Annotated in this window: 107 protein-coding genes and 1 pseudogene (1 of these 108 only partly in view); 37 read left to right on the forward strand and 71 right to left on the reverse strand. The window is 69.4% G+C overall.

What is annotated here, in order from left to right; translation table 11 throughout:
- Positions 1–9: 9 nt before the first annotated feature.
- The 4 genes from AC1XX3_RS06190 to rimP all read right to left on the reverse strand — a co-directional run bounded on the left by AC1XX3_RS06190 (position 10) and on the right by rimP (position 3,582).
- A complete protein-coding gene (locus tag AC1XX3_RS06190) occupies positions 10–981 on the reverse strand; it encodes an IS481 family transposase (protein ID WP_483319022.1) in 972 nt (323 codons plus the stop codon).
- Between the two features lie 194 nt (positions 982–1,175).
- Positions 1,176–2,048, reverse strand: coding sequence for a VOC family protein (locus AC1XX3_RS06195; RefSeq protein WP_483320223.1), 873 nt, complete (start codon positions 2,046–2,048; stop codon positions 1,176–1,178).
- Between the two features lie 69 nt (positions 2,049–2,117).
- On the reverse strand, positions 2,118–3,098 hold the full coding sequence (gene nusA / locus AC1XX3_RS06200; RefSeq protein ID WP_483320224.1) for a transcription termination factor NusA: 981 nt from the start codon (positions 3,096–3,098) through the stop codon (positions 2,118–2,120).
- 1 nt (position 3,099) lies between these two features.
- Complete coding sequence (rimP, locus tag AC1XX3_RS06205) at positions 3,100–3,582, reverse strand: ribosome maturation factor RimP (protein ID WP_483320225.1); 483 nt, start codon at positions 3,580–3,582, stop codon at positions 3,100–3,102.
- A 115-nt stretch (positions 3,583–3,697) separates the two neighbouring features.
- Between rimP and AC1XX3_RS06210 the strand changes: the two genes are divergently transcribed.
- Positions 3,698–4,747 (forward strand): DUF4439 domain-containing protein, encoded by a 1,050-nt coding sequence (locus AC1XX3_RS06210; protein ID WP_483320226.1) that lies wholly within the window; start codon positions 3,698–3,700, stop codon positions 4,745–4,747.
- Between the two features lie 25 nt (positions 4,748–4,772).
- Here the strand turns inward: AC1XX3_RS06210 and AC1XX3_RS06215 are convergent, their stop codons facing one another.
- The 6 genes from AC1XX3_RS06215 to dxr form a co-directional block, all read right to left on the reverse strand.
- Positions 4,773–5,573: a sulfite exporter TauE/SafE family protein gene (locus AC1XX3_RS06215; protein WP_483320227.1), complete on the reverse strand. Its 801-nt coding sequence runs from the start codon at positions 5,571–5,573 to the stop codon at positions 4,773–4,775.
- A 48-nt stretch (positions 5,574–5,621) separates the two neighbouring features.
- A complete protein-coding gene (locus AC1XX3_RS06220; protein WP_483321147.1) occupies positions 5,622–7,406 on the reverse strand; it encodes a proline--tRNA ligase in 1,785 nt (594 codons plus the stop codon).
- Positions 7,407–7,559: 153 nt separating this feature from the next.
- Positions 7,560–8,429, reverse strand: coding sequence for a GNAT family N-acetyltransferase (locus AC1XX3_RS06225; RefSeq protein ID WP_483320228.1), 870 nt, complete (start codon positions 8,427–8,429; stop codon positions 7,560–7,562).
- A 12-nt stretch (positions 8,430–8,441) separates the two neighbouring features.
- Positions 8,442–9,587 carry a flavodoxin-dependent (E)-4-hydroxy-3-methylbut-2-enyl-diphosphate synthase gene (ispG, locus tag AC1XX3_RS06230; protein ID WP_483320229.1) on the reverse strand — a complete coding sequence of 382 codons (1,146 nt, stop codon included), beginning with the start codon at positions 9,585–9,587 and terminating at the stop codon, positions 8,442–8,444.
- Positions 9,588–9,637: 50 nt separating this feature from the next.
- The gene (locus tag AC1XX3_RS06235; RefSeq protein ID WP_483320230.1) at positions 9,638–10,939 is read right to left on the reverse strand and encodes a M50 family metallopeptidase; all 1,302 of its coding nucleotides are present in this window, start codon (positions 10,937–10,939) and stop codon (positions 9,638–9,640) included.
- On the reverse strand, positions 10,927–12,207 hold the full coding sequence (gene dxr, locus AC1XX3_RS06240) for a 1-deoxy-D-xylulose-5-phosphate reductoisomerase (protein WP_483320231.1): 1,281 nt from the start codon (positions 12,205–12,207) through the stop codon (positions 10,927–10,929). Before dxr ends, AC1XX3_RS06235 begins: the two co-directional genes overlap by 13 nt.
- A gap of 85 nt (positions 12,208–12,292) precedes the next feature.
- Here dxr and AC1XX3_RS06245 point away from each other — a divergent pair, with 85 nt between their 5' ends.
- The 3 genes from AC1XX3_RS06245 to AC1XX3_RS06255 are packed head-to-tail and all read left to right on the forward strand — an operon-like array spanning position 12,293 to position 15,482.
- Complete coding sequence (locus AC1XX3_RS06245; RefSeq protein ID WP_483320232.1) at positions 12,293–13,753, forward strand: serine hydrolase domain-containing protein; 1,461 nt, start codon at positions 12,293–12,295, stop codon at positions 13,751–13,753.
- Positions 13,750–14,976: an LOG family protein gene (locus tag AC1XX3_RS06250; RefSeq protein WP_483320233.1), complete on the forward strand. Its 1,227-nt coding sequence runs from the start codon at positions 13,750–13,752 to the stop codon at positions 14,974–14,976. Before AC1XX3_RS06245 ends, AC1XX3_RS06250 begins: the two co-directional genes overlap by 4 nt.
- 41 nt (positions 14,977–15,017) lie before the next feature.
- A complete protein-coding gene (locus AC1XX3_RS06255) occupies positions 15,018–15,482 on the forward strand; it encodes an SRPBCC family protein (RefSeq protein ID WP_483320234.1) in 465 nt (154 codons plus the stop codon).
- On the opposite strand, the gene AC1XX3_RS06260 is transcribed toward AC1XX3_RS06255, so the two are convergent.
- Positions 15,453–16,571 (reverse strand): cation diffusion facilitator family transporter, encoded by a 1,119-nt coding sequence (locus AC1XX3_RS06260; RefSeq protein ID WP_483320235.1) that lies wholly within the window; start codon positions 16,569–16,571, stop codon positions 15,453–15,455. The genes AC1XX3_RS06255 and AC1XX3_RS06260 overlap by 30 nt on opposite strands.
- A 136-nt stretch (positions 16,572–16,707) precedes the next feature.
- Here AC1XX3_RS06260 and AC1XX3_RS06265 point away from each other — a divergent pair, with 136 nt between their 5' ends.
- On the forward strand, positions 16,708–17,382 hold the full coding sequence (locus tag AC1XX3_RS06265; RefSeq protein ID WP_483320236.1) for a hypothetical protein: 675 nt from the start codon (positions 16,708–16,710) through the stop codon (positions 17,380–17,382).
- Between the two features lie 53 nt (positions 17,383–17,435).
- Here the strand turns inward: AC1XX3_RS06265 and malQ are convergent, their stop codons facing one another.
- The 7 genes from malQ to rpsB all read right to left on the reverse strand — a co-directional run bounded on the left by malQ (position 17,436) and on the right by rpsB (position 25,112).
- On the reverse strand, positions 17,436–19,559 hold the full coding sequence (malQ, locus tag AC1XX3_RS06270; protein ID WP_483320237.1) for a 4-alpha-glucanotransferase: 2,124 nt from the start codon (positions 19,557–19,559) through the stop codon (positions 17,436–17,438).
- Positions 19,560–19,714: 155 nt separating this feature from the next.
- Positions 19,715–20,836, reverse strand: coding sequence for a dual-specificity RNA methyltransferase RlmN (rlmN, locus tag AC1XX3_RS06275; protein WP_483320238.1), 1,122 nt, complete (start codon positions 20,834–20,836; stop codon positions 19,715–19,717).
- The gene (locus tag AC1XX3_RS06280; protein ID WP_483321148.1) at positions 20,833–21,693 is read right to left on the reverse strand and encodes a phosphatidate cytidylyltransferase; all 861 of its coding nucleotides are present in this window, start codon (positions 21,691–21,693) and stop codon (positions 20,833–20,835) included. The genes rlmN and AC1XX3_RS06280 overlap by 4 nt, the downstream gene beginning before the upstream one ends.
- 60 nt (positions 21,694–21,753) lie before the next feature.
- Positions 21,754–22,308 carry a ribosome recycling factor gene (gene frr / locus AC1XX3_RS06285; RefSeq protein WP_483321149.1) on the reverse strand — a complete coding sequence of 185 codons (555 nt, stop codon included), beginning with the start codon at positions 22,306–22,308 and terminating at the stop codon, positions 21,754–21,756.
- A 72-nt stretch (positions 22,309–22,380) separates the two neighbouring features.
- Positions 22,381–23,094, reverse strand: coding sequence for a UMP kinase (pyrH, locus tag AC1XX3_RS06290; RefSeq protein ID WP_483320239.1), 714 nt, complete (start codon positions 23,092–23,094; stop codon positions 22,381–22,383).
- Between the two features lie 103 nt (positions 23,095–23,197).
- The gene (tsf, locus tag AC1XX3_RS06295; protein WP_483320240.1) at positions 23,198–24,019 is read right to left on the reverse strand and encodes a translation elongation factor Ts; all 822 of its coding nucleotides are present in this window, start codon (positions 24,017–24,019) and stop codon (positions 23,198–23,200) included.
- Positions 24,020–24,149: 130 nt separating this feature from the next.
- On the reverse strand, positions 24,150–25,112 hold the full coding sequence (gene rpsB, locus AC1XX3_RS06300) for a 30S ribosomal protein S2 (protein WP_483320241.1): 963 nt from the start codon (positions 25,110–25,112) through the stop codon (positions 24,150–24,152).
- Positions 25,113–25,451: 339 nt separating this feature from the next.
- Here rpsB and AC1XX3_RS06305 point away from each other — a divergent pair, with 339 nt between their 5' ends.
- Complete coding sequence (locus tag AC1XX3_RS06305; RefSeq protein WP_483320242.1) at positions 25,452–26,504, forward strand: M23 family metallopeptidase; 1,053 nt, start codon at positions 25,452–25,454, stop codon at positions 26,502–26,504.
- Between the two features lie 87 nt (positions 26,505–26,591).
- Here the strand turns inward: AC1XX3_RS06305 and AC1XX3_RS06310 are convergent, their stop codons facing one another.
- The gene (locus AC1XX3_RS06310; protein ID WP_483320243.1) at positions 26,592–27,653 is read right to left on the reverse strand and encodes a tyrosine recombinase XerC; all 1,062 of its coding nucleotides are present in this window, start codon (positions 27,651–27,653) and stop codon (positions 26,592–26,594) included.
- 126 nt (positions 27,654–27,779) lie between these two features.
- Here AC1XX3_RS06310 and AC1XX3_RS06315 point away from each other — a divergent pair, with 126 nt between their 5' ends.
- Genes AC1XX3_RS06315 through def form a run of 3 tightly spaced genes read left to right on the forward strand, consistent with a single transcriptional unit; the run spans position 27,780 to position 30,693 of the window.
- Positions 27,780–28,847, forward strand: coding sequence for a lactonase family protein (locus AC1XX3_RS06315; RefSeq protein ID WP_483320244.1), 1,068 nt, complete (start codon positions 27,780–27,782; stop codon positions 28,845–28,847).
- 5 nt (positions 28,848–28,852) lie between these two features.
- The gene (locus AC1XX3_RS06320) at positions 28,853–30,115 is read left to right on the forward strand and encodes an amidohydrolase (RefSeq protein WP_483320245.1); all 1,263 of its coding nucleotides are present in this window, start codon (positions 28,853–28,855) and stop codon (positions 30,113–30,115) included.
- A complete protein-coding gene (gene def / locus AC1XX3_RS06325) occupies positions 30,112–30,693 on the forward strand; it encodes a peptide deformylase (protein ID WP_483320246.1) in 582 nt (193 codons plus the stop codon). The genes AC1XX3_RS06320 and def overlap by 4 nt, the downstream gene beginning before the upstream one ends.
- Here the strand turns inward: def and AC1XX3_RS06330 are convergent.
- Positions 30,654–31,532, reverse strand: a complete 879-nt coding sequence (locus tag AC1XX3_RS06330; RefSeq protein ID WP_483320247.1) for a TrmH family RNA methyltransferase — start codon at positions 31,530–31,532, stop codon at positions 30,654–30,656. The genes def and AC1XX3_RS06330 overlap by 40 nt on opposite strands.
- A gap of 21 nt (positions 31,533–31,553) precedes the next feature.
- On the opposite strand from AC1XX3_RS06330, the gene AC1XX3_RS06335 reads away from it, so the two are divergent.
- From AC1XX3_RS06335 to AC1XX3_RS06345, 3 genes are read left to right on the forward strand one after another with little or no spacing between them, the layout of a single operon-like run.
- The gene (locus AC1XX3_RS06335) at positions 31,554–32,168 is read left to right on the forward strand and encodes a hypothetical protein (RefSeq protein WP_483320248.1); all 615 of its coding nucleotides are present in this window, start codon (positions 31,554–31,556) and stop codon (positions 32,166–32,168) included.
- Positions 32,165–32,734, forward strand: coding sequence for a hypothetical protein (locus AC1XX3_RS06340; RefSeq protein WP_483320249.1), 570 nt, complete (start codon positions 32,165–32,167; stop codon positions 32,732–32,734). Before AC1XX3_RS06335 ends, AC1XX3_RS06340 begins: the two co-directional genes overlap by 4 nt.
- Positions 32,735–32,787: 53 nt before the next feature.
- Positions 32,788–33,324: a YbaK/EbsC family protein gene (locus tag AC1XX3_RS06345; protein WP_483320250.1), complete on the forward strand. Its 537-nt coding sequence runs from the start codon at positions 32,788–32,790 to the stop codon at positions 33,322–33,324.
- 75 nt (positions 33,325–33,399) lie between these two features.
- Here AC1XX3_RS06345 and AC1XX3_RS06350 read toward each other — a convergent pair whose 3' ends face one another.
- From AC1XX3_RS06350 to AC1XX3_RS06365, 4 genes are all read right to left on the reverse strand, one after another.
- Positions 33,400–36,399, reverse strand: a complete 3,000-nt coding sequence (locus tag AC1XX3_RS06350; RefSeq protein WP_483320251.1) for an alpha-mannosidase — start codon at positions 36,397–36,399, stop codon at positions 33,400–33,402.
- Between the two features lie 133 nt (positions 36,400–36,532).
- Positions 36,533–37,717 (reverse strand): SPFH domain-containing protein, encoded by a 1,185-nt coding sequence (locus AC1XX3_RS06355; protein WP_483320252.1) that lies wholly within the window; start codon positions 37,715–37,717, stop codon positions 36,533–36,535.
- Positions 37,718–37,732: 15 nt separating this feature from the next.
- Positions 37,733–38,197, reverse strand: coding sequence for an NfeD family protein (locus AC1XX3_RS06360; protein WP_483321150.1), 465 nt, complete (start codon positions 38,195–38,197; stop codon positions 37,733–37,735).
- Positions 38,198–38,272: 75 nt separating this feature from the next.
- Complete coding sequence (locus AC1XX3_RS06365; protein WP_483320253.1) at positions 38,273–39,055, reverse strand: ABC transporter ATP-binding protein; 783 nt, start codon at positions 39,053–39,055, stop codon at positions 38,273–38,275.
- A 58-nt stretch (positions 39,056–39,113) separates the two neighbouring features.
- Here AC1XX3_RS06365 and AC1XX3_RS06370 point away from each other — a divergent pair, with 58 nt between their 5' ends.
- Positions 39,114–39,833, forward strand: a complete 720-nt coding sequence (locus AC1XX3_RS06370) for a hypothetical protein (RefSeq protein ID WP_483320254.1) — start codon at positions 39,114–39,116, stop codon at positions 39,831–39,833.
- A 65-nt stretch (positions 39,834–39,898) separates the two neighbouring features.
- On the opposite strand, the gene AC1XX3_RS06375 is transcribed toward AC1XX3_RS06370, so the two are convergent.
- The 3 genes from AC1XX3_RS06375 to AC1XX3_RS06385 form a co-directional block, all read right to left on the reverse strand.
- Entirely contained in the window at positions 39,899–40,570 is a 672-nt protein-coding gene (locus AC1XX3_RS06375) for a Type 1 glutamine amidotransferase-like domain-containing protein (protein WP_483320255.1), read from the reverse strand.
- 145 nt (positions 40,571–40,715) lie between these two features.
- Complete coding sequence (fabI, locus tag AC1XX3_RS06380) at positions 40,716–41,486, reverse strand: enoyl-ACP reductase FabI (protein WP_483320256.1); 771 nt, start codon at positions 41,484–41,486, stop codon at positions 40,716–40,718.
- A 48-nt stretch (positions 41,487–41,534) separates the two neighbouring features.
- Positions 41,535–42,284, reverse strand: coding sequence for a beta-ketoacyl-ACP reductase (locus tag AC1XX3_RS06385; protein ID WP_483321151.1), 750 nt, complete (start codon positions 42,282–42,284; stop codon positions 41,535–41,537).
- Between the two features lie 65 nt (positions 42,285–42,349).
- Between AC1XX3_RS06385 and AC1XX3_RS06390 the strand changes: the two genes are divergently transcribed.
- Entirely contained in the window at positions 42,350–42,904 is a 555-nt protein-coding gene (locus tag AC1XX3_RS06390; RefSeq protein ID WP_483320257.1) for a DUF3099 domain-containing protein, read from the forward strand.
- Entirely contained in the window at positions 42,901–43,200 is a 300-nt protein-coding gene (locus AC1XX3_RS06395) for a hypothetical protein (RefSeq protein WP_483320258.1), read from the forward strand. The genes AC1XX3_RS06390 and AC1XX3_RS06395 overlap by 4 nt, the downstream gene beginning before the upstream one ends.
- A gap of 24 nt (positions 43,201–43,224) precedes the next feature.
- On the opposite strand, the gene moaA is transcribed toward AC1XX3_RS06395, so the two are convergent.
- Positions 43,225–44,325, reverse strand: a complete 1,101-nt coding sequence (gene moaA, locus AC1XX3_RS06400; RefSeq protein ID WP_483320259.1) for a GTP 3',8-cyclase MoaA — start codon at positions 44,323–44,325, stop codon at positions 43,225–43,227.
- A gap of 66 nt (positions 44,326–44,391) precedes the next feature.
- Positions 44,392–45,207 (reverse strand): formate dehydrogenase accessory sulfurtransferase FdhD, encoded by an 816-nt coding sequence (fdhD, locus tag AC1XX3_RS06405; RefSeq protein WP_483320260.1) that lies wholly within the window; start codon positions 45,205–45,207, stop codon positions 44,392–44,394.
- A 98-nt stretch (positions 45,208–45,305) separates the two neighbouring features.
- On the opposite strand from fdhD, the gene AC1XX3_RS06410 reads away from it, so the two are divergent.
- Together AC1XX3_RS06410 and AC1XX3_RS06415 are read left to right on the forward strand one after the other, a co-directional pair.
- On the forward strand, positions 45,306–45,578 hold the full coding sequence (locus AC1XX3_RS06410; RefSeq protein ID WP_483320261.1) for a DUF6457 domain-containing protein: 273 nt from the start codon (positions 45,306–45,308) through the stop codon (positions 45,576–45,578).
- Between the two features lie 62 nt (positions 45,579–45,640).
- A complete protein-coding gene (locus tag AC1XX3_RS06415) occupies positions 45,641–46,441 on the forward strand; it encodes an SURF1 family cytochrome oxidase biogenesis protein (RefSeq protein ID WP_483320262.1) in 801 nt (266 codons plus the stop codon).
- 25 nt (positions 46,442–46,466) lie between these two features.
- Here AC1XX3_RS06415 and AC1XX3_RS06420 read toward each other — a convergent pair whose 3' ends face one another.
- The gene (locus AC1XX3_RS06420; RefSeq protein WP_483320263.1) at positions 46,467–47,081 is read right to left on the reverse strand and encodes a GNAT family N-acetyltransferase; all 615 of its coding nucleotides are present in this window, start codon (positions 47,079–47,081) and stop codon (positions 46,467–46,469) included.
- A 94-nt stretch (positions 47,082–47,175) separates the two neighbouring features.
- Between AC1XX3_RS06420 and AC1XX3_RS06425 the strand changes: the two genes are divergently transcribed.
- Positions 47,176–47,775, forward strand: a complete 600-nt coding sequence (locus tag AC1XX3_RS06425) for a class I SAM-dependent methyltransferase (protein WP_483320264.1) — start codon at positions 47,176–47,178, stop codon at positions 47,773–47,775.
- Between the two features lie 93 nt (positions 47,776–47,868).
- Here the strand turns inward: AC1XX3_RS06425 and AC1XX3_RS06430 are convergent, their stop codons facing one another.
- A complete protein-coding gene (locus AC1XX3_RS06430; RefSeq protein WP_483320265.1) occupies positions 47,869–48,861 on the reverse strand; it encodes a helix-turn-helix transcriptional regulator in 993 nt (330 codons plus the stop codon).
- A 99-nt stretch (positions 48,862–48,960) separates the two neighbouring features.
- Here AC1XX3_RS06430 and AC1XX3_RS06435 point away from each other — a divergent pair, with 99 nt between their 5' ends.
- Positions 48,961–49,386: a VOC family protein gene (locus AC1XX3_RS06435; protein ID WP_483320266.1), complete on the forward strand. Its 426-nt coding sequence runs from the start codon at positions 48,961–48,963 to the stop codon at positions 49,384–49,386.
- Between the two features lie 30 nt (positions 49,387–49,416).
- On the opposite strand, the gene AC1XX3_RS06440 is transcribed toward AC1XX3_RS06435, so the two are convergent.
- Positions 49,417–49,857, reverse strand: coding sequence for a GNAT family N-acetyltransferase (locus AC1XX3_RS06440; protein WP_483320267.1), 441 nt, complete (start codon positions 49,855–49,857; stop codon positions 49,417–49,419).
- 73 nt (positions 49,858–49,930) lie between these two features.
- On the opposite strand from AC1XX3_RS06440, the gene AC1XX3_RS06445 reads away from it, so the two are divergent.
- Together AC1XX3_RS06445 and AC1XX3_RS06450 are read left to right on the forward strand one after the other, a co-directional pair.
- A complete protein-coding gene (locus AC1XX3_RS06445) occupies positions 49,931–50,692 on the forward strand; it encodes an SDR family oxidoreductase (RefSeq protein WP_483320268.1) in 762 nt (253 codons plus the stop codon).
- 5 nt (positions 50,693–50,697) lie between these two features.
- On the forward strand, positions 50,698–51,543 hold the full coding sequence (locus tag AC1XX3_RS06450) for a methyltransferase domain-containing protein (protein ID WP_483320269.1): 846 nt from the start codon (positions 50,698–50,700) through the stop codon (positions 51,541–51,543).
- Here the strand turns inward: AC1XX3_RS06450 and AC1XX3_RS06455 are convergent.
- Positions 51,515–53,422, reverse strand: coding sequence for an ABC transporter ATP-binding protein (locus AC1XX3_RS06455; protein ID WP_483320270.1), 1,908 nt, complete (start codon positions 53,420–53,422; stop codon positions 51,515–51,517). The genes AC1XX3_RS06450 and AC1XX3_RS06455 overlap by 29 nt on opposite strands.
- A 51-nt stretch (positions 53,423–53,473) precedes the next feature.
- Here AC1XX3_RS06455 and AC1XX3_RS06460 point away from each other — a divergent pair, with 51 nt between their 5' ends.
- Together AC1XX3_RS06460 and AC1XX3_RS06465 are read left to right on the forward strand one after the other, a co-directional pair.
- On the forward strand, positions 53,474–53,731 hold the full coding sequence (locus AC1XX3_RS06460; RefSeq protein ID WP_483321184.1) for a hypothetical protein: 258 nt from the start codon (positions 53,474–53,476) through the stop codon (positions 53,729–53,731).
- A gap of 36 nt (positions 53,732–53,767) precedes the next feature.
- Entirely contained in the window at positions 53,768–54,424 is a 657-nt protein-coding gene (locus tag AC1XX3_RS06465; protein ID WP_483321185.1) for a hypothetical protein, read from the forward strand.
- Here AC1XX3_RS06465 and AC1XX3_RS06470 read toward each other — a convergent pair.
- The 11 genes and pseudogenes from AC1XX3_RS06470 to AC1XX3_RS06520 all read right to left on the reverse strand — a co-directional run.
- Positions 54,364–54,501 (reverse strand): annotated as a pseudogene (locus AC1XX3_RS06470) (helix-turn-helix domain-containing protein); the annotation flags it as partial. The gene AC1XX3_RS06465 and the pseudogene AC1XX3_RS06470 overlap by 61 nt on opposite strands.
- A gap of 287 nt (positions 54,502–54,788) precedes the next feature.
- The gene (locus tag AC1XX3_RS06475) at positions 54,789–56,387 is read right to left on the reverse strand and encodes an ABC-F family ATP-binding cassette domain-containing protein (protein WP_483320271.1); all 1,599 of its coding nucleotides are present in this window, start codon (positions 56,385–56,387) and stop codon (positions 54,789–54,791) included.
- A 479-nt stretch (positions 56,388–56,866) separates the two neighbouring features.
- Positions 56,867–57,262, reverse strand: coding sequence for a metal-sulfur cluster assembly factor (locus AC1XX3_RS06480; protein WP_483320272.1), 396 nt, complete (start codon positions 57,260–57,262; stop codon positions 56,867–56,869).
- Positions 57,259–57,717, reverse strand: coding sequence for a Fe-S cluster assembly sulfur transfer protein SufU (gene sufU, locus AC1XX3_RS06485; protein WP_483320273.1), 459 nt, complete (start codon positions 57,715–57,717; stop codon positions 57,259–57,261). Before sufU ends, AC1XX3_RS06480 begins: the two co-directional genes overlap by 4 nt.
- A complete protein-coding gene (locus AC1XX3_RS06490) occupies positions 57,714–58,952 on the reverse strand; it encodes a cysteine desulfurase (protein WP_483321152.1) in 1,239 nt (412 codons plus the stop codon). The genes sufU and AC1XX3_RS06490 overlap by 4 nt, the downstream gene beginning before the upstream one ends.
- Before the next feature lie 122 nt (positions 58,953–59,074).
- Positions 59,075–59,857, reverse strand: coding sequence for a Fe-S cluster assembly ATPase SufC (sufC, locus tag AC1XX3_RS06495; protein ID WP_483320274.1), 783 nt, complete (start codon positions 59,855–59,857; stop codon positions 59,075–59,077).
- A gap of 6 nt (positions 59,858–59,863) precedes the next feature.
- On the reverse strand, positions 59,864–60,235 hold the full coding sequence (locus AC1XX3_RS06500; RefSeq protein WP_483320275.1) for a non-heme iron oxygenase ferredoxin subunit: 372 nt from the start codon (positions 60,233–60,235) through the stop codon (positions 59,864–59,866).
- Positions 60,232–61,434: a Fe-S cluster assembly protein SufD gene (gene sufD, locus AC1XX3_RS06505; protein ID WP_483320276.1), complete on the reverse strand. Its 1,203-nt coding sequence runs from the start codon at positions 61,432–61,434 to the stop codon at positions 60,232–60,234. The genes AC1XX3_RS06500 and sufD overlap by 4 nt, the downstream gene beginning before the upstream one ends.
- A 46-nt stretch (positions 61,435–61,480) precedes the next feature.
- A complete protein-coding gene (sufB, locus tag AC1XX3_RS06510; protein ID WP_483320277.1) occupies positions 61,481–62,947 on the reverse strand; it encodes a Fe-S cluster assembly protein SufB in 1,467 nt (488 codons plus the stop codon).
- A complete protein-coding gene (locus AC1XX3_RS06515) occupies positions 62,944–63,690 on the reverse strand; it encodes a helix-turn-helix transcriptional regulator (protein WP_483320278.1) in 747 nt (248 codons plus the stop codon). The genes sufB and AC1XX3_RS06515 overlap by 4 nt, the downstream gene beginning before the upstream one ends.
- A gap of 111 nt (positions 63,691–63,801) precedes the next feature.
- A complete protein-coding gene (locus AC1XX3_RS06520; protein WP_483320279.1) occupies positions 63,802–64,869 on the reverse strand; it encodes an ATP-dependent DNA ligase in 1,068 nt (355 codons plus the stop codon).
- A 135-nt stretch (positions 64,870–65,004) separates the two neighbouring features.
- Here AC1XX3_RS06520 and AC1XX3_RS06525 point away from each other — a divergent pair, with 135 nt between their 5' ends.
- The 3 genes from AC1XX3_RS06525 to AC1XX3_RS06535 are packed head-to-tail and all read left to right on the forward strand — an operon-like array spanning position 65,005 to position 67,435.
- Positions 65,005–65,739, forward strand: coding sequence for an ABC transporter ATP-binding protein (locus AC1XX3_RS06525; protein ID WP_483320280.1), 735 nt, complete (start codon positions 65,005–65,007; stop codon positions 65,737–65,739).
- Positions 65,736–66,494 (forward strand): ABC transporter permease, encoded by a 759-nt coding sequence (locus AC1XX3_RS06530; RefSeq protein WP_483320281.1) that lies wholly within the window; start codon positions 65,736–65,738, stop codon positions 66,492–66,494. Before AC1XX3_RS06525 ends, AC1XX3_RS06530 begins: the two co-directional genes overlap by 4 nt.
- Positions 66,491–67,435, forward strand: a complete 945-nt coding sequence (locus AC1XX3_RS06535; protein ID WP_483320282.1) for a COX15/CtaA family protein — start codon at positions 66,491–66,493, stop codon at positions 67,433–67,435. The genes AC1XX3_RS06530 and AC1XX3_RS06535 overlap by 4 nt, the downstream gene beginning before the upstream one ends.
- Before the next feature lie 47 nt (positions 67,436–67,482).
- Here AC1XX3_RS06535 and AC1XX3_RS06540 read toward each other — a convergent pair whose 3' ends face one another.
- Complete coding sequence (locus tag AC1XX3_RS06540) at positions 67,483–68,055, reverse strand: 2'-5' RNA ligase family protein (protein WP_483320283.1); 573 nt, start codon at positions 68,053–68,055, stop codon at positions 67,483–67,485.
- Between the two features lie 57 nt (positions 68,056–68,112).
- Positions 68,113–69,081 (reverse strand): heme o synthase, encoded by a 969-nt coding sequence (locus AC1XX3_RS06545; protein WP_483320284.1) that lies wholly within the window; start codon positions 69,079–69,081, stop codon positions 68,113–68,115.
- Between the two features lie 301 nt (positions 69,082–69,382).
- Here AC1XX3_RS06545 and tkt point away from each other — a divergent pair, with 301 nt between their 5' ends.
- Genes tkt through pgl form a run of 5 tightly spaced genes read left to right on the forward strand, consistent with a single transcriptional unit; the run spans position 69,383 to position 76,229 of the window.
- Entirely contained in the window at positions 69,383–71,581 is a 2,199-nt protein-coding gene (gene tkt / locus AC1XX3_RS06550; RefSeq protein ID WP_483320285.1) for a transketolase, read from the forward strand.
- 50 nt (positions 71,582–71,631) lie between these two features.
- Positions 71,632–72,756 carry a transaldolase gene (gene tal / locus AC1XX3_RS06555; protein ID WP_483320286.1) on the forward strand — a complete coding sequence of 375 codons (1,125 nt, stop codon included), beginning with the start codon at positions 71,632–71,634 and terminating at the stop codon, positions 72,754–72,756.
- A 3-nt stretch (positions 72,757–72,759) separates the two neighbouring features.
- Positions 72,760–74,301, forward strand: a complete 1,542-nt coding sequence (gene zwf / locus AC1XX3_RS06560; RefSeq protein WP_483320287.1) for a glucose-6-phosphate dehydrogenase — start codon at positions 72,760–72,762, stop codon at positions 74,299–74,301.
- 52 nt (positions 74,302–74,353) lie between these two features.
- Positions 74,354–75,499: a glucose-6-phosphate dehydrogenase assembly protein OpcA gene (locus tag AC1XX3_RS06565; RefSeq protein WP_483320288.1), complete on the forward strand. Its 1,146-nt coding sequence runs from the start codon at positions 74,354–74,356 to the stop codon at positions 75,497–75,499.
- Positions 75,500–75,503: 4 nt separating this feature from the next.
- A complete protein-coding gene (gene pgl, locus AC1XX3_RS06570) occupies positions 75,504–76,229 on the forward strand; it encodes a 6-phosphogluconolactonase (RefSeq protein WP_483320289.1) in 726 nt (241 codons plus the stop codon).
- Between the two features lie 30 nt (positions 76,230–76,259).
- Here the strand turns inward: pgl and AC1XX3_RS06575 are convergent, their stop codons facing one another.
- The 9 genes from AC1XX3_RS06575 to uvrC all read right to left on the reverse strand — a co-directional run bounded on the left by AC1XX3_RS06575 (position 76,260) and on the right by uvrC (position 85,233).
- On the reverse strand, positions 76,260–76,616 hold the full coding sequence (locus AC1XX3_RS06575; protein ID WP_483320290.1) for an RNA polymerase-binding protein RbpA: 357 nt from the start codon (positions 76,614–76,616) through the stop codon (positions 76,260–76,262).
- A gap of 42 nt (positions 76,617–76,658) precedes the next feature.
- Complete coding sequence (secG, locus tag AC1XX3_RS06580; protein ID WP_483321153.1) at positions 76,659–76,904, reverse strand: preprotein translocase subunit SecG; 246 nt, start codon at positions 76,902–76,904, stop codon at positions 76,659–76,661.
- Between the two features lie 67 nt (positions 76,905–76,971).
- On the reverse strand, positions 76,972–77,760 hold the full coding sequence (tpiA, locus tag AC1XX3_RS06585; RefSeq protein WP_483320291.1) for a triose-phosphate isomerase: 789 nt from the start codon (positions 77,758–77,760) through the stop codon (positions 76,972–76,974).
- A 19-nt stretch (positions 77,761–77,779) separates the two neighbouring features.
- Positions 77,780–78,979, reverse strand: coding sequence for a phosphoglycerate kinase (locus tag AC1XX3_RS06590; protein WP_483320292.1), 1,200 nt, complete (start codon positions 78,977–78,979; stop codon positions 77,780–77,782).
- A gap of 105 nt (positions 78,980–79,084) precedes the next feature.
- A complete protein-coding gene (gap, locus tag AC1XX3_RS06595; protein ID WP_483320293.1) occupies positions 79,085–80,089 on the reverse strand; it encodes a type I glyceraldehyde-3-phosphate dehydrogenase in 1,005 nt (334 codons plus the stop codon).
- Between the two features lie 159 nt (positions 80,090–80,248).
- Positions 80,249–81,235, reverse strand: coding sequence for a DNA-binding protein WhiA (gene whiA, locus AC1XX3_RS06600; protein ID WP_483320294.1), 987 nt, complete (start codon positions 81,233–81,235; stop codon positions 80,249–80,251).
- A gap of 56 nt (positions 81,236–81,291) precedes the next feature.
- On the reverse strand, positions 81,292–82,269 hold the full coding sequence (locus AC1XX3_RS06605; protein WP_483320295.1) for a gluconeogenesis factor YvcK family protein: 978 nt from the start codon (positions 82,267–82,269) through the stop codon (positions 81,292–81,294).
- Positions 82,266–83,090: an RNase adapter RapZ gene (gene rapZ / locus AC1XX3_RS06610; RefSeq protein WP_483321154.1), complete on the reverse strand. Its 825-nt coding sequence runs from the start codon at positions 83,088–83,090 to the stop codon at positions 82,266–82,268. The genes AC1XX3_RS06605 and rapZ overlap by 4 nt, the downstream gene beginning before the upstream one ends.
- A 157-nt stretch (positions 83,091–83,247) precedes the next feature.
- Positions 83,248–85,233 (reverse strand): excinuclease ABC subunit UvrC, encoded by a 1,986-nt coding sequence (gene uvrC, locus AC1XX3_RS06615; protein ID WP_483320296.1) that lies wholly within the window; start codon positions 85,231–85,233, stop codon positions 83,248–83,250.
- A 72-nt stretch (positions 85,234–85,305) separates the two neighbouring features.
- Here uvrC and AC1XX3_RS06620 point away from each other — a divergent pair, with 72 nt between their 5' ends.
- Positions 85,306–86,097: a DUF1206 domain-containing protein gene (locus tag AC1XX3_RS06620; protein WP_483320297.1), complete on the forward strand. Its 792-nt coding sequence runs from the start codon at positions 85,306–85,308 to the stop codon at positions 86,095–86,097.
- A gap of 69 nt (positions 86,098–86,166) precedes the next feature.
- Here AC1XX3_RS06620 and AC1XX3_RS06625 read toward each other — a convergent pair whose 3' ends face one another.
- Both AC1XX3_RS06625 and uvrA read right to left on the reverse strand, forming a co-directional pair.
- Positions 86,167–86,703, reverse strand: coding sequence for a Rieske (2Fe-2S) protein (locus tag AC1XX3_RS06625; RefSeq protein WP_483320298.1), 537 nt, complete (start codon positions 86,701–86,703; stop codon positions 86,167–86,169).
- A gap of 114 nt (positions 86,704–86,817) precedes the next feature.
- On the reverse strand, positions 86,818–90,027 hold the full coding sequence (gene uvrA / locus AC1XX3_RS06630) for an excinuclease ABC subunit UvrA (RefSeq protein ID WP_483320299.1): 3,210 nt from the start codon (positions 90,025–90,027) through the stop codon (positions 86,818–86,820).
- A gap of 91 nt (positions 90,028–90,118) precedes the next feature.
- On the opposite strand from uvrA, the gene AC1XX3_RS06635 reads away from it, so the two are divergent.
- The 4 genes from AC1XX3_RS06635 to lon all read left to right on the forward strand — a co-directional run bounded on the left by AC1XX3_RS06635 (position 90,119) and on the right by lon (position 94,733).
- Positions 90,119–90,877 carry a maleylpyruvate isomerase family mycothiol-dependent enzyme gene (locus tag AC1XX3_RS06635; protein WP_483320300.1) on the forward strand — a complete coding sequence of 253 codons (759 nt, stop codon included), beginning with the start codon at positions 90,119–90,121 and terminating at the stop codon, positions 90,875–90,877.
- Positions 90,878–90,907: 30 nt separating this feature from the next.
- On the forward strand, positions 90,908–91,570 hold the full coding sequence (locus tag AC1XX3_RS06640; protein WP_483320301.1) for an MBL fold metallo-hydrolase: 663 nt from the start codon (positions 90,908–90,910) through the stop codon (positions 91,568–91,570).
- A gap of 27 nt (positions 91,571–91,597) precedes the next feature.
- On the forward strand, positions 91,598–92,269 hold the full coding sequence (locus AC1XX3_RS06645) for a ThuA domain-containing protein (RefSeq protein WP_483320302.1): 672 nt from the start codon (positions 91,598–91,600) through the stop codon (positions 92,267–92,269).
- 130 nt (positions 92,270–92,399) lie between these two features.
- Positions 92,400–94,733: an endopeptidase La gene (lon, locus tag AC1XX3_RS06650; protein ID WP_483320303.1), complete on the forward strand. Its 2,334-nt coding sequence runs from the start codon at positions 92,400–92,402 to the stop codon at positions 94,731–94,733.
- Between the two features lie 92 nt (positions 94,734–94,825).
- Here lon and AC1XX3_RS06655 read toward each other — a convergent pair whose 3' ends face one another.
- From AC1XX3_RS06655 to polA, 8 genes are all read right to left on the reverse strand, one after another.
- A complete protein-coding gene (locus tag AC1XX3_RS06655; RefSeq protein ID WP_483320304.1) occupies positions 94,826–95,845 on the reverse strand; it encodes a TerC family protein in 1,020 nt (339 codons plus the stop codon).
- Positions 95,846–96,053: 208 nt separating this feature from the next.
- Entirely contained in the window at positions 96,054–98,147 is a 2,094-nt protein-coding gene (uvrB, locus tag AC1XX3_RS06660; RefSeq protein ID WP_483320305.1) for an excinuclease ABC subunit UvrB, read from the reverse strand.
- A gap of 157 nt (positions 98,148–98,304) precedes the next feature.
- Positions 98,305–99,357 carry a hypothetical protein gene (locus tag AC1XX3_RS06665; RefSeq protein ID WP_483320306.1) on the reverse strand — a complete coding sequence of 351 codons (1,053 nt, stop codon included), beginning with the start codon at positions 99,355–99,357 and terminating at the stop codon, positions 98,305–98,307.
- Positions 99,354–100,703 (reverse strand): PrsW family glutamic-type intramembrane protease, encoded by a 1,350-nt coding sequence (locus tag AC1XX3_RS06670; protein ID WP_483320307.1) that lies wholly within the window; start codon positions 100,701–100,703, stop codon positions 99,354–99,356. Before AC1XX3_RS06670 ends, AC1XX3_RS06665 begins: the two co-directional genes overlap by 4 nt.
- 98 nt (positions 100,704–100,801) lie before the next feature.
- Positions 100,802–101,404 (reverse strand): dephospho-CoA kinase, encoded by a 603-nt coding sequence (coaE, locus tag AC1XX3_RS06675; RefSeq protein ID WP_483320308.1) that lies wholly within the window; start codon positions 101,402–101,404, stop codon positions 100,802–100,804.
- A gap of 120 nt (positions 101,405–101,524) precedes the next feature.
- Entirely contained in the window at positions 101,525–103,003 is a 1,479-nt protein-coding gene (gene rpsA / locus AC1XX3_RS06680; RefSeq protein ID WP_483320309.1) for a 30S ribosomal protein S1, read from the reverse strand.
- A 203-nt stretch (positions 103,004–103,206) separates the two neighbouring features.
- Positions 103,207–105,006 (reverse strand): gamma-glutamyltransferase family protein, encoded by a 1,800-nt coding sequence (locus AC1XX3_RS06685; protein ID WP_483320310.1) that lies wholly within the window; start codon positions 105,004–105,006, stop codon positions 103,207–103,209.
- Positions 105,007–105,154: 148 nt separating this feature from the next.
- On the reverse strand, positions 105,155–107,893 hold the full coding sequence (gene polA / locus AC1XX3_RS06690) for a DNA polymerase I (protein WP_483320311.1): 2,739 nt from the start codon (positions 107,891–107,893) through the stop codon (positions 105,155–105,157).
- A gap of 84 nt (positions 107,894–107,977) precedes the next feature.
- Here polA and AC1XX3_RS06695 point away from each other — a divergent pair, with 84 nt between their 5' ends.
- A complete protein-coding gene (locus AC1XX3_RS06695) occupies positions 107,978–108,424 on the forward strand; it encodes a PaaI family thioesterase (protein ID WP_483320312.1) in 447 nt (148 codons plus the stop codon).
- A 455-nt stretch (positions 108,425–108,879) separates the two neighbouring features.
- Here AC1XX3_RS06695 and AC1XX3_RS06700 read toward each other — a convergent pair whose 3' ends face one another.
- The 6 genes from AC1XX3_RS06700 to AC1XX3_RS06725 all read right to left on the reverse strand — a co-directional run.
- Positions 108,880–109,587, reverse strand: coding sequence for an ABC transporter ATP-binding protein (locus AC1XX3_RS06700; RefSeq protein WP_483320313.1), 708 nt, complete (start codon positions 109,585–109,587; stop codon positions 108,880–108,882).
- A complete protein-coding gene (locus tag AC1XX3_RS06705; RefSeq protein WP_483320314.1) occupies positions 109,580–110,434 on the reverse strand; it encodes an ABC transporter ATP-binding protein in 855 nt (284 codons plus the stop codon). Before AC1XX3_RS06705 ends, AC1XX3_RS06700 begins: the two co-directional genes overlap by 8 nt.
- The gene (locus AC1XX3_RS06710) at positions 110,431–112,143 is read right to left on the reverse strand and encodes a branched-chain amino acid ABC transporter permease (RefSeq protein WP_483320315.1); all 1,713 of its coding nucleotides are present in this window, start codon (positions 112,141–112,143) and stop codon (positions 110,431–110,433) included. Before AC1XX3_RS06710 ends, AC1XX3_RS06705 begins: the two co-directional genes overlap by 4 nt.
- Positions 112,140–113,075 (reverse strand): branched-chain amino acid ABC transporter permease, encoded by a 936-nt coding sequence (locus AC1XX3_RS06715; RefSeq protein WP_483320316.1) that lies wholly within the window; start codon positions 113,073–113,075, stop codon positions 112,140–112,142. Before AC1XX3_RS06715 ends, AC1XX3_RS06710 begins: the two co-directional genes overlap by 4 nt.
- A 224-nt stretch (positions 113,076–113,299) precedes the next feature.
- Positions 113,300–114,514 (reverse strand): branched-chain amino acid ABC transporter substrate-binding protein, encoded by a 1,215-nt coding sequence (locus tag AC1XX3_RS06720; protein WP_483320317.1) that lies wholly within the window; start codon positions 114,512–114,514, stop codon positions 113,300–113,302.
- A gap of 166 nt (positions 114,515–114,680) precedes the next feature.
- Positions 114,681–115,035: the 3' portion of an ANTAR domain-containing response regulator gene (locus AC1XX3_RS06725; RefSeq protein ID WP_483320318.1), read on the reverse strand. 260 nt of this gene lie beyond the right edge of the window; the window shows 355 of its 615 coding nt (coding positions 261–615); its start codon lies beyond the right edge, outside the window; the stop codon is at positions 114,681–114,683.

Here is a 115,035-nt window from a genome sequence, read left to right on the forward strand (position 1 = left end):
TGTACTCGGTCATGACGTTGGTGACAGTCGGCTGGTCGGCGGCAGGCCGTCGAGTGCGGTGTGTCGGCGTTGAGTGTTGTAGAACTCGAGCCAGGGTGCAAGGGCTGTGGTGCGGTCGGTGTTGGTGAGGAACACCTGCCGGTAGGCCCATTCGACCTGCAGGGTGCGGTTGAACCGTTCCGCCTTGCCGTTCTGCCACGGGCAGTGGGGTTTGATGAACAGGTGGCGGGCGCCGAGCTGGGCGACGACTTCTCGAAGTGACCAGCGGTAGGCCCACGCGTTGTCGGTCATCAGCCGTTCAATGGTGGGGATGCCGTGGTCGGCGAAGTAGGCGGCGGCGCGGAGCAGGAACGCGGCGCAGGTGGGGCCTTTCTCGTCGGTCAGGATCTCGGAGTAGGCGAGCCGGGAGTGGTCGTCGATCAGGGAGTGGACGTAGTCGTAGCCGATCCGCGCCCGCTTCTGCGCTGAGGTCTGGCCGTGCTGGCGGCCGTGGGCTTTCCAGCCGCCACCGTGGGGGATCTTGCCGATCTTCTTGACGTCCATGTGGACCAGCTCCCCGGGCCGGTCGCGTTCGTAGCGGACTGCGGTCGCCTTGGAGGTACGGATCACCTGACCGGTGAGCGGGTCGCACTCGACCAGCCGCGGCACCTGGTGGCGGCGCAGGATCCGCGCCACCGTCCGCGCTGGCACCCCGGTCTCGGGCCCCAGCCAGTCCTGCCCCCGGCGTTCGTCGTGACGCAGCTGCAGCACCCGCTTCTCCACCACAGCCGGAGTCCGGGTCGGGCTGTGAAGCGGCCGCGACGACCGGTCAGCCAAACCAGCCTCACCGAAGGAGCGGTAGCGCGCTACCCAGCGGTGCGCGCACTGACGAGAGATGCCCATCGCCTTCGCGGCATGGGCGACCGGCCACTGCTGGTGACAGACCCGCTGCACCAACAACAGCCGGCCGTGAACAGTCAGACGGGCATTACGGTGGGACATGAGGACCTCCGGACGGTAGAAGACTTCGACATCTCCACCGCACCCGGAGGTCCTCGCTACGTCAACCACCCGACCGAAGTGTCACCAACCTCTTGGCCGAGTACATCTAGCCGGTGCTCCGGCTGCGGCCACCCGGATTAGCTGCCCCCGGCGGGCGGGCAGACCGGCCGGCAGGTCCCCGGGTGAGGGCGCGGTCAGGCGGTGGTGACCCGAACCAGGTTCCGCCACGGGTCGTCGACGCTCAGCGTCGCCCCGTCGTGGCGGAACTGCAGTCCGCGTACGCTCAGCCGGTCGGCCACCGCGGCGACCTGGTCGGCGTCAGCCAGCTCGACCGAGACCTGCCCCAAGCCCAGCGCGGGAGTACGCGGGCCGGCGCCGCGGCTCTGCCAGGTGTTCATACCGATGTGGTGGTGGTAGCCGCCGGCGGAGACGAACAACGCCTGCTCGCCCATCCGCGCGGTCTCGGCGAAGCCCAGCACGTCGACGTAGAAGTCGCGGGCCACCTCGACGTCGCCCACCTTCAAGTGGACGTGGCCGATCTCCAGCGGCGCCTGGGCCAGGTCGTCCAACGCCGACTGCTCGGTCAGCTCCGCAGTCAGGAAGTGGTTCGGGTCGAGATACTCGGTGCCCATCACAACCTGGCCGTCCTGCCAGCTCCAGCTCTCCCGCGGGCGGTCCCAGTACAGCTCGACCCCGTTGCCTTCGGGATCGTCGAAGTAAAAGGCCTGGCTGACCAGGTGATCGGCGCTGCCGGTGAAGGACCGGGGATAGCGGCTGGCGACGGTGAAGATGGCAGCCGCCAGGTCGACCCGCCGCTCGAAGAGCACGGCGGTGTGGAAGAGGCCGGCGTGCTCGGCCGGCGCGTGGGCGAGCTCCGGCGCGTGCTGGAGGACGAGCACCACGCGGCTCCCTCGGCCGAGCACGGCGTGGTCGCCCACCTGCGCCAGCACGGTGAGACCGACCCCGGCGTGGTAGAAGTCGACCATCGTGTCGAGGTCGCGGACGCGCAGCGTCACGGCGCCCATGGCGGTGCCGGGGGCGAGCAGGTCAGTTGACGTTGTGGTCATATCACCACAACTTACTTGAACATTCACATATTCCCTATCCTGGCCACGGTCCCGTGATCCGCCACCCACTCAGCCGGCCGGGGCCTCGGCCGTGTCGGAGCGAATGTCGATCCGCCAGCCGGTCAGCCGGGCGGCGAGTCGGGCGTTCTGGCCCTCCCGGCCGATGGCCAGCGACAGCTGGTAGTCGGGGACGATGACCCGCGCGGCACGCAGGTTCTCGTCCACCACGGTCACCGAGCTGACCTTCGCCGGCGACAGGGCCTGACCCACGAACCGGGCCGGGTCCGGTGACCAGTCGATGATGTCGATCTTCTCCTCGTTCAGCTCGTGCATGACCGAACGCACCCGCTGGCCCATCGGCCCGATGCAGGCGCCCTTGGCGCTGACGTCGGAGTTGTGGCTGATCACCGCGATCTTGCTGCGATGTCCGGCCTCCCGGGCGACCGCCTTGATCTCCACGGTCCCGTCGGCGATCTCGGGGACCTCCAGTTTGAACAGCTTCTCGACCAGACCGGGGTGGGTGCGCGAGACCACGACCTGCGGGCCGCGCAGCTCCTTGCGCACTGCCACGACGTAGACCCGCAGCCGGGTGCCGTGGGTGTACTTCTCCCCCGGGACCTGCTCGGCGAGCGGCATGATGGCCTCGATCTTGCCCAGGTCGACCAGCACGGTGCGGGTGTCGTTGCCCTGCTGCACCACCCCGGAGAGGATGTCGCCCTCGACGCCGGAGAAGTGGCCGAACTTCAGCTCGTCCTCGGCGTCTCGCAGGCGCTGCAGGATCACCTGCCGAGCGGTGGACGCCGCCACCCGACCGAAGCCCTCGGGCGTGTTGTCGTACTCCCCGATCCGATTGCCCTGCTCGTCCAGCTCCGGCACCAGCACGTTGACGTGACCGTTCTTGCGGTCCAGCGTGACCCGGGCGCCGGGCTGGGCGCCCTCGGACTTGTCGTACGCGGTGAGCAGCGCCTCCTCGATGGCGTTGACCACCAGGTCGAACGGCAGATCCTTCTCACGTTCCATCGCCCGTAGGGCGGAGATGTCGATATCCATGTCAGTCCTCCTCGATGTCCGCGGACTTGCGGTTCAGCTCGACCTGGATCAGAGCCTTGGTGATGTCTGAGTAGCGCAGGGTCCGCGGTGTCTCGTCGACCTCGAGGACGACGGACTCGTCGTCGCTGGAGGTGATGCGGCCAGTGACAGCCACATCGTCGACGTCGGTCACGGTGACCAGGCGGCCGGTGTTGCGACGCCAGTGCGCCGGCTTGGTCAGCGGGCGGGCCACCCCCCGAGACGACACCTCGAGCGTGTACGGGCTGGTGCCGGTCACGTCGTCGGTGTCCAGGGCGGCCGAGATGGCCTTGGTCGCCGTGGCGATGTCGTCCAGCAGCGGGCCGGTGCCCTCGGGCCCGTCGCCGTCCACGACGATGCGCAGCACGCGTCGCTTGCCGGCCGGGACCACGTCGAGGGCCTCGAGCTCGAGGTCGAACTGCGCGAGGAGGGGTTCCACCAGGGGAATCAGTCGACTTTCCTGCATGCGATGCCTCCAGAGGTTTCAGTTGGGTGAAGCAGTTGTCAGCGTGGTCCGAGGTGTGCCTGGCTGTGCGCTGTGGTTGGCTATTCTCCCACGATCCGTGGGGTAGCCTCACCGGGTGCCTTCGCTGCCCCACGGTCCTCGGATCGGGCGGCGCGCTGCGCTCGCGGCCGGCTTCGGCCTCGCGGCGACGACCTCGCTGAGTGCGTGTGGGCTGGTCGAGCGCCGCGTCGACGAACCGTCGCCCGTCCCGCCGAGTTCGGCACCACGACCTACCCCGTCACCCAGCCCGACCGTGCCCGGGGTCAACGATGCCCTCACCCGGGAGGGGGCGCTGCTCACCGCGTCGAGCACGCTGCTGGTCTCCGCCGCCGGTCTCACCGACACCCGCGTCCAGGTGCTCACCGCGCTCCGCGACGGCCACGCCGCCCACGTCGCCGCACTCCGCTCTCCGGATCCCACCACTCGCTCCACCGACCCGGCGGCCCCGTCGACACCGGCCAGCCCACGGCCGCGCACCTCCCGCACGCCGACGCCCGAAAAGGTGGATCGTGCGTTGACCCGACTGCTGGCCGACGAGCGGGCCGCCGCCGCCAGCTATCGGAACCTGGCCCGCTCCGCCACGGGCCCGATGGCTCTCTTCTGGGCCTCGCTGGCGACCGCGGCCACCGGCTACGCCACCGCCCTGGCCAGCGGAGCCCGGCCGGCGCGGACTCCCAGCCCGGGCCCGGCGACGCGGTTGGAGCCGCCCACCGAGGTGGTGGCGTGGCAGGACATGGTCGGCCAGCTGCACGCGGTGGTCTATGGCTATCAGCTGGCCATCGGCTGGCTGCCGTCTGAGGGCGCCCGGCGGGAGCAAGCCACGGCGTCGCTGCGGGCCCACCGGGTCGTCCGCAACCGGCTGGTCCGCCAGCTGAGCGAGCGGGACCAGGACGTCCCGGCCGCGGCGGCAGCGTACGTACCCCCGGTCCAGCCGGTCGACGAGAAGACCGCCGCTGCCCTGCTGCGCAGCATCGAGAGGGCCTTGCAGCCCTGGACCGGTCGCTGGGTCGCCGCAGCCGCCGAGCCGGGTGACCGCCGCCGGGCGGTGGACGCGCTGATCACGTCCGGCCGCACCACTGTCGCCTGGGGCGGGCCCCTCCCGGCCTGGTCCGGCTGGTCGACCTGACCCGCTCGGGGACGCTTCGTCGGCGTCAGCGGGTCAGCATGAGCTGCTGCACAGTGTCATAGCCGAGCTTGACGATCAGGCCGACGACGACGACCAGGAAGACCTTGCGGACGAAGGAGCTGCCCCGGTTGATCGCGGTCCGGGCGCCGAGGAAGCCGCCGACCAGGTTGGCCGCACCCATCAGCAGGCCGAGCTTCCACAACACCGAGCCGTCCAGACCGAAGACCACGATGGCCGACAGATTGGTGACCAGGTTAGCGATCTTGGCCTTGGCGCTGGCCTCCAAGAAGCCGTAGCCGAGCACCCCGACCAGCAAGATCACGAAGAACGAGCCGGTACCCGGGCCGAGGATGCCGTCGTACGCGCCGACGCCCAGCCCGATGGCGCCGGTCCGCAGATAGTGCGCCTGGCCGTCGTGCTTGCGCCGCGACACCAGCCCCAGCTCCGGTCGGCGCCAGGTGTAGAACGCGACGCCGACGAGCGCGACCAACACGATGGGAGTGAAGTACGCCTTGGGCAGCAGCTTCGCCGCCTGGGCACCGAGCGCGGAGCCGGTGCCGGCGCAGACCACCAGCGGGATGATGGTGCGCCAGTCGGGCCGGATCTTCAGTGCGTAGGTGAGGGAGCTGGTCGCGGTCCCCCACACCGACGACACCTTGTTGGTGCCGAGCACCGAGGCGGGTGCGGCATCGGAGGGTAGCCCGATCAGCAGGGCGGGCAGCTGGATCAGCCCGCCGCCGCCGACCACCGCATCCACCCAGCCGGCCGCGAAGGCGGCACCCACCAGCAGCACCACCGCGAGGGTGGAGATCTCCAGTCCGTCCACTCAGCGGCCGCCGCCACGCTCTGAGCTGCACACGTCCCGACGGCGCTCTCAGTCGAAGGCCGGCCGGCCGTGCACCAGAGCGAGCAGGTGGCCGAGCGCATCGGCGACCGGCAGCTCCTCGCGCTCACCGGTACGCCGCTGTCGCACCTCCACGGTGCCGTCGGCGAGGCTGCGACCGACCACGACGCTGTACGGCATGCCCATGATCTCGGCGTCGGCGAACTTCACCCCCGGGCTGGCCTTGCGGTCGTCCAGCAGCACCGGGACCCCGGCGTCGTCGAGCTGGCGGGCCAGCTCCTCCGCGGCGACGAGGATCGAGGAGTCCTTGCCGGCGGCGACGATGTGCACCGAGAACGGCGCCAGCTCGGTCGGCCAGCACAGCCCCTTCTCGTCGCAGGTGGCCTCCGCCACGGCCGCCACGGCCCGGGACACGCCGACGCCGTAGGAGCCCATGGTGACGGTGACCAGCTTGCCGTTGGAGTCGAGCACCTTCAGCCCGAGCGCCTCGGCGTACTTGGTGCCCAGCTGGAAGATGTGGCCCATCTCGATGCCGCGGGCCAGCGACAGCGGCCCCGAGCCGTCGGGGGCGAGGTCGCCCTCGCGGATCTCGGCGGCCTCGATGGTGCCGTCCGGGACGAAGTCACGGCCGGCGACCAGGTCGAAGACGTGGCGACCTGCCTCGTTGGCGCCGGTGAGCCAGCGGGTGCCGGTGCCGACGCGCGGGTCGACCAGATAGCGGATGCCGCTCTGGCCCTCACCGAGCACGGCGACCGGACCGTCGGCGCCCAGCCGGACCGGACCGATGTAGCCCTTGACCAGCGTCGGGTACTGCTCGAAGTCGGCCTCGGTGAAGGGCTCCGCCTCGGCCGGCTCCAGCTGGGCGGCCAGCCGCTTCAGGTCGACCTCGCGATCACCGGGCAGGCCGATGACCAGCGGGTGCCGGCTGCCGTCCACCTCGGTCACCATCAGCACGACGTTCTTCAGCGTGTCTGCGGCCTGCCACGGACGGTCGGCGCGGGCCACCCGGTCGTTGGCCAGCGCGACGAGGGTGTCGATCGTCGGGGTGTCGGGAGTGTCCTCGACGTGGGCGGACGGGACGTCGTCGAAGGGCACCGGTTCCGGTGCGGCGGTCCGGACGGCCTCGACGTTGGCGGCGTAGCCACCCGGTGAGCGGACGAAGGTGTCCTCACCGTTGTCCGCGATGGCCAGGAACTCCTCGCTGGCCGAGCCGCCCATCGCGCCGGACATGGCCGAGACGATGACGTACTCGAACTGCAGCCGGTTGAAGATCCGGATGTAGGCATCGCGGTGCAGGTCGTAGGACTTCTGCAGGCCGGCGTCGTCCACGTCGAAGGAGTACGAGTCCTTCATCACGAACTCGCGTCCACGCAGCAGCCCGGCACGGGGGCGTGCCTCGTCGCGGTACTTGGTCTGGATCTGGTAGAGCGAGAGCGGCAGGTCCTTGTAGGACGAGTACAGGTCCTTGACCAGGAGGGTGAACATCTCCTCGTGGGTGGGACCGAGCAGATAGTCGGCGCCCTTGCGGTCCTGCAGCCGGAACAGGTTGGGACCGTACTCGGTCCAGCGGCCGGTGGCCTCGTACGGCTCCCGCGGCAGCAGCGCGGGGAAGCTGACCTCCTGGGCGCCGATGGCGTCCATCTCCTCGCGGACGACCCGTTCCACGTTCCGCAGCACCTTGCGACCCAGCGGCAGCCAGGTGTAGATCCCGGGGGCGGCCCGACGGATGTAACCGGCACGGACCAGCCAGCGGTGGCTCGGGACCTCGGCGTCGGCCGGGTCATCGCGCAGGGTGCGGACGAACAGCTCCGACATACGAGTGATCACGAGGGGCCTTCCTGGGGCGGGACGGAGGGGCCGAACAGCGCTTCGCCTGCTCGACGGCACACGATCGCGTGCCCATGCACCTTACCGAGATCTGCCCACGGACGCCTCCCGGGTTGTTCCGCGCGGGCCGGGACTGCTCGCTCAGTAGAGCACGGTGGCGAACTCGCCCACCCGCTCGAAGCCGACCCGGGCGTAGGCCCGCTGCGCCTTGACGTTGAAGTCGTTGACATACAGCGACACCGTCGGGGTGACCGCCCGAGCCAGCCGCACCACCGCCGCCATCGCCGGCGCCGCCAGGCCGCGGCCACGCAGCTCCGGTTCCAGCCAGACCCCCTGCACCTGGCTGACCGCGCCGGAGACCGAGCCCAGATCGGCCTTGAACAGCACCCGGTCGCCGTCGAACCAGGCGTAGGCCCGACCCGAGGTGATCAGCTGGCGGACATAGAACCGATAGCCGGCCGGGCTGCCCTGGATCGGCGAGACGCCGACCTCTTCGGTGTACATCTTCACTGCCGCGTCGAAGTAGGGGTCCCAGTGCTCGAGAGTGACCCGACGCACCTGGGGGTTGACCTCGATCTGCGGCTCGCCGCGGATCGCCATCACCGGCTGGTGCGGGCGCAGCTCGCGGATGTCGGACCAGCTGGACCCCCAGCGGGTCGACAGCTGACCCCACAGGTCGAGCACCGCCGCCGACGGACCGACGATCGAGGAGCACATCCGTTCCGGACCCGCGTACTCGACGAACGCGGCGACGGCCTCGGCGTCAGCATTGACCGGCACCAGGTTGGAGCCGGCGTGGCACAGCGAGCGCAGCACCCCGTCGCGCTCGAAGCCCCAGATCGGACAGCCGAGACTGGCCGCGTCGATGCCGGCGCTGCGCACCCTGGAGGCGACGAACACGTTCGTGACCGGGTCCATCGACAAGATCGCGATGGTGGCGGCGAGGTCGTCACCCCCGAGGACGCGGACGCGGGCTCGGCTGGAGGGGTGCCGGGTGGCGGCGGACGCCATCTCGCCCATTCCTCAACCCACGCTGACTTCCGGTACGCCCTCGCCGGCAGGCATCTCGTCGGCCAGCCGCATAGCCTCCTCGATCAGCGTCTCGACGATCTCGCTCTCCTTGACCGTCTTGATCACCTCACCACGGACGAAGATCTGACCCTTGCCGTTGCCGGACGCCACACCGAGGTCGGCCTCACGGGCCTCGCCCGGACCGTTCACCACGCAGCCCATCACCGCGACCCGCAACGGAACGGTGAGTCCTTCGAGCCCGGCGGTGACGGCGTCGGCCAGCTTGTAGACGTCGACCTGGGCGCGACCACAGGACGGGCAGGAGACGATCTCGAGCTTGCGCGGTCGCAGGTTGAGCGATTCCAAGATCTTCAACCCGACCTTGACCTCCTCCACCGGAGGCGCCGACAGCGAGACCCGGATGGTGTCGCCGATTCCGCGTGACAGCAGCGAACCGAACGCGACGGCGGACTTGATGGTGCCCTGGAACGCCGGGCCCGCCTCGGTCACCCCGAGGTGCAGCGGATAGTCACAGGCCTCGGACAGCAGCTCGTACGCCCGGACCATGATCACCGGGTCGTTGTGCTTGACCGAGATCTTGAAGTCGCGGAAGCCGTGCTCCTCGAACAGGCTCGCCTCCCACAGCGCTGACTCGACCAACGCCTCCGGGGTCGCCTTGCCGTACTTGGCCAACAGCCGCTTGTCCAGCGAGCCGGCGTTGACGCCGATCCGGATGGAGGTGCCACGGTCGGCCGCCGCCCGGGCGATCTCCTTGACCTGGTCGTCGAACGCGCGAATGTTGCCCGGGTTCACCCGGACCGCCGCACAGCCGGCGTCGATGGCGGCGAAGACATACTTCGGCTGGAAGTGGATGTCGGCGATCACCGGGATCTGGGACTTGGCGGCGATGGCCGGCAAAGCGTCGGCGTCATCCTGGCTGGGCACCGCCACCCGCACGATGTCGCAGCCGGTCGCGGTCAGCTCCGCGATCTGCTGCAGGGTGGCGTTGATGTCGGAGGTCAAGGTGGTGGTCATCGACTGCACACTGATCGGCGCGTCGCCGCCGACGTAGGTCTTGCCGACCTTGATCTTGCGGGTCTTGCGGCGGGGCGCGAGCGTCTCCGGTGGGAGGGCCGGCATACCGAGGTTGATGCTCATCGTCACTTTCTGGTTTGGCGTACGTTCGCGCTGAGAGTTCGGCGGTGGACTCAGAACAGCTTGATGGGGTCGATGATGTCAGCCAGGATCAGCACGACACCCGAGATGGCGATCACACTTCCTACAACATAGGCGACGGGCAGCATCTTCGCAGTGTCCACGTGCCCGGGATCGGGGCGGCGGAACAGCCGTGCGAGCTGCCGCTTGGCGGCCTCGTAGAGCGCGCCGATGATGTGCCCGCCGTCGAGTGGCAGCAGCGGCACGAAGTTGAACAGGGCCACGAACAGGTTCACCGAACCCAGGATCGAGAACAGGGTGGCGATCTTGTCGGCCGCCCCGATCCGGTCGGTGCTGGCGACCTCGCCGGCGGCGCGGCTGGCGCCGACGATGCTCATCGGACCGTAGACATCGCGGGGCTTGCCGGTGACCAGATCGGCGGCCACGTTGTAGACCTTGACCGGGAACTGCCCGATGGCGTTGACGGTGCTCTTGGTCATCGTCCACATGTCGCCGAGCACGGCAACCGGTCCGCCGCGCTCCCGGACCGTCACCGGAGACACCCCGAGGAAGCCCTCCTGCACGATCTTCGACGGGTTCACGTCATCGCGTACGCCCGTCACCACGGTGTTCACGACCGGCAGGTCGATCGTCTGGCCGTCGCGGACCACGCTCAGCTGGGCCGGCCGGTCGAGGTTGGCCCGGATCAAGGTGGTCAGGTCGGTCCAGGACCGGACCGGCTGGCCGTTGAACGCCGTGATCGTGTCCCCCGGGCGCAGCCCCATCTGGAAGGCCGGCGTCTTGGGCTCACCGTTGCTGCAGTCGCTGCTGGCCTGACTGGCCGGCACCACGCACTCGCTCACCGTCGACACGGTGAGCTGCTGACGGTAGACGCCGTAGGTGGCCGTCACCCCGAGCAGGATGACGAAGGCCAGCAGCAGGTTCATCAGTGGCCCGGCGGCCATGATGATGATCTTCTGCCAGGACTTCTTCTGGTAGAACAGCCGGCCATCGTCTGCCGGGGTGATGTCCTCCCACTCGGCGGCGCGGGCCTGGTCGGCGAGCGACTGGAAGATGCCGGTCCTGGCCGCACGCACCTTGGTCGGCTCGTACTTCGTGGGCGGGTACATCCCCACGAAACGCACGTAGCCCCCGAGCGGGATCGCCTTGACGCCGTACTCGGTCTCGCCTCGTCGGCGCGACCACAGCGTCTTGCCGAAGCCGACGAAGTACTGCGTCGTCTTGACCCCGAAGATCTTGCCGGGGATCAGGTGCCCGATCTCGTGCAGCGCGATGGAGGCCATCACCAAGACGAAGAACAGCACGGCTCCGGCCAGGTAGATCAGGATGTCCATTTCTGCGCCTTCGATGTCTGCGGTGCCTGCTCGGTGAGGGCCCGGGCCTGGAGACGTGCCCACGCGTCCGCAGCGAGCACCGTGGTCAGGTCGAGCTCGGCTGAGTCGACCAACGTCGAGCCTACGTCGCGGCTGGTCGAGGCGTTAGCGTTGCCGTCCGCCGCCGGCCGGCAGTGCCGCTCAAGCACCGAGGCCACGATGTCGCAGATGTCGAGGAAGCCGATCCGACCGTCGTGGAAGGCGTCCACGCACTCCTCGTTGGCGGCGTTGAACACGGCCGGCGCCGTGCCGCCGAGCGAGCCGGCGCGCCGGGCGAGGTCGACCGCGGGGAATGCCTCGTCGTCGAGTGGTTCGAAGGTCCAGCTGCTCGCCCGGCTCCAGTCGATCGGGCGGGTCACGCCCGGCATCCGGTCCGGCCAGCTCAGGCCGAGAGCGATCGGCAGCTTCATATCGGGCGGTGAGCACTGCGCCAGCGTCGACCCGTCCACGAACTGCACCATGGAGTGCACCATCGACTGCGGGTGCACGACCACGTCGATGCGATCCAGCGGGATGTCATAGAGCAGGTGCGCCTCCAACAGCTCCAGTCCCTTGTTGACCAGCGTCGCGGAGTTGGTGGTGATCACCCGGCCCATGTCCCAGGTCGGGTGGGCCAGCGCCTCGGCCGGGGTCACGTCGCTCATCTGGGCCCGGGTACGTCCCCGGAACGGCCCCCCGCTGGCGGTGAGCACCAGCCGGTCGACCTCGGCTGCTGTGCCGCCGCGCAGGCACTGCGCGATGGCGGAGTGCTCGGAGTCGACGGCCACGATCTGGCCGGGTGCGGCGGCGTCGGTGACCAACCGCCCCCCGATCACCAACGACTCCTTGTTGGCCAGGGCCAGGATGGATCCGGCGGCCAGCGTGGCCAAGGTGGCGGCCAGACCCGCGGAACCGGTGATGCCGTTCAGCACCACGTCGCAGCTCATCGCGGCCACCTGCTCGGCGGCCTTCGGACCGGCCAGGATGCGCGGCAGCTGCATGTCGCCCGTCGGCCAGCCGCGACCGCTGGCCTCGGCGTAGAGGGCCAGCTGGACGTCCTGCACCGCCGAGGACCGGGTGATGCCGACCACCGACGGCTTCAGATCGAGGATCTGGCGGGCCAGCAGCTGCGGCCGGGTACCGCCCGCGGCCAGTCCCACGACCCGGAACTGGTCCGGATGGTCGGCGACGACCTCCAGCGCCTGAGTTCCGATGGAGCCGGTGCTGCCCAAGATGACGACGTCGCGCACGCAGCCAGTGTGTCAGCACCGGCGGCAACCAGCACGTTTGCGCCTCCGCCGGCTGCCGCCTGCCGGCCGCCGCTAAGGTGCGTCCATGACCAGCGAGACCACCGCGAAAGTCCTCCCCCGTCACGCCCCGGCCGAGCACGGCCTGGCCCCCGCCGCCGTCGGCGCCTTCCTCGACCAGGTGGCTGCCGCCGGTGTCGAGCTGCACAGCCTGATGGTGCTGCGCCACGGCGCAGTGCTCGCCGAGGGATGGTGGGCTCCCTATCAGCCGGACGACATCCACCTGCTCTACTCCCTCAGTAAGAGCTTCACCTCCACAGCGATCGGCCTCGCGGTGGCCGAGGGGAAGCTGAGTCCAGACGACCTGGTCACCGGCTTCTTCCCCGAGGTCGACGCCGACACCGTGGACGACCGGGTCCGACGGATGCAGGTACGGCATCTGCTGAGCATGGCCAGCGGTCACCACGACGACACCCTCCCCCGCCTCGACCCAGACGACCTGGCCGGCAGCTTCCTGCGCCTTCCGCCGGACGAGGAGCCGGGCACCTGGTTCACCTACAACAACGGCGCCACGTTGATGTTGTCGCTGATCCTGACGTCGGTCACCGGAGAGCGGGTGCTGGACTACCTCCGGCCACGGCTGCTGGATCCGCTCGGCATCGACCAGGCGTACTGGATCCCGATCGGGTCGTTCGACCAGGGCTTCTCCGGCCTGCACCTGACGACCGCGTCGATCGCTGCCTTCGGCCAGCTCTACCTGGCCGACGGGAAATGGCAGGGCGAGCAGCTGCTGCCGGCGGGCTGGGTGCGCCAGGCCACCCAGATCCACGTGGACAACCCGCGCGAGCCCAACCCGGATTGGCACCAGGGTTACGGCTTTCAGTTCTGGCGTTGCCAGTACGCCGACGGCTATCGCGGCGACGGCGCGTACGGGCAGTTCTGCCTGGTGCTGCCGGAGGTGGACGCGGTGGTCGCGATCACGGCCGCCACCGAGAACATGCAGGCGGTGCTGGACGCGGTCTGGGCGACCCTGCTGCCGGCGCTGCGCTCGGGCGACCTGCCGGCCGCCGACCGGCTCGCCCAGGACCAGCAGGAACTCGAGCAGCGGCTGGCCTCGCTGACACTGCCCGTCGTGGGTGGTTCGCAGCAGGCCGGCGAGCAGCCGTGGTGGCCGCTCACCGACGCCACCACGCCGGGTGCCGACGACGGCGCCCGGATCGTCACCGCGCTCACCCTGGCCGAGCTGGACGACCCGGCCGCGCAGGGGTGGGAGCTCACCCTGACCGACGACGGCGGACAGTTCACCGTCCGCTGTGGTTCGGGAACGTGGCTGCGAACGGACCAGCAGCTCAACGGGGCGCGGCTGCTCACCGCCGCCTGCGGCGCCTGGGTCACGCCGACCACCTTCGTGGCTGAGCTGGCCATCCTCACCTCGCCGCACCGCCTCGCCGTACGAATGGATACCGAGACCGGCGCCATCGAGTCGCACTGGCACACCTCCCCGCTGCGGGCACCGCACCCCTCGGGTCTGGCGTTGGTCCCTCGTTGAGCCGACGCAGCCTGGAGGTCGACTCGCTCGCCGACTTCACCCATCACGCCGGTCCCGGCCGCCGGCTGAACGGCTGGATGGTGCAGTCACTCGACCTGCGCGGCTCCTCGGCCCTGCTGCGCTCGACCGACCCCCGGGGCGCGGTGTTTCTGGGCTGCAGCTTCGCGCCCGGTATCGAGCACTGGCTGCGCGAGCACGGCGCGGTGCTGTTCCCGCGGCTGCCCGACCTGCCGTTCGACCCCTACCGCCCGCGGCTCTACGACGCTGTCGATCTGTACGGGACCGGGAGCTACGCCGACAGCCTGGACGCCGCGGTGTATGCCTGGTCACGCCCCGGCGTGGCCGCCAGTGTCACGGTGTCACGCCCCGGCGTGGCCGCCAGTGTCACCGTGTCACGCCCCGGCGGGGCCGCCAGTGCTAGTGCGAGTGCCAATGGGTCGGCGGTGCCGCACCCACCGCCGCTGGCGCACACCTTGGCTGCGACCTTGCACGACCACGCCATCACCGATGCGCTGGACGAGGAGACGGCCGAGGCGACCGGCGGCGATCCCCGCCGGGTGGTCGGCGTGATGGGCGGGCACGCCCTGCAACGCACCGACCCCGGATATCGCCAGGCCGCCCAGCTCGGCCACCGTCTCGCCGCGGCGGGACGGACGGTGTTGACCGGTGGCGGGCCGGGCGCCATGGAGGCGGCGAACCTCGGTGCATACCTGAGCCCGTGGCCCGACGCCGTGGACGAGGCCCTGGAGCTGCTCGGGCCGACCCCCAGCTATCGGCCGAGCATCGACGCCTGGGTGCGGACCGGAATGGCGGTCCGACAGCGGTGGCCGGTCGAGCGCGCCGGTCGCAGCATCGGCATCCCCACCTGGTTCTACGGCCACGAGCCCAGCAACGTCTTCGCCACCGCCATCGCCAAGTACTTCGCCAATGCGCTGCGGGAGGACACCTTGCTGCACCGGTGCCGGGGCGGCATCGTTGCGCTGCCCGGACAGGCCGGCACGGTGCAGGAGATCTTCCAGGCCACCACGGAGAACTTCTACGCCGCCGATCCCGACCAGCAGGCCCCGCTGGTCCTCCTCGGGGTGGACTACTGGACGCGGGTGCTGCCGGCGTACCCGTTGCTGGCAGCCCTTGGTCGCGACCGTTCCCTGGCGGCGATGGTGCACTGCGTCGACACCGTCGACGAGGCCAGCGACCTGCTCCTGGAGCTGGTGACTGACTGAGCCGGTCGAGAGTCGAGATGGCGACAGTGCAGACTAACGACATGGCAAACGACACATCGATCACCGTCACCCGTAGCATCCCCGCTCCTGCTTCGGACATCTTCAACATCTTGGGCAACCCCGAGCGGCACCCGGAGCTGGACGGCTCCGGCTTCGTCCGTTCGACCGACAAGGCACAGCGGCTGACCGGCGTCGGCGACGTCTTCCGGATGAACATGACCGGCGACCACATGGGCGGCGACTACCAGACCGACAACCACGTGGTCGGGTTCGACCCGAATCACCTGATCGCCTGGAAGACCGCACCGGCCGGCACCGAGCCGCCCGGATGGGAATGGGTCTGGGAGCTCACGGCCGACGGCTCCGACAGCACGGAGGTCGCGCTGACCTACGACTGGACCCAGGTCACCGACAAGGCGCTGCTGGCCAAGGTCGGGTTCCCGCTCGTCACCGAGAGCCAGCTCGAGGACTCCCTGTCACGACTGGCCGCGGCCGTCGCTTCCTGACCCGGCGGACTCGTCCGCCGGCCGGCTGACCCCCGCGGACTCGTCCGCGGGCCGGCTGACCCCCGCGGACTCGTCCGCGGACCGGCTCAGACCGGCGTGCAGGGACTCATCGGCCGCGGTCGACAACGTGAGCACGGCCTCCTCGACGAAGTCGTTCGTCTCGAGCTGACGCTCCAGACGGCGTAGTCGTTCGGCGAGGTCGTGCTCGGCGTCGTCGCCGCGCAGGTCCACCGCGGCCACCAGATAGACCCGGCTCGGGCCGACGAACTCGAGGTGGAGATACGTGACCCGATCCACCTCGTCCCGCGCCAGCAGCCGCCGGAGACACTCTTGGCGGAGATCAGCCGGCACCGACTGACCGACCAGGAACCGGCGGTTCCGTTCGATCAGGACCACGGCCACGGCACCCAGCAGCAGCCCGACGAGGATCGACCCGACGGCGTCGGGGATCGGAGAGCCGGTCAGCTGGTGCGCCACGATGCCGCCGGCGGCCACCAGCAGACCGATCAGGGCCGCGGCGTCCTCGAAGAACACCGCCCGCAGTGTCGGGTTGGATGAGTTCAGCACGAAGTTCAGCGTGCTGCGACGTCGTTCGCGAGCGTCCGCGCGGGCCTGTCGGACCGCCCGCAGGAAGGAGACGCCTTCCAGAGCGAAAGCCACCCCGAGCACCGCATAGGCGATCAGGAAGTCGGTCGCCGGTTCGGGGTCGAGCAGCTCGTGCACCCCGTGCGTGATCGAGACGACCGCGCCCGCGGTGAACAGCCCGAACGCAGCGAACATCGACCAGACGTAGGCTTCCCGGCCGTAGCCCATCGGGTGGCGACGGTCGCGACCACGGCCGGCCCGACGCTCCGCGATCAACAAGAACACCTCGTTGCCCGTGTCGGCCCAGGAGTGGGCGGCCTCGGCCACCATCGAAGCGGACCCGGTGAGGACGGCGGCCACCGACTTGGCGCCGGCGATCAGCAGGTTGGCCCCGAAGGCGATGAGAACAGTTCGCAGGCTCTCGCTGCCCTTCCCGGACTCGGCCATGCCGGCAGCAGCGGGGTCAGCGGGACTCGCAGCGGGTCCGGTCGCGGGACGAGGCACGATCCGACGATAGCCCGGCTGAGCACCGTCTAGCGACGCTCAGGTTCCTGCCAGGTTCTTGCTAGCCGCCCCCAAGGTCGCCCGCGCAGACTGGTATTCCGCAATCAGCGGAACCCCAAAATCGCAGAGGAGCAACATGGTACGTCTCACAAAGAAGAAGAAGACCGTTGGCGCCGTGGTCGCCGGAGTGGTCGCCCTCGGTGCCGTCGTCGGGGTGACTTCGGTGGCGGCCGCCGACCCCACCCCGGGCCCGAGCAGCAGCAGCTCGCCGTCGACCGACAGCGGTGACCGGCAGGGCAACGACAACCGCAATTCGGACACTCGCGGCCCAGAGGGACGCGGCTTCGAAGGGCGCGGCTCAGACGGGCGCGGACCGGGCGGACACCATGCAGACGGTCCCGGACCCGAAGGGCGGGGACCCGGAGGCGGGCACGGCGGCGAGTTCGTCGACCAGCTGGCCACCGAACTGGGAGTCAGTGAGGAGAAGCTGAGCACCGCTCTGGAAGAGATCCGCGACGAGGACCGGCCGGCCGACGAGCGGTCCGAGGAATCCCCGAACGCCGATCGGCCCGACCGGGCGGAGCGGGAGAAGGAGTTCGCCACCGCGCTGGCTGAGAAGCTCGACCTGAGCGTCGACAAGGTGTCGGAGGCGCTGGACAAGATCCGCAATGCCGCAGACGCCGAGACCGCCACGGCGCTGAAGGAGAAGCTGGACGAGGCCGTCAAGGCCGGCACCCTGACCCAGGCAGAGGCCGATGCGGTCACCAAGGCCGTGGAGAAGGGTGTGCTGGGCGGCGTCGGTCGGCGCTGAGCCGGCTGACCCGACCAGACCAGCTCAACCCGGACCCGGTCCGCGGTGACCGGTCAGAGCCCGCGGACCGCCCGCGCGAGCGCAGCGGCCCGGGCACTGACCACGATGTCCTCGACCGAGACCGGCTCTGACGCCGGTCCGGTCAGGGGCACCCGCCAGTTCGGATACTCATCGACGGTTCCGGGCTGGTTCTGCGCCCGCCGATCGCCGACGGCGTCGGTGAGCGAGACGCACAGCAGGCGGGCCGGGGTCGACGCCAGGAATCGGTGCAGTGCGAGCACGGTCGCCTCCACGTCCGCGTCGGCCTCCAGCAACCCACGCTCGACCAGAACGTCGAGCCAGGCCTGACGGCCGGCCGTGTCGACCTCCATCTCCTCCTCCACCGACCGGGTCAACAGCCCCAGGTCCTCCCGCAGCCGGACGTGGTCGCCGCGCAGATAGCCGGCTGTCGGCGGCAGGTCATGGGTGGTGACCGACGCCAAGCAATACTCCCGCCAATCCTCAGCCGGCCGCGGGCTGTCGGTCTCCGGGTCGAACTCGAACCACAGGATCGAGGTGCCCAGCACACCGCGCTCGCGGAGATAGTCACGCACCCACGGCTCGACCGTGCCCAGGTCCTCGCCGACCACCACGGCGCCCGCCCGGTGCGCTTCCAGAGCCAAGATGCCGATCAGCGCCTCGTGGTCGTAGCGGACATAGGTACCGGCGGTCGGATCAGCGCCGGCTGGCACCCACCACAGCCGGAACAGCCCGATGATGTGATCCACCCGGATCCCGCCGGCGTGGCGCAGGATCGTCGACACCAGGTCGCGGAACGGGGCGTACGCGGTCTCCGCCAGCCGGTCCGGTCGCCACGGCGGCTGCAACCAGTTCTGGCCGTTCTGGTTGTACGCGTCCGGCGGCGCGCCGACCGTGGTGTCGGTGGCATAGACGTCCTGCAGGCTCCAGGCGTCTGACCCGTGGCGGTGCACGCCGACCGCGAGGTCGTGCATCACGCCGATCCGCATCCCGGCGCCCAGCGCCGCGGCCTGGGTGCTGCGCAGCTGCTCGTCCAGCAGCCACTGCAGCCAGCGGTGGAAGTCGACCCGGCGCGGGTGCCGCTCCGCGAACGCGGCCACCGACGGCGACCGGGGGTGCCTCAGGTCCTCGGGCCAGGCGGACCAGTCAGCACCGTACTTCTCGGCCAGTGCGCACCAGGTGGCATAGTCCGAAAGCCCTTGGCCCTCCCGATGGACGTACGCCCGATAGCTGATCTGGCGCCCGACCGTGGCCGGCGAGCGGTACAGAATCTTCAATGCGGCCCGCTTGGCCTTCCACACCCGGTCGCGGTCGATCGCATCCAGACCGTCGAGATCGTCAGCCAGCGCCGTGCGCAGGCCCCGGATCCGGCGGCGGCCGTCCTTGGACAGCTCCGCGTACTCCGGAATCCGCTCGATCTGCAGATAGATCGGGTTCGTGAACCGGCGGGTGGACGGCAGATAGGGCGAAGGCTCCATCGGAGCGATCGGCTCGGCCGCGTGCAGCGGGTTGATCAGGATGTAGTCGGCGTCGTGCTCGGCCGCCGACCACACGGCGAGGTCAGTCAGATCGGTCAGGTCACCGATCCCCCAGGACTGCTCGGAACGCACGCTGTAGAGCTGGGTCGCCAGACCCCAGCCGCGGCGGTGCTCCATCCGCTCGTTGAGCCCCAGCCACGTCGGCGTGACGATGACCGGCATGCTCGACTCGGTCTCGCCGGTGCGCGCCCGCAGGGTGTGGTAGCCCAGCGGCAGGTCTGCCGGGATCTCGAACGTCGCCTCCCCGACCAGGACCGAGTCCACCTCGCGCGGTGGCGTCCAGTTGTCCAGCTGCCGCAGGTCATGGCGGGTGGCGCCGTCCTCCAGCTCCAGCCACACCGAGACCTCGTCCCCGTGCGGCAGATGCACCCACACCGACCCGGCTCGCCCTTGCCGCGTGGCCAGACACGGCGGCAGCGTCCGGGTCCAGGGCCGCTGGTCGTGCGCGGCGAGCGCCGCGCCGGCCCGTTCCGGCGTCGACGCGTCAACCCCCAGACCCCGCAGCACGGCGACCACGGTCTCGGCCGCGACGTCGACGTGGCGCCCCTGCCAGTCCCAGTACTCCGTCGCGATGTCGTACGCCTGCGCCAGCGAGCGCAGGTCGGGGTCAAGATCGGTCACGAAGCGTCCTGTCGGTGAGTCGGCCGGGGGACCCGGGCAGGGCCGAAGGTATGAGTACCCGTCGCCGCTGTCAACTGAACCGCGCGCCAGCCGAGGCGTCGCGCCCGGCGGGCGGAGCCGACGACCCGAGACGGGTCACCGACGTTTGCCGGTGCTCAGGCGGACTCGGTGGCGGCGAGCTGGCCGCAGGCCCCGTCGATCTCGCGACCGCGGGTGTCTCGGATGGTGACCGGCACTCCCCTGGCCGCCAGCCGGCGGACGAACTCGTCCTCGTCGCGGCGTCGTGAGGCGGTCCACTTCGAGCCGGGCGTCGGGTTGAGCGGGATGAGGTTCACGTGCACCCAGCCCCAGTTGCCACGCCGCTTCAGCACCTTGGCCAGCAGGTCGGCCCGGAAGGCCTGGTCGTTGATGTCGCGGATCAAGATGTACTCGATCGACACCCTCCGCTTGGTGACCTTGGCGTACTCCCAGGCGGCGTCGACGACCTCATCGACGTTCCAGCGGGTGTTGATCGGTACCAGCTCATCACGCAGCTCGTCGTCCGGGGCGTGCAGCGACAGCGCCAGCGTGACCGGGATCTGCTCCGTCGCCAGCTGCTGCATCCGCGGCACCAGGCCGACTGTGGAGACGGTGATGCCGCGCGCGCTCATCCCCAGGCCGTCGGGGGCCGGCGTGGTCAGCTGACGGACGGCGCCGACCACCGCCTTGTAGTTCGCCAGCGGTTCGCCCATGCCCATGAAGACCACGTTGTTGACCCGGCCGGGCCCACCGGGGATGTCGCCGCGGGCCAGCTTGCGGGCGCCGTCGACCACCTGCTCGACGATCTCGGCGGTGCTCATGTTGCGCTGCAGACCGCCCTGGCCGGTCGCACAGAACGGGCAGGCCATGCCGCAGCCGGCCTGGCTGGAGACGCACATCGTCGACCGATCGGGATAGCGCATCAGCACGCTCTCCACCAGTGCTCCGTCGTGCAGCTTCCACAGCGTCTTGATGGTGGTGTCGTCGTCGCAGCGCAGCTCGTTCACCGGGTTCAACAACCGCGGGAACAGGGCCGTGGACAGATCGTCACGGACGGCGGCCGGCAGGTCGGTCCACTCATCGGGGTCGGTCCGCAGACCTTCGAAGTAGTGCACCGACAGCTGCCGGGCGCGAAACGCCTGATGCCCGGCGGCCTCGACCAGATGACGACGCTCCGCTGGAGTGAGGTCGGCCCAGTGCTGCGGCGGCTTGCCACGGCGCGGGGCCTCGAAGACCAGCGGGAGGGGTTGGCCGGTCATCCGCCCGGCACCAAGATGTACATAATGAGCCAGGCTACCGGGGCGGCGATGAGAAGCGAATCGAGACGATCCATCACCCCGCCGTGACCGGGCAGGAACGAGCTCATGTCCTTGATGCCGATGTCGCGTTTGATCATCGACTCGATCAAATCGCCACAGGTGCCCACCGCCACCAGGCTGACGCCCAGCAGCAGACCGACCCAGAACGACACCTCCAGCCCCAGCACCGCCATCGCGACCCCGGCCACGGTGCCGAAGACCAGCGAGCCGACGAAGCCCTCCCAGGACTTCTTCGGGCTGATCGTGGGCGCCATCGGATGCTTGCCGAACAGCACCCCCGCCACGTAGCCGCCGACGTCACTGGCCACCACGATCAGCATGAACGTGACGATCCGGGTGCCGCCATTCTGGTCGGCCAGCATCAAGGCGGCGAACGAGCCGAGCATCGGCACGTACGCGATGATGAGCAGGCTGGCGGCCACGTCGGTGACGTAACCGGGCGCACCCTTGGGCATCCGCCAGATCAACGCCGCCAGCACCGTCAGCGCCAGCGAGGCGAGCAGCACGCTGGTGGTCGAGAACACGACGGGCTTCTGCAGACCGGCCAGGTAGGACCCGGTGGCGATCGCCACGGTACCGACCACGATCGGCACGATCGCGGCGTGCATCCCCTTCTTCTGCAGCGCCTGATAGAGCTCGACGGCGCCGAGCGCCAGCGCCAGCGCGACCAGGGCCACGAACGCGGGCTTGAAGAACAGCAGGCTCAGCACGATGTAGGCGCCGAGGCCCACCCCCACCCCGATGGCCGCCGGCAGGTTGCGCCCGGCCCGGCCGTGGTCGCGCGGAACCGGTCCGATGGCGGGCGACGCGTCGGCCGTCGGATCGGATCCGTGTGCAGGGGGAAGCTCGGTCACCGATCAGACCTCGAGGAGCTCGGCTTCCTTGTGCTTGAGGACGTCGTCGATCGCATCGGTGTGCTTCTTGGTGGCCGCGTCCAGCTGCTTCTCGGCCCGCGACACCTCGTCCTCGCCGACCTCCTTGTCCTTGACCATCTTGTCCAGCAGCTCCTTGGCGGAACGCCGGGCGCCGCGGACGGAGATGCGGGCGTCCTCGGCCTTGGTCTTGGCCAGCTTGATGTACTCGCGGCGCCGCTCCTCGGTGAGCTGCGGCATGTTGACCCGGATGACGTTGCCGTCATTGGAGGGGTTGACGCCGAGGTCGGAGTCGCGAATGGCGCGCTCGATGCTGGGCATCGAGCTGCGGTCGAACGGGGTGATGAGCACCGTACGGGCCTCCGGCACCTGGAAGGTGGCGAGCTGCTGCAGCGGTGTCGGGGAGCCGTAGTACTCGGCGGTCAGCCGGGCAAACATGGCTGGGTGCGCGCGACCAGTACGAATGGCCGCGAACTCCTCCTTGGCGTACTCGACGGCGTTGGCCATCTTCGATTCCGCTTCCTGGATGACATCGGAGATCACGGGGATCGGGCTCCTTCGTAGTTCTGCAACGGGTGGATCAGGGCGGCGCAGCGGCCGGCAGGGCGAAGCTCAGCTGTGCACAGTGGTACCGATCTTCTCACCTGCGATGACACGGACGATGTTGCCGTCGGTGTCCAGGCTGAAGAAGACCATCGGCAGCTTGTAGTCCCGCGCCATGCTGATCGCCGTGGCGTCGGCGACCTTGAGGTCGCGGGCGAGGTACTCGTCGTAGGTCAGATCCTCGAACTTGGCGGCGTCCGGGTTCTGGGCCGGGTCGGAGTCGTAGACCCCGTCGGTCCCCTGCTTGCCCATCAGCAGCACCTCGGCGCCGATCTCGAGCGCACGCTGGGCGGCCACGGTGTCGGTGGAGAAGTACGGCATCCCGGACCCGGCGCCGAAGATCACCACCCGGCCCTTCTCCAGGTGCCGCTCGGCGCGACGCGGGATGTACGGCTCGGCGACCTGGCCCATGGCGATGGCGGTCTGCACCCGGGTCTGCACGCCGGCCTTCTCACAGAAGTCCTGCAGCGCGAGGCAGTTCATCACCGTACCGAGCATCCCCATGTAGTCGGCCCGGTCGCGCTCCATCCCCCGCAGCTGCAGCTCGGCGCCGCGGAAGAAGTTGCCACCGCCCACGACCACCGCGACCTGGACGCCGTCGTTGACGACCTGGGCGATCTGCGCGGCCAGCCCGGCCACCACGTCGGGGTCGACGCCGACGCGGCCGCCGCCGAACACCTCACCCGACAGCTTCAACAGGACTCTCTTGTACGGACTGCTCACGGGCTCTCCTGGGGGATGGTCGGGGGTCGAGATGTCCAGCGATCGGGTCCGGACATGCGACATGCGCTACGAATCTAGCGATTCGCAGCGCATGTCAGCCAGCTCAGGCGCCGGCAGCCTCAAAGCGGACGAACCGCTTGATGGTCACACCGGCGGCCTCGAGCTGCTTGCCCACCGTGGTCTTCGGGTCGGTCACCGACGGCTGGTCGAGCAGGGCGACGTCCTTGAAGTAGGAGTTCACCCGGCCCTCGACGATGCGGGGCAGGGCCTGCTCGGGCTTGCCCTCCTCCTTCGCCGTGGCCTCGGCGATGCGGCGCTCGTTCTCCACCGTCTCGGCCGGGACCTCGTCGCGGCTGACGTACAGCGGCTTCATCGCGGCGATCTGCATCGCTGCGGCACGCGCAGCGGTGTCGTCAGCACCCTCGTATTCGACCAGGACACCCACCTGGGGCGGCAGGTCGGAGGCGCGCTTGTGCAGGTAGACGGCCGTCTTGCCGTCGAAGTACGCGGCGTTGCTCAGCTCCAGCTTCTCGCCGATCTTGACGGCGAGCTCCGAGACGGCGTCGGCAACGGTCTGCCCGTTGGGCAGCTGGGCTGCCACGGCAGCCTCGACCCCGTTGGCCTTGCCGTCGGCGACCGCCCTGACCGTGACGTCGGCGAGCGCCTGGAACTCCTCGTTCTTGGCCACGAAGTCCGTCTCAGCGCCCAGCTGGACCAGGGCGCCGTCCGATGCCGCGACCAGGCCGTTGCTGGCCTCACGCTCGGCACCGCGCTTGGCGGCCTTGGCCTGACCGGTGACCCGGAGGATCTCGATCGCCTTGTCGAAGTCGCCCTCGGCCTCGACCAGAGCCTTCTTGGCGTCCATCATCCCGGCGCCGGTGGAGTCCCGGAGCCTCTTCACATCAGCAGCGGCAATTGTCGCCATCAGTTAGGTGTCCTTCGTATCGTCGGTGGGTGGTGCGGGGGAACTCGGTGGCGGAGCCGACCCGGGCCACCCGGCCGTTGGGCCGGGCAGGTCGGGTCGGCTCGCAACCGAGTTCGTGGGTCGAGCTGGGTCAGTTGGACTCGGCCGGCGCCTGACCGTCCGCGGTGTCCGCGGCGGTCTCAGCGACGTCGGCAGCGACCTCAGGAGTCTCGGCGGCCGGCACCTCGACGGGGGCCTCCACCACGTCCGTGGCCGCAGGGGCCTCGGTCGCAGCGGGAGCCTCGGTGGCCGGGGCGTCCGTGGCCGGAGCGTCCGTGGCCGGAGCGTCCGCCGCAGCGCCGAGGAGCTCGCGCTCCCAGTCGGCCATCGGCTCGACCTCGGCCTCAGCACCGGTCTGCGCGCCGGAGCGCTGCAGCAGGCCGTCCGCGACGGCGTCGGCCAGCACCCGGGTCAGCAGCGAGACGGAGCGGATCGCGTCGTCGTTGCCGGGGATGGCGAAGTCCACCTCGTCGGGGTCGCAGTTGGTGTCCAGGATGCCGATGACGGGGATCTTCAGCTTGCGCGCCTCGTCGACCGCCAGGTGCTCCTTCTTGGTGTCCACGATCCACACAGCCTGCGGGGTGCGGGCCATGTCGCGGATGCCGCCGAGGGTCTTCTCCAGCTTGTCCTTCTCGCGACGCAGACCCAGCAGCTCCTTCTTGGTCAGACCGGAGGCGGCGACGTTGTCGAAGTCCATGCCCTCCAGCTCCTTGAGCCGCTGGATGCGCTTGATCATGGTTCCGAAGTTCGTCAGCATGCCACCGAGCCAGCGCTGGTTCACGTAGGGCATGCCCACCCGGGTGGCCTGCTCGGCGATGGTCTCCTGCGCCTGCTTCTTGGTGCCGATGAAGAGCACCTGGCCGCCCTTGGCGACGGTGTCCTTGACGAACGCATAGGCGCGGTCGATGTAGGTCAGCGACTGCTGCAGGTCGATGATGTAGATGCCGTTGCGCTCGGTGAAGATGAAGCGCTTCATCTTGGGGTTCCACCGACGGGTCTGGTGCCCGAAGTGGACGCCGCTCTCGAGGAGCTGGCGGGTGGTAACGACGGCCATGGCCGTGTCCTTTCTTGCCGACGCGTCACGGCGGTCGGCGTACGGTTGTCTCGAAGCCGAACGATTCGGCCCCGCCTGATGCCCACCCACGGTGTGACCCGACGAGTCGGGACCGTCCACCGCGGCCAGATCAGCCGATCCGGTGCGTGAGCATGCGAAGTCAGCCCAGATGGCTGGGCTGCTCCGACGAGTTTACGCGGCAACCCTCCCCGGGCGGAAATCGGCACCGGACATCGGGCCGCGGGTCGGCGTCCACAGCTCCCCAGACCGGTCGGCGCAGTGTCCACACCCCCGCTCAGCTGCTCCATCACGTCGACCTCGTCCGCCCAGGGTCGCTACGTGCCGGACCTACGATTCTTGCCCCCTCCCGCCGCGGCGACCCGGTGGCTGCGACTGCCCCTGCTGATCGTCGTGGTGTTGCTCGTGGTTGCGACCACCACCGAGCAGGCCCGGGCCCAACCGGCGCTGCCGGAACCGTCCGACTGGCCGCTGTCCGGAGCCGTCCGCCAGCTCCGCGGCTTCGATCCCCCGGACACCCCCTGGGCCGCGGGACATCGAGGTCTCGACCTGGCGGCCCCGGTCGGCTCCCCGGTGCTGGCGGCGGCCGAGGGGCGGGTCAGCTACGCCCGGACCCTGGCCGGCCGCGGCGTGGTGGTCCTCGACCACGGCGGAGTACGCACCACCTATGAGCCGGTGACGGCCGTGGTGCGCGTCGGCGCCACCGTGCGGCTCGGCCAGCTCCTCGGGACCCTGGAGGCCGGCCGGCACTGCGGCGCCACCAGCTGCCTGCACTGGGGACTGCGGGAGGGCGACACCTATCTCGACCCGAGCCGCCTGGCCACCACGTCGGGCACCGTCCGGCTGGTCGGCGCCGGCGAGCGGGCCGCGGCCGAGCACCGGGCGACCGAGCGGGCCGCGGCCACCGACGCCGCCCGAGCTGCCGAGCTGGCCGGTGCCGCCACCGCACTGGCCGGCGAGCTGATCGGGTGGTCGTCCCGGTCGGACTTCAGCCTCCCGGTCCGGGCTCCGGTGACCTCGGCCTTCGGGCCGCGGTTCCACCCGGTCCTGCGGGTCCAGAGACTGCACGACGGAACCGACTTCGGCGCCGGCTGCGGAACGCCGATCGTCGCCCCGGCTGACGGGATCGTCGACCAGGTGAGTGTGCACCCCGCGTACGGCAACCGGCTGCTGCTGGCCCACGGCGAGGTGGCCGGGCGATCGGTGGTCACGGCGTACAACCATGCCAGCGACTATGTGGTGCGGCCCGGGCAGCGAGTGCGGCGCGGGCAGCTGCTGGGACACGTCGGCACCACCGGGTACTCCACCGGCTGCCACCTCCACCTGATGGTGTGGTTGGACGGCCGGCTCGTCGACCCGCTGACCTGGTTCTAGGCGTGGGACCTCGTCAGGCGCGCGGGATCAGGCGCGCAGGGGTCAGGGGCGCAGGGGTCAGGGGCGCAGGGGTCAGGGGCGCGGGGGTCAAGCGCGCGGGTGCGCCTGCTCGAAGGCCCGCCGCAGCCGGTCGGTGCTGACGTGGGTGTAGATCTGCGTGGTGGCGAGCGACGCGTGGCCGAGCATCTCCTGGACGCTGCGCAGGTCCGCCCCGCCCTCGAGGAGATGGGTGGCCATGGCGTGCCGCAGCCCGTGCGGCCCGAGGTCCGGCGCACCGTCGACGAGCCGCAGGGCCGCATGCACGACCCGGCGCACTACCCGCGGGTCGATCCGGCCCCCTCGCTCCCCCACGAACACTGCGGGCCCCGACTCAGCCGTGGCCAGCTCGGCTCGGCCACGGTCGAGCCACGCGTCCAGGGCCCGCAGGGCCGGCGCCCCCAACGGCACACTCCGCTGCTTGTTGCCCTTGCCGATCACCCGCAGCACCCGGCGGTCGCGATCCACATCGGTGAGGTCCAGGCCGCACAGCTCCGACACCCGCATCCCGGTGGCGTAGAGCACCTCCAACATGGCAACGTCGCGCAGACCCACCGGACCGTCATCCGCCGCGACAGCGATGGCGTCGGTCAGCATCTGCTCCGCGTCGCGCTGCTCCAGCGTCGGCGGCAGCGCCCGCGTGGCCTTGGGGGAACGCAGCGTGGCGGCCGGGTTGGCCACGCTGCGACCGGTGGACTGGGCCCAGGCGAAGAACACCCGGGCCGCGGCCGCCCGACGTTGCAGCGTGCTGCGGGCCTGACCGGTGCTCTGCTGCTTGGCCAGCCAGCTGCGCAGGGAGCGGACGGTCACCTCGTCCAAGGTGTCGACCCCCAGTCGACGCAGGTGAACCAGCAGCTGGATGAGGTCACCGCGGTACGCCCGGATGGTGTGCTCGGAGAGCTGGCGCTGCGACCGCAGGTGCCGGACGTAGTCGTCCAGCAGGGCGGCGTAGCGGACCCCCACCTCGGCGGTCGCGGGATCCACCGGTTCGTCGACGCCCGAGGTCTTGGCCGACGGTCTCGGGTCGGCGCCGCGCGACCTGCCGTCGGGCGACGACTTTGTGATCGGCGGGTCGGAGCTGGCCCGTGCCCGCGGGGATTCGGAGGTGGCCATCTATCCACCATGCGTCGCGGTCTGCCACCTCGCAAGCCGCCACTCCGCACCGCCGCGGCGGTGTCCTGCCACCCGGACCGCGGGGCCCGCGGTTGGACGGCTGGTCTGCGTGGTATTCAAGACGTCATGGCATCCTCTTCCTCCCCAGCGCTCGGCGTCTCCTCGGTGGTCATCGGTGGTTACACCGACGACATGGGTGGCGCCCTCGGCATCACCGGGTACGTCCCGAGTGTGGACGCCGGCCAGCCGGGACTGATCGCCGGCGACCCGGTGAAGGCACCGTCTCCGAGCTATCTCATCAAGCACCCCACGTTGCCGTTGCTCTACGCCGTCACCGAGACGGAGCGGACCGACCTGGTCACCGTGTCGATCGAGCCCGACGGCAGCCTGGTCCACCGGGGCACGGTCACCGGGGACGGCGGCGGCGGCTGCCACCTGGCGGTCGACCCGAGCGGACGCTTCCTTGTGGTGGCCAACTACGGCACCGGGTCGGTGGCGAGCTTCCCGCTGGCGGCCGACGGCACCGTCGAAGAGCAGGCCGACCTGCTGCAGTTCACCGGCTCGGGCCCGGACCCCGACCGACAGGACAGCTCCCATCCGCACCAGGTGGTGGTCGACGGCGACGAGATCCTGGTCCCCGATCTCGGCCTCGACCTGATTCACCGGCTGCACCTCGACGCGCGAGGCACGTTCACCCCGGCCGCCGAGCCGCTGCTGCTGCCGTCGGGTTCCGGACCGCGGCACCTGGTCGTGCTCGAGGAACACCTCGTCGTGGCACTCGAGCTCTCCGCCCAGCTGTGGGCGGCCCGCCGCGACGGCGAGGGCGGTTGGCGAGCGAGCGACCCGCTGGCCTGCTCCAAGTCGCACACCACCGAGCGGATCTACCCGTCGGCGCTTCGGGCCGACGGCGACACCTTGTTCGTGGCCAACCGGGGCGCGGGCACCATCGCCGTCTTCGAGCTTGAGCCGGAGAGCACCACGGTCCGCCTGGTCACCGAGTTCGACTGCGGCGGCAGCTGGCCGCGCGACCTGGTGGCGACACCCGGCCACCTGTGGGTGGCCAGCCAGCTCGACGACACCGTCCGAGTGTATTCCCGCGACGAGCTGACCGCACCGCACCTCGTGCTGGAGCTGGCTACGCCGGCTCCCGCCTGCATCGTCGTGGTCCCGTCCGCCTCCGGCGCGATAGCGTGACTGCCGTGAATTCAGCAATCAGCGCCCTGCGGGGCGGTTCGGACATCGCCGTTGTCGGCGGTTATGTGGTCCCCGTGGTCGGCGACCCGATCGAGGGAGCCACCGTGCTCGTCCGCGACGGAGTCATCACCGAGATCGGCACCGACGTCGTGGTTCCCGACGGCGTTCACGTCGTCGACGCCACCGGTCAGTGGGTGCTTCCCGGGTTCGTCGAGGCCCACGGTCACGTCGGGGTGCACGAGGAGGGCAACGGGTGGGCCGGCCAGGACACCAACGAGATGACCGACCCCGTCGGCGCCCGGTTCCGTGCCCTGGACGCGATCAACCCGGCCGACGAGGGGTTCCGTGACGCGCTGGCCGGCGGCGTGACCGCCGTCGTGGTCAAGCCCGGCTCCGGCAACCCGGTCGGCGGTCAGACCGTGGCCGTCAAGTCCTGGGGGCGGATGGTCGACGAGATGCTGCTGGCTCAGCCATGCAGCGTGAAGTCAGCACTCGGTGAGAACCCGAAGCGGGTCTACGGCGAGAAGAAGCAGACCCCGTCCACCCGACTGGGCGTCACCGCGGTCATCCGGGACGCGTTGCGCAAGGCAGAGGACTACCGGGCCCGGCGCGACCACGCTGCGGCCGAGGGCAAGCCGTTCGAGCGGGACTCCAACTGCGAGATCCTGGTCCAGGTCCTCGACCGCGAGGTCCCCTGGTGTCAGCACACCCACCGCGCCGACGACATCGCCACCGCCATCCGGCTGGCCGACGAGTTCGGCTATCGCCTGGTGATCAACCACGGCACCGAGGCCCACCTGCTCGCCGACCTGATCGCCGAGCGGCAGATCCCGGTGATCATCGGCCCGCTGTTCACCTCGCGGTCCAAGGTCGAGGTCAACCAGCGCGACCTGCGCAACCCGGGCTTGCTGGCGAAGGCCGGCATCAAGATCGCCATCACCACCGACCACCCCGTCGTGCCGATCAACTTCCTTGTCTACCAGGCGATCCTGTCGGTCAAGGAAGGTCTCGACCGTGACGTCGCGCTCCGCTCGATCACCATCAACCCGGCCGAGATCATGGGACTCGACTCGCGGGTCGGCTCTCTCGAGGTGGGCAAGGACGGTGACCTGGTGATCTGGGACGGCGATCCGCTGGAGATCATGAGCCGGGCCCAGACCGTGATCATGGAGGGCCGTCCGGTCTACCACTTCGACGCCGAGTCCGGTGCCGGGGTGACTCTTGACCCGTACGACGCGCTCAGCACGCGCGGGAGCGTACGCCGATGACCGACGTGGACAACCTGACCCAGGGCGGCACGGTGCTGCCGATCACCCGCTGGGGCACTCCGGTGATGCACGCCCGGACCCGACCGGTGACCCAGTTCGGTGACGAGCTGCACCAGCTGGTCCGCGACATGTTCGCCACGATGGAAGCCGCCGAAGGCGTCGGCCTGGCCGCCACCCAGGTGGGCGTCGACCTGGCCGTGTTCGTGTTCGACTGCCCCGATGATGACGACGTCCGCCATGTCGGCGTGATCTGCAACCCCGAGGTGACGCTGCCCGAGGGCAAGGACCGGGTGCTGGACGCGGCCGATGAGGGCTGCCTGTCGCTGCCCGGTGCCTACATCGAGCTGGCCCGCCCGGACCTGGCCACCTGCCGCGGTCAGGACGCCTTCGGCGAGCCGGTCGAGGTCGTCGGCACCGGCCTGCTGGCTCGCTGCCTGCAGCACGAGACCGACCACCTCAACGGGACCGTCTTCGGCGACCGGCTGTCGGGGCGGCTGCGCAAGAAGCTCTACGCGCTGCATGAGAAGGCGGCCGAGCGCTACCCCGCCGACTGGCCGGTCTCGCCCCGGAGCGAGTGAGGCCCCAGCACATAGCAGGCGACCGCGGCAGCGGCGGCCACGTTCAGCGAGTCGATCCCGGCCTGCATCGGGATCGTGGCGCGGACCGTGGCCGACCGGGTCCAGTGTGGTGACAGTCCGGCGCCCTCGGTGCCGAGCAGGACCGCGACCGGGGTCGGGGTGGCGGCCAGCTGCGCCGCCACCTCCGCCAGGTCCACGGCGTCGTCGGCCAGCGTCAGTGCCACCGTGGTGAAGCCGGCCTCGGTCAGCATCGCGGGTGCAGTGGCCCAGTTCTCCAGCCGGGCCCACGGCAGTGAGAAGACCGCTCCCATACTGACCTTGATCGAGCGTCGGTAGAGCGGATCGGCGGCCCGCGGCGCCAGCAGGGCACCGTCCCAGCCGAGCCCCGCGGCACAGCGCAGGATCGCGCCCACGTTGGTGTGGTCCACGATGTCCTCCAGCACCACCAGCCGTCTCAACGCCAACAGCTCGTCGACCGAGCGCGCCGGACGGCGGTGCAGCGAGGCCAGCGCGCCGCGGTGGACGTGAAAGCCGGTCACCTGCTCCGCCAGCTCCTCGCTGACCACATACACCGGCACGTCCGGGGTGGCGGCGAGCACGTCGGCCAGTGAGGCGAGCCAGCGCTCGGCCAGCAGGTACGACCGCGGACGATGACCTGACTCGACAGCCCGGCGGATCACCTTCTCGCCCTCGGCGATGAACAGACCCTGCTCGGACTCGAGGTGCTTGCGCAGTGCGGTGTCCCGCAGCCGGACATAGTCGGCCAGCCGTGGATCGTCGGCTTCGGTCACCTCGACGCGTTGTGACCGCGCAAGCCCATAGCCTTGCTCCTCTGACATGAAAGTCAGTACCCTTTCGTCATGCCGTACGTTCTCGTGGCCGATCAGATCGACTCTCGCCGGCGACCCGACCTCGTCGCCGAAACCATCGCAGCCCTGGCTCCGGTGGACACCGTACTCGGCTTCACCCGGACCGCCGGGGACGAGTTCCAGGGTCTGCTCGACGATCCGCTGTCAGTGGTCACTGCCATCCTCGAACTCATGCGGACGGGTGAGTGGCACATCGGCTTGGGGATCGGGCTGGTGGACACCCCGCTGCCCGAGGACACCCGCGAGGGCCGCGGCACCGCGTATCTGGCCGCGCGCGCCGCCGTTGACCTGGCCAAGCGCGAGCCGACCCATGTCGCCGTCGCCGCTGTCCCACCGGCGATCGAAGCCGGTCATGACGCCGAGGTGGTGCTCCGGCTGGTCGCCACCGTCCGGGAGAAGCGCTCCGAGCAGGGCTGGGACGCGGTCGACCTGATGGCCACAGGCGCCACCATGCTGGAAGCCGCCGACACCCTCGGCATCACCCGCCAGGCCGTCGGACAGCGCCTGCAGGCGGCCAACTGGGCCATCGAACGCGACGCCGTGCCGGTGGTCGTTCGGCTGCTCGACCGTGCGGACGCCCTGATCACCGGCCGGGCCGCCGGGTGAGCGCCGCGACCTGGGCCGGCGTGGTCGTCTGGGCTGTGCTGACCGCCGCCAGCGTGGTGGTGTGGGTGCCACCGCGGCCGACCAAGCGCACGCCGGCGCTGAGCCGGACGCCCGTGCTGGTGGCCGCGTTGGCCGTGATGGTCGTCGTCACCGCCGCCGTGGCCGCACTGGCCAGTGCCGGCAGTCCTGTCACCGGCCGGTGGAGCTGGCTGGTGATGACGGTGGTGCTGGCCGCGGCGGTGCTGACCGGCGGTGCGGTCACCTCGTGCGTGCTGGATCTGGCCGACGCCTCGTCGCGCCGCGGCGGAGTCCGGGTGCAGCGCACAGTACTGCGCGGCGGCGCCTGGATCGGTGCGCTGGAGCGGATCGGCATGGTCGCCTCGCTGCTGGCCGGCTGGCCCGAGGGGATCGCTGTCATCCTGGCGGTCAAAGGACTCGCCCGCTATCCCGAGCTGAAGTCGGCGCACAGCAGCGGCGCGGCCGAGCGTTTCATCATCGGCACCTTCGCCAGCATCGGCTGGGCCGCCGTCTGCGCCGGCATCGGCTGGCTGCTGCTGCACGGCTGAGGAAGCAGGGGGTACGCCCCCGCGGGCGATGCCCGGTGTCTAGATTTGGGCCGGTGAGCACCCCATCTCTTGGATCCCTGACCTGGCGGCCCGCCGCCGACCATCCCGATCTGCTCGCCTCGCCCGTGGCTGGCGCCGTCAGCGGACTCGAAGCCTACGTCGCCGCGATCGACCCGTCGTTGGCCGACACCGCCGCCTTCTGCGCGGCGTACGACGTGGCGATGTCCGCGTCGGCCAACTGCGTGGTGGTGGCGGGACGCCGCGGTGAGGTGACCACCACGGCGGCCTGCCTGGTCCTGGCCACCGACCGCGCGGACATCAACAAGGTGGTCCGCAAGCACCTGGACGTACGCAAGATCTCCTTTGCCCCGATGGACGAGGCCGTCGCCAGTACGGGGATGGAGTACGGCGGCATCACCCCCGTCGGGCTGCCGGCCGACTGGCCGATCCTGATCGACTCCGCCGTGGCGGCCGCCGAGTGGGTGGTGATCGGCAGCGGGATCAGGGGCAGCAAGCTGGCCGTTCGGGGCAGCACCGCGGCCGCCCTGCCCGGGGCCAGCGTGCTGGCCCTGGCCCAGCCGACCGGCTGAGCCCACGCGCCCGATCCCACCCCGCACGCAGCCCGGTCCCACCCCGCACGCGGCGGAGCGGGACCGGGCCGGTGATCAGCGCGTGTAGCGCAGGGTGACGATCTGGAACGGTCGGAAGTCCACCGTCACCGACGCCGGGTCGTCCCACGACTGGCCGATGTCCAGCGGACGCTCCAGCAGGTCGACGCTCTCCACCGCCGAGGCGGCGAAGTCCGCGAGCACCCTCGTCCGGGCCCGGCCTCCGGTGGCCGCGTAGAGCCGCACCACCAGGTCGCCGCTGCGGTCCTCGGCCAGCTTGACCGCCTCGACCACCACATCCGCCGAGTCGACCCGCACCAGCGGGCTGACCGACGCCGTGGCGCTCACCGTGCGGGCCGGGAGGTTGATCGCATATCCCTCACGTACCGCATCGGCGATCCCGGCGCCCGGAACGAGCGCGTACCGCAGCCGGTGGGTGCCCTGGTCGGTCTCCGGGTCGGGCCAGCGCGGTGCCCGCAGCAGCGACAGCCGCAGCACCGTGGTGGTGCCGCCGTCGGGACGGACGGTCCGCGACACGTCGTGGCCGTAGGTCGAGTCGTTGACCACCGCCACGCCGTAGCCCGGCTCCTCCAGGTGCACGAACCGGTGGGCGCAGATCTCGAACTTGGCTGCGTCCCAGCTGGTGTTGTCGTGGGTGGGCCGCTTGACGTGGCCGAACTGGGTCTCCGAGCTCGAGGTCTCAGCCCGGACGTCCAGGTCGAACGACGCCTTGAGGAAGGTCTCCCGCTCCTGCCAGTCCACCTCCAGCTCCACCTGCAGCGCAGCGCCGCCCGGAGCCAGGGTGATCAGATGGCTGAAGGTGGAGTCGCGGTGCCGGCGAACTGTCCGCACCCCGGCCACGCCGCCCGCCAGCTCCACCGGCTCGACCGAGTCGACTGCGGTCAGATCGGTACGGGTGTTGCGGTAGAACGCGTCCACATCCCAGGCGTCCCAGTCGTTCGGGACGTCGGGGTGCACCTGCAGCAGGTTTCCGTAGCCACCCGGGGCGATGGCGTCGCGCCCGCTCGCGTCCAGGACCGAGGTGATCAGGCCGGCCGCGTCGATCCGCGCCCGAACCTGGCCGTTCTCGATCACGAAGCCGTCGCCGTCGGCGGCGACCGTGGCGGGCTCCGCCCTCTCGGCCACCTCGGCGCCCAGCGCCGGCACCCCGGCACGGTCGAACGGTGCCGCGTTCAGCACCAGCTCACGGCTCTCGCCGTCACCGGTCGTCAGGGCGGTGACCGCGTCGCTGATCAGGGTCTCCAGCTCGGCGGCGACCGCGGCGTATGTGGCCCGCGCCTCCCGGTTGACCCAGGCGATCGAGGAGCCGGGCAGGATGTCGTGGAACTGGTGCAGCAGCACCGTCTTCCACAGCCGGTCCAGCGCCTCGTACGGGTAGTCGGCCAGACCGCGGACGGCCGCGGCCGTGGCCCACAGCTCGGCCTCGCGCAGCAGGTGCTCACTGCGCCGGTTGCCCTGCTTGATCAGCGCATGCGAGGTGTACGTCCCGCGGTGGATCTCCAGATAGAGCTCACCCCACCACACGGGCGGATCCGGGTAGTCCTCCTCCGCGGTGGCGAAGAAGTCCGCCGGTGTACGGATCTGGACCTGCGCCGAGCCTTCGAGGTCGGCGGTGCGGTGTGCGCGACCGATCATCTCGCGGGTGGGGCCGCCACCGCCGTCGCCCCAGCCGAACGGGGCGAGCGAGTGGTTGGCGCGTGCCTTGTCGGCGAACTGCCGGGTGGCCCGGGCCAGCTCAGCGCCGGACAGGTCCGAGTTGTAGGTGTCGACCGGCGGGAAGTGGGTGAAGATCCGGGTGCCGTCGATGCCCTCCCACCAGAAGGTGTGGTGCGGGAAGAGGTTGGTCTTGTTCCAGGAGATCTTCTGGGTCAGGAAGTAGCGCGACCCGGAGAGGGCGATCAGCTGCGGCAGCGCGGCGGAGTAGCCGAAGGAGTCCGGCAGCCAGACCTCGTTGGTCTCGATGCCGAAGTGCTCCAGATAGAACCGCTTGCCGTGCACGAACTGGCGGGCCATCGCCTCGCCACCGGGCATGTTGGTGTCGGACTCGACCCACATGCCACCGACCGGCACGAACTGACCGGTGGCCACCTTCTCCTTGACCCGGGCGAACACCTCGGGCCGGTGCTCGGCCATCCAGGCCAGCTGCTGGGCCTGCGACATGGCGAAGATCAGATCGGGGTGGTCGTCCATCAGCTGGGTGACATTGGTGGTCGTCCGAGCCACCTTGCGGACGGTCTCGCGCAACGGCCACAGCCACGCCGAGTCGATATGGGCGTGACCGACCGCGGTGAGCTGATGGGCGCTGGCGTTCGCGCGCTTGGCCAGCAGCGGGGCCACCACCTCGCGGGCGGCAGCGGCGGTGCCGCTGATGTCGGCCAGGTCGATCACGTCGAGCGCGTCGGAGAGCCCGGCCCGGATCTGGGCGCCGCGGGGGTCGCCGTCGGGGAGCTCGGCGGCGAGCTGGCCGAGGACGTCGAGGTCGGCCACCAGCTCACGGACGACCAGGTCGACGACGGCGAGGTCGGCAGACGCGAGCACGTAGATCGGCTCATCGGGAGCGGTCTCGACGTCGCCCAGCAAGGTGGGGACGCGCATCGTGATCTGCGGGTTGGCGGCGGCTTCGACGAAGACGTGCACCTGGCTGGCGCCGGCCTCGACCGGGAACCAGCGGTTCCACGGGTGCAGACCCTTGATCGGCGTGCCGTCCGGGCTCACCACCAGACCCTCGGCGGCGAAACCGGGGCCGCTGCGGCCGAAGCCGAGGTCGACGACACCTTCGACGGTCTCAGCCGCCCAGTCGGCCGGTACGTCCGCGGTCAGCTCGAACCAGGTGGTCCCCCACGGCGCACCCCAACGATCACCCACCTTCGCAGGCGCGTAGTCGGCGGCGAGGGCTTCAGCCACCGGGACGGGTTCGCCGGGGACGTCCCAGCGGCGGACGGTTAGCGGGACCCGGTGGCGATAGACCGCCGGGACCAGACGTTCGGACAGGATTCGGGCGAGGCGTCGCTCCAACTGCGCGCGGTCATCATGCATATGCCCAAGCCTCGCACACTGTTGATCTTGTTCGACGCCACTGTCTCGTGATCTTGTCCGACGCCACCTCGGCGAGCCGGACCGGCAGATGGTCGGCCCGGGCCCCGTACACCGCTGTCGCGGCGGCGGGCGGTCAGCGACGCTGGTCGTCCCGCGCGTATGGCGATGGCTGCTGCGGGTCGGGCGAGGGCGGCCCGGCCGAGACGGCGGGCTGCTCCGGGGTCTGCAGCACCGCCGGCGTCTCAGCTCCGCGACCACGCGCCAGCGGGTTGTCGAGCTGCTGAGCCTCGGCGATGGCCTCCTGCACGGTGCGGTCCGACGCCTCCTTCTCGGCGGCGGCCTGCTGGCGGATCTCCTCTTGGACGTTCACCTTCTCCGGCGCCTTGAACTGGCCCTTGACCGCCGGCGGGATGGCCGCCGACGCCGAGGAGACCGCACTGCCCAGGCCCTCCAGTGCCTTGTTCAGCTCGCTCGGCACGATCCAGACCTTGTTGGCGTCGCCGCGGGCGATGCTCGGGAGCATCTGCATGTACTGGTAGGCCAACAGCGCCTGGTCCGGCTCACCGGCGTGGATGGCGTTGAAGACGGTGGTGATGGCCTGCGCCTCACCCTCGGCGCGCAGCATCTGCGCCTGCCGGTCGGCCTGCGCCCGCAGCACGGCGGCCTCCCGGTCACCTTGGGCGCGAAGGATGGAGGACTCCTTCTCACCTCCGGCCGACAGGATCTGCGACTGGCGCTGCCCCTCGGCGATCAGGATCGAGGCGCGCTTGTCACGCTCGGCCCGGGCGCCCTTCTCCATCGCGTCACGGATCGTGGCGGGCGGGTCGATGGCGCGCAGCTCGACCCGGTTCACCTTGATCCCCCACTTGCCAGTCGCCTCGTCCAGCACCAACCGGAGCTTCTGGTTGATCTCCTCGCGGCTGACCAGTGCGCTCTCTAGGTCGAGGCCGCCGATGATGTTGCGCAGCGTCGTCATGGTCAGCTGCTCGATGGCCTTGATGTAGTCCTGCGCCTCATAGGCGGCGCGGACCGGGTCGATCACCTGGAAGTAGATCACCGAGTCGATGTTGACCATCAGGTTGTCCTCGGTGATGACACCCTGCGGCGGGAACGGGACCACGTTCTCCCGCATATCGATGTTGTAGCGGACCTTGTCCACGATCGGCACCACCAGGTGCGGACCGGGATCGAGGGTCCGGTTGAACTTGCCCAGCCGCTCCACGATGGCCACCCGCTGCTGCCGGATCACCCGGATCGAGTTGACCAAGAAGAAGATCACGGCGATCGCCACGACGATGGCGACGATGTATGTGCCCATCAGTTTCCTGTCTGTTTAAGGCAACTGGCCGTGCTTGGGATAGACCACGGCAATTGCTCCGTCGATTTCGTAGACCTCGATCTCGACTCCGGCTGCGATCGGCTCCGAGGAGTCGTAGGGGCGTGCACTCCAGCTCTGCCCGTCCACCTTGATCTCCCCACCGGACCGGGTGATCTCCGAGACCGCCACGCCGCTGCTGCCGACCATCTTCGACGTCGATGAGCGATAGCCCGGCATGTTGCGCACCCGGGCCATCAGCGTGGGACGGAGAAGGAAAAGCATGGCGACCGAGACGCCGGCGGCGACCAGGATCTGCAACCACCACAGCCCGGGGGCGACGACGGCCACACCGGCACCAGCCAGGGCGCCGACCGCGAGCATGATCAGCACCAGGTCGAGGGAGAGGACCTCTGCCACCGCGAGCAGCAGCGCCAAGCTGAGCCAGATGGCCCAGGCGTTGTCGCCCAACCAGTCGGTCAGATTCACCTCGCCACCTCCACGTCTCGCTCCTCGCCCATCGTGCCAGACCCAGCCAACTGCAGCCGCCCGCTCACGTCAGCGGGCCCGGGCCGACCAGCGGCCGTCGGCTGACGTCAGTGTCAGCGGCAGGTCGAAGGTCTCGGTCAGATTCTCGGCGGTCAGGGTGTCAGCCAGCGGTCCCGCGGCCACGATCCGGCCATTCTTGAGCAGCAAGGCGTGGGTCACCCCCTGCGGAATCTCCTCCACGTGGTGGGTCACCAGCACCGAGGCGGGGGCGTACGGGTCGGTGGCGAGGTCACTCAGGGTACGGACCAACGACTCGCGGCCGGTGAGGTCGAGGCCGGCCGCCGGCTCGTCCAGCAGCAGCAGCTCGGGATCGGTCATCAGGGCGCGGGCGATCTGCACCCGCTTGCGCTCTCCCTCACTCAAGGTGCCGAAAGTGCGATCGGCCAGGTGGTCGATCCCCAGTGAGGCCAGTAGCTCGTCGGCGCGGGCATGGTCGAGCTCGTCGTAGTCCTCGCGCCAGCGTCCGACCACCGCATACGAGGCGGACACCACCACGTCGTGCACCCGTTCGCTGCGCGGGATCCGCTCCGCCAGGGCGGCGGAGGTGAGACCGATGCGCGGTCGCAGCTCGAACACGTCGACAGTGCCGAGCACCTCGCCCAGCAGGCCGGCCACGCCGCTGCTCGGGTGGATCTGCGCGGCCAGAACCTGCAGCAAGGTGGTCTTTCCCGCCCCGTTGGGGCCGATCACCACCCACCTGTCGGACTCGTCCACCTGCCAGGTGATGTCTTCCAGCAAGGTCGCCGCGCCACGGACGATCGTTACTCCGGCAAGATCAATGACAGCCACCATGGAGAGAAACCTACCGGCTGCCCCGCAGTGCTCCTGGTGCCGGTCGTAGTGTTGCCCGGTGGACTTCTCGGCCTCGCTGCGGATGACGACGCACCTCAACGCGCTGATTGCCGGCCTGGTCAGCGTGGAGGTCGCCGACGCCGCGATCACCGACGGCGACGTCGCGCACCACGTCGTCGACCCGGCCGGGGTGCTGGGCGAGCTCGACCCCCTCCGGGCCACCGAGCTGACCGCGACCCTGCCGCTGCTGGTCGCCGCCGAGCGGGAGAGCTGGCTGCTGTCGTTGCCGGCACCCGGACGGCTCGGCTCGCTGCGCGGCCCTCGTGACCTGACCCAGGCGGCGCTGCAAGCAGGAGAGGTCGTTCTCGCCACCACGGCCGGGCTCGGGCTGGTCCCCTATCGGGTCGGCCAGGCGGTCCAGTGGCGGGTGTTCCGCGCGGAGCGGCCCAGCGCGCCGCCCACTCCGTATGAGGCCGAGCGGGCAATGAACGAAGCCGTGCTGGCTGCGGCCGGCACGCTGACCTCGCTCGACGTGGCCGCCGGCACGCGACCGCGGCTCGGCGGCCCGGTTCTGCTGGCCCCCGGCTACAGCCCGCGGCAGCAGACGACGGCGGAGCGGGCCCACCGGCTGCTGGCAGCCTGCTCGGTGGCGCTGGCCGACGACGGGGGCGCGATCTCCTCGTTCGAGGCCGCGGCTCGCGCCCAGGAGCTGCGTACGGTCCGCGACGTCGCCGCCGACGCGTTGTGCTCCGCGGTCAGCTGGCTGGCCCCCCGCTGACACCGGCCCGATCCGCGCGCCGTCGGAGCGCCGCGCTACGCCGAGATCGCCCAGCAGGCCACCGGTCAGGACGGGAACAGCGTCCACTGCCCCTCGGAGACGACCTCGACAGTGCCGTCGGTGACCTTGATCGCTGTCTGGTCGTCGATGGCGTACGCCGGACCGCCGATCTTGGCCGCCCACCGTTGTGCCACGGGGATGGTGTTCGTGGGCATGTCCGGGTGATCGAGATGCGGGAAGATCGAGAAGTCGACGACCCCGAGGGTGGTGTCGTCCCCCTTGGCCCCCGCCCACTCGACGAACTCCTCGCCGATCCTCGGCGTCAGCACCATGCTTCCGGCGCTCACGCCGACCCAAACCGTGTGGGGCAGTGACGGCAGCAGGTCCGCGAGGCCGCTCTGCCGCAGCCAGTGGCACAGATAGGTGGCGTCGCCGCCGTCCACCAGCAAGACGTCAGCGTCGCGGACCCACCCGACCCAGCGGTCCTTGTCCATGGTGGGCAGCGCCGTGAGCTCGAGCAGGCCCAGGGACTTCCACCCCAGGTTGGTCATCGGCGAACTGGGGTGCTTGCCGGCCACGAAGTTCCACGCCGTGGTGGGTGTGCACATGGGGTGGCCGTACTCCGCCGACGGGATGCACAAGGCACCCGCCTCGGAGATCGGCTTGCCCAGCAGCTCGACCAGCGCATTGCCGATGCTGGGATTGCTGACGCCGCCGGACGTGAGAAGCAGTTGCACGGTGATCTCCTGCAGATCGTGGTTGGGCTCCGGTGCGGAGCGATGATCACGACGACAGACTTCGCAGCGCAGGAAAACTCATTGCCTGGGGACCCGCCAGCTGGGCCGGTGAGGTACGCGCAGCCCAGCGAGCGCGCCCCTTGGCTCAGGCGCCGGTCGCGTGCACACCGCCGTCGACGTGGATCATCTCGCCGGTCGTCTTGGGGAACCAGTCGCTGAGCAGCGCGACGACACCCTTGGCCGTCGGCGTGATGTCCTTGGGGTCCCAGCCGACGGGAGCGCGCTCGCCCCACACGGCGTTGAAGGCGTCGGCTCCGCCGATGGCCCGCTTGGCCAGGGTCTCCAGCGGGCCGGCCGCGATCAGGTTCACCCGGACGCCCTGTGGACCGAGGTAGCGGGCCAGATAGCGGCTGGTGCTCTCCAGCGCAGCCTTCGACACACCCATCCAGTCATAGACCGGCCATGACACGGTCGCGTCGAAGGTCATGCCGACCGCGGAGACGTTGTCGCTGAACAGCGGCTGGCAGGCCATGGTCAGCGACGCGAACGAGTACGCCGACACCTGCAGCGCGGTGGACACGTCCTCCCACGGTGTCGTCAAGAACTTGCCGCCGAGGGCGGTCTCGGGGTTCGCGAAGGCCAACGAGTGGACCAGCCCGTCCAGCCCATCGACGTGCTCACGCAACGAGTCAGCCAGCCCGGCGAGGTGCTCGGGGTTGGTGACGTCGACCTCGAGCAGCGGTGGCACGGGATCGAGCTTGGCGATGACCCGCTTGGTCAGGCTCATCGCGCGGCCGAAGTTGGACACCACGACGGTGGCACCCTCCTGCTGCGCGATCCTGGCCACGTGGAAGCCGATCGAGGTATCCAGCGTGACGCCGGACACCAGGATGCGCTTGCCTTCGAGAATTCCCACTAGGTGCTCCGATTCTTTCGTTGTTCTGACGAGACGTACGCGATGCGGTCAGTGGCCCATGCCGAGACCGCCGTCGACCGGGATCACCGCGCCCGTGATGTAGCCGGCGGCCTCGCCCGCCAGGAACTCCACGGTGCCGGCGACGTCGTCGACCGACCCGAGCCGGCCGAGCGGGATCTGACTCGCATACTTGGCCACCAGCTCCTCGCCGAGCTCGGCGGTCATGGCGGTCTCGATGAAGCCCGGCGCCACCACGTTGGCGGTCACGCCGCGCGAGCCGAGCTCACGGGCCAGCGACCGCGCCATGCCGATCAGGCCGGACTTCGAGGCGGCGTAGTTGACCTGCCCGGCAGAACCGAGCTGGCCCACCACCGAGGAGATGAAGATGATCCGGCCGAAGCGGTTGCGGATCATCGGGCGTGCCGCGCGACGCGCCACCCGGAAGGACCCGGTGAGGTTGGTGGCGATGACCGCGTCCCAGTCGTCGTCGGTCATCCGCATGACCAAGGTGTCCCGGGTGATGCCGGCGTTGGCCACCAGGATCTCGACCGGGCCGAGCTGCGCCTCCACCTGGGTGAACGCCGCCTCCACCTGACCCGGGTCGGTGAGGTCGCACTCCAGACCCAGGACGCCGATCGGGACGTCGCCGCTGCGATACGTCGCCGCGACCCGGTGGCCGGCCGCGGCCATCCGCTCCGCGATCCGTCGACCGATCCCCTTACTGCCCCCGGTCACGAGCACGGTGCGGCGAGGGCCTTCGTCGGCGGCAGCCGGGTCAGATGCAGGATCGGCAGAGATGAGAGTCACGGGAGTACGCTACCGACACCCATGGTCTGCTGGCGAAGCAGGCGTACGCTGGCCGAGTGTCAGGTAACCCTGCTGGACGCCCCGGTGCTGCCGGCTCGCACGACCCTTCCACCACCTCGGCCGTACCGAAATCCGCGCCCACGGTGATCACTGACGCCCGCTCGGCGACGAGCCTGGAGATGGGCACTCGGCAGAAGCGGTACGCGATCACGATGGCATTTCGGACCGCCTGTTTCGTCAGCATGATCTTCGTCCCGGGCCACCTGCGCTGGGTGCTCTTCGGCGGTGCCGTCTTCCTGCCCTACATCGCGGTCCTCTTCGCGAACCAGGCGGACACCAAGACGATCCGGACCGAGATCCCCCGCGGCGAGCCGACGGGCGCGCCACAGCTCTCCGCCGGCGCGCCGGAGCTGGCTGAGGTGATTCCCGGTACGGTCGTGGACGACGAGCCCGAGCGGGGCGAGCGCCGACGCGACGAGGGCGGATGGAATGCGGGCAGGTGGGACGCGAACAAACAAGACGCGAACAGCAGCGACGCGGGCACGTGGGACGAGAACAGGCGCGACGAGGGCGAGCGGCGCGGTGCTGACTCCGGCGAGGACCGGCGATGAATGACCTGCGGCGGATGGCCGAGGAGCGCAGCCGGGCCGACGGACAGCCGGAGAGCGAAATCGGTGCCCGGCGGATCGGAACAGACCCTCTTCCCGACGATCCCGATGGGTTGATGTGCTCCGGCAAGGGCTGCAGTCAACCGGCGGGCTGGGACCTGCAGTGGAACAACCCGAGTATCCACACCCCTGACCGGCGCAAACACTGGCTGGCCTGCGACCAGCACCGCGACTCACTCGGCGCCTTCTTGTCGGCCCGGGGCTTTCTGCGCGACACGCTGCCGCTCGAGCTGAGCTAGCGTTCGAGCGTCGTGCCGGCGACGCTAGCCGCCGATGGCGGACATGGGCCGGTCGGGCTGCAGGAACGACGCGTCGTCGATGCCGTGACCGGCGCGCTTGCCGGCCACCGCGCTCACCCACCGATCGGCGATCTCGGCATCGGAAGCGCCATCGCGCAGCGGGGTCCGCAGGTCTGACTCCGTCCGGGCGAACAGGCAGTTGCGGATCTGTCCGTCTGCGGTCAGCCGGACCCGGTCACAGGAACCGCAGAACGGCTTGGACACCGCCGCGATGATGCCCACCCGGTGGTCGGTGCCAACCACCCGGAAGAGCTCAGCCGGAGCACTCCCCCGGGTGGCGGCGTCCTCGGGGTCCTCCTCCAGCTCGACGTGCTCACCGAGCCGGCTGCGGATCTCCGCGGCCGTGATCATCTCGGTGCGGTCCCAGGCGTGCTGGGCATCCAGCGGCATCTGCTCGATGAACCGCAGCTGCACCCGCTCGGCCATCGCCCACCGCAGCAGATCGGCGGCTTCGTGGTCGTTCACGCCCCGCATCAGCACGGTGTTGACCTTGACCGGGTCGAGGCCGGCAGCGCGCGCCGCCGCCACACCCGCAAGCACGTCGTTCAGCCGCGGCCGGCGGGTCAGCGTCTTGAAGGTGGCCGGGTCGAGGGTGTCCAGCGAGACGTTGATCCGGGTCAGACCGGCGTCGGCAAGAGCCTGGGCCCGAGCCGCCAATCCGATGCCATTGGTGGTGAGCGCAACGGTCGGTGCCGGTCGCAGGCCGGCGATCGCGGCCACCAGTCCCTCGAGGTTCTTGCGCAGCAGCGGCTCTCCCCCGGTCAGTCTGACCGTGGTGATCCCCAGGTGTTCGACGCCGATGGTGATCAGTCGCACGATCTCGTCATCGGTGAGCACTTCGGGGGCGGGCAGCCAGTCAAGCCCTTCCGCCGGCATGCAGTACGTGCAGCGGAGGTTGCACCGGTCGGTGAGCGAGACCCGCAGATCGGTGGCCACCCGACCGAAGGCGTCACCCAGCAGCTGCGGGGAGCCACTCAGCCCGGCAGCCGGCGCGTCGACCGGCCGGCTCGGCGCGTCCACAGCGGAGCGAGCAGGCAGGCGAGGCATGGGCAAGGCGATGGCCATATCCCGAGTCTAGGCTTCTCGCTCCGGTCCCGACCGGGGACCGTGGGTCTGGGGCCGGCGTACCCGTCAGCAGCCGAGGCGGTCGGGGTGGGTGTAGACGTTCATGGTGCCGCCGCGGACGAACCCGACCAGGGTCAGTCCTGACTCCTCGGCCAGCTCGACCGCCAGCGACGACGGCGCCGACACGGCCACCAGCATCGCCATCCCAGCCAGCACGGCCTTCTGGGTCAACTCGAACGACGCGCGCCCGGACACGACCAGAATGGTCTCAAGCGGCAGTCGGTCCTCACGGATCGCCCAGCCGACAACCTTGTCCACCGCGTTGTGCCGTCCGACGTCCTCTCGGACACAGAGCAGCTCACCGCTCAGATCCATCAGCCCGGCCGCATGCAGGCCGCCGGTCTTGGCGAAGGTCCGCTGGTGGGTACGCAGCGCGTCCGGCGCAGCCAGCACCAGCTGGGGATCCACCCGCCAGTCCTGCAGCCCGAAACGGGAGTCGCGGACCACCTGGTCGATCGACGTGGTGCCACACACACCACAGGCGCTGGTGGTGACCACGTTGCGGCGCAACGAGGCGTCCGGCGGGGCGACGCCACTGGCCAGCTGCACGTCGATCACGTTGTAGGTGTTCAGCCCGTCCGGACCCGTACCGTCGCAGTAGCGGGCCGCTGACACGTCCTCCCGGCCGGCCACCACACCCTCGCTGTGGAGCAGGCCGTGCAGCAGGTCGATGTCGTCGCCGGGCGTGCGCATGGTCACGACGAATGGCTCCGAGTTCAGCCGTATCTCCAGTGGTTCCTCCACGGCCAGCGTGTCGGGCGTGCGGGTCAGCTGCCCGCCGCCCCATCGCAGCACCGAGTGCCGACGCGTTACCCGTCCCATGCCATCATCCTGTCAGGAGACCGCAAGCAGCTCGCCGGCGAACCCGGCGGGGGCATCTCGTCGGGATCGCCCCGACTCGACAGCGAGGAGTGCGCACGATGGATCTGGACGACTGGCTGGCCACGCTGGCCACCGAGCTCGAGCTGGATGATCTCCAGTTCGACAACGACACCATCCACACCCTGCTGGATCTGGCCCGCGACGCCGCGCACGAGATCGAGCGACCCGCGGCTCCGCTGACCACCTTCCTCGTCGGTCTCGCCGTCGGTCGTGGTGCGCCGTTGGGCGCCGCGGCTGCCAAGGCAACGGCGCTGGCCATCCGCCAGGGCGACACCGACGCGCACCGCGGCTCCACCCACCCCGAGAGCTAGCGCGACGCCCCGCGGCGACCACGCCGGTGCCGCCCCTGGATCCGAGCGACTAGCCTGGGTGGGTGCGACAGCTGTGGAAACGATGGGTGCTACTGGTCGTGTTCGTGGCCGTCTTGGGGACAGTCTTCGTCAACCTCGGCGAGTGGCAGCTTCGCCGGCTGGCCGAACGCGAGAGCCGTAACGCCACCACGATCACCAACGAGGCGGCCCCGGTACGCCCGTTCGCCGAGGTCTTCACCAAGCCGATCCACGAGTCCGACCAGTGGCAGCGGGTCGAGGCCCGGGGCACCTTCGACGCCGCCAACCAGTTCGTCGTCCGTTATCGCAGCAACGGTGACGCCACCGGCTATGAGGTGGTGACGCCGCTGCAGACCGCTGCCGGCTGGGTGCTGGTCGACCGTGGCTTCGTCCCCGTCGACAAGGGCGTACAGATCCCTGCCGTCGCGCCACCGCCACCGTCGGGTGAGGTCACCGTGGTCGGCCACGTGCGTCGCAGTGAGAAAGGCCGCAAGGGTGCCATCGACCCGGTCGACAATCAGATCCGCTTGATCAACTCCAGCTCGCTGCAGACAGTGCTGCCGTACGAGGTCAAGGACGGTTATATCGGCGCCATCACCATCGATCCTCCGCAGCAGGGCGGACTGGTGCCGGTGCTGCTGCCCGAGCTGTCGGAGGGTCCGCACTTCTGGTACGCCGTGCAATGGTTCATGTTCGCCGGCATCGGCGCACTGGGCATCGTGGTCTTCATCCGCGGCGACCTACGGGCCCGGCGCGAGGAGCAGGAAGCAGCAGCAGCACAAGCAGCACAGCCCGAGGTGGGGCCCGACCCCGAGGCCAGAACCAAGGTCTCGAGCGGCTCCTAATGCCGCGGCGAGCCCGCGGCACCGGCTAGCTGAAGTCGATCCGCATCACGGCGCGGCGCTTCGTCGGGGAGCTGACCTGGGTGAAGCCGGCGCCGGTGAACACGCTCGCCACCCCGACGTGGAGCTCCTCCGCTATGGCCCGGCTGGTGATCATCGGATAGCCCTCGAGTGCAGCGGCACCGCGGTCGCGAGCGAAGTCCACGCACTGCGCCAGCAACGCCCGGCTGACGCCCCGCTTGCGATAGCCGGCTCGGACGAAGATGCACGTCACGGCCCACACGTCCGCGTCGTCGGGGTCTTCATCGCGCATCGCCCACGGCACCGGGCTGTGACGGAGCCCCGGGTAGGCGGTCCGCGGCTCCACCGCAGCCCAGCCCACCGGCTCCTCCCCCAGGTACGCCACCAGGCCGCTGGTGACGTCCGAGTCGGGATGGTCGGCGTCGGTCTGCATGCGCAGCCGGTGCGCGCGTTCCTCGACCGGGAAGCTGCTGAAGGACTCCCCCGGTTGGAGCTTGTAGCGCTGGCACTGGCAGCGACAGCCCTGACCTCGCGTACCGAAGATCTGCTGGACGTCCGACCAGGGCGCTGCATTGGCGGGCACGACGGTCACGGCCTCGTCCGAGTCTGCGATGGCGGCCACGAGGCCCATCCTTGCAGCAGCGCCCTGCTGCGGGCATGCGCCGGACGTTGCTCCCTGCGTCCGGCACCACCGCGGGCCCACTATGGTCTCCAGAATGAGCGAGCGCGACGCGCCGACCTGGGATGAGGCTGCAGCGAAGTTCGATCGTGCTCCAGACCACGGTCTCCACCGTGACGAGGTCCGCCAGATCTGGGCCGCCCTGTTGCGTCGGGTGCTCCCGGCCGCCGGATCGCGCATCGCCGACCTCGGTTGCGGCACCGGCAGCCTCGCCCTCCTTGCTGCGGAGCTGGGCCATCAGGTCGACGGTGTCGACTTCTCCGAGCGAATGCTGACCTCAGCTCGGGCGAAGGCCAGCCACCGCGCCGACGTCACCTTCCGCAGCGGTGACGCCGCGGACCCGCCCTTGGAGCCGCACCGCTACGACGTCGTGCTGTGCCGGCATCTGCTGTGGGCCCTTCCGAACCCGGCTGCTGCGCTGAGAACCTGGGCCAACCTGCTGCGCCCTGGCGGGAGGCTCGTACTGATTGAAGGTCGATGGTCGACAGGCGCGGGTCTCACTGCGAATGAGACCTCAGTCCTGCTCCAGGCAGCTGGTTATGACGCCACGACCGAGAGTTTGAGCCACCCTGACTATTGGGGCGGGCCGATCACGGACGAACGCTACGTAGCGATGGCTTTCGTCTCTGGGGCGTAGTACTTCGCCACAGGTGTCAGGACATCATCGCGACGGAGGTCGAGTGGCGTGTGACGGCGGACACGCCGACTTCTCGGCCTATAAGCACCGCTGTCAGCGGGCAGCAGACCTGGACGCGATCGCGCTGTAGCGGGAAGCAAGCTGTCCGCAGGCCGCCGCAAGCTCAGGCGGGCCGATGACCTCGATGTCCGCGTCGAAGCGACCGAGCGACGCAGCCAGCGCCACCCACGACCATGACCCTGTCTCATAGCTGCACCGGTCAGGACCGAGTTCCTCGACCACGCCGTCGCCGGCGAACGCACGTACGTAGCTGGCCGGTCGGTGCACGATCACCTTGCCGGTGCACGGCCAAGCGTCGTCGCGCTCCGATCCCTTGAATCGCGCAGCCACGAAGTCGCGCACGCTTTCGGCGGGCAGCTGGCGCGGGGCGAAGCGCGGGCCGGTCGGCGTGCGAGGGGTGAGGCGGTCAGCTCGGAAGATCCTCCAGTCGTCGCGGTCGAGGTCCCAGGCGACCAGATACCAGCGTCCATCCGAGGTCACCAGGTGATGCGGTTCCACCCGGCGCGGCGGCGCCGGCGCTACCGCGCCGTCGGGCGGCTGGCTCGCATAGTCGAAGCGCAGCACCTCGCCGGCCCGGATCGCGGCGTAGACAGCGACCAGCACCGCAGGCGAGGCCGCGTCCGAGCGCGGACCCGCGTCGCTTCGAAGAGTGGTGAACCGCAGCGCATCGAGTCGGTGCCGCAGGCGCGCGGGCATCACCTGGCGCATGGTCGTCAGGGCCCGCACCGCGGCCTCCTCCACGCCGGCCCCGGCGGCCGTGGCGGCCTGCAGGGCGACGGTGAGGGCGACCACCTGGTCGTCATCGAAGAGCAGCGGTGGCAGCTCCGCGCCGGCATCGAGCCGGTATCCGCCGTCCGGACCTTTCATCGCCTCGACCCGATACCCCATCTCCCGCAGGCGGTCGATGTCGCGCCGCACCGTACGTGGGGTGACGCCGAGACGGTCGGCGATGACCTGCCCCGGCCAGTCCCGGCGACTCTGCAGCAACGACAGCAGCACGAGGAGTCGCGAGGAGGTTGTCGTCATATGGCCAAATCTAGCGGTGGTAGAGGACACATCCTGTCCTCTAGTGCGGCGATAGTTCTCGTAAGTCGGGACCAGCCCGGCATCAGAACAGGAGCAGTCATGACTGTCATCACCACCCCCCACCTCAACTTCCGCGGCCAGGCCCGGGAAGCGCTGGGCTTCTATCACGGCGTGTTCGGCGGCCAGCTCGTCATGGTGACCAACGAGGACGCCCACAGCGTGCAGCTGCCCGACGAGGCTCACCAGGTGAAGTTCGGCCAGGTCATCGGGCAGAACGGGTTCCAGATCATGGCGTACGACGTACCCACGAGCCTCGCCTACGACCAGGGCGAGAAGTCGATCTTCGTCTCCGTACGGGGCGACTCGGTTGAGGAGATCACCGAGCTCTGGGGCCGGCTCGTCGATGGTTCGACGGTTATCGAAGAGCTGGCGCCGTCCTTCTTCTCACCGGCCTACGGGATGGTGAGGGACCGGTTCGGCGTGGTCTGGGTGCTCGACGTCGCCGTCGCCTACGACCCGGCCTGATCGGCACAGCGCTGAACCGAGCCCAAGGGCCTAGTCGGACGCGACCAGGTGAACCCGCGGAACCGGCTCTGACTGCAGCGGGATGAGACCTGCGGTTGTCTCGACGAAGCCGCAGGCTCCGAAATAGAACGGAGCGAGCTCCGCCTCGAAGTCGACGTGCAACCATTCGCAGTTCGCGACTCGAGCGGCATCGGCGGCGCGGCGCACCAGCTCGCGGCCGATTCCGCGGCGCTGGTGGCTGCCGCGAGTCTTCGGATCGAGCAGGAACGCATGGTCGCCACCGTCCCAGGCCACGTTGACGAAGCCGACCAGCAGTCCGCCCGACTCCCGCGCGCTGACCCAGCCGAGGCTGTGCTGGCTGACCCGAGACCACCATCCAGGGCAGGGGTCGCCACCGTGCGACGCGACGAGATCCATCATCTCGCGGTCCGCGATCTGATCGCGCCAGCGAAAGGTCAGGGAGTCAATCACCACCCCAGCGTGGCCCAGTCCACCCGAACCCACCATCGATTAAGTCCAGTGCCGGTGTGGCAGGATCGCGACCATGGATCTTGGACTGACCGATCGGGTGTTCGTCGTCACCGCCGCCAGTGGGGGTCTTGGGCGTGCCAGCGCTGAGCAGCTGGTCGACGAAGGCGCCCGGGTGGTGCTGGTCGCCCGCCGTGAGGACGTGCTCGCCGAGGTGGTCGACGCGCTCGGCAGCGACCGGGCCGTCGCGCTGACCGCCGACCTCGCTGACCCGGGCGCCGCCCAGACCGCTGCACAGCTGGGTCTCGACACCTGGGGGCGGCTCGACGGCGCCCTGGTCAGCGTGGGCGGTCCACCGGCCGGGAGCGCGCTGGGCACCACGGAGAACGACTGGCGCAGCGCGTTCGACTCGGTCTTCCTCGCCGCCCTGCGGGTCACCCGGAGCGTGGTCGAGCTCGGGACCGCCGAGGACCTGGCCATTGCGTGGGTGCTGTCGGCGTCGGTCAAGCAGCCCATCGGGGGTCTCGCCACATCCAACGGGCTCCGACCCGGCCTCGGCATGCTGGTCAAGGAGCTTGCCGACGAGCTCGGACCCCAGGGAACCCGCGTCGTGGGCCTGATGCCCGGCCGGATCGAGACCGAGCGGGTGAGACACCTCGACTCCCTGGCCAGTGACCCGGCCGCGGCGCAAGCCGCCGCCCGCGCCGCCATTCCCCTCGGCCGCTACGGCCAGCCGGTGGAGTTCGGCCGGGTGGCGGCCTTCCTGCTGTCGCCGGCCGCCTCGTATCTGACCGGTTGCGTCATCCCGGTCGAAGGTGGGTCGCTGCGGAGCCTGTGACCGGCGTGTCGATCACCACAGTCCTCGACCTGCTGGTCTGCCCGCGCTGCTCCACGGGATACGAGATCACCGACGACACTCGGTCGGTCCGCTGCGCCAACGGTCATCTGTACGACGTGGCCCGCCAGGGCTATCTGAACCTGCTCGGCGGTGGTCAGCCACGCAACGCCGACACCTCGGCCATGGTGGAAGCGCGGGACCGCTTCCTCGGCGCGGGACACTACGCACCCGTGGCCGACGCCGTGGTGCAGGCCGTCGCCCACAGCCACCCCGCCGCGGTCCTGGAGTGCGGCGCCGGCACGGGCTACTACCTCGTCCGGGTGCTCGACGCCTGCCCCACCGCGCGTGGTGTGGCGCTGGATGTGTCCGTGCCGGCGGCGCGGCGCGCGGCGCGAGCGCACCCCAGGATGGGTGCCGTCGTGGCCGACGTGTGGCAGCCGTTGCCCCTGGCCGACGGGGCGGTCGACACCGTCGTGTGCGTCTTCGCGCCGCGTAATCCGGCCGACTTCGCCCGCGTGCTCACGGCCGGCGGTTCACTCGTGGTGGCGCACCCCGAACCCGACCACCTGCACCGACTCCGCACTGAGCTGGGTCTGCTGGCCGTGGAGGAGGACAAGGCCGAGCGCCTGGAGCAGGCCCTCCGGCCGTGGTTCACCCCCGCCACTGCGGCGAGCGTCCGGTTCCCCCTGCTGCTGGACAGGGCCGCGCTGGCCGACCTGATCGGCATGGGTCCGAACGCCTTCCACGGCGCCCACGACCCGCAGCAGACCTCGTCCGGCGCCGATCCAGACGCCCTCGCGGAGGTGGACGTCGCCGTCCGGGTCAGCGTGTGGACGGCTCGACCGGCATGAGGCCGGAGTCCTCCAGCGTCTCGGCGAACTGGGTCCGATACAGCTCGGCGTAGAGTCCGCCGGCAGCCAGCAGCTCGACATGCCGCCCGGTCTGAACCACCCGGCCCTTGTCGACCACCACGATCAGATCGGCATGACGGACGGTCGACAGCCGGTGCGCGATCACGATGCTGGTCCGCCCCTGCATCGCCTGGTCGAGAGCGCGTTGCACCGCGACCTCCGACTCGGAGTCCAGGTGGGCGGTGGCCTCGTCCAGCACCACGATCGGCGGCGCCGCGATCAGCAGCCGGGCGATCGCCAGCCGCTGCCGCTCGCCTCCCGACAACCGATAGCCCCGCTCCCCGACCACGGTGTTCAGTCCGTCCGGCAATGCAGTCACCAGGTTCTTGATCTGGGCCGCCTCGAGCGCAGCCATCATCTGCTCCTCGGTCACGTCGGGACGGGCGTACGCCAGATTGGCCGCGATCGTGTCGTGGAACATGTGAGCGTCCTGGGTGACGTAGCCGACGGTCTCCCGCAGCGACGTCAGCTGCAGTCGGCGTACGTCCACGCCACCGACTCGCACCTCGCCGCCGGTGGCGTCGTAGAGCCGGGCGATCAGGTGCGTGACGGTGGTCTTGCCCGCCCCGGAGGGACCCACCAGAGCAACGGTCTGACCTGGCTCGACCTGGAAGGTGATGTCCTGGAGCACCGTCTCGTTGCGGCGCTGGTCGGCCGAGGCGACGGACTCGAGGCTGGCCAGCGAGATCTCGTCCGCGCTGGGATAGCGGAAGGAGACACCGTCGAACTCCACCGAGGCCGGGCCGGTGACCGGTACGGCATCGTCGGCGTCGGCGATCATCGGCTTGAGATCGAGCACCTCGAACACCCGGTCGAAGCTGACCAGTGCGCTCATCACGTCGACCGGCAAGTTGGTCAGCTGTGTCAGCGGACCGTAGAGTCGGACCAGCAGCGCCGCGAGCGCGGTCAGGGTGCCCACCGTCAGGGTGCCTTCGACGGCGAACACACCGCCGACGCCGTAGACCAGCGCGGTGGCCAGGGCCGCCACCAGGCCCAGGGAGGTCATGAACAAGCGACCGGTGAGGGCGATCCTCACTGACGTATCGCGTACCGCCGCGGCGCGCTCGGCAAAGCGGTCGTGCTCCTCGACCGGGCGGCCGAACAGCTTCACCAGCAGGGCACCACTGACGCTGAAGCGCTCGGTCATGTTGGCCGACATCTCGCCGTTGAGCTGCATCTGGTCGCGGGTCAAGGTGGCCAGCCGGGTGCCGACCAGCTTGGCCGGGATCAAGAAGATCGGCAGCATGATCAGGGCGGCCAGGGTCAGCTGCCAGCTCAGCACCAGCATGGCGGTCAGCACGAGCACCAGGCTGATCACATTGGACAGGACGGTCGACAGGGTGGTCGTGAAGGCCTGCTGAGCGCCGATCACATCGGTGTTGAGGCGCGACACCAGCTTGCCGGTCTGGGTCCGGGTGAAGAAGGCCACCGGCATCGACAGCACATGATCGAAGACACGGGTCCGCATGTCGAAGATCAGACCCTCACCGATCTTCGCCGAGCACCAACGTTGGACAATGCCCAGCACTGCCTCTGCGACTGCCAGCACGGCCACCACGATGGCCAGGGTGATCACCACCCGACGGTCACCGGCCAGCACCCCGGCGTCGATGATCTGGCGGAACAGCAGCGGCGGCACGACGCCCAGCGCCGCGGAGATCGCCACCAAGATGATGAAGACCACCAGCAGGCCGCGGTAGGGCTGCGCGAACCGCAACACCCGGCGGAGCACGCCACGTGACAGCTTGTGGCGGCTGAGCTCGGGGTCACGGGACATGCCTCGCATCATCTGGCCGCCACCAGCACGCATCATCGACATCGGCGCCTCCTCGGGGCTCGGGGGTACGGAGCCTCTCGACCGTACCCGGTGGTGCAACTCCGCCCCACCCCGCGGCATTCCACCCCGCACACGACCGAGCCCGGACGTTTCGTACGTCCGGGCTCGGGCTGGGCTGGGCTGGCTCAGCGCTTGCGGGCGCTCTTCGTGGCGGGGGCCTTCTTGGCGGCGGTCTTGGACACTGAGGTCTTGGCTGCCGAGGCCTTCCTGGCCGGCGCCTTAGCCGCCGTGGTTCTGGTGGCCGCGCTCTTCTGCGCTGAACTCTTCTGGGCTGGATTCCTCTGGGCCTGACTCTTCTGGGCCGGACTCTTCTGGGCCGGACTCTTGGTGGCGGGCGTCTTCTTCGCGGCGCTCTTCGTGGCCGCTGCCTTCGTCGTCGACCTTGCCGAGGCCGACGTCGCCGACGCCTTCCTGGCTGCCGTCTTGGTCGGCGCTGCCGCGGTGGACGTCGATCTGGTGCTCGAGGCCTTCTTGGCCGAGGCCTTGGCTGGAGCCGCCCTGCCCGTCGAGGTCTTCTTGGCGGTCGTCCTGGCGGCGGTCTTGGTGGCCGCAGTCTTGGTCGCCGAAGTCTTGGTAGCGGAAGTCTTGGTAGCGGGGGATTTCGTGGTGGCTGTCTTTTTGGCGGCGCTCTTGGTCGCACTCGACTTGGCCGCGGACTTCTTGGTCGCCGCGGTCTTGGCTGCGGCGGAGCTGGCGCTCGACTTCGCGGCACGCTTCGCTGTCGCCTTGCTCGCAGCGGATGTCGACGCGGGTGCGGCCTTGGTGGCGGTCTTCTTGGCCGGCGTTGCCGTGGCGGCGGACTTGCCGGTGCTCTTGGTCGCCCCGGTGGCCCGCCCACCGCGGCCAGCCGTCTTCTTGACCCCACGGGTCGCCCCGCCCCGGCCACGGAGCGCGACGCCGGACTCCTTCAGCACTCCGTGGACGAACCCGAATGACCTGCCGGCATCCTCGGCGATCTTGCGGATGCTTTCGCCAGTGGCGTAGCGCTTGGCGAACTGCTTCGCCAAGCTGTCGCGCTGAGCGCCGGTGATCCGGGAGCCCTTGGTGAGTACCTTGGCCACGTCTGCCTCCGATATCGTGAGTCGTCCGCGAGGGTTCGACGACTCCGTGCGACGATGACCGACCTACAAGATCATCCTTCTTCGTCCTTTGTAGCACCTTTGATACCCCGTTTGGCGGGATTGCTTCATGATCAGTAGGTCTGGGTCCGGCGACGACCGGCATGCAGCTCCGCCAGAGGGTGGTCATTGTCCAGATATGACGACGCCGCGATAGTTCTTCACCATGATCAACTGCTGCCGACCGCGATGATCAGCACCCGGGAGCCCCGCCGGGACGTCCGCACAGGTCAGGCGAGGGTGACCAGGTCCGCGTAGTCGGGGGTCCAGAGGTCCTCGACGCCATCGGGCAGTAGCAGCACCCGGTCCGGGTCGAGCGCCAGCACGGCACCCTCATCGTGCGTCACCAGCACCACCGCGCCGGCGTAGGTGCGGATCGCTTGCAGCACCTCGGCGCGCGACGCCGGATCAAGGTTGTTGGTCGGCTCGTCGAGCAACAACACGTTGGCGCTGGAGACGACCAGGGAGGCGAGGGCGAGCCTGGTCTTCTCCCCACCCGAGAGCACCGCGGCCGGTTTGTCCACGTCGTCACCGGAGAACAGGAACGAGCCCAGCACCTTGCGGACGTCGGTGTCGTTCAGCTGCGGGGCTGCGGTCTTCATGTTCTCCAGCACCGACCGGCTGACGTCCAGGGTCTCGTGCTCCTGTGCGTAGTAGCCGACGCGCAGGCCGTGCCCGGGCAGCACCTCACCGGTGTCGGACTCCTCCACCCCGGCGAGGATGCGGAGCAGGGTGGTCTTGCCGGCACCGTTGAGACCGAGGATCACGACCTGGCTGCCCCGGTCGATGGCCAGGTCGACGCCGGTGAAGACCTCCAGCGACCCATAGCTCTTGCTCAGGTCCTTGGCGGTCAGCGGTGTCTTGCCGCACGGCGCGGGATCGGGGAACCTGATCTTGGCGACCTTGTCCTGGGCCCGCTCGGCCTCGAGCCCGGCCATCAGCCGCTCGGCCCGCTTGGCCATGTTCTGGGCCGCCGTGGCCTTGGTCGCCTTGGCGCGCATCTTGTCGGCCTGGGTCATCAGCTGACCGGCCTTCTTCTCAGCGTTCTGCCGCTCCCGGCGGCGACGCTTCTCATCGGTCTCGCGCTGCTGCAGATAGCGTCGCCAGTCCATCGCGTAGACGTCCATCTCGGCGCGGTTCGCGTCCAGGTGGAACACCTTGTTGACAGTCTGGGCCAGCAGGTCCGTGTCGTGGCTGATGATCAGCAGCCCACCGCTGTGGCCCTGCAGATAGCCGCGCAGCCACAGGATCGAGTCGGCGTCGAGGTGGTTGGTGGGCTCATCCAGCAGCAGCGTCTCCGCCCCGGAGAACAAGATCCTGGCCAGCTCAACCCGCCGGCGCTGGCCACCGGACAGGGTGTGCAGCGGCTGGTGCATCACCCGTTCGGGCAGCGACAGGTTGCTCGCGATCCGCGAGGCCTCGGCCTCAGCGGCATAGCCACCGGCCGAGGCCAGCTCGGCCTCGGCCCGCGCATACTGGGCCATCGCCTTGTCCCGGATCTCGTCGGACTCGTCGCCCATCGCCATCTCGGCCTTGCGCAGCCGCTCGACGACGGTGTCCAGGCCGCGGGCGCTGAGGATGCGGTTCTTGACCAGCACGTCGGGGTCGCCCGTCCGTGGATCCTGCGGCAGATAGCCGATGTCGCCGGTCCGCGTAATGCTCCCCGACGCCGGCTGCGCCTCCCCCGACAAGATCTTGGTCAGCGTCGTCTTGCCGGCACCGTTGCGCCCGACCAGCCCCACCTTGTCGCCCGGAGCCACCTGGAACGAGACGTGCTCCAGCAACAGGCGCGCACCCGCGCGCACCTCGACATCACGAACGACCAACATGGTCTTACTTCCCTTGCTTCTGCTTGTCTTGCTTGTTGCGTCTTTGGGTTTACTGCCGGCGAGGTCTGGGGGTTCGGGCGGCCGGCTACCATCCGCCCTCCGCAGGCTCCGGGCTCCCGCCAGGCCCGCCACGCCAGCCGCCCGAACCCCCATACCTCACCTCCGCGGACAGCGTGCGGCCTGAAGGATGTGGTGGGGTGTCAGCGGTGCGGCTTAACGGTCTTGTCCACGCCGACGGATCATGATCCCATGCGCCGGTCCCCCAGGCGAACCAGTTGAGGAGCAGCCCGCTCAGCACCGGTGATGGCGAAGCCGAACGCGGCGCTGGGCTGGTGGGTGTGGGGTGCTCAGCGTGGACGGGTCTGGCGGGAGCCCGGAGCTTGCGACGGGCGGATGGCTGCTGAGCACCCCACACCCACCAGCCCAGCGCTACCCAGCCACCCAGCCACCCAGCCACCCAACACGAACCAAACGAACAATCAGACGTTGAACCCCAACGCACGCAACTGGTCACGCCCGTCGTCGGTGATCTTCTCCATCCCCCACGGCGGCATCCAGACCCAGTTGATCGCCACACCCGACACCAGACCCTCGAGGGCGGTGTTCGTCTGGTCCTCGATCACGTCGGTCAGCGGGCAGGCTGCCGAGGTCAGGGTCATGTCGATCGTCAGCGAGTTGGCCTCATCCAGGTGCAAGCCGTAGACGAGGCCCAGGTCGACGACGTTGATGCCGAGCTCCGGGTCGACGACGTCCTTCATCGCCTCGGTCACGTCCTCGATCGACGGCCCCGACCCGGCAGCCGGACCGGCCACCTCGGTGGGGAGCTCGTCGCGCACCAGGTCGGATGGACGGGTCTGCTCTTCGAGCTCACTCATTGCTTGTCTCCTTGGTTGCTGACGCCCCGGGCCTGGATGACGGCGTCCTTGAACGCCGACCAGCCCAGCAGGGCACACTTCACTCGGGCCGGGAACTTGGCGACGCCGGCGAAGGCGATGCCGTCTTCGAGGCGGTCTTCGTCGGGCTGGACCTGTCCACGCCCCTGCATCAGGGTGAGGAACTCCTCGTGGAGCTCCAGGCCGTGCTCGACCGGACGGCCGATCACCAGGTCCGACATCACTGACGTCGAGGCCTGGGAGATGGAGCAGCCCACCCCGTCGTACGAGACGTCGGACACCGTGTCGCCGTCGAGGTGCACCCGCAGGGTCACCTCGTCGCCGCAGCTGGGGTTCACGTGGTGCACCTGCGACTGGTACGGGTCGCGCAGGCCGCTGTGGTGCTTGGCGCGGTAGTGATCCAGGATGATCTCCTGGTAGAGCTCCTCCACCTTCATCGGCCACCTCCGAAGAAGCGGGCCGTGTAGCCGAGACCTTCCACCAGCGCGTCGATCTCCGCCGTGGTCGTGTAGAGATAGAACGAGGCCCGGGTCGAGGACTGGATCCCGAACCGCTCGTGCAGCGGACGGGCACAGTGATGGCCACCGCGGACGGCGATCCCCCTGGAGTCCAGCATCTGCGCGATGTCGTGCGGATGCACGTCCGGCAGCGTGAACGAGATGGCACCGCCTCGATCCACCGGTTCGGATGGGCCCATGATGCGCAGCCTGTCGATCGTCTGCAGGCCTTGGAGGGCGTACGCCGTGATCTCCGCCTCGTGGGCGGCGATGGCGTCCATGCCGATCTCGCTGAGATAGCGAGCCGCTGTGCCAAGGCCGACGGCCTGGGCGATCGGTGGCGTACCTGCCTCGAACCGGTGAGGCGGTGCGGCGTAGGTCGAGCCCGTCATCTTGACGATCTCGATCATCTCTCCACCACCGAGGAACGGCGGCAGCTCCGCCAGCAGGTCGTAACGACCCCAGAGCACGCCGATGCCGGTCGGTCCGACCATCTTGTGACCGGTGAAGGCCACCAGATCGGCGCCGAGGGTCCGTACGTCCACCGGCATCTGCGGCACCGCCTGGGAGGCGTCGACGACCATGGTCGCGCCGACGGCGTGGGCCGCAGCGGCGATCTGGGTGATGGGGTTGACGGTGCCGAGGACGTTGGACACATAGGTGAGCGAGACGATCTTGGTGCGCTCGTTGATCAGCCCTTCGGCCGCCGCGGCGTCCAGGTCGAGCCGGCCCTCGTCCGTCACGTCGAACCAGCGCAACGACGCACCGCTGCGCTGCGCGAGCAGCTGCCACGGCACGATGTTGGAGTGATGCTCCATCACCGAGATGACGATCTCATCGCCCGGCTTCAGCGCCGCCCCGAGCGTGTGCGCGCACAGGTTCAGTGCCTCCGAGGCGTTACGGGTGAAGATGACCTCGTCGGCGCTGGGAGCACCGATGAACTCCGCGATCGCGGTCCGGCCACCTTCGAACGCCTCGGTCGCCTCCGCGCCCAGCAGGTGCATGGCGCGGGCCACGTTCGCATTGTGCGACAGGTAGTGGTCCTCGATCGCCTCCACCACGACGCGCGGCTTCTGCGACGTGTTGGCGCTGTCGAGATAAACCAGCGGGTGCCCGTCGACCTGCCGCTCCAGGATCGGGAAGTCCGCCCGGATGTGCTCGACGTCGAAGGGGATCCGGTCCGCCTCGACAGCCTGCTGCTCGAGGGTCACCGTGCCACCGCTCAGGTCGGGTGGCTGCGCAGCGCGCGCCACGTCGTCAGACCTGGCAGCGCGCATCACGTCAGACATGGTTGCCTCTATTCCGCTCCGACGCCCGCGGCAGCCCTGGCGGCCTGGACGTAGCGATCGTAGCCCTCCGCCTCGAGCCGCTCGGCCAGCTCGGCGCCACCCTGCTCGGCGATCCGGCCGGCCACGAACACGTGGACGAAGTCGGGCTTGATGTAGCGCAGGATGCGCGTGTAGTGGGTGATCAGCAGCACGCCCCGGTCGCCCTGTGCGGAGAACCGGTTCACGCCTTCGGAGACGATCCGGAGCGCGTCGATGTCGAGGCCGGAGTCGGTCTCGTCGAGGATGGCGAACTTCGGGTTGAGCAGCTCGAGCTGGACGATCTCGTGCCGCTTCTTCTCACCGCCGGAGAAGCCCTCGTTGACGCTGCGGTTGGCGAACTCGGGATCCATGTTGACCCGGTCCATCGCCGCGTTCACGTCCTTGACCCAGGTACGCAGCTTCGGCGCCTCCCCGTCGACGGCGGTCTTGGCCGTCCGCAGGAAGTTGGCCACCGAGACGCCGGGGATCTCCACCGGATACTGCATGGCCAAGAACAGACCCGCGCGGGCACGCTCGTCGACACTCAGCTCGAGGATGTTCGTACCGTCAAGGGTGACCGAGCCGGAGGTGATGGCGTACTTCGGGTGACCGGCGATGGAGTACGCCAGGGTCGACTTGCCGGAGCCGTTCGGCCCCATGATCGCGTGGGTCTCGCCGCTGCGGATCGTGAGGTCGACGCCCTTGAGGATCTCCTTGGCGCCGGCCTCGGTGTCAACGGATACGTGCAGGTCGCGGATTTCGAGTGTGGACATCTGGCTTCAGGACTCCTGTGCTTTGCTCTGGTGATCGGGGGTTTCGGCATGATCTGGATCGAACGGACGGCTGACGTCGACCAGGACGTCGTCACCGCGCACCTGGCAGCGGTAGACCGCCACCGGCTCGGTGGCCGGCAGGCTCAGCGGTTGACCGGTCTTGAGGTCGAACCGCGAGCCATGCAGGTAGCACTCGATCTCGGCGTCGCCGACGTCGCCTTCGGACAGCGGAATGGCGGCGTGGCTGCACTCGTCGGCGATGGCATAGAACTGGCCGCCGCTGTGGACGATGGCCAGGTCCTTGTCGCCGACCTCGACAGCCAGGGCCGACTCGGCGGCGAGGTCGGACACCGCGCAGGCGCGAACGTAGTCGCTCATCGCTTGGTCTCGGGATTTCCCACGCCGGCAGGGGTGCCGATGTTCACCGCGAGCTCCGCCTCCACGGCCTCCATCAGCTGCCGCTCGATGCCGGGGATGCCGATCTTGCGGATGATGTCGGCGAAGAAGCCGTGCACCACCAGTCGGCGGGCCTCGGCCTCGTCGATGCCGCGGCTGCGGAGATAGAACAGCTGCTCGTCGTCGAAGCGACCCGTCGTGGAGGCGTGACCGGCGCCGGCGATCTCGCCGGTCTCGATCTCCAGGTTCGGCACCGAGTCGGCGCGGCACCCGTCGGTGAGGACGAGGTTGCGGTTGGACTCGTACGTCTCGATCCCCTCGGCAGCCTTGCGGATCAGTACGTCGCCGATCCAGACCGCGTGCGCGCCCTTGCCCTGCAGCGCGCCCTTGTAGTCGACGTTGCTACGGCTCTTCGGCGCGTTGTGGTCGACGAACAGGCGGTGCTCGAGGTGCTGTCCGGCGTCGGCGAAGTAGAGCCCGAGCAGCTCGGCCTCACCCCCGGAGACGTCGTAGGCGACCGAGGCGTTGAGCCGGACCAGGTCACCGCCGAAGGAGACGGCGACGTGGCGCAACGACGCGTCCCGCCCCACCTTGGCGTGCTGGGTGGAGTGGTGCACCGCGTCGTCGGCCCAGTCCTGGACCGAGACCACCGTCAGCTGCGCACCGTCGCGCAGCACGATCTCGACGTGGTCGGCGAGCACGGCCGAGCCGGTGAAGCGCAGCACGACCGTGGCCCGGGAGAACTCCTCGGCCACGATCACCGTGTGCTGGGCGGTGGCGACGTCGAGCGAGCTGCCCTCGACGGTGACCACAGTCGGCTGGTCGATGATCGCCTCGCGCGGAATGGTGATCACCGAGACCGACGGGGCCGCGGCCCACGCTCGGGCGCTGATCCGGTCGGCGGGAACATAGCCACTGGAGCCCACGGCGGGGTCGTCGGCACCGACCTGGCGAACGGTCACGCCGTCCGCCAGCTCGGTCGCCACGATGGTGGTGCCGTCGCCGAACGGCACGTCGGTGTGCAGGCCACGGAGACGCTTGAGCGGGGTGAACCGCCAGATCTCCTCGCGACCCGTGGGCACACCGTGGTCGGCCGGGTCGAACGACCCGACCGGGTGGAGATGGCTGGCGACCTTGTCACTGGTCTCGAGCGCGCCGGCCACATTGGGGATGACTGTCAACGAACTTCGCTTTCTGTTGGTACTGGGGCAGGAACGGGTGGCTGGATCAGCCGACCGCGCCTTCCATCTGCAGCTCGATCAGGCGGTTGAGCTCGAGGGCGTACTCCATCGGCAGCTCGCGGGCGATCGGCTCGACGAAGCCGCGCACGATCATCGCCATCGCCTCGTCCTCACCCATCCCCCGGCTCATCAGATAGAACAGCTGGTCCTCACTCACCTTGGACACGGTGGCCTCGTGGGCCATCGACACGTCGTCCTCGCGGACATCGACGTAGGGATAGGTGTCGGAGCGGGAGATGGTGTCGACCAGCAGCGCGTCGCACTTCACCACCGACGCCGAGTGGGAGGCGCCTTCTTGGACCTGGACCAGGCCGCGGTACGACGTACGGCCACCGCCGCGGGCGACCGACTTGGAGATGATCGAGCTGGACGTGTGCGGCGCGCAGTGCACCATCTTGGAACCGGCGTCTTGGTGCTGACCCTCACCGGCGAAGGCGACCGACAGCGTCTCACCGCGGGCGTGCTCGCCCATCAGGTAGACCGCCGGATACTTCATGGTGACCTTGGAGCCGATATTGCCGTCGATCCACTCCATCGTCGCGCCCTCCTCGCAGGTGGCGCGCTTGGTGACGAGGTTGTAGACGTTGTTCGACCAGTTCTGGATCGTGGTGTAGCGGCAGCGGGCGCCCTTCTTCACGATGATCTCCACCACGGCCGAGTGCAGCGAGTCTGAGGAGTAGATCGGCGCGGTGCAGCCCTCGACGTAGTGCACGTAGGCATCCTCGTCGACGATGATCAGGGTCCGCTCGAACTGGCCCATGTTCTCGGTGTTGATCCGGAAGTACGCCTGCAGCGGGATCTCCACGTGCACGCCCTTCGGCACGTAGATGAACGAGCCACCCGACCACACCGCGGAGTTCAGCGCGGAGAACTTGTTGTCACCGACGGGGATGACGGTGGCGAAGTACTCCTGGAACAGCTCCGGGTACTCCTTGAGCGCCGTGTCGGTGTCGAGGAAGATCACGCCCTGCTTCTCGAGCTCCTCGTTGATCTTGTGATAGACCACCTCGGACTCGTACTGAGCGGCCACGCCGGAGACGAGCCGAGCCTTCTCCGCCTCGGGGATGCCCAGCTTGTCGTAGGTGTTCTTGATGTCGGCGGGCAGGTCGTCCCAGCTGGCCGCCTGCTTCTCGGTGGAGCGGACGAAATACTTGATGTTGTCGAAGTCGATGCCGTCGAGCTCGGCGCCCCAGGTCGGCATCGGCTTGCGCTCGAAGAGCTTGAGGCCCTTCAGTCGCAGGTCGAGCATCCACTGCGGCTCGCTCTTGAGCGCGGAGATGTTGGCCACCACGTCGGTGGTCAGGCCACGCTTCGCGACGGCACCGGCGGCGTCGGAGTCCGCCCAGCCGAAGCGGTAGCGGCCGAGCGCCTCCAGGTGCTGGTCCTGGCTCTCGCCGGTACCGGCAAAGCCCGGCGCCTGGCCGGTGGTGGTCGGCTCTGAGGTCTGCGTCATGCTATGGGCCTTTCCGTGGGGGTCGAGTTCGGTACAGCGGGGACGTCATCCGGTGACGGATCGGCGCCGACGGGCAGATGCGGGATGTGCGTGGTGCAGACGCCGTCGCCGTGCGCGATCGTGGCGAGGCGTTGGACGTGCACCCCGAGCAGGCGCGAGAAGACGTCGGTCTCCGCCTCACACAGCTGGGGAAACTTCTCGGCGACGTGCGCCACCGGGCAGTGGTGCTGGCAGAGCTGTTCGCCCACGGCCGAGGGCCGGGTGGACGCGACGTATCCGTCACCGCTGAGAGCGGCGGCCAGCGTCTGTGCCGGCGTCGTGTCGGGACCCGCGGCGGCCAGCTGGGAACGGTAGCGCTCCTCCACGCCGCTGACGCGAGACTCGGCATAGCGGGCAACCGCCTCCGGACCTGCGTGGTCGTGCAGGAACTGCAGGGCCGAGATGGCCAGCTCGTCGTAGGCGGAGTAGAACTCGGTGCGGCCCCGGTCGGTGAGCACGAACACCTTGGCCGGACGGCCGCGGCCGCGGGAGCCGTAGACCCGCTGGTCGCGGGCCTCGACAGCGCCGCGCTCGCTCAGCACATCGAGGTGCCGTCGGATGCCGGCGGCGGTGAGGCCGAGGCGCTCCGCCAGCTCGGCCACCGTGGACGGACCGTGCTGCAGGATCGAGCTGGCCACCCGCTGCCGGGTGGAGGCGTCGGGGTCGGTCGGCGCCGGGGCGCCGGGAGCCGACGGCCCAGGCACGCGTGATGCGACGCTCTGGGAAATTTTCACAACACCATTGTGCTCTTATTCATCCGGGCCATTCAAATAAGGGCCGCCTTAGCCAGGATGCACCCCGGGAGCGAGCCGCCCTCAGGCAGTCAGGACGTCGGCCAGATCGAAGCTGACGGGCTCCTCCAGCTGCTCGAAGGTGCACGAACGGGGGTCCCGGTCCGGGCGCCAGCGATTGAACTGCGCCATGTGGCGGAATCTGACCCCTTCCATGTGCTCGTAGCGCACCTCCACCACCAGCTCGGGCCGCAGCGGCGTGAAGGACAGGTCCTTGCCGACACTCCAGCGGCTGCCCTCCGACGCCCGCGGCGTACGGGTGCCCTCCTCCTGCCGTGCCCATGCCCACGGATGGTCGTCGAACGTGGTCACCATCGGCTGCAGCTCGGCGAAGAGCTCCGCGCGGCGGGCGGCCGGGAAGGCGCCGATGACCCCCACCGAGACCAGCACCCCCTCGTCGTCGTACAGCCCCAGCAGCAGTGAGCCGATCAGCTCGGGGCCGCTCTTGTGGGTGCGGTAGCCGGCCACCACACAGTCGGCGGTCCGCTCGTGCTTGATCTTGTACATGGCCCGCTTGTCCTGCAGGTAGCCCACCGACAGCGGCTTGGCCACCACCCCGTCCAGACCGGCCCCCTCGAACTGGTGGAACCAGTCCTGCGCCACCGCCGGGTCCGCGGTCAGCGGCGTCAGATGGATCGGCGGCGCGGCGTCGGCGAAAGCCTGCACCAGGCCGGCTCGCCGCTCGACGAAGGGACGACCGGTCCAGTCCTCGTCCCCCAACGCCAGCAGGTCGAACCCGACGAACCGCGCCGGCGTCTGACCGGCCAGCAGCGCGATCCGGCTCGCCGCCGGGTGGATCCGCTGCTGCAGCGCCTCGAAGTCCAGCCGGTCACCGGACTCCCCGACCACGATCAGCTCGCCGTCCACCACGCAGCGCGGCGGGAAGTTGGCCTTGACCGCCGCCACCACCTCGGGGAAGTAGCGCGTCATCGGCTTCTCGTTGCGGCTGCCGATCTCGACCTCGTCGCCGTCGCGGAAGATGATCGAGCGGAAGCCGTCCCACTTGGGCTCATAGGCGTACTCGCCGGTAGGGATCTGCTTGACCGACTTGGCCAGCATCGGCGCGACCGGGGGCTGCACGGGGAGGTCCATGCCCCCATTGTGGCCGAGGCCGGCCGAGCCCGCGCCCGACGCGGCACAGGGTCAACAGGGCCGCCGACGCGGCACAGGGTCAACAGGGCCGCCGACGCGGCGGGTGGTCAACAAGACAGACACTAGACTTCTTCGGTGCCTATCGCCGACGTCGCCCTCCTCGTCGACGACCTGACCGTACGTTTCGCCGGCCGTGCCGCCCTGGACGGGCTCAGCCTGACCGCCGAGCGCGGAGAGCTGACCGCACTGCTCGGCCCGAACGGCGCCGGCAAGACCACCCTGATCCGCTGCTGCACCGGCCTGCTGGCCCCGGACCGCGGCCGGGTGGAGGTGCTCGGGCAGCTCCCGGGATCCGTCGCCGCGGCGACGCGGGTGGCGGCCATGCCCCAGAGCACCGGCGCCTGGTCCGGGATCAAACCCGTGGAGCTGCTGCGCTATCTGGCCAGCCTGTACGCCTCGCCGCTCGACGTGGCGGCCCTGGTCGACCGACTCGGCCTGACCGAGTTCGCCGGTACGCCCTACCGCCGGCTCTCCGGCGGCCAGCAGCAGGCGGTCAACCTGGCGGGCGCCCTGGTCGGACGCCCGGAGCTGGTCTTCCTCGACGAGCCGACGGCGGGCATGGACCCGCACGCCCGGCACGCCACCTGGGACCTGCTGCGCGAGTTGCGTGCCGCAGGCGTCACCGTCGTGCTGACCACCCACGCCATGGACGAGGCGCAGGAGCTGGCCGACCGGGTCCACATCGTCGACCGCGGCCGGGTCACGGTCTCCGGCACCGTCGCCGCCCTCACCCGCAACGGCCAGACCCTGGAGCAGGTGTTTCTGGCCAACACCCGGGTGGCCGTCCCGAGTGGAGGGGACCGCAGATGACCGCCCTCGACTTCTCCCCCGCGCCCGGCGCGGCTCCGGCGGTCCGCCGGGTGGTGGCGCACGGGCTGACCGAGGCGAAGCTGCTGGTCCGCAACGGCGAGCAGCTGCTGCTCGCCCTGGTCATCCCGATCGGCATCCTGGTCGGCGGTCACCTGCTGGGCGGTCGGTTCGGCGACCTTCGGGTCCTCGTCCCCTCCATCCTCGCGCTCGCGATCTGGTCCTCGTCGTTCACCTCAGTGGCCATCGCCACCGGATTCGAGCGCCGCTACGGCGTGCTCGAGCGGCTCGCCCCCACCCCGCTGGGCCGGTCGGGGTTGCTGGCCGGCAAGTCGTTGGCCGTGCTGCTGGTCGTGCTCGGTCAGCTGGTGGTGCTGAGCGCCGTCGCGCTGGCCCTCGGCTGGCGACCCCAGGGCTCCTGGGCGTCGACGCCGTTCGCGGTGCTGCTGGTGCTGATGGCGGTGGCGACCTTCGTCTGCCTCGCGCTGGCCCTGGCCGGTCGCCTCCGTGCCGAGACCACGCTCGGCCTGGCGAACCTGATCTACGTCGTGCTGGCGGCCGGCGGCGCCCTGGTGGTGCCGCTCAGCCGCTACGGCGACGCGGCGGCGGCGATCCGGCTGCTGCCGACGGCCGCGCTCGGGGAGGGCCTGCGTGAGGCTGCCGTGGGTACGGTGCTCTGGTGGCCGCCGATGGTGCTGGCGGTGTGGTTGGCGGTGGCTGTGGTCGCCGCCTGGAAGGGATTTCGATGGACGTCATGACCTCGCGAGCAGTCGCCGGCGACCCGGCCCGGCCGGTGGGTCCGGCGGCGCTGCGACGTTGGGCCGTCGCCGCGCTGGTGCTCAACATCCTCATCGTGGTGACCGGTGCCGTGGTACGGCTGACCGATTCCGGGCTGGGCTGTCCCACCTGGCCGCGGTGCACCGACGACGCGTACACCCCGCACCCGGAGCTCGGCATCCACGGCGTGATCGAGTTCGGCAACCGGCTGCTCACCTTCGTGCTGATCGCGGTCGCGCTGGCCGTCCTCGTGTCCGCCTGGATCGCCCGGCCGTGGCGGTACCGGCGGCGCACCCGGGTGCTGGCCACCGTGGGAGCGCTCGGAATCCCGGTGCAGGGCGTCATCGGCGGCATCACCGTGCTGACCAAGCTGAACCCATTCGTGGTGGCTCTGCACCTGCTCGCCTCGTTCCTGCTGATCGGGCTCGGCGTCGCCATGCTGCGGACCGCGTTCGGGGTCCGTCCCCGCCCGGTCGACCGGCTGCGCCGCCTGGTGGTCCGGGCCAGCTTCGTGTTGATGGTGCTCACCGTCTGGTTGGGCACGGTGGTGACCGGGAGCGGACCGCACGCCGGCGACTCGGGGGCGCGCCGTACCGGTTTCGACGCCGTGTTCGTCACCCACGTGCATGCCGTCGCGGTCTACGCCACGGTGGCCTTCACCCTGGCCGCCCTGGTGCTGCTCCGCAGCCGCGCGGCGCTGGTGTTGCTGCTGGTCGAGCTCGCCCAGGGCGTGATCGGATTCGTCCAGTACTTCAGGGGCCTGCCGATCGTGCTCGTCGCACTGCACCTGCTCGGCGCCGCACTGTCGGTGGCCGCCGCAACCAACCTGCTGCTCTCGGTCAGCCAGCCGCAACCGGAGCCACCGCAGCCGGCGGAGGATCCGCAGCTGCGCGACCGGGATCGGACGGCCGTCAGCCAGTAGCGCTCGCCGGGACGCGGACAGGTCGCCACCGGCCGGGCAGCGCCGGATCAGGGGCCGGGGTACGCGTCGTCGGTCAACATCCACGCCTCGCGCCGGGTGCCGTCCCAGCGGCGGCAGGCGCGGACCCGGGTGACGAGGTCGTCCGGTCCCAGCACCGACATGACCGACTCCAGGACGACTCCGGCCGCGTGAAGTGGCACCCGGCGGGCCAGCGTGACGTGAGGGCTCCAGCGCCCGGGCCCGAAGTGCCCGCCCGGGTCGGCGGCGCAGATCTCGGCCACCCGCCGCTGGAGCGCAAGCAGCGCCGCCGACGGTATGACCGAGCGGACCAGCACACTCCGGCTGCTGCCGGGTGCGTCCGGGTCGAGCCGAAGGGGCGGGAAGAACAGCACACCGCCCAGCCGGACCTCCAGATCCAGACCGGCAACGGCCTCGCGCAGCGGTGCGTCCAGGTCCGGGTCGATCAGCGACCCCGCGAACAGCGTCAGATGCGGTCGGTGATGTGGCGACGGTGGGTCGCGCCGTTCGCTCGACAGCCCGGCGTCGGCGAGGGCCGCCCAGGCTCGCCGGACCTCGTCCTCGGCGGGGGGATCGAGCAGCAGCTCGACGGAGTGGGCCACGGCGGCGGGTCAGATCGGCAACCGGGTCAGCCAGGTCAGGTCAGCTAGCGGGTCAGGTCAGAACAGCAGCGGGTCGACCGCGGCGGCGATGAAGACCAGAGCGAGGTAGGAGTTGGACCAGTGGAAGAGCCGCATCGGCTTCAGCGCGGCGTCGGTCAGTCCGGCGTTGGCCCGGCGGAGCAGCTGCACCGACTCCCAGAGCAGCGCCGCTCCGGTGACGGCCGCCACCAGCGGATAGAGCCAACCGGTCCCGGCCACCGGCCACAGCAGGAGGGACACGGCCACCGTGGCCACGGAGTAGGCCAGGATTCGCCGGGCCACGGCGGGGGCCTCCATCACCACCGGCAGCATCGGCACGTCCGCGGCGGCGTAGTCCTCCCGATAGCGGAACCCCAGCGCCCAGGTGTGCGGCGGGGTCCAGAAGAAGACGATGGCGAACAGCACCAGCGGCACCCAGCCCACCGACCCGGTCACCGCGGTCCAGCCGATCAGCGGCGGGAAGCACCCGGCGATGCCGCCCCAGACGACGTTCTGTGACGTACGGCGCTTCAGCCAGATGGTGTAGACGAAGACATAGAAGGCATTGGCCGCCAGGGCCAGGCAGGCGGACAGCCAGTTGACGAAGAACCCGAGCCAGAGTGTGGCGGCGACCCCGAGGACGGCCCCGAACACGGTGGCGGCCACCGTGCCGACGGCGTGCCGTGGCAGCGGCCGACGGCGGGTACGACGCATCCGCTCGTCGATGTCCCGGTCCAGCACGCAGTTGAAGGCGTTGGCGCTGGCCGCGGCGAAGCAACCACCGACCATGGTGGCCAGCACCAGGCCGAGCGGCGGCACGCCTCCGGCGGCCAGGAACATCGCCGGAACGGTGGTGACAAGCAGCAGCTCGATGATCCGCGGCTTGGTCAGGCCGACGTACGCGCTCAGCACGTCGCGGACGCTGACCGCCGGGGTCGCATCCGCCCGCTGGGGTGGCGACGATGGACCGTCCGCCGTGACCGGACCGGATACGTCGACGCTCGTCACAAGACCTCTCACAGGTATCGCCCCAGACACCCCCGCGAGGTGGGAGGTACCGTCACGCAGTCTATGACCCGATTCCGCGGATAGCACTTCGGTCGCCGAGAGACGTGTCACATCGACGGCGCACGGGTACGTCCTCATGGCCGGTCACTGTCGACTACCCCGAACCGCCGTTTCATCCAACCCGAGAGACTGCCTCTTCGCCGGTCGAGACCCCGTTCCGGCGCCATCAGTGCCACGCTAGGCTCGCCAGTGTTGCCGCCCGAGGTGAACTCGGGGCCCATCTCGGAAGGACTGCACCACCGTGACGAACTCCGCACCCAGCCAGAACCTGTACCCCGAGGGCTGGACCGATCTCGACTCGCGTGCCGTGGACACCGCCCGGGTGCTTGCCGCCGACGCTGTCCAGAAGGTCGGCAACGGTCATCCCGGCACGGCGATGAGCCTGGCCCCGGTGGCGTACCTGCTCTTCCAGAAGGTGATGCGACACGATCCGGCCGACACCCACTGGCCCGGACGCGACCGGTTCGTGCTCTCCTGCGGCCACTCCAGCCTCACGCTCTATCTGCAGCTCTACCTCGGCGGCTTCGGGCTCGAGCTCGACGACATCAAAGCCCTGCGCACCTGGGGATCGAAGACGCCCGGTCACCCGGAGTATCGCCACACCGACGGCGTTGAGATCACCACCGGCCCGCTCGGCCAGGGCATCGCGAACGCGGTCGGCATGGCCATGGCCGCCCGCCGCGAGCGTGGCCTGCTCGATCCGGACGCCGCACCGGGTGAGTCGCCGTTCGACCACCAGATCTTCTGCCTGGCCTCCGACGGTGACATCGAGGAAGGCATCACCTCGGAGGCGTCCTCGCTGGCCGGCACCCAGCGGCTGGGCAACCTGACGGTGATCTATGACCGCAACCACATCTCGATCGAGGACGACACCAACATCGCCCTGACCGAGGATGTCGCGGCTCGCTACCGCGCGTACGACTGGCACGTTCAAGAGATCGACTGGACCAACGACGGCACCGCGTACGCCGAGAATGTCGCCGCGCTCCAGGATGCGCTGGACGCCGCCCGCCAGGTGACTGACCGGCCCAGCTTCATCAGCCTGCGCACGATCATCGGCTACCCGGCCCCGACCAAGCAGAACACCGGCAAGGCCCACGGCTCGGCGCTCGGCGAAGACGAGGTGAAGGCGACCAAGGAGGTGCTCGGTTTCGACCCGGAGCAGACCTTCGAGGTCTCCGATGAGGTGATCGCCCACACCCGCAAGCTGGTCGAGCGCGGCGAGCAGGCCCGCCGCGACTGGCAGTCCTCCTTCGATGCGTGGGCCGAGGCCAACCCCGAGGGCAAGGCCTTCTACGACCGGATGGTCACCGACGAGCTCTCCCCCGGCTGGGAAGAGGCGCTGCCGAGCTGGGACGCAGACCCGAAGGGCATCGCCACCCGCGCCGCCTCGGGCAAGGTGCTGACGGCGCTGGCACCGAAGCTGCCGGAGCTGTGGGGCGGCTCGGCGGACCTGGCCGAGTCCAACAACACCACCCCCGAGGGCGAGCCGAGCTTCCTGCCGAGCGACCGGCAGACCAAGATGTTCTCCGGCGGCCCCTATGGCCGGGTGCTGCACTTCGGCATCCGCGAGCACGCCATGGGCGCCATCCTCAACGGGATCAAGGTGCACGGCGGTCTTCGCCCGTACGGCGGCACCTTCCTCACCTTCAGCGACTACATGCGCGGAGCGGTCCGGCTGGCGGCGCTGATGAAGCTGCCGGTCACGTTCGTCTGGACCCACGACTCCATCGGCCTCGGCGAGGACGGCCCGACCCACCAGCCGATCGAGCACCTGGCCGCGCTGCGCGCCATCCCCGGGCTGGACGTGGTCCGCCCGGCCGACGCCAACGAGACCGCCGCGGCCTGGGCAACCATCCTCCGCAACGGTGACCGGCCCGCCGGACTCATCCTCAGCCGGCAGAACCTGCCGATCGTGCCGCGTGGCGAGGACGGCTTCGCCGACACCTCCGGCGTGGCCAAGGGCGCGTACGTCCTCAAGGACTGCGACGGCACTCCCGACGTGATCCTGATCGGCACCGGCTCCGAGGTCCAGTACGCACTCGCCGCGCAGGAGCAGCTGGCCGGCGACGGCGTGCAGGCCCGGGTCATCTCGATGCCGTGCCGGGAATGGTTCGACGAGCAGGGTCAGGACTACAAGGACTCGCTCATCCCGCCGGACGTGCGCGCCCGGGTCAGTATCGAGGCCGGCGTCAGCATGGGCTGGCGTGACCTGGTCGGCGATGCCGGCCGGATCATCAGCATCGAGCACTACGGCGCCAGCGCATCGGGCGCCAAGCTGTTCGAGGAGTTCGGCTTCTCCGCCGACACCGTGCTGGCGGCGGCTCGCGAGAGCATCGAGGCCGCCGGTGCCAGCACCAGCGCCCCCACCCACGCCGCTGCCGCCGGATCCAAAGGTCCGGCCGACACCGTCGAGGACCCCGGCGTCACGATCAGCTGAGCAGCTGACCCCGCACGATCCGCGCAGTTCCTCTTCCACAGGAGAACACCATGAGTGATCGACTGAAGGCTCTCGCCGATGCGGGAGTTTCCATCTGGCTCGACGACCTGTCCCGCGAGCTCCTCGACACCGGCGAGCTCTCGCGGCTGATGTCGGAGGCCTCGGTGGTCGGCGTCACCACCAACCCGACCATCTTCGCCAGCGCCCTGACCAAGGGCGAGACCTACAACGACCAGGTGAACGAGCTCACCGGCCAGGGTGCCTCGGTGGAGGAGGCGATCACGGCGATCACCACCACCGACGTCCGCAACGCCTGCGACCTGTTCGCCGCCACCAACGCGGCCACCGGCGGGATCGACGGCCGGGTCTCGATCGAGGTCGAGCCGGGGCTGGCCAAGGACACCGACGGCACCATCGCCCAGGCCAAGCAGCTGTGGGAGATCGTCAACCGGCCGAACGCGCTGATCAAGATCCCCGCCACCGTCGAAGGATTGCCCGCCATCACGGCGACCCTCGCGGCCGGGATCAGCGTCAACGTCACGCTGATCTTCGCCCTGGACCGCTACCAGGCGGTGATGGACGCCTACCTGAGTGGACTCGAACAGGCGGCCGCCGCCGGCCATGATCTGAGCCAGATCCACTCGGTGGCGTCCTTCTTCGTCTCGCGCGTGGACACCGAGGTGGACAAGCGTCTGGACGCCATCGGCAGCGACGAGGCCAAGGCGCTCAAGGGCAAGGCCGCCCTGGCCAACGCCCGGCTGGCCTACGCCGCCTACTCCGAGGCCTTCGCCTCCGACCGGTTCGCCCGGCTGGCCGACCAGGGAGCTCGGGTGCAGCGACCGCTGTGGGCCTCGACCGGGGTCAAGGACCCGTCCCTGCCGGACACGCTCTACATCAGCGAGCTGGTGGTCGCGGGCACCGTGAACACCATGCCGGGCAAGACGATGGAGGCCTTCGCCGACCACGGCGAGGTCAAGGGCGACACCGTCACCGGCACCGCTGCCGAGGCGCAGCAGCTGATGGACTCTCTCGCCGGTGTCGGCGTCGACTTCGCCGACGTGGTGTCGGTGATCGAGGCCGAGGGCGTGCAGAAGTTCGAGAAGTCGTGGGGTGAGCTGGTGGAGACGGTCAGCCAGGCGCTTCAGGGTGACAGCCCGGACCCCAAGGACAGCTGACCCGTGTCCCTGAGCTCCGCCGAGCGGGTCAACCCGCTCCGTGACCCGCAGGACCGCCGGCTGCCGCGGATCGCCGGCCCCTGTGTGCTGGTGATCTTCGGTGTCACCGGCGACCTGTCCACCAAGAAGCTGATGCCGGCGGTGTACGACCTGGCGAACCGTGGCCTGTTGCCTCCCGGCTTCGCCCTGGTCGGGTTCGCCCGTCGGGACTGGGAGAACCAGGACTTCGCCCAGATCGTGCACGCCGCCGTCAAGGAGAACGCCAGGACCCCGTTCCGCGAGGAGGTGTGGAAGCAGCTGTCGGAGGGCATCCGCTTCGTCTCCGGGCAGATCGGGGACGACGAGTCCTTCGCCAACCTCAAGTCGACCATCGCCGACCTGGACGAGGCGCGCGGGACCGGCGGCAACCACGCCTTCTATCTCTCCATCCCGCCGAGCCTGTTCCCGACCGTGGTCGGGCAGCTGCGTGACCACGGTCTGGCTGAAGAGCAGCAGGGTCGGTGGAGCCGGGTGGTGATCGAGAAGCCGTTCGGGCACGACCTGGCCAGCGCCCAGGAGCTCAACCGGGTGGTCTCCAGCGTGTTCCCCTCGTCGTCGGTGTTCCGGATCGACCACTACCTGGGCAAGGAGACCGTCCAGAACATGATGGCGCTCCGGTTCGCCAACCAGCTGTTCGAGCCGGTCTGGAACAACAACTACGTCGACCACGTGCAGATCACCATGGCCGAGGACATCGGCATCGGCGGTCGCGCCGGCTACTTCGACGGCATCGGCATCGCCCGCGACGTGATCCAGAACCACCTGCTGCAGCTGCTGGCGCTGACGGCGATGGAGGAGCCGACGTCGTTCGAGGCGCGCCAGCTCCGGGCGGAGAAGCAGAAGGTGCTCGCCGCCACCCGGCCGCCGGCACGGATGGATCTGCACACTGCCCGGGGCCGCTACGTCGGCGGCTGGCAGGGCGGCGAGAAGGTCAAGGGTTATCTCGATGAGCAGGGCATCCCGGCCGACTCCAAGACCGAGACCTTCGCCGCCATCCGGGTCGACATCGAGAACCGTCGCTGGGCCGGGGTCCCGTTCTATCTGCGGACCGGCAAGCGGCTGGCGCGGCGGGTGACCGAGATCGCGCTGGGGTTCAAGCGCGCCCCGCACCTGCCGTTCACGGCCACCGACACCGAGGAGCTCGGCTACAACGCGTTGGTGCTGCGGATCCAGCCCGATGAAGGCGTCACGCTGCGGTTCGGGGCCAAGGTGCCCGGCACTCAGATGGAGATCCGCGAGGTCAACATGGACTTCGCCTACGGTGGCTCGTTCACCGAGTCGTCGCCGGAGGCGTACGAGCGACTCATCCTCGACGTGCTGCTCGGCGACCCGCCGCTGTTCCCACAGCACGAGGAGGTCGAGCTGTCCTGGAAGATCCTCGACCCGATCCTGGACTACTGGGCCAGCATCGACGACCGGCCCGATGACTACGCCGCGGGTGGCTGGGGACCGCAGAGCGCGGTCGACATGCTCGCACGCGACGGCTTCACCTGGCGTCGGCCATGACCGCGGCACAGCGGACGACGGTTCCCGCACCGACCGGGAAGGGCGACCTGCCATGGTGATCACGCTGGAAGGCACCAACTCCTCCAAGATCTCCTCGGCGTTGATCCGCGCCCGGCGCAGTGCCGGCAGGCCGGCGATGGGCATGGTGCTGACCCTGATCATCGTCTGCGACGAGGCGGGGTACGAGAACGCTCTCGAGGCCAGCACGGCAGCGAGCCGCGAGCACCCGTCGCGGATCCTGCTGGTGGTGACCGCGACAGGTCGCCAGGCCACCCTGGACGCCGAGGTGCGGATCGGTGAGGGAGCACCCGGTGAGGTGGTCGTCATCCGGATGCGTGGCGCGATCGCCCACCACCCGGCGTCGGTCGTCCGACCGCTGCTGTTGCCCGATTCGCCCGTGGTCATCTGGTGGCCGGGCAAGTGTCCGGCCAACCCGGCCACCGACGAGCTGGCGGGTCTCGCCGTCCGACGGATCACCGACGCCATGGGAACGGCGCGCCCGATGGCCGCGCTCAAGGCCAGGGCCGAGACCTACGCCCCGGGCGACACCGACCTGAGCTGGACCCGGCTGACGCAGTGGCGGGCCCTGCTGGCGGCGAGCCTGGACCAGTACCCGGCGACGGTGCGGCATGCGGTGGTCGAGTCCGAGCGGTCCAATGCCTCCGCCGACCTGCTGGCGGCGTGGCTGGAGGACCGGCTGAAGGTCGAGGTGACCCGGGCCAACAGCGCCGGCCCGGGTATCACGGCGGTGCGGATGACCACCGCCGCCGGCGACATCGCGATCACCCGACCGGACGGCCTGCTCGCGTCGTATGCGGTGCCCGGCCAGCCCAACCGACTGGTCGCGCTGAAGCGGCGCGACGTCAGTGACCTCATCACCGAGGAGCTGCGCCGGATGGACGACGACGACATCTTCGAGCGAGCGGTCAAGGCCCTCAAGCAGCGTGAGGAGAAGGCCTCGGCCACGAGGGCGACAGCGAAGCGGACTGGGGCCAAGAAGACGAGCCCACAGAAGAAGGGCGCACAGAAGACGACCACCACGAAGACGGGGGCCACGAAGACGCCCGCAGCGAAGAGGACCCCCGCCACGGCGGCGTCGAAGAAGACCACCGCGCGGTCCGCAACCGATCGAGCTGCGGCGTCGCCCCGGGCGGCCCGCAAGCGAGCGGCGAAGGCCGCCGACAGCGTGGAGGGCTGAGCCCGTGGTCGCAGCAGAGCTGGTCGCGCACGCCGGAGCCGACGAGGTGGCCGAGGCGCTGGCCGGCAGACTTCTCGAACGGCTCGCCGAGGTTCAGGCCGACGGTGCGGTTGCGCAGCTCTGCCTCACCGGCGGGCGAATCGCCACCCGCGCCTACACCCGCCTGGCGCAGCAGGCCGACACGGCAGTGGGCGTCGACTGGTCCCGGGTGGAGCTGTGGTGGGGCGACGAGCGGTTCGTGGCCGCCGACGACGACGACCGTAACGCCGAGCCGGTTCTGACCCTGCTGGCGCCGCTGGGCCTGGACCCGGCCCGGGTGCATGTGATGCCGGCCGCCGACTCGGATCTGGAGCTGGACGTCGCCGCGCAGACCTACGCCGATGAGCTCGGCGACACCGTCTTCGACATCTGTCTGCTGGGCATGGGGCCGGACGGCCACGTCGCGTCATTGTTCCCCGACCACGACTGGTCGCAGAGCAGCCGCACCGTGATCGGCGTCCGCGACTCCCCCAAGCCGCCGCCGCTGCGGACCAGCGTGACCCTGCCGGTGATCAATGCGGCCCGCGAGGTCTGGTTCTGTGTTGCGGGAAGCGACAAGGCCGAGGCGCTGGCCCAGGCCTGGACCGGCTCGGCCGAGCTCCCGGCCGGCGCCGTGTCGGGCGCCGAGCGGACTCTCTGGCTGGTCGACGCCGAAGCGATGTCGGCCCTGCTGGACCGGCCCCTCACCTGACGGCGAGGACCGGCCCGAACGACACCAGGCTCAGTAGATGACCTCGCCGCGGGCGCGCCGGTCGCGGAGCGCCTGCAAGGCCTCCTTCAGGATGTCGTCGGCTTCCTTGTCGGTCCGACGCTCCTTCACATAGGCGAGGTGGGTCTTGTACGGCTCGATCTTCGGCGGCGGCGGCGGGTTCAGCGAGTCGAGGTTGGCCGGCAGACCGCAGCGCGGGCAGTCCCACGTCTCCGGCACCTGGGCCTCCGCGGCGAAAGCAGGCTTGGTCTCGTGCCCGTGTGCGCAGAAGTACGATACGTACAGACGAGGGGCAGCGTCCCCGCGCTCAGCCTCCCCCATTGGTCCGGCGCCGACCCGGCTGCCACGAATGGCACTTCCACCAGCCACGTTCGTTCTCCCTCGTTTTTACGTTGTGAAAGAGCTCAGGACTCAGGACTGCAGGCGATACAGAAGGCCGAGCGCGATGATGCTCGCCAACCAGACAACGCCGATGATGATCGTCAACCGGTCGAGGTTGCGTTCGGCCACCGACGAGCCGCCCATCGAGGAAGAGATACCGCCACCGAAAAGGTCGGACAGGCCACCACCGCGCCCCTTGTGCATCAGCACAAAGAGCGCGAGCGTGACACTGGTGATGACCAACACGATCGAGAAGATCAGGATCGGGGTGGTCATCATAGGCACGGGCACGAAAATCACTGACGTACTCTAACCCACGGCGCGGACATTGTTGGCCTCCGTGTCAGAGCAGCGGGAGGTCGTAGAACCGGGCGATCGCGGAGAACTCGTCGATCACCAGGCTGGCGCCGCCGACCAGGCAGCCGTCCACGTCGGGCTGCGCCATGATGGCCGCGACACTGTTGGACTTGACCGAGCCGCCGTAGAGCACCCGCACCTGCTCGGCCACCTCCGCACCGTGCACGTCGCCGATCCGGCTGCGGATGGCGGCGCAGACCTCCTGGGCGTCGTCGGGGGTCGCGACCTCGCCGGTCCCGATCGCCCAGACCGGCTCGTAGGCGATCACCAACGTGGCGACCTGCTCGGCCGGGACGCCGTCCAGCGCGCCGTCGACCTGGGCGAGCGTGTACGCCACGTGCTCGCCTGCCTGCCGCACCTCGAGCCCTTCGCCGACGCAGACGATCGGGATGATCCCGCCCGACAGCGCCTTCTTCGTCTTGGCGTTGACCAGCGCGTCGTCCTCGTGGTGGTACTGCCGCCGCTCGGAGTGGCCGACGGTGACATAGCCACAGTTGAGCTTGGCCAGCATCTCGACCGAGATCTCGCCGGTGTACGCCCCGTTGTCGTGCGCGGACACGTCCTGGGCACCGTAGCCGAGGCTCAGTCGGTCCCCCTCGATCAGCGTCTGCACGCTGCGCAGGTCGGTGAACGGCGCCAACACGACCACCTCGGACTTGTCCGGGTCGTGCTTCTTGTCGTCCAGGGTCCAGGCCAGCTTCTGCACCAGACCGACGGCCTCGAGGTGGTTGAGGTTCATCTTCCAGTTGCCGGCCATCAAGGGCTTGCGTGCCATGTCGTGGGTACTTCCTTTATCAGTGGGTGGGGTCTTCGAGGACGGCGAGACCCGGCAGGGTCTTGCCCTCCAGGTACTCCAGGCTGGCGCCACCGCCGGTGGAGATGTGGCCGAAGTCGTCGTCGGCGAATCCGAGGTCACGCACCGCGGCGGCGGAGTCACCACCACCGACCACGGACAGCCCGTCGACCTCGGTCAGGGCCTGCGCGACCCCGCGGGTGCCGGCGGCGAAGTTCTCCCACTCGGCGACCCCCATCGGGCCGTTCCAGAACACCGTCGTGGAGCCGGCGATGACCTCGGCGAAAGCTGCGGTCGAGTCCGGGCCGATGTCCAGGCCCAGCTGGTCGGCCGGGATCGCGTCGGCGGCCACGACGCTCGGCGGCGCGTCGGCCTTGAACTCGGGCGCCACCACGATGTCGGTGGGCAACACGATGCGCTTGCCGCTGGCGGCGGCGTCGTCGAGGTAGCCCTTGACCGCGTCGATCTGGTCGGCCTCCAGCAGGCTCTTGCCCACCTCGTGGCCCTGGGCGGCGAGGAAGGTGAAGACCATCCCACCGCCGATGACCAGGGTGTCGGCGGTGGTGATCAGGTTCGCGATGACGGCGAGCTTGTCGGAAACCTTCGCGCCACCCAGCACCACGGTGTAGGGCCGCTGCGGCTCGACGGTCAGCCGCTTGAGCACCTCGACCTCGGCCTTGACCAGGCTTCCGGCCGCGTTCGGCAGCCGCTTCGCCAGGTCGTAGACGGAGGCCTGCTTGCGGTGCACGACGCCGAACCCGTCGGAGACGAAGACGTCGCCGAGAGCGGCGTACGCGTCGGCGAGCTCGCCCCGGACGGCCTCGTCCTTGGACTCTTCGCCCGGCTCGAAGCGGACGTTCTCGAGCATGGCGACCTCGCCGTCGGCCAACGCGGCCACGGTCCGGCGTGCCGACTCCCCGACCACGTCAGCGGCCAGGGTGACCTCGGTGCCGAGCAGCTCCGACAGCCGGGCTGCGGCTGGAGCCAGCGAGTAGGCCGGGTTGACCTGCCCCTTGGGCCGGCCGAGGTGCGCCAGCACGACGACACGGGCACCGGCGTCACGCAGCTGGGTCAGCGTCGGGACCGAGGCACGGATCCGGCCGTCGTCGGTGATGGTGGTGCCGTCCAGCGGGACGTTCAGGTCGCAGCGGATGAGTACTCGCCTGCCGCGCAGGTCACCGAGATCAGATACAGACTTCACGTGAGGTCAACCCTTCGAACGAGATCGGCCGGACAGCCCCATCCTCCGCCGTCCACCAGGGGGCGGCGCGGAGGACGAGCTGTCCGGCAGGGGGTGGAGCTGGGATCAGAGCGACTTGCCGACGATGGTGACGAGGTCGGCGAGGCGGTTGGAGTAACCCCACTCGTTGTCGTACCAACCGACGACCTTCACCTGGTTGCCGATCACCTTGGTGAGGCCGGCGTCGAAGATGCAGGAGTGCGGGTCGGTGACGATGTCGGAGGACACGATCTCGTCCTCGGTGTACTTCAGGTAGCCCTTGAGGGGGCCCTCGGCGGCAGCCTTGACGGCGGCGTTGACCTCTTCGACGGTGGTCTCGCGACCGGCCTCGAAGGTCAGGTCCGTGGCCGAGCCGGTGGGGATCGGCACCCGGAGGGCGTAGCCATCGAGCTTGCCCTTCAGCTGCGGCAGCACCAGGCCGATGGCCTTGGCGGCACCGGTCGAGGTCGGCACGATGTTGAGGGCCGCGGCGCGGGCGCGACGCAGGTCCTTGTGCGGGCCGTCCTGCAGGTTCTGGTCCTGGGTGTACGCGTGGATCGTGGTCATCAGACCCTTGACGATGCCGACGGACTCGTCCAGCGCCTTGGCCATCGGGCCGAGGCAGTTGGTGGTGCACGAGGCGTTGGAGATGATGTGGTGGTTCGCCGGGTCGTAGTCGCCGTCGTTCACACCGAGGACGATGGTGATGTCCTCGTTCTTGGCCGGGGCGGAGATGATGACCTTCTTGGCGCCGCCGTCGATGTGGGCCTTGGCCTTGGTCGCGTCGGTGAAGATGCCGGTCGACTCGATCACGACGTCCACGCCGAGCTCGCCCCACGGCAGCTTGGCCGGGTCGCGCTCCTCGAAGACGCGGATGGACTTGCCGTCCACCGTGATGTCGGTCTCGGAGGCTTTGACCTCGCCGGACAGACGACCGAGGATCGAGTCGTACTTGAGCAGGTGCGCCAGGCTGGCGTTGTCGGTGAGGTCGTTGACAGCGACGATCTCGATGTCGGCGCCGGAAGCCTGCACAGCGCGGAAGAAGTTGCGGCCGATTCGGCCGAAACCGTTGATACCAACACGTACGGTCATGTGTGCGTACTCCTCAAGATAAGGGGATCGTTCGGGTCTTGGGTCCACTGACCACAGTAACGAATTCGCCGACGCCCGGTTGCTACCGGTTCTGCGGCTGGTCTTAAGCAGGTCCTGGCCGACGAGGAGACGCGCAGCGGCGGCGCCTCCGGTCCCCGCTCACTCCTCGTCGTCAAGCATCTCCGGGCTGAGGTTCGCCTCGGTGTTGGGGATGCCCAGCTCTGCGGCCCGCTTGTCGGCGGTGGCCAGCAGCCGCCGGATCCGGCCTGCGACCGCGTCCTTGGTCAGCTGCGGGTTGTGCAGCTGACCCAGCTCCTCCAGGCTCGCCTGCTTGTTCTCGACCCGGAGCACGCCGGCCGCCTTCAGGTGGTCGGGCACCTGGTCGCCCAGAATCTCCAGCGCCCGTTCCACCCGTGCCCCGGCGGCCACCGCGGCCCGGGCCGAGCGCCGCAGGTTGGCGTCGTCGAAGTTGGCCAGCCGGTTCGCGGAGGCGCGCACCTCGCGGCGCATCCGGCGCTCCTCCCAGGCCAGCAGCGACTCGTGCGCGCCGAGCCGGGTCAGCATCGCGCCGATCGCGTCGCCGTCGCGGATCACCACCCGGTCGATGTTGCGGACCTCGCGGGCCTTGGCTGAGATCCCGAGCCGGCGGGCGGCTCCGACCAGCGCCAGGGCGGCCTCGGGGCCGGGGCAGGTGATCTCCATCGCCATCGACCGACCCGGCTCGGTCAACGAGCCGTGGGCCAGGAACGCTCCGCGCCAGGCCGCGACGCAGTCGCAGATTCCGCCGCTGACGACCTGGGACGGGAGGCCACGGGCCGGGCGGCCGTGGGAGTCGATCAGCCCGGTCTGCCGGGCGAGGGCTTCGCCGTCTTTGATCACCCGGACGACGTAGCGGGTGCCGCGACGGATGCCGGCCCCGTTGACGATGACCAGGTCGCTGGGGTGGCCGAACACGTCACTGATGTCGGTCCGCAGTCGGCGCGCGGCGGCGCCGGTATCCAGCTCCGCCTCGATGACGATCCGGCCGCTGACGATGTGCAGACCGCCCGCGAACCGAAGGGTGGACGCCACCTCAGCTTTGCGGCAGCAGGGCTTGGTGACCTTGATGGTCGCCAGTTCTGCCTTCACCTGCGCGGTCATAGCCATTGGTGCATGATGCCACGACTACGCGCGGCCGATGTACCCCCCGGGCCTTGACCGGTTCAGACGCCCATCACCTCGGCGTACGCCGACGCGAGCCGCAGGGGGTCGTGGCGGGGGCTCTTGTCCCGTGCCGCCAGATCGGCCACCACCAAGGTGGCACCGAGAGAGCGCGCGTACGCCCCCAGATGCCGGTCGTAGCCGGCGAAGGTCTCGTCGGCCAACACCACGTCCAGCCGCAGCGCCGGTGCGTGCTCGGCCAGCAGCTCCAGGTGCCGGGCGGCGGAGAACCCCTCGGTCTCCCCCGCCGTCTCCAGGTTGAGGGTCAGCAGCCGCCGGGCCGGGGTGGTCTGGACGGCCTCCGCCAGCTGCGGCACCAGCAGGTGCGGGATGACCGAGGTGAACCACGAGCCGGGACCGAGCACGATCCAGTCCGCCTCCATCACCGCGGCCACAGCCTCCGGGGCCGCCGGCGGGTCGACCGGCGTCAGCCGGACCGAGCGGACCTCGGCCGTCGTCTTGGCCACGGCGGCCTGCCCGCGGATCGAGCCGACCTCGTCCGGCAGCAGCGGGTCGAGGCCGATGACCTCGGCTTCGATCCCGAGCGGCACCGACGACATCGGCAGCACCCGGCCCTTGGCGCCGAGCAGCCGTGACAGCAGCTCCAGGCCCGCCACCGGGTCACCGAGGCGCTCCCACACCCCGGCCAGCAGAAGGTTGCCGATCGGGTGGCCGCCCAGCCCCCCGTCACCGCTGAAGCGGTACTGCAGCAGGTCGGCCCAGGTCCGACCGGTCTCGTCGTCGCCGCAGAGCGCAGCCAGCGCCATCCGGAGGTCGCCGGGGGGCAGGCAGTTGAGCTCGTCGCGCAGCCGGCCCGAGGAACCGCCGTCGTCGGCCACGGTGACGATCGCGGTCAGTCGATTGGTCACCCGCCGCAGAGCACTGAGCGAGGCATACAGGCCGTGCCCGCCGCCGAAGGCCGCCACCGAGGGCAGGCTGGCCAGCAGGTCATCGGGTCGGTGCCCGGCGCGACGGCTCACTCGCGTCCCACATCGCGGTGCAGGACCTTCGTCGGCATGCCCAGCTTCCGCAGCCGGCGGCCGAACTCCTCGGTCATGGCTGTGCTGCGGTGCTTGCCGCCGGTGCAGCCGATGGCGATCGTGACGAAGCGCTTGCCCTCTTGGATGTAGCCGGCCGCCGTCACCTCGAGTAGCGCCTGCAGCCGCTCCAGGAACGGCTCGGCGCCGTCGCGGCTCAAGACGTAGTCGCTGACGGGCCGGCTCAGCCCGTTCTGCGGCCGCAGGTCAGGGACCCAGTGCGGGTTGGGCAGGAACCGGACGTCCAGGACGAGGTCGGCGTCGACCGGAATGCCGTTCTTGAAGCCGAAGGAGACCAGGGTCACCCGGAGCCGGTCGTCGTTGGTGCCGCCGTACGCGTGTGCGACCCGGGAGCTGAGCTGGTGCACGTTCAACGACGACGTGTCGATGACCAGATCGGCAGCGGCCCGCAGGGTCGCCAGCATGCCGCGTTCGGCGCTGATGCCGTCCAGCAACCGCCCGTCGCCCTGCAGCGGATGCGGTCGGCGGACCGACTCCTGCCGACGGACGATGACGTCGTCGGTCGACTCCAGGAACAAGATCTCCGGAGCGAGCCCCGTCGCGCTGAGGTCGGCGAACATCGTCGGCAGCTGCTCGAAGAACGAGCGGGTCCGGACGTCGAGGACCACAGCCAGCCGGGTGATCCCGGTGTTCGCGGCCAGCCGGCACACCTCCGGCAGCACGCTGGGCGGGAGGTTGTCCACGACGTACCAGCCGAGGTCCTCCAGGGCATTGGCCGCGGTGCTGCGGCCGGCACCCGACATCCCGGTGACAACGACCACCCGCGGCTCGGGGCGACGCTGGCTGGGCGGGGCGCCGATGAGCTCCTCCGGGGTGGCCTCGGCGGTCCCGGCAGCAGGTTCGGTGGTCATGCGGGTCATTATCGCCTCCGGGACGTGACCGGGGCCACGGCGGGCCGGGTCAGTCGAGGATCTCACCGGTGGCCGTGTTGACGGACTCGCGCTGCGGCGCCCCGTCGAGGGCCGACTTGATTGCCACGGCGGTCTTGGTGCCGAAGCCGGGCACCTGGGCGATGTCCTCCACCCGGGCTGCGCGGAGCTTCTTCAGCGAGCCGAAATGGGCCATCAGCGCCTTGCGGCGCACCTCGCCCAGTCCGGGGACGTCGTCGAGCAGCGACTCGACCATCGACTTGCTCCGCCGGCTGCGGTGATGGGTGATCGCGAACCGGTGCGCCTCGTCCCGGAGCCGCTGCAGCAGATAGAGACCCTCGCTGGTTCGCGGCAGGATGACCGGCTCCTCCTGATCGGGCAGCCAGACCTCCTCCAGTCGCTTGGCGAGCCCGCACAGTGCCACGTCGGTGATGCCGAGCTCCTCCATCGCCTGCGCCGCGGCGGCCACCTGCGGCGGTCCGCCGTCCACCACGACCAGCGCCGGGGCGTACGCGAACTTGCGGGGTGCCCCGGTGGTCGGGTCGATCAGCATCGGGCCGTCCTCGTCGCCGGCGTCGACCGGCTTCATCGAGGCACGGTCGTCCAGCAATCGGCGGAACCGCCGGCTGATCACCTCGTGCATCGAGGCCACGTCGTTCTGGCCGTCGACGTCGCGGATGACGAAGCGGCGGTATTCGCTCTTGCGCGGCAACCCGTCCTCGAACACCACCATCGACGCCACCACCTCGGTGCCTTGCAGGTTGGAGATGTCGAAGCACTCCATCCGCAGCGGCGCGGTCGGCAGCTCGAGTGCCTCCTGGATCTCCTCCAGGGCGCGGTTCCGGGTCGACAGATCCCCGGCCCGGCTCGTCTTGTGCCGGATCAGCGTCTCGCTGGCGTTGCGAGCGACGGTCTCCATCAGCGTCTTCTTGTCACCGCGCTGCGGCATCCGGATGGACACGGCGGACCCCCGCCGCTCGCTCAGCACCCGGGCCAGCGCGTCGGCCGTCGCCGGCACGGCCGGGACCAGGATCTCCCGCGGGATGGTGACCGGCTCGCTGGAGCGCGCGTCACCGAGCAGCTGGTCGGCGTAGAGCTGGACCAGGAACTTCTCGATCAGCTCCCCGGTGCCGGCGTCGTCGACCCGGTCCGCGACCCAGCCGCGCTGGCCCCGGACCCGGCCGCCGCGGACGTGGAAGATCTGCACGGCGACCTCGAGCGGGTCCTCGGCGAGGGCGATGACGTCGGCGTCGGTGCCGTCGGTGAAGACGATGGCGTTCTTCTCCGTCGCCTGCTGCAGCGCACCGATGTTGTCGCGCAGCCTCGCCGCCCGCTCGAAGTCGAGCTCGGCGCTGGCTGCCTTCATCTCGGTCTCCAGCCGCTTGATCAACGGCGCGGCCTGGCCGGCCATGAACTGGCAGAAGTCCTCGACGATGGCGCGGTGCTCGTCCGCGCTGACCCGGCCGACGCAGGGGGCGGAGCACTTGTCGATGTAGCCGAGCAAGCAGGGCCGGCCGATCTGCCGGTGGTTCTTGAACACCCCCGCCGAGCAGGAGCGCATCGGGAACACCCGCAGCAGCAGGTCGACCGTCTCCCGGATGGCCCAAGCGTGCGAGTACGGCCCGAAGTATCGGTTGCCCTTCCGCTTGGGACCGCGGCCCACCATCACCCGCGGGAACTCCTCGGCGAGGGTCACCGCCAACCACGGATATGACTTGTCGTCGCGGTACTTCACGTTGAACCGCGGGTCGAACTCCTTGATCCAGGAATACTCCAGCTGCAGCGCCTCGACCTCGGTCTGCACCACGGTCCAGTCCACCCGGGCCGCGGTCAGCACCATTGACTGCGTCCGGTGGTGCAGGTTGGACAGGTCGGCGAAGTAGGAGTTGAGCCGTGACCGCAGGCTCTTCGCCTTGCCGACGTAGATCACCTGGTTGTGCTCGTCGGAGAACCGGTAGACACCGGGAGCCTCGGGGATCGACCCGGGAGCCGGACGGTAGGACGACGGATCTGCCACGCGTCCAGCCTAGGCGCAGCCGCCGACAGGGCTGGGAACTGGTGCAGCCGGATCCACGATAGGAATGTCTGCATGAAGAGCGCTCCGGAACAGGTCACAGACAGTCAGGGCTACCACGTGCTGGTGGCGGTGGGACTCGCCGGCTACGGACTGGTGCACCTCGTCATCGCCGGTCTGGCCCTGCAGCTGGCCTGGTCGGGTGGCGGCGAACAGGCCTCCAGCCAGGGAGCTCTGCAGGAGATCGCGAAGCAACCACTCGGCAGTGCACTGCTGTGGGTGGTGGCGGTGGGACTGTTCGCGCTGGTGGTCTGGCAGGTGATCGAGGCGATCTACGGCTACCGCTGGAAGGACGGCGCCGAGCGGCTCCGCAAACGGCTGTCCTCGGCCGGCCGCGCGGTGGTGTACCTGGCCCTTGGGTTCAGCGCAGCCAAGATCGGCTCCGGATCCGGCGGCAGCTCCAGCGGCGCCGCCCAGGAGTCGGTCACCTTACGGCTGCTGTCGGCGCCGTTCGGTCGGGTCCTGGTCGCGGCGGTCGGCATCGCCGTGCTGGCCGTCGGCGTCGCGCAGATCGTCAAGGGCGTACGCCGCTCGTTCACCGATGACCTGACCGGTCACGTCTCCCCCGCGACTCGAAAGCTCGGCACGGCCGGCTACGTCGCCAAAGGCGTCGCCCTGATGATCGTCGGCCTGCTGTTCGGCTGGGCCGCGCTCAGCTATGACCCCGACAAGGCGGGCGGCCTGGACAGCGCCCTGAAGACGATTCGCGACCAGCCGTTCGGCAGCGTCCTGCTGACCGTGATGGCACTCGGCATCTTGGCGTTCGGCCTCTACTGCTTCAGCTGGGCCAAGCACGCCCGCCGCTGATCGTCTGGGTGTCCGCACGACCGGAGCTCTGCCGCCGGAGACGAAGAGGTCCGGCGGCAGCTGCCCGGCTCAGTCAGCGATAACGATGTCGTCGCCGGCCTCGCTGAACTGGACCGCCGGCAGCGGCGCCTTCGCCGGGCCGGCGGTCGGCGAGCCGTCGGTGATGGAGAAGTGGCTGCCGTGGCACTGGCAGATGATCTCGGCGTTCTGGATCTGGCTGACCGGGCACCCCTGATGGGTGCAGATGGCGCTGAACGCCTTGAACTCCCCGGCAGACGGCTGGGTGACGACGTACTTGTCCTGCACCACCACACCGCCCCCTTCCGTCACCTCGGACTTGGCCACGGTGGTCCCGGTCGGCGCCGGAGCGCTGCTCGACGGCGCGGCGGAGTCGGTGGCGCTGGCCGACGTGCTGGAGGCCGGTGCGCTCGAGGCCGGCGCGCTCGACCCGGGCGCTTCGGGCGTCGTCGTCTCGGCGTCAGCGGAGCAGGCGGCCAGTCCGGCGGCGCTGCCACCGGCCAGGGCCACCAGCCCGGTGGTCTTCAAGACGGTACGTCGGCTGGCCCCGGCGGGGACCGGCCGTTCGTTCACACGCGGATCGGACATGGATGCCTCCAGGAGTCGAGTCAGTGTGGCTTCCTCGCCACAATACGTGACGATTCAACTAACCGGCCGGTTTTGGCTGAACCGTCCCGTTGACCTTGCCGGGCCCGGCGGCGGTCAGCCGGCCCGTCGGCTGGTGCTCCCCTGGGCCGCCGCCGTCTTCGTGCTGGCCGTCTTGGTGGCCGCTGTCTTGGTGGCCGCTGTCTTGGTGGCGGGCGCCTTAGCGGTGCTGACCGAAGTCTTCGCCGTGGCCGAGGCCGCGGTCTTGCGGGCCGGAGCCTTGCGAGCTGGTGCCTTCGTCGCTGCCGCGCGCTTGGCCGCACTCTCCCGGGCGGCACGTTTCGCGGCCGTCGCCACCCGCTTGGCTTCGGCGGTCTCCTTGCGCTGCAGCGCCGCCGCTGCCTTGATCGCCTTCTTGGTCATCGGCCGGCCGGCCGGGATCAGCGCCTCCTGCGGCGCGCCGACCGGCACCTCGTGACCGGTCAGGATCGGCTTCAAGAAGGTGCCGGTGTGGGACTCCGGGGTGTTGGCGATCAGCTCCGGCGGCCCCTCGGCGATCACCGTCCCGCCCCGCGAGCCGCCCTCCGGACCCATGTCGATCAGCCAGTCGGCCGTCTTGATCACGTCGAGGTTGTGCTCGATCACCACCACCGAGTTGCCGGCATCGACCAGTCGCCCGAGCACGCCGAGCAGCTTGCGGATGTCCTCGAAGTGCAGACCGGTGGTCGGCTCGTCGAGCACATACAGCGTCCGGCCGGTGGACCGCTTCTGCAGCTCGCTGGCCAGCTTCACCCGCTGCGCCTCGCCGCCGGACAGGGTCGGTGCGCTCTGGCCGAGCCGGACATAGCCCAGCCCGACGTCGACCAGCGTGCGCAGGTGCCGGGCGATTGCCGGGAGAGCGGCGAAGAAGTCCACCGCCTCCTCGATCGGCATGTCCAGCACCTCGGCGATGGTCTTGCCCTTGTAGTGCACCTCGAGCGTCTCGCGGTTGTACCGCGCGCCGTGGCACACCTCGCACGGGACGTACACGTCCGGCAGGAAGTTCATCTCGATCTTGATGGTGCCGTCACCTGTGCAGTTCTCGCACCGGCCACCCTTGACGTTGAAGGAGAACCGGCCGGGCTGGTAGCCGCGCACCTTGGCTTCGGGGGTCTCGGCGAACAGCCGCCGGACGTGGTCGAACACGCCGGTGTAGGTCGCCGGGTTGGACCGCGGCGTACGCCCGATCGGCGACTGGTCCACGTGGATGATCTTGTCGATGTTCTCCGCACCGGTGATGGAGCGGTGCCGACCGGGCACCTCGCGGGCGTTGTAGATCCGCTTGGCCAACGCGGTGTACAAGATGTTGTTCACCAGTGTCGACTTGCCCGAGCCGGACACGCCGGTGACGGCGATCAGCTGACCCAGGGGGAAGGTGACGCTGACGTCGCGGAGGTTGTGCTCCACCGCGTTGTGCACGGTGATCTCCCGACCCGGCGTGCGCGGTCGGCGGGCTGCCGGCAGCGGGATGGAGCGCCGACCCGAGAGGTAGGCACCGGTCAGCGACTCCTCGCTGTCGAGCAGCTCCTGGACCGGGCCGGAGACCACCACGTGGCCGCCGTGCTCGCCGGCACCGGGACCGATGTCCACGGCCCAGTCGGCCATCCGGATGGTGTCCTCGTCGTGCTCCACCACGATCAGGGTGTTGCCGAGGTCGCGGAGCCGGACCAACGTCTCGATCAGTCGTCGGTTGTCCCGCTGGTGCAACCCGATGCTCGGCTCGTCCAAGACGTACAGCACGCCGACCAGGCCGGAGCCGATCTGGGTGGCCAGCCGGATCCGCTGCGCCTCGCCGCCGGAGAGACTGCCGGTGGGCCGGCTGAGCGACAGGTAGTCCAGACCGACGTCGAGCAGGAACCGCAGCCGCTCGTTGATCTCCTTCAGCACCCGTTCGGCGATCTGCGCCTCACGCTCGGTGAGCTCCAGCGCGGCCAGGAAGCGGGCTGCCTGGTCGATCGACATCGAGGAGATCTCGGCGATGTTCTTCCCGCCCAGGGTGACCGCCAGCGAGGTCGGCTTGAGCCGAGCGCCGTGGCAGGCGTGGCAGGGCACCTCGCGCATGTAGCCGGCGAACCGCTCGCGCGACGTGTCGGTCTCGGCCTCGGCGTGGCGCCGCTCGATGTAGGACACGACGCCTTCGAACTTCGCGTTGTAGCTGCGCTCGCGGCCGTAACGGTTGCGGTATCGCACGTGCACCTGGTCGCCGACGCCGTAGAGCAGCAGCTTGTGCGCCCGGTCGGGCAGCGCCCGCCAGGGCACGGTGGTGCTGAACTTCTCGCTCACCGCGAGCGCGTCGACGAGCCGGATGAAGTAGTCGGCGACGTGCGCCGATGCCCACGGAGCGATGGCACCGTCGGCCAGGCTCTTCTCATCGTCGGGGACGACCAGCTCCGGGTCGACCTCCATCTTCGTGCCGATGCCCGAGCACTCCGGGCACGCACCCCACGGTCCGTTGAAGGAGAAGGCGCGCGGCTCCAGCTCGTCCAGGCCGATGTCGTGCTCGTTGGGGCAGGCCATCTTCTCGGAATAGCGTCGCTCACGTCCCGGGTCCTTGGCATCGAGGTCGACGAAGTCGACGACCACCACACCCTGAGCCAGGCCCAGCGCCGTCTCCACCGAGTCGGTCAGCCGCTGCTTCACCGTCGCCTTGACCGCCAGCCGGTCGACGATGACGTCGATCGAGTGCTTCTTCTGCTTGTCCAGCGTGGGCGGCTCGGTCAGGGTGATGATCTCGCCGTCGACCCGGGCCCGGCTGAAGCCCTGACCGGCCAGCTGACGGAAGACGTCGACGTACTCCCCCTTGCGGCCCCGCACCACCGGCGCCAGCACCTGGAACCGGGTGCCGTCGGGCAGCGCCATCAGACGGTCGACGATCTGCTGCGGCGACTGCTTGCTGATCGGCTCACCGCAGACCGGGCAGTGCGGTCGGCCGGCGCGGGCGTACAGCAGCCGGAGATAGTCGTACACCTCGGTGATGGTGCCGACGGTGGAGCGGGGATTGCGGCTGGTCGACTTCTGGTCGATCGATACCGCCGGTGACAGGCCCTCGATGAAGTCCACGTCGGGCTTGTCCATCTGGCCGAGGAACTGCCGCGCGTACGCCGACAGCGACTCCACGTAGCGCCGCTGCCCCTCCGCGAAGATGGTGTCGAAGGCGAGGCTCGACTTGCCGGACCCGGACAACCCGGTGAACACGATCAGCGCATCGCGCGGCAGATCGAGCGAGACGTTGCGGAGGTTGTGCTCGCGGGCACCACGGACGATGAGACGGTCTGTCACGTCCCTCATGGTATGTGCGGGCACCGACAGTTCTCGAAACCGCGGTACCCGCTGGTACGCCCGGGACGGGAGTGTCCTCGTGCGGCGATAGGTTGAGCATATGAACTCGTCGGAGTCCCCCGCACCCAGCCCCGACGCGGCCAGCGGTGCTGCCGCAGACCAGCTCGAAGCCCTGCGTGGGATTCTCACCCACGCCACCCAGGCCCTCCTCGGTGACACCATCACGGTTACGGACGAGCAGTGGCGCGAGCCCAGCCGGCTGCCCGGCTGGACCCGCGGCCACGTGGCGACCCACCTCGCCCGGCAGGCCGACGCGCTGGTCCGGCTGACCTCCTGGGCCCGCAGCGGCGAACGGCAGGACATGTATGCCGACTCAGCCCAGCGGGACCGCGAGATCGACGACGGCGCCGGCCGCGATGGGCTCGCGCTGCAGATCGACCTCGACACGGCAGCCGAGAACCTGACCGTGGCGTTCGAGGCACTGGACGCCGCGGGCGCCTGGGACGCCGAGGTGGAGCTCCGTGGTGGCATGCAGGCGAAGGCCCGGCTGCTGCCCCTGGCCCGGCTGACCGAGGTGGTGCTGCACCATGTGGATCTCGATATCGGCTTCGAGATCGACTCGGTGGAGGAGACGACCGCGGAGTGGCTGCTCGAGTGGTGCGCCTTCCGGCTCCGCGAACGAGACGAGTTCCCCCGGCTGCAGCTCACGGCCCCGTCGGGCTTCGCCATCGCCGTCGGGAGCTCGGGTCAGCCGACCCCCGTCCGCGGTCCTGCACCGCTGCTGCTCGGCTGGCTGACCGGGCGGAGCGCTCCGGACCGCGTCGACGGCAGCTCCGGTCTCGTCCTGCCGTCCTTCTGACCCGCCACCCCGAACTCGAAGGAGCCGCTCATGCCAGGTCTCGGTCACGTCGACCGCGGTGGTCCACCGCTGCGCCAGACGCTGTCCCCCTCGGTCACCTTGACCAAGGTCTCGGTCGGGCCGATGGACAACAACGCCTACCTGCTCCAGGCCGGCGACGCCAGCCTGCTGATCGACGCCGCCGACGACCCCGACACACTGCGCGAGCTCTGCTCGCCGGTGCCGCCGGAGACCATCGTGACCACCCACCGCCACGGTGACCACTGGCAGGCTCTCGCGGAGCTGGCGTCGGCGACGCGGGCCACCCTGGTGTGCGGGCGACCCGATGTCGACGCGATCGCCACCGGGGCCTGGGTGGAGGACCTGGTCGGAGTGTGGGACGGCGACCACATCGTCCTCGGTGACGAAAGCCTCGAGGTCATCGGACTGGTCGGACACACCCCCGGGTCGATCGCGCTGGCCTGGACCGGGCCGGACGCGGTCACTCATCTGTTCACCGGGGACAGCTTGTTCCCCGGCGGCCCCGGACGGACCCAGTCGCCGGAGGACTTCGCCTCCCTGATGGCCGACCTGGAGACCAAGGTGTTCGCCCGCTTCGACGACGCCACAGTCGTCCACCCCGGCCACGGCGACGACACCACCCTCGGGGCCGAGCGTCCCCAGCTGCCCGAATGGCACGCCCGCGGCTGGTAACGGGGCCGGATAGGAAACACTGGTGCGGTGACTACAGCGCTGTTGCTTTCCGGTACGGGTCCCTACGCCGACCCGTGGCACGACTTCGCCCGCACCTCCGCGGAGATTGCGGCGCTGATCCGCGAGACCGGGGTGTCGGTGGAGCGGGTGGACGACCTCGAGGCAGGTCTGGCCACGCTGGTCGACCCGGCTGTCGGCATCGACCTGCTGGTGGTCAACGCCGGCAGCCCGATCTCGAACGGACTGGTCCCGAACACGAGCGATGCGGCCCGCGAAGGGCTGGCCGCCTTCGTCGCCCGCCGGGGTGCCCTGTTGGGGGTCCACGCTGCCGCCAACACCCTGCCCGACGTCCCCGCCTGGGAGGCAGCCCTGGGAGGTCGCTGGATCCCGGGTACGTCGATGCACCCACCGCTGGACTGGTCGACGATCACGGTTCGGACCGACAGCCACCCGATCGTGGAGGACCTGGACGACTTCGAGGTGCTGGACGAGCGCTACAGCTATCTCCGCACCGCCGCCGACATCATTCCCCTCGCCGAGCACGTCCACGACGATCTGGTGCACCCGTTGTACTGGGCGCGGGAGGCGGACGGCTTCCGGGCGGTCTACGACGGTCTCGGTCACGGGGTCGAGTCGTACGAGTCGGAGGACCGCCGCCGGCTGCTCCAGCGGTCGGTGCGCTGGCTGACCCAGGCCTGATCCCGGGCGGTCGGACCCGCTCGGCACTGGGGCGTTCGCCGTGGGAGAACAGCGGGAAGAAATTCGGTCGCCGCAGCCTTGAGTCTATGTCGCTCAACTCCGACGAGCGCCGTTATCTGGAGGCTGACCTATGTCTACGACTCGCTTGCCTGTGCTCTTCCTGACCGATCTCGTCGTCCTGCCCGGCATGGTGCTGCCGGTCGAGCTCGACGACGCCTCCCGCGCCGCGGTCGACGCCGCCCAGACCAGCAGTGACAACACCTTGCTGGTGGCTCCCCGGCTCGAGGACCGCTACGCCGCCTACGGCGTGGTGGCCTCCATCGTGCAGATCGGGCGGCTGGCCACCGGCGCCACCGCCGCGGTGCTCCGCGCAGAGCGCCGCGTCCGGATCGGCTCCGGCGTCTCCGGTCCCGGCGCGGCCCTGTGGGTTGAGGCCGAGGAGCTGGACCTGCCCGCCGGCAACGCCGAACGCATCAGCGCACTGGCCGCCGACTACAAGGCGCTGGTGATCGCCACCCTGCAGCGCCGTGACGCCTGGCAGGTCATCGACACGGTGAACAAGGTCACCGAACCCTCCGCACTCGCCGACCTGGCCGGCTATGCCGGCTATCTGACCGACGTGCAGAAGCGTCAGCTGCTGGAGACGCCCGACGTGGCCGAGCGGCTCGCCCTGCTGGTCGAGTGGACCAAGGAGCACCTGGCCGAGGTCGAGGTCAACGACAAGATCGCCGACGACGTCCGTGAGGGGATGGAGAAGAGCCAGCGCGAGTTCCTGCTCAAGCAGCAGCTGGCCGCCATCCGCAAGGAGCTCGGCGAGGACGAGCCCGACGGGGCGCAGGACTACCGCACCCGGGTGGAGGAAGCCGACCTGCCCGACGCGGTCCGCGAGGCGGCGCTGCGCGAGGTCGGCCGGCTGGAGCGGGCCAGCGACGCGAGCCCGGAGTCCGGCTGGATCCGGACCTGGCTGGATACCGTCCTCGAGCTGCCCTGGGCCGTACGCACCACCGACGCCACCGACATCGTCGCCGCCCGGGCCGTGCTCGACACCGACCACCATGGCCTCGACGACGTCAAGGACCGGATGGTGGAGTATCTCGCGATCCGCTCCCGGCGCGCGCAGCGCGGCCTCGAGGTCGTCGGCGGCCGCGGCTCGGGCGCGGTGATGGCCCTGGTCGGTCCGCCCGGGGTGGGCAAGACGTCCCTCGGCGAGTCGGTGGCCCGCGCGCTGGGTCGGAAGTTCGTCCGGGTGGCCCTCGGTGGCGTCCGCGACGAGGCCGAGATCCGTGGCCACCGCCGGACGTACGTCGGTGCGCTGCCGGGGCGGATCGTCCGCGCCATCAGCGAGGCGGGGTCGATGAACCCGGTGGTGCTGCTGGACGAGATCGACAAGGTCGGGTCCGACTATCGGGGTGACCCGGCGGCTGCGCTGCTCGAGGTGCTCGACCCGGCGCAGAACCACACCTTCCGCGACCACTACCTCGAGATCGACCTCGACCTGTCCGACGTGCTCTTCCTGGCCACGGCCAACGTGCTCGAGACCATCCCGCAGGCGCTGCTGGACCGGATGGAGATCGTCACGCTGGACGGCTACACCGAGGACGACAAGATCGCCATCGCGCGGGACTTCCTGCTCCCCCGCCAGCTCGAGCTGGCCGCACTGACCTCCGACGAGGTGCAGGTGACCGACGCCGCGCTGCGTGAGATCGCCGCCGACTACACCCGTGAGCCGGGCGTACGTCAGCTGGAGCGGCTGCTGGCCAAGGCACTGCGCAAGGCGGCGACCCGGATGGCAGCCGCTGCGGAGATCACCTCCCTGGTCATCGACCAGCCCGACTTGCGGGACTTCCTCGGTCGGCCGCGATTCACCCCCGAGGTGCATGAGCGCACCGCGGTGCCCGGCGTGGCGACCGGGCTGGCGGTCACCGGGATGGGCGGTGACGTGCTCTTCATCGAGGCCGGAGCCGTCGACGGCACCAGCGGGCTGACGCTGACCGGACAGCTCGGCGACGTGATGAAGGAGTCGGCGCAGATCGCGCTGTCCTACGTCCGTGGCCATGCGGCCGAGCTGGGCATCGACGACGTGACGGTGCTCGACCGGGCGATCCATGTGCACGTCCCCGCCGGGGCCGTACCCAAGGACGGTCCGTCAGCGGGCGTCACCATGGTCACCGCGCTGACCTCACTGGCCCTCGGCCGGCCGGTCAGGTCGGAGGTCGGGATGACCGGCGAGGTGACGCTGAACGGCCGGGTGCTGCCGATCGGCGGCGTCAAGCAGAAGCTGCTCGCCGCTCAGCGGGCAGGGCTGACCACGGTCTTCCTGCCGCGGCGCAACGAGCCCGACCTGGACGACGTGCCCGCCGATGTCCGCGAGGCCATCGACATCCGGCTGATGTCGGACGTGGCTGAGCTCGTCCGCGAGGCGCTGACCCCGGCCCACGAGGCCGAGGCCGGACTCGCCGCCTGACCCGGGCCTCGCCCGAAGACACCACACCCCCGTACGCCTGGCGCACGGGGGTGTGGTCTTGTCTGGTGCCGGCGTCCCGGGACGGGCGCTGCTCAGCCCAGGTGGGTGTCGGAGTCGGCCGCCGCGACCGCACGCCGGCGGTCCTCGTCGCGCTTGGACTTGACCAGGCTCGCGGCGGTGGTGATGACGAGGGTGACGATGATGACAGTCAGCGACAGCCAGATCGGGATCTCGACGCTGATCGGGAGCCCGATCCGCTCGTCCAGGTGGTATTCGTGGACAGCGTGCAGCACGAGCTTCACGCCGATGAAGGCCAGGATGACCGACAGCCCGAGGGAGAGGTAGACGAGCCGGCGCAGCAGACCACCGATCAGGAAGTACAGCTGGCGCAGTCCCATCAGGGCGAACACGTTGGCGGTGAAGACCAGGTACGGCTCCTGCGTCAGGCCGTAGATCGCCGGGATCGAGTCCAGGGCGAAGAGCAGGTCGGTGCTGCCGAGCGCGATGATGACGAACAGCATCGGGGTGATGAGGCGGTGGCCGTCCTTGCGGATCGTCAGCTTGGTGCCCTGGAAGTCGTCTGTCGACTTGAAGTGCTTCTTGACGAAACGGGTGGCCAGGTTGTCGGCGGCGTCCTCATCGTCATCGTCGTGCTTGCGGTAGTCGATGACCAGCCGGATCGCGGTGTAGATCAAGAATGCGCCGAAGAGGAAGAAGATCCAGCTGAAGCGCTCGATCGCTGCCGCGCCGACGGCGATGAAGATGCCGCGGAAGACCAGGGCCAAGATGATGCCCACCATCAGAGCGAACTGCTGCAGATGTCGTGGGACCTTCAGCTTGGTCATGATGATGACGAAGATGAACAGGTTGTCGATCGACAAGCTGTATTCGGTCAGCCAGCCGGCAAAGAACTCACCGGCGTAGCGGGGGCCGGAGACCACCCACACCCCCAGGCCGAAGAGGACGGCAAGGGCGACGAAGACGCCGATGAAGATGCCGGCTTCCTTCATCGACGGTTCGTGCGGACGGCGCCCGATGATGAAGACGTCGACGGCCAGGATCGCCAGCATCACACCGACGGTGATGATCCAGGCGTAGAGATGAACGTTCATACGTGAACTGAGCCTTCCGAGATGGGTCCGAGCGGTACGCAGATCTCGGAGGTCTCTTCCGCCAGACGGACTGACCGCTGGCACCGGGTGCCCCTGAGCCAGGAAACGATCCGTGATGACGATGCCGACGCGAAGGAATACTCCCCTCCTCGACCATCCTCCCAGGTGTGGTCAAGAAATCCGAAATCACACCCGGGAGAACCCTGACTCAGCGACTGGCCTCCATCATCTGCCTCAGTTCCTTCTTCAGCTCCGAGATCTCGTCGCGCAGCCGTCCCGCCACCTCGAACTGCAGGTCCGCAGCGGCGGCGTGCATCTGTGCGGTGAGCTCCTGGACGAGGTCGGCCAGATCGCCGGCCGGCATCCCGGCCAGCTTCCTGGCGTGGGCCGCGCCCTCCTTGGAACCCAGCGCCGGCACCGGTGACTTCTTCCGACCGTTCTTGCCGGCCAGCAGACTCTCGGTGTCGGCATCCTCACGCGCCAGCATGTCGGTGATGTCGGCGATCTTCTTCTGCAGCGGCTTCGGGTCGATCCCGTGCTCGGTGTTGTACGCGACCTGCTTGGCGCGCCTCCGGTTGGTCTCGTCGATGGCGGCCGCCATCGAGTCGGTGATCTTGTCGGCATACATGTGGACCTGGCCGGACACGTTGCGGGCTGCGCGGCCGATCGTCTGGATCAGGCTCTTCGAGCTTCGCAGGAAGCCCTCCTTGTCGGCGTCCAGGATGGCGACCAGTGACACCTCGGGCAGGTCCAGGCCCTCCCGGAGCAGGTTGATGCCGACCAGCACGTCGTACTCGCCCATCCGCAGCTCGCGGAGCAGCTGGATCCGCTGGAGGGTGTCCACCTCGGAGTGCAGATAGCGGCAGCGGATGCCGTTCTCCAGCAGATAGTCAGTCAGGTCCTCCGACATCTTCTTCGTCAAGGTGGTGACCAGCACCCGCTCGGAGCGGTCGGCGCGCAGCTTGATCTCGCCCATCAGGTCGTCGATCTGTCCCTGGGTGGGCTTGATGATGATCTCCGGGTCGATCAGGCCGGTGGGCCGGATCAGCTGCTCGACGAAGCCATCGGAGCGGGCCAGCTCGTAGTTGCCGGGGGTCGCCGACAGATAGACGGTCTGCCCGATCCGCTCGGTGAACTCCTCGAACCGCAGTGGGCGGTTGTCCATCGCACTCGGCAGCCGGAACCCATGCTCGACCAGTGTCCGCTTCCGGGACATATCCCCCTCGTACATGCCGCCGATCTGCGGCACCGTCACGTGCGACTCGTCGATGACCAGCAGGAAGTCCTCGGGGAAATAGTCGAGCAGCGTGTTCGGCGGCGTACCGGGGCCGCGGCCGTCCATGTGTCGGGAGTAGTTCTCGATGCCCGAGCAGGTGCCGATCTGGCGCATCATCTCGATGTCATAGCTGGTCCGCATCCGCAGCCGCTGCGCCTCGAGCAGGTGCTGGCCGCGCTCCAGCTCGGCGAGCCGGTCGGCCAGCTCCAGCTCGATGCCGCGGATGGCGCCCTCCATCCGCTCCGGGCCGGCGATGTAGTGGCTCGCCGGGAACAGGTAGACCTCCTCGTCCTCGGTCACCACCTCTCCGGTCAGCGGGTGCAGCGTGCTGAGCTTCTCGATCTCGTCGCCGAAGAACTCCACCCGGACGGCGAGCTCCTCATACATCGGGAACACCTCAAGGGTGTCGCCGCGGACGCGGAAGGTGCCGCGGGTGCCGGCAAGGTCGTTGCGGGCGTACTGGATGCCGACCAGGCGGCGCAGCAGCACGTCGCGCTCGATCTCCTGACCCACCCGGAGCCGGACCATCCGGTCGACGTACTCCTGCGGGGTGCCCAGACCGTAGATGGCGGAGACGGTGGCGACCACGATGACGTCGCGCCGGGTCAACAGCGAGTTGGTGGCGGAGTGCCGCAGCCGCTCGACCTCCTCGTTCAGCGAGGAGTCCTTCTCGATATAGGTGTCGGTCTGCGGGACGTACGCCTCTGGCTGGTAATAGTCGTAATAGGAGACGAAGTACTCCACGGCGTTCTTCGGGAAGAACTGCCGCAGCTCGTTGGCGAACTGGGCCGCCAGCGTCTTGTTGGGCTGCATCACCAGGGTGGGCCGCTGGACCTTCTCCACCAGCCAGGCCATGGTCGCCGTCTTGCCGGTGCCGGTGGCGCCGAGCAGCACCACATCCTGCTCCCCCGCCCGGACCCGCTTCTCCAGCTCGGCGATCGCCGTGGGCTGGTCACCGGAGGGGTCGAAATCGCTGACGACACGGAAGGGGGCCACCGTGCGCTGCAGATCTGTGATCGGACGCATGCCGACCAGCCTACTTCTCGGCCCTGACAGTTTCCGGGGCACGAGGGTCGACCGCTGCTCCGCAACCGGGGCGCCCCAGCCGTAGCCGGAGCGCCCCGTCGAAGACCGGTCGCGAAAACCGTGGTCCGCCGCCGTCAGCGACGGCGGGCCGACGGGGTCAGCCGGCGGCCTGACCCTTCAGCATCGACGTCACCATGACGCTGAAGTCCTTGTCCAGCTGCGCGGTGTCGGACTCGGCGGTGAAGAACAGGGTGCCCAGCACCGTGATGCCGTCGGAGCGTACTGACGCGATCGACACCACGACGATGTCGAGCGAGCCCTGACCACCAGTGGACGTCGCGGTCATCGAGCAGCTGGCACCGTCGAGCTTGCTGCTGCCGAGCTCGGTGGTCTTCGCGTCCGAGGCCTTGACGTTGGTGTAGTTCTTCGAGATCTGCCGATGGTAGGAGTCGCAGACCGAGGTGGCCTTGGTGCCACCCTCGACCTTGGCCACCTGCCCGGTGAACAGATCGGACCCGTTGGTCAGCGATGCCAGTTTGACCGTCTTCTTGCTCACGCTCCAGCCGGCGGCCGGGGTGAGCGAGATGCCGTTGCCCAGCGAGATGGCGTCACCGCTCGGCTGCTCGGTCGAGCCGCCGGTCGGGGGTGACGCAGGTGCGGAGCTCTGCGGCTCCGTGGTCTGCGGGTCAGAGCTCGGCGAGGCGCTCGAGGACGGGTCCTCGGTGGTGTCAGGTCCCTCAGTGGTCGGGTCCTCGGTGGGCGTGGTCTGAGAGGTCGGCGTGATGGTGGAGACCGGTTGGTCGTTACCCCGCCCACTGAGCGCCAAGAAGATGCCGCCGATGGCCACCAGCAGCACGACCGCGGCCACGACGACCCCGATCAGCAACGCGCTGCTCTTCTTCGGAGGCTGGTCGCCGGTGGGGCGATAGCCGCCGGGTCCCTGAGGGCCGTTGCCGCCCCCTTGGCCCCAGCCACCCTGCTGCCCGTACGCCGACTGCTGACCGGGCGCTCCCTGCCCATAGCCGCCCTGCTGGCCATATCCGGGCTGCTGCCCGTAGCCACCGGGCGGATAGCCCTGCGGCTGCCCCTGCGGCGGGTATCCCTGCGGCGGTACGCCTGACTGCGGGTAACCGCCCGGTTGTTGTGGCTGCCCACCCTGCGGCTGACCCTGTTGACCCTGCTGACCCCATGGTCCCGGGTTCTGGCTCATGCCCGTCCCTCCTCGTCCCCGTTGGGGGCGTGTGATCCAGTTCCGGGTGCTTGTGGGGGCCCTGGGGGCGCCGCGGGCGGCGGTGCCGGAACCTCAGCCGCTGCAGGCCGGGTGGTGACGATGGTGTCCTCGGTGCCGGCCGGAGCCGGCCCGCCCGGCTGACCGACGGGCACCGGCTGCGGCACCGCCTGTCCGGCCGGCTGCCTGGCGACGTGCAGCTTCGGCTGCACCCGGACCGCCGTGCCACACGCGTTGCAGAAGGCCGCGTGCTGGAGCAGCGGCATCTCGCACTGCGAGCAGAACTGGAGGTCGCCGTCCTCGCCGACACCGGTCTCGCGCGCCGAGCGCTCCAGTGCGGCCTCCATCAGGCCGACATGGAGGACGTTGCGGACGCGAAGGATCAAGATGGCCAGGATCAGCACGCCCCACAGGACAGAGAGCGTGACGCCAAGGGTGAGCGGCCCGACGAAGGAGAAGAGGTACGTCCCCGCCTGGTAGGCGATGTTGGCCAGCAGGGCCTCACCCAGCCCTCGCAGATAGCGCGGCGTGAACCCGTCGTAGCCACGGCCGAGGCCGGAGAACTCCGCGCAGGCGATGCCGGTGGCGGTGCCGAAGATCAACGGCTTGACGAAGCCCTCGAGGAAGATCAACGAGACCCAGACGCCCGGGTCCGCCTCGACCAGACCGCCGGTGAGCAGCGACCAGTTCTTCACCAGGGTGTCGAAGCAGGCGTACGCCACACCGGAGATGACGCCGAAGGTCAGGCCGTCCATCAGGTCGTCGAAGCGCGGCCGAGACGCGAGATACAGCGGTCCCACCTGCTTGATCGCCTCACCGATGATCGGCACCAGCAGCGCCACCAGCAGGAAGTCCCAGACGTCTGGACCGCTGCCGGCACCGCCGAACGCCTCGCCGCCGACGGGAAATCCGCGCAGCATGGTCCACAGCACGGTGAACAAAATGGTCAGCAGACCGGTGAGCCCGAAAGCCATCGCGGTCACCGGGATCGGCTCGTCCTCCCACAGGTTCACGTCATACATGTAGACGATGTAGACGATCGGGATGGCGAACGCCGCCACCAGCAGGGCGATCGGCAGCGCACCGAAGATCGCCGCCACCAGGGCGACCACCAAAGCGATGGTCAACGCGATCCGGTACGTCTGCGGCCGCTGCCCGGCGCCCCGGGGCATGATCGATGAGATCAGGGCGAATGACGCGACCGGCTCATCGGGCTTGACGGCGAACGACTTGCGACGAGCCAGATCCGGCGAACGCTCATCCTGGCCACAGACATGGCAGAAGTGGGCGACGCTGGGAAGATCGGCTCGGCAACGTGGACACTCCAACGCGCTTCCTCCTCGGGAACGGGCGGGCTGGGCGCCCGACGCCCCTAGGGTTCCGTATCGGAGGTCCAGTCGCAATCACCGCCGCAGAGGCGTGGGTGTCATTTCGATAACCGTGCCGTGAGATCGTCCCAGAGCCGGTCGACCAGGGCCGGCAGTCGGTCGCGTTCGCCGGAGTTGTCGATCACGAGGTCAGCCGCCGCCAACCGATCCTCACGGCTGGCCTGGGCGCGGGTCCGCGCCTGCGCATCGTCGCGGGACCAGCCGTTGCGATCCTGCAGCCGGCGCAGCTGGGTCTCTGGGTCGACATCGACCACGACGCAGACATCGAAGTGGTCGGCTTGGCCGGTCTCCACCAGCAGCGGGATGACGTGCACGACCACCACGTCCTCTTCTTGGTAAGCCCGTTCGAGCTCCGCCGCACGGGCGCGTACCGCCGGATGGATGATCATCTCGAGGTCGCGCCGGGCGTCCGGGTCGGCGAAGACCACACCACCCAGGGCCCGCCGGTCGAGCGACCCGTCCGGGGCGATCACCGCGGCACCGAAACGGCGGCGGACGGCGTCCAGTCCGTCGGTTCCGGGCGCCACCACCTCGCGGGCCAGCAGGTCGGCATCGATGATCACCGCGCCATGCTCGGCCAGCAGATCGGAGACGGCCGTCTTGCCCGAGGCGATCCCACCGGTCAGCGCCACGCACAGCATGGCTCCACCCTAGCCGCGGGCGGCCGAGACGACGAAGGCCCGCACACCATCGGTGTGCGGGCCCAGGTCGGCGATCAAACGGGAACGACGTGCGTCATCCCGGATGGATCACAGGTGGTTTCAGCTTGCCCCACCGGTGAGCTTGTCGCGCAGAGCCTGCAGTGCCTCGTCCGAGGCCAGCGAGCCCTCCGGCGCGGCAGCCGGAGCTGCGGCGGCCGGGCTGTCGTCCGAGGACGAGGAGTACGTCGTCGGGCCCGCAGCGGCGGCGGCCCCATCGGCGTTCTCGGCCTCTTCGACCTGCTTCTTGTGCGCTTCCCAGCGAGCGTGAGCCTCGGCGTACTGCTGCTCCCAGGCTGCGCGCTGCTCGTCGTAGCCCTCGAGCCACTCGCCCGTCTCCGGGTCGAAGCCATCCGGGTACAGGTAGTTGCCCTGGTCGTCGTAGGACGCCGCCATGCCGTACAGGGTCGGGTCGAAGTCGTCAGACGTCGCGTCGACACCCTCATTGGCCTGCTTCAGCGACAGCGAGATCCGGCGACGCTCGAGGTCGATGTCGATGATCTTGACCATGACGTCGTCGTTGACCTGGACGACCTGCTCCGGGATCTCGACGTGACGCTCGGCCAGCTCGGAGACGTGCACCAGACCCTCGATGCCCTCCTCCACCCGGACGAACGAACCGAACGGGACCAGCTTGGTGACCTTGCCGGGCACGATCTGACCGATCTGGTGCGTCCGGGCGAAGGCCTGCCACGGGTCTTCCTGGGTGGCCTTGAGCGACAGCGAGACACGCTCGCGGTCCATGTCGACGTCGAGGACCTCGACGGTGACCTCCTGGCCGACCTCGACAACCTCGCTCGGGTGGTCGATGTGCTTCCAGGACAGCTCGGAGACGTGGACCAGTCCGTCGACCCCGCCAAGATCGACGAAGGCGCCGAAGTTGACGATGGAGGACACGACACCCTTGCGGATCTGGCCCTTCTGGAGCTGGGTGAGGAAGTTCTGACGCACCTCGGACTGGGTCTGCTCGAGCCAGGCCCGGCGGGACAGGACCACGTTGTTGCGGTTCTTGTCCAGCTCAATGATCTTCGCCTCGAGCTCCATGCCGACGTACGGCTGAAGGTCGCGCACCCGACGCATCTCGACCAGCGACGCGGGCAGGAAGCCACGCAGGCCGATGTCGATGATGAGGCCGCCCTTGACGACCTCGATGACGTGGCCGGTGACGACGCCGTCCTCTTCCTTGATCTTCTCGATCGTGCCCCAGGCGCGCTCGTACTGAGCCCGCTTCTTGGACAGGATCAGGCGGCCCTCTTTGTCCTCTTTCTGCTGGACGAGTGCCTCGACCTCATCGCCGACGCTGACGACCTCGAAGGGGTCGACGTCGTGCTTGATGGAGAGTTCCTTGGAAGGGATGACCCCTTCGGTCTTGTAGCCGATGTCGAGCAGGACTTCGTCTCGATCGACCTTCACAACGGTTCCGGTGACGATGTCACCGTCGTTGAAGTACTTGATGGTTGCGTCGATTGCCGCGAGGAAGGCTTCGGGGGAGTCGAAGTCGTCGATTGCGACCTGCGGCGGTGCCTCTAGGGAGGACGTCATGTAGTAGGGCTCCGATTAGGATGACAGTGGTTGTGTGCGCGCTGCAGCCCTCCGTATAAGCCGAGGATCAACTGCTGACGACTGACCGACCCGTACGAACGTGACCTGCTCCGTCTGAGGTCGCGCAGGCCACAGCGACGCCCAAGATTATCGCCCCTGGACAACCAGGGTCAATTCGTCTCGGCAACTCAGTTGCCACCGCGTCAGCGGCCGGCCGCGTAGCCCTGTCGCCCGCGCGGGTTCGCGGCCGCGTAGAGCTGCCCGGTTTCGGGGTCGCGGCCGACGGCGGAGAGCCGCCCCAGGGTCCAGTCGCCGGCCCGGGTGACGCGGTGGCCGCGGCGCACCAGGTCCTCGATCACGTCGTCGCCGAGCCGGTTCTCGACCACCGCTCCCCCGGGCGTCCAGGTGCGGGGCCAGAACGAGCCGGCCATGGCGGTGGTGTGCAGGGTCGGCGCGTCGATCGCCTGCTGCGGGGTGTAGCCGCCGACCAGCGTCCGCAGCAGATAGACGAGCTGCCACTGGTCCTGCTGGTCACCCCCGGGGGTGCCGAGCGCGGAGACCGGCACGCCGTCGCGCAGCAGGATGGTCGGGGTCAAGGTGGTCCGGGGCCGCCGGCCAGGGCGCAGCACCGACGGAGAGGCCGGGTCCAGCCAGGTCATCTGCAGCCGTGAGCCGAGGCAGAAGCCGAGCTCGGGGATGTGCGGCGAGGACTGCAGCCAGCCGCCTGAGGGGGTGACGGAGATGAAGTTGCCCCACCGGTCGACGACGTCGATATGGCAGGTGTCGCCCTTGGTTTCCCCCGTGGCCGAGACGGTGGGCTCGCCGGTGCCAGCGGTCTGGACCTGCTCCTCGCGCAGCGGTGCCCGGTAGGCCGTTCGTCCGGGCACGTCGCCGGGACGGACCTCCATGGATGCCTCCGGCCCGATCAGGGCTCGACGGGTGGCGGCATAGTCGGCGGACAGCAGGACGTCCAGGGGAACGGCCGGTTCGCCGGCGTCAGGATCCGGATCGCCGTAGTACGCGTCCCGGTCCGCCATCGCCAGCTTCAGCGCCTCGAGGATGTGGTGTGCACCGGCGGGGGTCTGCGGGTCGAGGTCCTCTGCGGCATACCCGTCGAGGATGGCCAACGCCTGCAGCAGCACCGGGCCCTGTCCCCACGGTCCCATCTTGGCGACGGTGTGGCCGCGGAACTCCAGCGTGACCGCGTCCTCCCAGCGGGCCGTGGTGTTGGCGAAGTCGGCGGCGGTGATCACCGCGGCGTGGTCGGTGCCCGAGGAGTGCCGGTGCGGCGTGGCCAGGAAGGCCGCCGCGGTCTGCGGCACAAAGCCGGTGCGCCACTCCTCGCGGGCAGCCTGGACCCGCTCCTGTCGGCTCGGCCGGCCCTCGCCGGCGGCCACCAGCCGGCGCAGCACCGCAGCGTAGGCGGGGTTGGTGTGCAAGACGGTGGGGTCGACGGGCTTCCCGCCGGGCAGCCAGCGCTCGGCCGAGGTGGTCCAGTGCTCGGTGAACAGGTCGGCGACGGTGGACACGGTGGCCGCCACCGCCGGCACCAGCGGATAGCCGTTCTCCGCGTAGCCGATGGCGTAGTCCAGCACATCAGCCAGCTCGAAGGTGCCGTGGTCGTGGAGCAGCAGCAGCCAGGCGTCCACCGCGGCGGGCACGGCTGCGGCCAGGCCGCCGGCACCGGGGACCAGGTCCAGTCCTTCGGCGGCGAAGTGCTCGAGGGTTGCTCCGGCCGGCGCGGGTCCCTGACCCATCAGCACCCGGGGCGTCGGGTCCTCGGCCGTCACCACCATGCCGGTCAGGTCACCGCCGGGTCCGTTCAGGTGCGGCTCGACCAGGTGCAGGACGAAGGCGGCCGCGACCGCCGCGTCGAAGGCGTTGCCGCCCCGCTCCAACACCGCCTGCCCGGTCGCGGTGGCGACCCAGTGCGTCGTGGCGGTCATCCCGAAGGTGCCGCGCAGGTCGGGCCGGGTGGTGAACGGGGGGGCTGGTGTGAACATTGGATCCTGACGCTCGAACTCGGGGTGCCAAGCTGGCTGGACCTAGGCTAGGCCAGCCCCGATGCCGACTGTCGAGGACCCGACCCCGGGGCCGCCGGGACCCCCCGCTCGCGCGGTCAGTGCTCGCCGCGGTCAGTGCTCCCCGCCGTCAGTGGGCCGCGTCGTGCCAGGACCGACCCACCCCGACCGACACGTCCAACGGGACACTGATCTCCACCGCGTGACCCATCTTGTCGCGGACCAGCGCCTCCAGCGACTCCCGCTCGCCCGGCGCGATCTCGAAGACGAGCTCATCGTGCACCTGCAGCAGCATCCGGCTCGCCATCTTGGCGTCGTCCAGCGCCCGTTCGACGTCGAGCATGGCGACCTTGATGATGTCGGCGGCCGAACCCTGGATGGGGGCGTTGAGTGCCATCCGCTCGGCCATCTCGCGGCGCTGCCGGTTGTCGCTCATCAGATCGGGCAGGTAGCGGCGGCGACCGAGCATCGTCTCGGTGTATTCGGTGCGCCGAGCGTCGGCGACCAGGGACTGGAGATAGTCGCGGACGCCGCCGAAGCGTTCGAAGTATTCGTCCATCAGGGCTTTGGCCTCTGACACCTCGATGCTCAGCTGCTGGCTCAGGCCGTACGCACTCAGCCCGTACGCCAGGCCGTAGTTCATCGCCTTGATCTTGGCGCGTTCGGCGGGGCTGACCGCTTCCGGTGCGACGCCGAAGACGCGGGATGCGGTCATGGTGTGGAAGTCGATGCCGGAGGTGAAAGCCTCGATCAGCGAGTCGTCGGCGCTCGCGTGCGCCATGATCCGCATCTCAATCTGGGAATAGTCGGCCGACATCAGCGACTCGTATCCCTCGCCGACCACGAACGCCTCGCGGATCCGGCGCCCGGCGTCGGTGCGGATCGGGATGTTCTGCAGGTTGGGGTCGGTGCTCGACAATCGTCCGGTGGCGGCGATCGTCTGCACGTACGTGGTGTGGATCCGGCCGTCGTCGGCAACCGACTTCAGCAGCCCTTCCACCGTCTGCTTGAGCCGGATGGCGTCGCGGTGGATGAGCATCTGGGCCAGGAACGGGTGCTCGGTCTTGACATACAGCTGCTGCAGCGCCTCCGCGTCGGTCGTGTAGCCGGTGCGGGTCTTGCGGGTCTTCGGCATGTTGAGCTCGTCGAAGAGAACCACCTGCAACTGCTTGGGCGAGCCGAGATTGATCTGCTTGCCCAGCACCCGGTAGGCCTCGTCGGCGGCCCGCGTCACGGTGGCGCCGAACTCGGACTCGAGCGCGTGCAGATGGTCGAGGTCGACCGCGATCCCAGTCCGCTCCATCCGCGCCAGTGTGCGCAACAGCGGCAGCTCCACCCCGTTCAGCAGGCTGGTCCCTCCGCGCTGCTCCACCTCGACATCCAGGGCGTTGGCGAGGTCGATGACCGCGCGGGCACGGACCATGGCCGCCTCGGCCGCCATCCGGGCGCCGGAGTCGTCGTCGCCGAAGTCCAGTGCGAGCTGGTCGGACTCAGCGCTCTCGGCGGCGGTCTCCACCTTGAGCTCGCGCTTCAGGTAGCGCACGGTGAGGTCGGCCAGGTCGAAGGTGCGCTGGTCGGGTTTGGTCAGATAGGCCGCGAGCTGGGTGTCGGAGTCCAGCCCGGCCAGGTCCCAGCCCCGGGCCCACATCGCCAGCAGCGGACCCTTGGCGTCGTGCATCGCCTTCTTGTGGGCCGGATCGGACAACCAGGCCGCCAGCGCGTTCTCATCGGCCGGCACCAGCTCGCTGGTGGTCAGATAGGCGGCAGCGCCGTCGCCGGCGGCCAAGGCGATGGCCAGCAGGTCGCCGGTCCCCGAGCCCCAGTGCCCGACCACATCCACCCCGGTACGTACGCCGGTGGCGTGCTCTGACAGCCACCCCTGGAGCTCGCCCGGCTCGAGCACCGCGCCGGTGACCTCGAAACCGCCCTCGGGGGTCAGGTCCTCAGCCGGCAGCGTCTCCAACAGCCGGTCACGCAGGACGCGGAACTCCAGCCCGTCGAACAGCTGGTGGGTCGCCTCGCGGTTCCAGTCGCGGCGGACGAGGTCGTCGATCTGCAGCGGCAGGTCCATGTCGCGGATGAGGGCGTTGATCTGGCGGTTGCGCTCGACGTCGGAGATCCGCTCGCGGAACGACTCGGCCGCCTTCCCCTTGATCTCCCCCGCGTGCAGGATCAGGTTCTCCAGTCCGTCGTAGGTCTGCAGCCACTTGGCCGCGGTCTTCGGACCGACCCCCGGCACACCGGGCAGGTTGTCGCTGGTCTCCCCCACCAGCGCGGCCAGCTCGGGATAGCGGTCCGGGGTGACGAAGTATTTCTCCTCGACCGCGGTCGGGGTCATCCGGGCCAGATCGGAGACGCCCTTGCGCGGGTAGAGCACGGTGACGCGGTCCGAGACCAGCTGCAGTGCGTCCCGGTCGCCGGTGCAGATCAGCACGTCGAAGCCCTGCTGCTCCGCCTGGGTGGCCAGCGTGCCGATGATGTCATCGGCCTCGAAGCCCTCCTTCTCCACGTGGACGATGTTGAGGGCGTTCAAGACCTCCTTGACCAGGTCCACCTGACCCTTGAACTCGTCCGGCGATTTGGACCGGTTGGCCTTGTATTCGGTGTAGACCTCCGAGCGGAAGGTCTGCCGGGAGACGTCGAAGGCGACGCACAGGTGGGTCGGCTCCTCGTCCCGCAGCACGTTGATGAGCATCGAGGTGAATCCGAACACCGCGTTGGTGTGCTGCCCGGTCTGGGTGGAGAAGTTCTCCACCGGCAGCGCGAAGAAGGCGCGGTACGCCACCGAGTGACCGTCGATGAGCAGCAGCTTGGGTCGCTGGCTGGTCGGCGGCGTGGTCGCGGGAGCAGCTTTTTTCGCAGTCGGCACGGTCCGACTCTAGCGGCGCCGACTGACAGTTCCGACGCCCGGCGACGGCCGGGCCGACGCCATCGGGGGCACTACAGTGACGCCATGAGCGATCCCTCGGCCATGCCCGCCTGGTTCGAGCGTATGCACAGCGCGCTGGACGCCAGGATGGGTCTCGAGGTCATGGAGCTGGCCCCGGAGCGCGTGGTGGGCCGGATGCCGGTCGAGGGCAACACCCAGCCGATGGGCCTGTGGCACGGCGGTGCGTCCTGCGTCCTGGCCGAGACCCTCGCCTCCATCGGCGCCGCCGCCCACGCCCTGCCCGACCGGCTCGCGTTCGGCGTCGACATCAACGCCACCCACCACCGCTCCGCCGCCACCGGCTGGGTCACCGGCACCGCCACCGCCCTCCGCCTCGGCCGCACCGTCGCCATGTACGAGATCGTCCTCGTCGACGACACCGACCAACGCATCTGCACAGCCCGCGTCACCTGCCACATCACCCCCGCCCGCAACACCCCGATCGATCCCCTGAGCCCCCCACCCGCCTGAGCAGCCCTACCCTCGACGCCGCCAGCCCGGTCAGCAGAGGTCAGTCGCACAGAGCATGGACGGGCCCGGCGGGAGCGCCGAGCCCACGAGGCGCGGATGGCTGCGCCACGCCACGAACCCAACCCACCCTGGCAGCACCACATCCAGCGGAGAAGTCGCCCGAGCGGGTTGATCGGGTGCGGCTGACGCAGAACATGGACGCGGCCGGAGTGCCGAGCCCACCGGGCGCGGATGACTGCTCCCCGCCACGACCCAGCCCACCGAAGGCAGGACCACATCCAGCGATGAGTTCACTTGAGCGGGTTGGTGAGGTGTGGGTGGCGCAGAGCGTGGACGGGCCTGGCGGGAGCGCCGAGCTTGCGAGGCGCGGATGGCTGCTCTGCGCCACCCACACCTCACCAACCCGCGGCCAGCAACCAAAGAAAGCAAGCAAGCAAAGAAAGAGAAGAAGAGATTCAGTCCTCGCCGAGATACGCCTTGCGTACGTTCTCGTCCACCAGCAGATTCTGCCCAGTGTCCTGCAGCACGATCTTGCCCACCTCGAGCACATACCCATAGTCGGCCAACGACAGCGCCGCCTGCGCGTTCTGCTCCACCAGCAAGATCGTCACGCCCTCCGACTGCAGCTCGGTGATCGTCGACATGATCCGCTTCATCATCAGCGGCGACAGACCCATCGAGGGCTCGTCCAGCATCAGCAGCTTGGGCCGGCTCATCATGGCCCGGCCGATGGCCAGCATCTGCTGCTCGCCGCCAGAGAACGTACCCGCCGGCTGGTTGCGCCGGGCGTGAAGGATCTCGAACAGGTCGAACACCCGCTGCAGGTCCTTGGCCACCCCGGCCTTGTCCTTGCGGGCGAACGCGCCCAGCCGCAGGTTGTCCTCCACGGTCAGCCGCGGGAAGATCCGGCGACCCTCCGGTGAGTGCGCCAGGCCACGGGTGAGCACCTCATGAGCGGGTACCGAATCGATCCGCTGGCCCTCGAACCAGATCTCGCCCGCCTCCGGGCGGAGCAGGCCGGAGATCGTCTTGAGTGTCGTGGTCTTCCCGGCGCCGTTGGTGCCGACCAGCGTCACGACCTGGCCCTGCTCGACGGTGAAGGAGATCCCCTTGACCGCCCGGACACGCCCGTAGGCCACCTGCAGATCCTTGACCTCAAGCATCGGTCTTTCCCGCCTCCAGATCGTTTTCCAGCTCAGCCGCGTCCTCGGGACCGGTCCCGATGTAGGCCTCGATCACCCGTGGGTCGGACTGCACCTCGGCCGGGGTGCCCTCGATCAGCGCCTTGCCCTGGACCAGGCACAGCACCCGGTCGCAGAGGTTGAAGATGAAGCGCATGTCGTGCTCGATCACCACCACCGCCAGGCCGCGGTCACGGATCCGAAAGATCAGTTCCTCGGCCTGCCGGGTCTCCTGCGGATTCATCCCGGCCGTCGGCTCGTCCAGCAGGACCAGCTTCGGGTCGGTGGCCAGCGCCCGTGCGACCTCCAGCCGGCGCTGGTCTCCGTACGGAAGATTGCGGGCCAGGCTGTCGGTGGTGTGGCCGAGTCCGACGAACTCGAGCAGCTCCTGCGAACGTTCTCGGGTCTCGCGCTCCTCCCGGCGGAACTTCGGTCCGCGGATGATCGAGGTGAACGGGCCGGCCGAGGTCCGGCAGTAGCGGCCCACCATCACGTTCTCCAGCGCCGTCATGTTGGCGAAGAGCCGGATGTTCTGGAAGGTCCGAGCCATCCCGGCCATCACCACCTTGCGCGGCTTCGGCGGCAGCACCGACCCGTTGAACACCACCCGACCGGTGGTGGGCAGGTAGAGCCCGGTCAGACAGTTGAAGAAGGTGGTCTTGCCGGCACCGTTCGGTCCGATCAGCCCGACGATCTCGCCCGGCATCACCTGCAGGTTCACCGAGTCGACGGCGGTAAGGCCACCGAAGCGCATTGTCACGTTCTCGGCGACCAGGATCGGCTCGATCGCATCCGGCGTGGCCGTGGCGGAGGTCTCCAGCGCGGTCATGTCGCTCCCTTCACGGTGCCGGTCTCGGCAACTTCGTCGCCGATCCGTTCGGCCAGGTCCTCGTCATCCTGGTGGAACTCGAGCTGGCGCCGCTGGTTCGCCACCAGGCCCTCCGGCCGGAAGCGCATCATCAGCACCAGCAGCAGCCCGAAGATCAGCAGCCGATACTCGGCCACGAACCGCAGCTTCTCCGGCATCAGCTTCAGCAGTGTCGCCCCGATCAGCACCCCCAGGACCGTACCCATGCCACCCAGCACGATGGCGGCCAGCAGGAAGGCCGACTCCAAGAAGACGTACTGGTCGGGGGTGACGGAGATGTCCTGGTGTGCCTTGACCGAACCGGCCACGCCTGCCAGGAATGCCCCGCCGGCGAAGGCGAACAGCTTCAGTCCGAAGACGTTGACGCCCATCGCCTCGGCGGCCTTCTCGTCCTCCCGGATGGCCACCCAGCCCCGGCCGATGCGGGAGTTGTTCAGTCGGGTGAAGACCAAGATGATCAGCCCGATCACCAGCAGCAGGAGGAAGTAGTAGTTGGAGAACCGGCCCAACGGGATGCCCGCCAGCTCATGCCGGTCACCGAAGTCGAACCCGAACAGGTTCAGGTCCGGAATCGCCGGGATGCCGTTGGAGCCCCGGGTCAGGTTGGGTCCGGCGAGGCCGTCGAGGTTGTTCATCGAGATCCGGAAGATCTCGCCGAACGCCAGCGTGACGATGGCCAGATAGTCGCCCGAGACCCGCAGGGTCGGTGAGCCGATGATCAGGCCCAGGGCGGCCGAGACCGCCCCACTGATCAGCACCACCACGATGAAGGGGGGATGCACGTCCAAGGTGGCGAAGGTCGACCGGGACAGGACCGCCGCGGTGAACGCGCCGGCTCCGAGGAAGGCGATGTAGCCGAGGTCCAACAGACCGGCCAGACCGACGACGATGTTCAGCCCCATCGCCGTCGCTGCGAAGATGATCACCTGGGTCGCGATCGACATGTTCGCATCAGAGCCGTTCTGGGTGAACGGGAACATGAACGCCACCACGAAGGACGCCAAGATCAGCACCTTCCGGTGCCGTTGCGAGACGCCGGACAAGAAGCCCATCACGCCGGTACGGATGAGCACCGCCACGACCGCGCCGGCGAACGCGATGAAGGTGATGAAGGAGCCCGCGTCGTCGTTGTCCAGCGCGAAGGCGGCCCCGAACAGGGCAGCTGCCATCATCACCGCGATGCAGACGATCTCCAGCCAGGCTGGCAGGGTGGCCGCCTCCAATGTCGGTCGCCGCCCCGCAGGCATCAGCTTCGTCCCCGCGAAGGCCAGCACCGCACCGACCAGCGCGATCCAGCCGCCGTACTCCACGTTGATCAGACCGCCGAGCTCGGCGGCGATGCTGATCACGATCAGCGCCACGAAGATCAGCAGACCGCTGGCGGCTGCCTTCGCTCCGCGGATCCAGCCCACCCGCTTGCGGCCGGGCGCCGGCTTGACCAGCGGCTGGAGCACGATGAATGCCGCGATCAGCACCCCGAGCCCGAGGGCGAACATCTGCAGCACCGATGGATACAACAGCACCGTCATGTCGTCCAGCGCCTCGGCGCCGTAGGCCCAGGGCAGGAACGGCGCGACGATGCTGAGTGCAGCACCGACCAGGGCGAGGATCCGGCCGGGGCCGGCCATCCGCTGCTGCAGCTCGGGGGTGATCAGCACGGGAAGCTTCATGCCCGATCCACCACCCGCGCGCCGAGCAGACCTTGCGGACGGAAGACGAGGACCAGGATCAGCAGCGCGAACGCCCAGACGTCCTTCCAGGCCGAGCCGCCGAACTGGCCGGGGATGAACGTGGCCATGCCCTCGACCACGCCGAGGACCAGACCACCGACGACTGCACCGTTGATGTTGCCGATGCCGCCCAGGACCGCCGCGGTGAAGGCCTTGAGACCGGCCAGGAAGCCCATCTTGAAGTCCACGTTCGTGTAGCGCAGTCCGTACGCCATCCCGGCCACCGCGGCCAGCGCGGCACCGAGAGCGAAGGCCACCATGATGATGCGGTCCACGTTGATGCCCATCAGGCGGGCCGTATCGGGGTCCTGGGAGGTGGCCTGCATGGCTCGACCGAGCCGCGTCTTGTTGACGAAGAAGTAGAGGAAGGCCGCGCACAGGGCCAGCGCGACCAGGGTGAACAGCGCCGCCCGCTGCAGCGTGATGCCACCGAGGTTGAACGCCTGCCCGGTCACGTAGTCGATCTGCGGAAACGGGATGGCGCGCTTGGAGTCAGGGAAGCCGGGAACCCTGCCGAAGAAGAGTCGGATGAGCTCCTGCAGGAAGATCGACACGCCGATGGCGGTGATCAGCGGCGCAAGCCGGGGAGCATTGCGCAAGGGCCGATAGGCGAACCGCTCGGTCAGCAGGGCCACGCCGACGGCGGCCACCACACCTCCGACCAGCATCACCGGGAGCATCCAGATCGAGACCTGTTCGCCCGGCACGACCAGCCAGGTGGCCAGTGCTCCGAAGCCGCCGATCATGAAGATCTCGCCGTGGGCGAAGTTGATGAGCTGCACGATGCCGTAGACCACGGTGTAGCCGACCGCGATCAAGGCGTAGAGCGCTCCAAGAGACAGCCCGTTCACGAGCTGCTGGAGGACGTCCACGCAAACCTCCTGATATTCAGACCCGTGCAACGGGCCATGACGGCGAAGGCATCCAGGCCGCTCCCTGTCTGCCTACATGGTGAGCAAGCGGGAGCGGCTATCCGGCGATCCCGAGATTGCAGGCGGCACCCAACGGGCACCGCAGTGGAAGCGAGCCACCGCCGGTCCGGCTGGTGGCATGCAAAGGGCGGGAGCTGTCCGAGGACAACTCCCGCCCGTCTGCGTCAGCTACCGGTCTTGTCGGCGGCCCACTTGCCACCGGTGACCTTGTAGACAGTCAGCACCTTCGTCTTGGTGTCGCCGTACTCGTCGAAGGAGACCGGGCCGGTTGCGCCGTCGAAGCTCACCTGGCCGATCGCCTCGACGGTGGCCGGCAGAGCCGACTTGGGGTCGGCAGCGTCGGCCAGCGAGACCTTGAGGCCCTGGATGATGGCGTTGGCCGCGTCGAAGGAGTAGGCACCGTAGGCGCCGAACGGCTCGGCGTAGCCGGCGGCCTTGTAGTCGGCGACGAAGGTCTTCGCCGACTCCAGCGTGTCGGTCGGTGCACCGACCGAGGTGGCCAGGTCACCGTCGGAGTTCTTGCCCGCCAGCTCGATGTAGGCAGGGTCGTAGATGCCGTCGCCACCCATCAGCGGCTTGTCCAGACCGGCGGCCTTCATCTGCTGGGCGAGCGGACCCGCCTGCGGGTATTCCCCACCGTAGTAGACGGCGTCAGGACCAGCGCCCTTCACCTTGGTGATGACCGCAGAGAAGTCCTTGTCGTCGGGGTTGATCGTTTCCGCGGCGACGACCTCGCCGCCCGCGGCCTTGTAGGCCTCGGTGAACGCGGCGACCAGACCGGCGCCGTAGGCCTTCTTGTCGTTGATGGTGGCGACCTTCTTCACCCCGGAGTCGAACAGGTACTTGGCCGCGAACGGCCCCTGGACGTCGTCGGTGGTGCAGGTACGGAAGTAGGTCGGGTAGGCCCGGGCCGGCGCGTCAGCGTACTTGGCGCCCTTGGTCAGCGACGGGTTCGTGTTGGCCGGAGAGACCATCGGAACGCCCGCTCCGCTCAGCACGGGCTGCACCGACTGCGCGACCGAGGAGTTCAGGGTGCCGACGACGCCGACCACGGACTCGTCCGAGGCCAGCTTGGTGGCGGCGTTCTTGCCGACATCCGGAGTCGCCTGGTCGTCCTGCGCGTCGAGCTCCAACGTCCACCCGGGGATCGTGTTGGCCTCGTTGGCCTGCTTGATGGCCAGGTCGACCGAGTTCTTGATGCCCAGGCCGAGCGCGGACAGATCGCCGGAGAGCGGAGCGATCACACCGATCTTGGCGACCTTCTTGGTGGTTTCACCGCTCCCGGATTCGGGGGTCTCGCTTCGGCTGCCGCATGCGGACATGGCCATCGTGGCTGCAAGCAGGGTCACCCCCGCGATGACGAGCTTAGGCTTGCGCACTGTTCCTCCTGTTGGTTCATCCGGATGCCCTTGCGAGCTGACTGCTGCGCGCCTGACGAATCCGCGAGCATGAGGCACCCTACGCTGGCGAGTCGTCGCAGGCTGGGAACTCCTCCGCCAGAATGTCGTTCGTTACACGATTGGAAAGCGACAAGCAGTCCTCGCTCTACTTCTTGCGGGACGCCGCTCCGTGCTCGATGACCCCTTCGGCGACCTCGCGCATCGACTTGCGCAGGTCCATCGCGGTCTTCTGGATCCAGCGGAAGGCCTCGGGTTCGGTGAGCCCGAGACCGGTCTGCAGCATGCCCTTGGCCTTGTCGACCGCCTTGCGGGACTCGAGCCGCTCCTGCAGGTCGCTGACCTCGGCCTCGACGGCCTGGATCTCGGCGTAGCGGGCGGTGGCGATCTCGATCGCGGGGATCAGGTCGGCCTTGCCGAACGGCTTCACCACGTACGCCATCGCGCCGGCCTGACGGGCGCGGTCGACCAGGTCCCGCTGGCTGAAGGCGGTCAGCATGACC

The organism is Microlunatus sp. M237 (assembly GCF_056896895.1).

Coding starts and splice junctions, on each gene's coding strand:
- AC1XX3_RS06190 (WP_483319022.1), bottom strand. CDS start 981: ATGTCCCACCGTAATGCCCGTCTGACTGTTCACGGCCGGCTGTTGTTG.
- AC1XX3_RS06195 (WP_483320223.1), bottom strand. CDS start 2,048: ATGACCACAACGTCAACTGACCTGCTCGCCCCCGGCACCGCCATGGGC.
- nusA (WP_483320224.1), bottom strand. CDS start 3,098: ATGGATATCGACATCTCCGCCCTACGGGCGATGGAACGTGAGAAGGAT.
- rimP (WP_483320225.1), bottom strand. CDS start 3,582: ATGCAGGAAAGTCGACTGATTCCCCTGGTGGAACCCCTCCTCGCGCAG.
- AC1XX3_RS06220 (WP_483321147.1), bottom strand. CDS start 7,406: ATGTCGGAGCTGTTCGTCCGCACCCTGCGCGATGACCCGGCCGACGCC.
- AC1XX3_RS06225 (WP_483320228.1), bottom strand. CDS start 8,429: ATGGCGTCCGCCGCCACCCGGCACCCCTCCAGCCGAGCCCGCGTCCGC.
- ispG (WP_483320229.1), bottom strand. CDS start 9,587: ATGAGCATCAACCTCGGTATGCCGGCCCTCCCACCGGAGACGCTCGCG.
- AC1XX3_RS06235 (WP_483320230.1), bottom strand. CDS start 10,939: ATGGACATCCTGATCTACCTGGCCGGAGCCGTGCTGTTCTTCGTCTTG.
- AC1XX3_RS06245 (WP_483320232.1), top strand. CDS start 12,293: ATGACCAGCGAGACCACCGCGAAAGTCCTCCCCCGTCACGCCCCGGCC.
- AC1XX3_RS06255 (WP_483320234.1), top strand. CDS start 15,018: ATGGCAAACGACACATCGATCACCGTCACCCGTAGCATCCCCGCTCCT.
- AC1XX3_RS06265 (WP_483320236.1), top strand. CDS start 16,708: ATGGTACGTCTCACAAAGAAGAAGAAGACCGTTGGCGCCGTGGTCGCC.
- rlmN (WP_483320238.1), bottom strand. CDS start 20,836: ATGACCGGCCAACCCCTCCCGCTGGTCTTCGAGGCCCCGCGCCGTGGC.
- tsf (WP_483320240.1), bottom strand. CDS start 24,019: ATGGCGACAATTGCCGCTGCTGATGTGAAGAGGCTCCGGGACTCCACC.
- rpsB (WP_483320241.1), bottom strand. CDS start 25,112: ATGGCCGTCGTTACCACCCGCCAGCTCCTCGAGAGCGGCGTCCACTTC.
- AC1XX3_RS06310 (WP_483320243.1), bottom strand. CDS start 27,653: ATGGCCACCTCCGAATCCCCGCGGGCACGGGCCAGCTCCGACCCGCCG.
- AC1XX3_RS06315 (WP_483320244.1), top strand. CDS start 27,780: ATGGCATCCTCTTCCTCCCCAGCGCTCGGCGTCTCCTCGGTGGTCATC.
- def (WP_483320246.1), top strand. CDS start 30,112: ATGACCGACGTGGACAACCTGACCCAGGGCGGCACGGTGCTGCCGATC.
- AC1XX3_RS06330 (WP_483320247.1), bottom strand. CDS start 31,532: ATGTCAGAGGAGCAAGGCTATGGGCTTGCGCGGTCACAACGCGTCGAG.
- AC1XX3_RS06335 (WP_483320248.1), top strand. CDS start 31,554: ATGCCGTACGTTCTCGTGGCCGATCAGATCGACTCTCGCCGGCGACCC.
- AC1XX3_RS06350 (WP_483320251.1), bottom strand. CDS start 36,399: ATGCATGATGACCGCGCGCAGTTGGAGCGACGCCTCGCCCGAATCCTG.
- AC1XX3_RS06355 (WP_483320252.1), bottom strand. CDS start 37,717: ATGGGCACATACATCGTCGCCATCGTCGTGGCGATCGCCGTGATCTTC.
- AC1XX3_RS06365 (WP_483320253.1), bottom strand. CDS start 39,055: ATGGTGGCTGTCATTGATCTTGCCGGAGTAACGATCGTCCGTGGCGCG.
- AC1XX3_RS06395 (WP_483320258.1), top strand. CDS start 42,901: ATGAATGACCTGCGGCGGATGGCCGAGGAGCGCAGCCGGGCCGACGGA.
- moaA (WP_483320259.1), bottom strand. CDS start 44,325: ATGGCCATCGCCTTGCCCATGCCTCGCCTGCCTGCTCGCTCCGCTGTG.
- fdhD (WP_483320260.1), bottom strand. CDS start 45,207: ATGGGACGGGTAACGCGTCGGCACTCGGTGCTGCGATGGGGCGGCGGG.
- AC1XX3_RS06410 (WP_483320261.1), top strand. CDS start 45,306: ATGGATCTGGACGACTGGCTGGCCACGCTGGCCACCGAGCTCGAGCTG.
- AC1XX3_RS06425 (WP_483320264.1), top strand. CDS start 47,176: ATGAGCGAGCGCGACGCGCCGACCTGGGATGAGGCTGCAGCGAAGTTC.
- AC1XX3_RS06430 (WP_483320265.1), bottom strand. CDS start 48,861: ATGACGACAACCTCCTCGCGACTCCTCGTGCTGCTGTCGTTGCTGCAG.
- AC1XX3_RS06435 (WP_483320266.1), top strand. CDS start 48,961: ATGACTGTCATCACCACCCCCCACCTCAACTTCCGCGGCCAGGCCCGG.
- AC1XX3_RS06445 (WP_483320268.1), top strand. CDS start 49,931: ATGGATCTTGGACTGACCGATCGGGTGTTCGTCGTCACCGCCGCCAGT.
- AC1XX3_RS06455 (WP_483320270.1), bottom strand. CDS start 53,422: ATGTCGATGATGCGTGCTGGTGGCGGCCAGATGATGCGAGGCATGTCC.
- AC1XX3_RS06475 (WP_483320271.1), bottom strand. CDS start 56,387: ATGTTGGTCGTTCGTGATGTCGAGGTGCGCGCGGGTGCGCGCCTGTTG.
- AC1XX3_RS06480 (WP_483320272.1), bottom strand. CDS start 57,262: ATGAGTGAGCTCGAAGAGCAGACCCGTCCATCCGACCTGGTGCGCGAC.
- sufU (WP_483320273.1), bottom strand. CDS start 57,717: ATGAAGGTGGAGGAGCTCTACCAGGAGATCATCCTGGATCACTACCGC.
- sufC (WP_483320274.1), bottom strand. CDS start 59,857: ATGTCCACACTCGAAATCCGCGACCTGCACGTATCCGTTGACACCGAG.
- AC1XX3_RS06500 (WP_483320275.1), bottom strand. CDS start 60,235: ATGAGCGACTACGTTCGCGCCTGCGCGGTGTCCGACCTCGCCGCCGAG.
- sufB (WP_483320277.1), bottom strand. CDS start 62,947: ATGACGCAGACCTCAGAGCCGACCACCACCGGCCAGGCGCCGGGCTTT.
- AC1XX3_RS06520 (WP_483320279.1), bottom strand. CDS start 64,869: ATGGACCTCCCCGTGCAGCCCCCGGTCGCGCCGATGCTGGCCAAGTCG.
- AC1XX3_RS06530 (WP_483320281.1), top strand. CDS start 65,736: ATGACCGCCCTCGACTTCTCCCCCGCGCCCGGCGCGGCTCCGGCGGTC.
- AC1XX3_RS06535 (WP_483320282.1), top strand. CDS start 66,491: ATGACCTCGCGAGCAGTCGCCGGCGACCCGGCCCGGCCGGTGGGTCCG.
- tal (WP_483320286.1), top strand. CDS start 71,632: ATGAGTGATCGACTGAAGGCTCTCGCCGATGCGGGAGTTTCCATCTGG.
- AC1XX3_RS06565 (WP_483320288.1), top strand. CDS start 74,354: ATGGTGATCACGCTGGAAGGCACCAACTCCTCCAAGATCTCCTCGGCG.
- secG (WP_483321153.1), bottom strand. CDS start 76,904: ATGACCACCCCGATCCTGATCTTCTCGATCGTGTTGGTCATCACCAGT.
- tpiA (WP_483320291.1), bottom strand. CDS start 77,760: ATGGCACGCAAGCCCTTGATGGCCGGCAACTGGAAGATGAACCTCAAC.
- gap (WP_483320293.1), bottom strand. CDS start 80,089: ATGACCGTACGTGTTGGTATCAACGGTTTCGGCCGAATCGGCCGCAAC.
- whiA (WP_483320294.1), bottom strand. CDS start 81,235: ATGGCTATGACCGCGCAGGTGAAGGCAGAACTGGCGACCATCAAGGTC.
- rapZ (WP_483321154.1), bottom strand. CDS start 83,090: ATGTCGGGTGCCGGCCGCAGCACCGCGGCCAATGCCCTGGAGGACCTC.
- AC1XX3_RS06620 (WP_483320297.1), top strand. CDS start 85,306: ATGAAGAGCGCTCCGGAACAGGTCACAGACAGTCAGGGCTACCACGTG.
- AC1XX3_RS06625 (WP_483320298.1), bottom strand. CDS start 86,703: ATGTCCGATCCGCGTGTGAACGAACGGCCGGTCCCCGCCGGGGCCAGC.
- uvrA (WP_483320299.1), bottom strand. CDS start 90,027: ATGAGGGACGTGACAGACCGTCTCATCGTCCGTGGTGCCCGCGAGCAC.
- AC1XX3_RS06635 (WP_483320300.1), top strand. CDS start 90,119: ATGAACTCGTCGGAGTCCCCCGCACCCAGCCCCGACGCGGCCAGCGGT.
- AC1XX3_RS06640 (WP_483320301.1), top strand. CDS start 90,908: ATGCCAGGTCTCGGTCACGTCGACCGCGGTGGTCCACCGCTGCGCCAG.
- lon (WP_483320303.1), top strand. CDS start 92,400: ATGTCTACGACTCGCTTGCCTGTGCTCTTCCTGACCGATCTCGTCGTC.
- AC1XX3_RS06655 (WP_483320304.1), bottom strand. CDS start 95,845: ATGAACGTTCATCTCTACGCCTGGATCATCACCGTCGGTGTGATGCTG.
- uvrB (WP_483320305.1), bottom strand. CDS start 98,147: ATGCGTCCGATCACAGATCTGCAGCGCACGGTGGCCCCCTTCCGTGTC.
- AC1XX3_RS06665 (WP_483320306.1), bottom strand. CDS start 99,357: ATGAGCCAGAACCCGGGACCATGGGGTCAGCAGGGTCAACAGGGTCAG.
- coaE (WP_483320308.1), bottom strand. CDS start 101,404: ATGCTGTGCGTGGCGCTGACCGGTGGGATCGCCTCGGGCAAGACGGCC.
- rpsA (WP_483320309.1), bottom strand. CDS start 103,003: ATGACGTCCTCCCTAGAGGCACCGCCGCAGGTCGCAATCGACGACTTC.
- AC1XX3_RS06685 (WP_483320310.1), bottom strand. CDS start 105,006: ATGTTCACACCAGCCCCCCCGTTCACCACCCGGCCCGACCTGCGCGGC.
- AC1XX3_RS06695 (WP_483320312.1), top strand. CDS start 107,978: ATGAGCGATCCCTCGGCCATGCCCGCCTGGTTCGAGCGTATGCACAGC.
- AC1XX3_RS06700 (WP_483320313.1), bottom strand. CDS start 109,587: ATGCTTGAGGTCAAGGATCTGCAGGTGGCCTACGGGCGTGTCCGGGCG.
- AC1XX3_RS06705 (WP_483320314.1), bottom strand. CDS start 110,434: ATGACCGCGCTGGAGACCTCCGCCACGGCCACGCCGGATGCGATCGAG.
- AC1XX3_RS06710 (WP_483320315.1), bottom strand. CDS start 112,143: ATGAAGCTTCCCGTGCTGATCACCCCCGAGCTGCAGCAGCGGATGGCC.